The organism is Bdellovibrionales bacterium (genome assembly GCA_019750295.1).
In the GTDB taxonomy this organism is placed as follows: Bacteria; Bdellovibrionota; Bdellovibrionia; order Bdellovibrionales; family JAGQZY01; genus JAIEOS01.
Genome location: JAIEOS010000026.1, coordinates 54,687 through 141,878, shown reverse-complemented (window position 1 = coordinate 141,878; position 87,192 = coordinate 54,687). Strand labels below are relative to the sequence as shown.

46 protein-coding genes are annotated in these 87,192 nt (G+C 48.4%); 23 read left to right on the top strand and 23 right to left on the bottom strand.

Annotation, left to right across the window (positions count from 1 at the left end):
- Positions 1–24: 24 nt before the first annotated feature.
- Positions 25–2,355, bottom strand: a complete 2,331-nt coding sequence (locus K2Q26_07180; GenBank protein ID MBY0315284.1) for a Smr/MutS family protein — start codon at positions 2,353–2,355, stop codon at positions 25–27.
- On the bottom strand, positions 2,318–3,697 hold the full coding sequence (lnt, locus tag K2Q26_07175) for an apolipoprotein N-acyltransferase (protein MBY0315283.1): 1,380 nt from the start codon (positions 3,695–3,697) through the stop codon (positions 2,318–2,320). The genes K2Q26_07180 and lnt overlap by 38 nt, the downstream gene beginning before the upstream one ends.
- 221 nt (positions 3,698–3,918) lie before the next feature.
- On the opposite strand from lnt, the gene K2Q26_07170 reads away from it, so the two are divergent.
- On the top strand, positions 3,919–4,554 hold the full coding sequence (locus K2Q26_07170; GenBank protein ID MBY0315282.1) for a hypothetical protein: 636 nt from the start codon (positions 3,919–3,921) through the stop codon (positions 4,552–4,554).
- A gap of 96 nt (positions 4,555–4,650) precedes the next feature.
- Here the strand turns inward: K2Q26_07170 and K2Q26_07165 are convergent, their stop codons facing one another.
- The 5 genes from K2Q26_07165 to clpS all read right to left on the bottom strand — a co-directional run bounded on the left by K2Q26_07165 (position 4,651) and on the right by clpS (position 11,904).
- On the bottom strand, positions 4,651–5,997 hold the full coding sequence (locus K2Q26_07165) for a S8 family serine peptidase (GenBank protein MBY0315281.1): 1,347 nt from the start codon (positions 5,995–5,997) through the stop codon (positions 4,651–4,653).
- Positions 5,998–6,190: 193 nt separating this feature from the next.
- Entirely contained in the window at positions 6,191–7,075 is an 885-nt protein-coding gene (locus K2Q26_07160) for a hypothetical protein (protein MBY0315280.1), read from the bottom strand.
- A 193-nt stretch (positions 7,076–7,268) separates the two neighbouring features.
- The gene (locus K2Q26_07155; GenBank protein ID MBY0315279.1) at positions 7,269–9,278 is read right to left on the bottom strand and encodes a lytic transglycosylase domain-containing protein; all 2,010 of its coding nucleotides are present in this window, start codon (positions 9,276–9,278) and stop codon (positions 7,269–7,271) included.
- Positions 9,278–11,554, bottom strand: coding sequence for an ATP-dependent Clp protease ATP-binding subunit ClpA (clpA, locus tag K2Q26_07150; protein MBY0315278.1), 2,277 nt, complete (start codon positions 11,552–11,554; stop codon positions 9,278–9,280). Before clpA ends, K2Q26_07155 begins: the two co-directional genes overlap by 1 nt.
- 32 nt (positions 11,555–11,586) lie before the next feature.
- Positions 11,587–11,904, bottom strand: a complete 318-nt coding sequence (gene clpS / locus K2Q26_07145; GenBank protein ID MBY0315277.1) for an ATP-dependent Clp protease adapter ClpS — start codon at positions 11,902–11,904, stop codon at positions 11,587–11,589.
- Positions 11,905–12,013: 109 nt separating this feature from the next.
- Here clpS and K2Q26_07140 point away from each other — a divergent pair, with 109 nt between their 5' ends.
- From K2Q26_07140 to dnaK, 4 genes are all read left to right on the top strand, one after another.
- On the top strand, positions 12,014–12,562 hold the full coding sequence (locus K2Q26_07140; GenBank protein ID MBY0315276.1) for a prepilin-type N-terminal cleavage/methylation domain-containing protein: 549 nt from the start codon (positions 12,014–12,016) through the stop codon (positions 12,560–12,562).
- A 119-nt stretch (positions 12,563–12,681) separates the two neighbouring features.
- Positions 12,682–13,416: a hypothetical protein gene (locus K2Q26_07135; GenBank protein ID MBY0315275.1), complete on the top strand. Its 735-nt coding sequence runs from the start codon at positions 12,682–12,684 to the stop codon at positions 13,414–13,416.
- Positions 13,417–13,546: 130 nt separating this feature from the next.
- Entirely contained in the window at positions 13,547–14,656 is a 1,110-nt protein-coding gene (dnaJ, locus tag K2Q26_07130) for a molecular chaperone DnaJ (protein MBY0315274.1), read from the top strand.
- A gap of 77 nt (positions 14,657–14,733) precedes the next feature.
- A complete protein-coding gene (gene dnaK, locus K2Q26_07125; protein ID MBY0315273.1) occupies positions 14,734–16,665 on the top strand; it encodes a molecular chaperone DnaK in 1,932 nt (643 codons plus the stop codon).
- A 274-nt stretch (positions 16,666–16,939) separates the two neighbouring features.
- Here the strand turns inward: dnaK and K2Q26_07120 are convergent, their stop codons facing one another.
- The 3 genes from K2Q26_07120 to K2Q26_07110 form a co-directional block, all read right to left on the bottom strand.
- On the bottom strand, positions 16,940–18,994 hold the full coding sequence (locus K2Q26_07120; protein ID MBY0315272.1) for a hypothetical protein: 2,055 nt from the start codon (positions 18,992–18,994) through the stop codon (positions 16,940–16,942).
- Positions 18,995–19,150: 156 nt separating this feature from the next.
- Positions 19,151–19,720 carry a hypothetical protein gene (locus tag K2Q26_07115; GenBank protein MBY0315271.1) on the bottom strand — a complete coding sequence of 190 codons (570 nt, stop codon included), beginning with the start codon at positions 19,718–19,720 and terminating at the stop codon, positions 19,151–19,153.
- Positions 19,721–19,920: 200 nt separating this feature from the next.
- Entirely contained in the window at positions 19,921–20,154 is a 234-nt protein-coding gene (locus K2Q26_07110) for a hypothetical protein (protein MBY0315270.1), read from the bottom strand.
- Between the two features lie 237 nt (positions 20,155–20,391).
- Between K2Q26_07110 and K2Q26_07105 the strand changes: the two genes are divergently transcribed.
- On the top strand, positions 20,392–20,682 hold the full coding sequence (locus tag K2Q26_07105; protein ID MBY0315269.1) for a hypothetical protein: 291 nt from the start codon (positions 20,392–20,394) through the stop codon (positions 20,680–20,682).
- Positions 20,683–20,725: 43 nt separating this feature from the next.
- Here the strand turns inward: K2Q26_07105 and K2Q26_07100 are convergent, their stop codons facing one another.
- Genes K2Q26_07100 through K2Q26_07090 form a run of 3 tightly spaced genes read right to left on the bottom strand, consistent with a single transcriptional unit; the run spans position 20,726 to position 25,087 of the window.
- Positions 20,726–22,003 carry a hypothetical protein gene (locus tag K2Q26_07100; GenBank protein MBY0315268.1) on the bottom strand — a complete coding sequence of 426 codons (1,278 nt, stop codon included), beginning with the start codon at positions 22,001–22,003 and terminating at the stop codon, positions 20,726–20,728.
- Positions 21,966–22,754, bottom strand: a complete 789-nt coding sequence (locus tag K2Q26_07095; protein MBY0315267.1) for an outer membrane lipoprotein-sorting protein — start codon at positions 22,752–22,754, stop codon at positions 21,966–21,968. The genes K2Q26_07100 and K2Q26_07095 overlap by 38 nt, the downstream gene beginning before the upstream one ends.
- On the bottom strand, positions 22,751–25,087 hold the full coding sequence (locus K2Q26_07090; protein ID MBY0315266.1) for an MMPL family transporter: 2,337 nt from the start codon (positions 25,085–25,087) through the stop codon (positions 22,751–22,753). The genes K2Q26_07095 and K2Q26_07090 overlap by 4 nt, the downstream gene beginning before the upstream one ends.
- 131 nt (positions 25,088–25,218) lie before the next feature.
- Between K2Q26_07090 and K2Q26_07085 the strand changes: the two genes are divergently transcribed.
- Positions 25,219–25,947 carry a TetR/AcrR family transcriptional regulator gene (locus tag K2Q26_07085; GenBank protein ID MBY0315265.1) on the top strand — a complete coding sequence of 243 codons (729 nt, stop codon included), beginning with the start codon at positions 25,219–25,221 and terminating at the stop codon, positions 25,945–25,947.
- A 55-nt stretch (positions 25,948–26,002) separates the two neighbouring features.
- Here K2Q26_07085 and K2Q26_07080 read toward each other — a convergent pair whose 3' ends face one another.
- On the bottom strand, positions 26,003–26,611 hold the full coding sequence (locus K2Q26_07080; protein ID MBY0315264.1) for a hypothetical protein: 609 nt from the start codon (positions 26,609–26,611) through the stop codon (positions 26,003–26,005).
- A 113-nt stretch (positions 26,612–26,724) separates the two neighbouring features.
- Here K2Q26_07080 and K2Q26_07075 point away from each other — a divergent pair, with 113 nt between their 5' ends.
- Both K2Q26_07075 and K2Q26_07070 read left to right on the top strand, forming a co-directional pair.
- Positions 26,725–27,984 (top strand): hypothetical protein, encoded by a 1,260-nt coding sequence (locus K2Q26_07075; GenBank protein ID MBY0315263.1) that lies wholly within the window; start codon positions 26,725–26,727, stop codon positions 27,982–27,984.
- A gap of 92 nt (positions 27,985–28,076) precedes the next feature.
- The gene (locus K2Q26_07070; GenBank protein ID MBY0315262.1) at positions 28,077–28,691 is read left to right on the top strand and encodes a transposase; all 615 of its coding nucleotides are present in this window, start codon (positions 28,077–28,079) and stop codon (positions 28,689–28,691) included.
- A 30-nt stretch (positions 28,692–28,721) separates the two neighbouring features.
- On the opposite strand, the gene K2Q26_07065 is transcribed toward K2Q26_07070, so the two are convergent.
- Positions 28,722–29,798 carry a hypothetical protein gene (locus K2Q26_07065; protein ID MBY0315261.1) on the bottom strand — a complete coding sequence of 359 codons (1,077 nt, stop codon included), beginning with the start codon at positions 29,796–29,798 and terminating at the stop codon, positions 28,722–28,724.
- 298 nt (positions 29,799–30,096) lie between these two features.
- Between K2Q26_07065 and K2Q26_07060 the strand changes: the two genes are divergently transcribed.
- Positions 30,097–31,098, top strand: coding sequence for a hypothetical protein (locus K2Q26_07060; protein MBY0315260.1), 1,002 nt, complete (start codon positions 30,097–30,099; stop codon positions 31,096–31,098).
- 10 nt (positions 31,099–31,108) lie between these two features.
- Here the strand turns inward: K2Q26_07060 and K2Q26_07055 are convergent, their stop codons facing one another.
- Positions 31,109–31,789, bottom strand: a complete 681-nt coding sequence (locus tag K2Q26_07055; protein ID MBY0315259.1) for a hypothetical protein — start codon at positions 31,787–31,789, stop codon at positions 31,109–31,111.
- A gap of 165 nt (positions 31,790–31,954) precedes the next feature.
- Between K2Q26_07055 and mgtE the strand changes: the two genes are divergently transcribed.
- Entirely contained in the window at positions 31,955–33,298 is a 1,344-nt protein-coding gene (gene mgtE, locus K2Q26_07050; protein ID MBY0315258.1) for a magnesium transporter, read from the top strand.
- Between the two features lie 124 nt (positions 33,299–33,422).
- Here the strand turns inward: mgtE and arfB are convergent, their stop codons facing one another.
- A complete protein-coding gene (gene arfB / locus K2Q26_07045) occupies positions 33,423–33,839 on the bottom strand; it encodes an aminoacyl-tRNA hydrolase (GenBank protein ID MBY0315257.1) in 417 nt (138 codons plus the stop codon).
- Between the two features lie 171 nt (positions 33,840–34,010).
- Positions 34,011–34,157 (bottom strand): hypothetical protein, encoded by a 147-nt coding sequence (locus K2Q26_07040; GenBank protein ID MBY0315256.1) that lies wholly within the window; start codon positions 34,155–34,157, stop codon positions 34,011–34,013.
- 411 nt (positions 34,158–34,568) lie between these two features.
- Here K2Q26_07040 and K2Q26_07035 point away from each other — a divergent pair, with 411 nt between their 5' ends.
- Both K2Q26_07035 and K2Q26_07030 read left to right on the top strand, forming a co-directional pair.
- Positions 34,569–64,892, top strand: coding sequence for a choice-of-anchor D domain-containing protein (locus K2Q26_07035; protein ID MBY0315255.1), 30,324 nt, complete (start codon positions 34,569–34,571; stop codon positions 64,890–64,892).
- Positions 64,893–65,056: 164 nt separating this feature from the next.
- On the top strand, positions 65,057–65,740 hold the full coding sequence (locus K2Q26_07030; protein ID MBY0315254.1) for a hypothetical protein: 684 nt from the start codon (positions 65,057–65,059) through the stop codon (positions 65,738–65,740).
- 89 nt (positions 65,741–65,829) lie between these two features.
- On the opposite strand, the gene K2Q26_07025 is transcribed toward K2Q26_07030, so the two are convergent.
- A complete protein-coding gene (locus tag K2Q26_07025) occupies positions 65,830–66,258 on the bottom strand; it encodes a nuclear transport factor 2 family protein (GenBank protein MBY0315253.1) in 429 nt (142 codons plus the stop codon).
- A gap of 109 nt (positions 66,259–66,367) precedes the next feature.
- Between K2Q26_07025 and K2Q26_07020 the strand changes: the two genes are divergently transcribed.
- The 3 genes from K2Q26_07020 to K2Q26_07010 all read left to right on the top strand — a co-directional run bounded on the left by K2Q26_07020 (position 66,368) and on the right by K2Q26_07010 (position 70,253).
- Complete coding sequence (locus K2Q26_07020; GenBank protein ID MBY0315252.1) at positions 66,368–67,696, top strand: thioredoxin domain-containing protein; 1,329 nt, start codon at positions 66,368–66,370, stop codon at positions 67,694–67,696.
- Between the two features lie 111 nt (positions 67,697–67,807).
- A complete protein-coding gene (locus tag K2Q26_07015) occupies positions 67,808–68,728 on the top strand; it encodes a FecR family protein (protein MBY0315251.1) in 921 nt (306 codons plus the stop codon).
- Positions 68,718–70,253, top strand: a complete 1,536-nt coding sequence (locus K2Q26_07010) for a hypothetical protein (protein MBY0315250.1) — start codon at positions 68,718–68,720, stop codon at positions 70,251–70,253. The genes K2Q26_07015 and K2Q26_07010 overlap by 11 nt, the downstream gene beginning before the upstream one ends.
- Before the next feature lie 2 nt (positions 70,254–70,255).
- Here the strand turns inward: K2Q26_07010 and K2Q26_07005 are convergent, their stop codons facing one another.
- Positions 70,256–72,868 carry an adenylate/guanylate cyclase domain-containing protein gene (locus K2Q26_07005; protein MBY0315249.1) on the bottom strand — a complete coding sequence of 871 codons (2,613 nt, stop codon included), beginning with the start codon at positions 72,866–72,868 and terminating at the stop codon, positions 70,256–70,258.
- A gap of 267 nt (positions 72,869–73,135) precedes the next feature.
- Here K2Q26_07005 and K2Q26_07000 point away from each other — a divergent pair, with 267 nt between their 5' ends.
- The 5 genes from K2Q26_07000 (at position 73,136) to K2Q26_06980 (ending at position 80,136) form a co-directional block, all read left to right on the top strand.
- Positions 73,136–74,899 carry a hypothetical protein gene (locus K2Q26_07000; GenBank protein MBY0315248.1) on the top strand — a complete coding sequence of 588 codons (1,764 nt, stop codon included), beginning with the start codon at positions 73,136–73,138 and terminating at the stop codon, positions 74,897–74,899.
- Between the two features lie 88 nt (positions 74,900–74,987).
- Positions 74,988–76,184, top strand: coding sequence for a hypothetical protein (locus K2Q26_06995; protein MBY0315247.1), 1,197 nt, complete (start codon positions 74,988–74,990; stop codon positions 76,182–76,184).
- A gap of 19 nt (positions 76,185–76,203) precedes the next feature.
- Positions 76,204–78,699, top strand: a complete 2,496-nt coding sequence (locus K2Q26_06990) for a hypothetical protein (GenBank protein MBY0315246.1) — start codon at positions 76,204–76,206, stop codon at positions 78,697–78,699.
- Complete coding sequence (locus K2Q26_06985; protein ID MBY0315245.1) at positions 78,689–79,138, top strand: prepilin-type N-terminal cleavage/methylation domain-containing protein; 450 nt, start codon at positions 78,689–78,691, stop codon at positions 79,136–79,138. Before K2Q26_06990 ends, K2Q26_06985 begins: the two co-directional genes overlap by 11 nt.
- Before the next feature lie 29 nt (positions 79,139–79,167).
- The gene (locus K2Q26_06980; GenBank protein ID MBY0315244.1) at positions 79,168–80,136 is read left to right on the top strand and encodes a hypothetical protein; all 969 of its coding nucleotides are present in this window, start codon (positions 79,168–79,170) and stop codon (positions 80,134–80,136) included.
- 2 nt (positions 80,137–80,138) lie between these two features.
- On the opposite strand, the gene K2Q26_06975 is transcribed toward K2Q26_06980, so the two are convergent.
- On the bottom strand, positions 80,139–80,558 hold the full coding sequence (locus K2Q26_06975; GenBank protein MBY0315243.1) for a hypothetical protein: 420 nt from the start codon (positions 80,556–80,558) through the stop codon (positions 80,139–80,141).
- Between the two features lie 187 nt (positions 80,559–80,745).
- Between K2Q26_06975 and K2Q26_06970 the strand changes: the two genes are divergently transcribed.
- Positions 80,746–81,834 carry an agmatine deiminase family protein gene (locus tag K2Q26_06970; GenBank protein MBY0315242.1) on the top strand — a complete coding sequence of 363 codons (1,089 nt, stop codon included), beginning with the start codon at positions 80,746–80,748 and terminating at the stop codon, positions 81,832–81,834.
- Positions 81,835–81,837: 3 nt separating this feature from the next.
- The gene (locus tag K2Q26_06965; GenBank protein MBY0315241.1) at positions 81,838–82,335 is read left to right on the top strand and encodes a thermonuclease family protein; all 498 of its coding nucleotides are present in this window, start codon (positions 81,838–81,840) and stop codon (positions 82,333–82,335) included.
- Positions 82,336–82,909: 574 nt separating this feature from the next.
- Here K2Q26_06965 and K2Q26_06960 read toward each other — a convergent pair.
- Positions 82,910–83,869, bottom strand: coding sequence for a hypothetical protein (locus K2Q26_06960; GenBank protein ID MBY0315240.1), 960 nt, complete (start codon positions 83,867–83,869; stop codon positions 82,910–82,912).
- Positions 83,870–83,903: 34 nt separating this feature from the next.
- Positions 83,904–87,131, bottom strand: a complete 3,228-nt coding sequence (locus K2Q26_06955; GenBank protein ID MBY0315239.1) for a transglycosylase domain-containing protein — start codon at positions 87,129–87,131, stop codon at positions 83,904–83,906.
- Positions 87,132–87,192 lie beyond the last annotated feature (61 nt).

The following is an 87,192-nucleotide window of genomic DNA, read 5'->3' as shown; positions in this document are numbered from 1 at the left end:
CGCACCCGCCGGACACGGTTCGGGCTATTCGAGGGCGAGGTAGATCCAGGTGGAGCCGTCGTCTCCGTTGGAGTCCATTGTTGAGGCCCAGCGGTTGACGTAGATGCTTCTGGAGAGGTGGTTGCGAATGGCTTTTTTGAGCGCTTCGGATCCATGACCATGCACCACCTTCACGCGCTCGTGACGGCGAATCAGTGCAGAGTCGAGGAAGGATTCGAGATCCTCAATGGCGGTGGCCACATTCTTTCCACGAACGTCGAGAGTATCGCCTTTGTCGGCAATCTCAAAATGCACGGGAGTGTTCATATTTCGTTTATTCAGAGGATTGGTCGCTCGCTTGGGGGGCTTGAGATCTTCCCACGAGACGGCCATCCGCATGGAGCCCGCAAGAATCTGCACCTCTCCTTGCTTGTTCGGTGCACTCTGAACCACCCCATCTCGTTGCAGAGAATTGATATACACGGGCGATCCCGGTGGAAAAGCTTTCGTGAATTTCTCGAGGGTATAGGTTTCTTCTGCGGGTGCCTTAATGATCTCCGGAAAATCGAGGACGATATTCGAGCGGCGCTCGTGATCGGTAAAGATTTTCTGCAAATTGCTCTTTTTAGACTCTTCGACAAATTTATCTTTGAGTTTGTTGACCTCTTCCCTTAAGAGTTTTTCACGATCGCGATCAAAATCCTTTAAACGCTTGAGCATGTTCTCTTTTTCGACCTGAGTCTCGCGAATTTTCGCTTCGAGCTCCTCGCGCATTTCGCGAGCTTGGCCCTTGAGCTTTTCGATATCATCCAAGGCCTCTAAGCGCAGTCGTGTTTCCGGGCTTAAATATTTTTGCGCCATTTCGAAAACTTCGCTTTTAACGCCGACGCGTTTTGCGGTGCTGAAAGCTAAGGATTGTCCCGGTAAACCTTTGACGAAATGATAAGTCGAAGATCCCGTACTGCGATTGTATTCCATAGAGCCATTCACAACTCCCGAGTCCTCTTTCCAGCCGGCCTTGAGGGGGCCTAAGTGAGACGTAATCACCGCAAAGGATTGGTTCTGTGAATAAAATTGGATAAATCCGCGCGCCAATGCCGAGCCCTCTTCGGGATCCGTAGAGCCACAGATTTCGTCGATCAAAATCAACGAAGATGGACCAGTCACTTCGCAAGCGGCATTTAGCGCTTTGAGGTGACCCACAAAAGTGCTCAGTTGCGAATCCACACTCTGCGAGTCTCCCACCGCGACGATAATATCTTTAAAGAAAGGAATGCGCGAGTTCTCGGACGCACAAATCGGTAACCCACAACGAGCCATCTGCGCGGCAATGCCACAGCACTTGAGAAGAACTGTTTTTCCACCGGCGTTCGGGCCAGACAGGAGAAGGATTCGTTCCTTGGTGTTTAAGCGAACCGTGTTGGGAATCACTTTTTCGGAATTGATAATCATGATGGGATGGCGAACTTCAGCCAATTCCATTTCTTCGTCGGAAAAAATCACGGGCCGCGCGTTGAGAGCCCCACTGAACTGAGCTTGCGCGAATCGAACATCACACTCAAGCATTAACTCTTTAGTGGTGATGATATCCGTCAGAAGCGATTGAAGATAGCGAGAAATTTGATTGAGTAAGTTCTCGATCTCTTCTTCGATCTCTGCTTCGATGCGTTTCAGTTGATTGTTCAAGGGAACAACATCTTGAGGTTCGACGAAAACGGTTTGTTTTGTCGTACTCGTCGCATGAATGATTCCAGGGACCTCGTAGCGCATGCCGCTCTTTACGGGAATCACCCATCGACCCTCGCGATTGGTCACGAATTTTTCTTGCAGGTAATTATCGTTGTCGTTCTTTCTAACTATGGAATTGAGCGTATTTTGAATTTTATGAGTCTGGGCCTTTTTCTCATTATAGAGATTGTAAAGTTTTTCGCTGGCATCGATGCGAATCTCCGCTTGAGGGGTGATCAAATGATCGATCGCGGAGAGTGGTTCTTCGGCATCGATTAAGCTTTCCGCGATCGTCTTACTCCAATCTTTAGGATTGGTTGTGATAATTTTACGTAAAGACAAAGCCTCTAAAAAAAATAGGCGAATGTCTTTGAGTTCGAGCGGTTTCAACTGAGATTGCTTTTCGAGGCGATGGAACCACGAGTGATAAAGATCAAGACTTTCCATAAAAGGCCGTTCGCCGGCACTTAAAAGCTCTTGCGCCTCGGCAATGCGCTGAAAATTCGCCTGCGCAAGGGCTTGAGACTCTAGCGGAGACGTTTGATGGAGAAGATCGCGAGCCTCGCTGCTGGTGGCGAACGAGGCGAGGTGGCGAACGATCTTTGGCCAATCAATCGTTTCTAGATTTTGCAGAAACTTTTGCTGCATACATGCCTCCAAGGAAAACGCAGAGAAATAAAGCGAGAATGATCCAGTGCCATAGCCCCGCAAAATAGGAGTAGACCGTGGGGGGTGGGTTCTCGCGGTAAGGAATACGAAACATTCCCACCCACTCTTCATGTCGAGGCGAAAACGTCTGCATTTTTCCGCCCGCGGTGATCATCGTGGAAATTCCGGTATTGGTCGAACGAATCAGAGGGAGTCGAAACTCAATGGCGCGTGCCATCGTGATGTACAAATGTTGAAAGGGCTCAAAGTCTTTTCCAAACCAAGAATCGTTGGTGAGGTTGACGATAATTTCAGTTCCCTGTGTGTAGAGGTCGCGAGTGAAAGAATCAAACAGGGCCTCGTAACAAATCTGTCCCCCAAAGCGCGGAAGATCATCGACTTTAATTGTGCCAGCCCCCGGGCCTCGCCCGAAATCAGAGACCATCGGGAACCATTCGATGAGTTTGGGGAAGTAGCTGGATCCCGGAAAGTATTCACCAAAGGCCAATAGCATTGTTTTATCGTAGTGGTCGCGGATCTCGCCTTTGCTGTCGATGAGAACCATGGAATTGTAAGTTTTTGAGCGAGCGTCACTGCGGTAAGCTCCGGTCAACAGCGGAATTCCAATGGCGTTGACGAAGTATTGCAAACGACGCTGGTAACTATTTTTCCTTTTATCAGTGGTGAGCCAGTTGGGATAGGCGGTCTCTGGCCAGAGTATGAGTTGAGTTTCGGGAAAATCTTTTAATCCTTGATCTGTCAATTGTAAGAAGCGATTGATGATAAAATCATGGAGCTGCGGGCCCTCTTGCTGATGGGATTTAATGTTATTCCCGATATTGGCCTGAATCACCAAAGCGTTGATGGTTTTTTCTCCTTCGACAAATCGATTCTGTAAATACCATCCCGCGAGATTGGGAATAATAAAGAGGGCAAAAGCCGCGACCAACGCCCTTTTCTTTCGCGTGAGCCAAAAAATCAAAACGCAGAGATTTATAAAAAGAATAAACAGATTGAGTCCGTAAAAACCAATCCACTCTGCGGCCTGCGCTCCGGGAAGCTTGGCCCAAAGCCACGAGTAGCCAAAGTGCCAAAAGAACAGATTGGGGAACATGAGCTCCGCCAACGATAAACTTAAAGGGAGGAGCAGCCAGCTCCAAAACTGAGGGACTCGTTTTTGCGCGTAAGACCAGAGGAGACCTGCCAGCGGGTAGTAGAGGTGAATAGCGCTGCAGTAAAGCAAAAGAATAACGATCGCCACCGGCATGGGGAAGCCCCCAAACTCCTTTACGGTATGAGCCACCCAATGAAATCCTATTAAACTAAAAATAAACTGGGTCATCCACGTTCCCCAAAAGATTCGGCGTGGAGAATTTGCATTTTTTATCCAAAAAATCCAAAGAGGAACGAGATAAAACGCTGTCGCCCATGGAGGGAATGGAATATAAGTTGTCCCCATGATAAAGCCTGTTAAAATAGGCAGAGCGTAGGTTTTAAAGAAGCTCTTAACTTTCTCAATTCGTTGCATTCCAGAAAGTTAACATAAATGAGGAGAGGCCTCCAATGAAATTGGGCCAAGACGGGTTGTCCCAACAACCTCAAGTCACACGAGAAATGTTGCTGCCGAAGGTAGAAAATTGTCCTTCGTGCTTAGAATTTCTTCCTGAGAACGCCACCGAATGCGCCTCCTGTGGAATTTTATTAAGCAACTTCAAGCGGGTGTCCCTCGAAAAGCGAATTAAAATCACAATTCCCGCACTCATGCACCTCAACTCCTACGAGTGCGAGGCTTTAGAGCGCGAGTGGGATAAGGTTTTAGCCTCATATACTTCGCGAGAGGTCCACGACCGATTTCTGAATTACTGCTACCAGCGCCGAGCTCTTCCTTACGTGGTCCATCAGTATCAGCAGCTTCTGGCCAAAGATGTCTCCGACGATATCGCAGAATTTATGATGAAGCGGGCCCGTGTTCTCGGCGAAAACACCGTGAGCCCAAAGACCGACGAGAGCCGCGAGGATTATCTGTGGAATCCCTCCGTCCTACGAACTTTTAAATATATTCTCTATTTTATGTTTTTCGTCGGCGTGTTCTTTATGGTCTTTGCGCTGGGCCAAGGCTTTCCGCTTCAGCAAATGATTTTCGCGATCGTACTGATGGGAGCATCGTACAGCACCCTCCAGGTTTTAAGGCATAATTAGGTAATTAGGTAACAGTTCCCTTTTGGAAATGCGATATAAAATCAAACAAGTTTGTTTGATTTTATATCGCATTTCCAAAAGGGAACTGTTACCTAATTACTCTTGGTTAATGTTGCGGTAAAGAGTGTCGTTGCCTAAAGACTTCATCAGAGACTTTCCGAAATCAACGAACTCCGTGGTGGGGCTGGACTGTGCGAGCTGCGGATCCGATGCAAAAGTGCCTTCTTTAAAGCCCGTGGTGTTGGAAGCGATGATTCCCGAGGCGGATACGCCTTGATCCAAAGTTGTAAGGGCCTTGTAGATATTCAACTTCTTAGAAGTTCCTGTCTTTGAGCGAAGCCAAGGGTATTCGTCTCCGGTCTTTAGAATATGGTTCTTGACCGAGAGGTAGTTAAAGTCAGGATGATTGGCTTTGATCAAGACGGCTAGGCCCGAAGCGAAGGCTGTGGCTTGCGAAGTTCCTGTGAGGTTACCGAAAGTGTTTCCGGGCCAAGTGGAATAGATCTCTTCGCCAGGAGCTGCAACGTGTACGGTACGAACACCGTAGTTGCTTGAAGGAAGAACTTTAAGACTTGGATTGATAGCGGTGACAGAAATAATATTGTCGAGGTCGTAGTTGGCGGGGTAGTACTTCTGTTTATCGGAGTTGCTATGTTCGTTTCCGGCAGCAGCGACGAAAAGAATACCTTCGCTGCGAGATTTGCGAATCGCTTCGAACTCCTGCTGGCTGTACTCAGTTCCACCGCCCGAGTAGTTGATGATGTGAGCCTTCATCGCTGTGGCGTAATTGATCGCTTTGATGGTGTTCTCTAAGTTGTTCGTCTGAAATTTGGGATCGTAATACTTGATCACCATTAAACTCACTTTAGATGCAATCCCTGTGATTCCGAAGTTGTTTCCACCTTCAGCACCGATGATTCCCGAAATATGAGTTCCGTGGCCATGGTTATCATCGAGTTTGTTGTTGTTATTGACGAAGTTCCAACCGTTGACGTCATCGACGTAACCGTTTTTGTCGTCGTCAATTCCGTTAGTGGCTTTATCGCGGCCTTTGCTATCAAGACCGGATTCTCCAGGATTGACCCATAAGTTATTCTTTAAATCTTGGTGCATGACATCCATACCGGTGTCGATCACCGCAACGATGACGTCTTTACTGCCTTCGGTAATTCCACGGCCTCTTAAGGCGTCGGAAATTTTAAGGCCCCAGTTTTTATTAATATCTGGATCGTTGAGGAGCATCGATTTGTTGGGTTCCGTTTTTGTAAAAAGAGTTCCTTTGGGAGCCGGTTTGTTTTGAATCGTGCGCTTCTTTAAAATGGAAGCGTTGGCGGCTTTTCTTTGCGGCGAGTGTTGAGGCTGTTGTGTCTTTAAAACACTGTAAGAGATGAGGCTTACACCTAACACCATTGGTACGGCTGCAAAGAACTTGTATGAAAACATGGAACCCCCGATACCTTGAATAAGAGCAAGGAGGGGGCCAAATCGGACACAATCTAAGTTGCTGAATTTTATGGGTTCTCGCAATAATACGGGGGGCTCAATTGTCTACTCTGCACAGGGGGTGTCGCTCCTGTAGACAGTCTCGAGATGAGACGGAGACCTATTCCCATTTTCGTTGGGAGGCCAGATATTTTTACTTCTTGTCCTCGGCGCTTGAATCGTTTTGGCTTTCTTGCCGAAGGAGCTCTTGTCTCTCTTTAAGGAAGGCGATGACTTTAGGGGAGGCCCCTTTCGCCAGAGAGTCCGAGAGGAATTTTAAGAGCACAGGGTGGTTAATGATCACTTTCGAAAGCGCTTTGATATTGTCGTGAGAGTAGTCCTTGTTAAAGACAAAGAGTTTTTTGCTGGTGATCAAATCGCCCAAATAAAACTGCACAAACGGGACGAAATTAGTGCCTTTAAAAGGGATTTCATATTTATCGGCAATTCTTAAAAAGGCGAGACCAATCAAGCTGCGCTCGATGTTGTCTTCCACTTCGACAATGGTTTTCGGTCGGGTGAGTAGTGTCTTTGATTTATCGTAAACTAAATGTTGGGTGACAAGATCTTCTACGAAAAATTCCATGGTTTTATTGGTGTAGTCTCTCACAATTCTTAATTTGACGTGCGAGGTATTTAAATCCATTCCTGCCAGCACGGCCATGTAAAGATTGTGGTGGCCATCAACAATATACACTTTCCCCTCTGGGCTCAGGACTGCCGGGAAGACTTCTTCGGCGATGGACTCTTCGGCATATTGTCTAATTTTTTCGAGCTCTGATTTTTTGAGCTCCGTCTTTGGGCCGAGTTGCAAGATATGATCTAAAGGAACACCGGTTTTTTCGGCCATTTTCACTTTGGCGTAATGCTGGCCGATGCCTTCTTGAGTGATAAAGATTTTATTAATGGTTTGATCTGTCAAACGTGGTCTCCCGCGCACCACCACTCGGCCGGTAAAGATATCACTGCAGCGACTGGCTTCGGCGTACCTTGATAGTGGCAGATATATTAAAATCAAGCCAAGAAAAAAAGCGCGCATGTGTTGAGTTTTCCCTTACCTCGGCATCGCCGTCACCGCAAATTGTCGCTGTTGTAAAAACAATAGCCATGCTGAAGCCTTCAGCAACAACGGAGGGTCTTATAAAACCTTTAGAAATTGGACAGAGCAAGGGGAATGCCAGGGCTAACGAAATCCAAAAAAACCATACTCATCCTGAGCGAGGCGAAGGATCTCAAAGGGATAAAAGATGCTGGGGGAATGTTTTAAAATCTTCGCCAAAGCGGAGCTTTTTATAGATGATGTAGTTGCGCATCACTAATTTGACGTAGGACTTTGTTTCCTCGTACGGGATACTCTCGATAAATTCTATGGGATCACTGTATTCGCGATTATGCCACTGCTTCACCGCCGAGTCCGAGGCATTGTACGACGCCACGTAAAGAATGAATTTATCATCAAAGCGTTTCTGCTGGGTTCTTAAAAGATCGGCCCCGATGGCAATATTGGTCGGAGCGTCGTTGAGATCGTCGTAGCTGTTGTAGGGAATTTGCAGGCGTTTGGCGATTCTTTGCGCCACCTCCGGCAGGAGTTGCAAAAGGCCCATGGCATCCATGGGGCTTCGTGCTTGAGCATCAAAAGAGGACTCTTGGCGCATAATGGAATAGATCAGCTCCGCCTCAATCGCACTTTTAGTGGCGGCCGCTTCGACCACGTCATTAAACGGTCGCGGAAACAAGATCTCAGGATGGTTCGCCAAAATCTTTCGCTGTTGATCAAAGGGGATCTGGTTAAAAATATCAAAGACCATTTTATAATTCTTGGCTTTCGTTAAGAGTTGAAAGAGTTGCTCGGCCTCTTCTTGCGAAAGATCTAAAACACGCTTTTTGGAAATAAATGTAAAAGAAAGAAACTGCGAGGCAAGATCTGTCTCTCGCGTGGAAACAAGGGCGTTAAAAATTTTCCGGTCTTCTTCAGAGAGAAGAGTGATGCGAACTTCGCTGGGGGCGGAGTTCAGCGCCGGAAAACTTTTCTGTAACCGTTGATGAGCCATGATGCCGTAAAAACCAAAAGTATCTTCTTGAGTCAGTTGATGAAAGAGCTTGTGAGATTCATCGACGAGATTGTTCCGCAGTTCCGCTTCAGCAAGCCAGAAGGTGTATTTAAATTTGGCGAAGGGGCTGACATCTTTCAGCGCTACGGCGGCGCTCAAGTGAGTTTTAGCTCCAACGAAATCTTTTTGTTTGAGTTGAAGCCAAGCTAAAGACCACAACACCTTCTCTTGATCGCGAACTCCAATATTAGGCTCTTTGAGAGCTTTTTCGAAATTTATAATCGCTTGGGGCGCATCGTTTTTTTCTTCGAACATCTTAGCGCGCAGCCAGAATAAATCATGGCGAGAATACACTCCGCTCAGCTGCTTTTCTAATTTATCGATAATTTTTAGTGGCTCGTCGGTCCCCGACTCGGTCCAGAGGGTGCGAAGACGGGTGTAATTGGCCTCGGCAAAGAGGGAGATGTGTTTTTTAAACTCCGGTGTTCCCGGTTTGATCAACTCGGCCCATTGTTTGGCAGAATCGAGGTATTGCTTTTTAAGATGGCGCTGAATTTTATAAGTCTGATAAATTTCTTTGAGGGCCATCATTCGATTTTCGATGCTTTGTTTCTTGTCCTTGGCCACCGCGCTTAAAAGTTTGCGGGCTTTTTCAAAGTCGCGCACGGATCGCAAGTCCTTAGAGACTCGAAACACATCTTTAGGTTCTGGCTTAGGATTAAAGCGGGGAGCGATAGCGTAGAGTGCATCTTGAATCTTCTTTCGAGAGTCGGTGGAGATCTCACCGTCGGTTAAAGCTTTTTGGTAGGTGAGGACGCGATCTCTGGATAAAAAATACTGAGGCGTTTCGATGATGAGTAGGGCTTTTTCGGTATCGGTGGATTGATGCTTCAATTGAGCATTGCGCTCTTCCTTCTTTAACCAATCCGGGACAGGTCGATTGAGACTCTCTTTGACTTGCTCCGTGGGGCAAAAATTTAATGCTTGGACGTGAGCCACGTCTTTCAGAGCAAATGTGGCCGATTGGGAGAGTTTGAGAAAATGTCCGCAAGCCTCTTTGGGGTTTTCTTGGGAGATGCTCGTCTTGGCACGAATGTACAGATCGATTTCGTTATCTTGGATGGCGAGGACCGGGGCGGCGCTATGACTACAAGCTACGATCAATAAGAGACAACAGGCCGCCCACCACATCAGACTTTCACTTTTTCCTTGGGACTGTTCGAAGGCTTCGATTGATTTTCGCTCAAGCGAACGCCGACGCGCTCCGGAGTCTCCATATAAAAATGCGCTTTGCCACCATCTTTGAGTTTTCCAAAAAGTAAATCGTCGGTGAGAAGATTTTTAAGATTCTGCTGAATGGTGCGAATCATGGGACGAGCCCCATAGAGCGGATCAAAACCTTTTCGCGATAAAAATTCCTTCACCCTGTCCTCCATCTCGAGCTCGACCGATTTATCTTTGAGCTGTTCTTTAAACTCAAAAATAAATTTATCCACCACTTGGCTGATAATTTCGGGCGTGAGAGGGTTAAAGTGAACGACGTCATCTAAGCGATTTAAAAATTCTGGGGCAAAGTGCTGACGAATGGCCTCCATGGAAATGGTCGATACCGGTGCGGGATTAAATCCAATTTGGCTCTTGATCGCATCTTTGGCGCCACAGTTGGTCGTCATCACAATAATGCAGTTTTCAAAGTGTGTGGTTTTGCCGTGAGGATCTGTCAGTGTTCCGTTGTCCAGCACCTGCAGAAGGATGTTGATCAAATCGGGATGGGCCTTTTCGATCTCGTCTAGCAGGAGAACGCAATAGGGCGTTTTGTGGACCGACTCGGTGAGAAGGCCACCTTCTTCAAAGCCCACGTAGCCCGGAGGAGATCCGATCAAGCGAGCCACCGCGTGCTTTTCCATATACTCACTCATATCAAAGCGAATGAGCGGAATGCCCAAGTGATTTGAAAGCTGATTACAGATTTCGGTTTTTCCAACCCCGGTGGGTCCTGCAAATAAGAACGAACCAATCGGCTTGCGATTTCGTCCTAAGCCCACGCGATTATTTTTGAGGGACTGAACTAACGCTTTAATTGCATTGTCCTGTCCAAAGATGAGCGACTTCAGGCGAAGATCCAAAGTTTTGAGTTTCTCGTTATCGTCGGTGGACACAGACTGGAGCGGAACTTGGGCCATTTTGGAAACCACCGTTTCTAAAACTTTGAGGGTGATTTCCTTTGTCTGTTCGATAGGGCTGTTGAGATGAAGGTAAGCTCCCGCCTCGTCGATAATGTCGATCGCTTTATCGGGATGTTTCCGATCATGAAGATATTTTGAGGCGAGTTTGACAACGGTGGGAAGTATTTCGTCCGCCAAGACCACACCGTGATGGTTCTCGTAGTATTTTTTTAATCCACGAAGGATCTCGACGGTTTCTTCGTGGGAAGGCTCTTTCACATCGATGGTTTGAAAGCGGCGAGAGAGGGCGCGATCTTTTTCAAAATGCTGACGGAATTCTTTATAGGTGGTGGCTCCGATGCAACGAATTTTCCCTTTGGAAAGGTAAGGCTTGAGTAAGTTGGCCGCATCAAGCGAGTGGCCGCTCGTAGATCCCGCACCAATAATAGAGTGAATCTCGTCGATAAATAAAATGGATTTGGGAATTTTCTCGAGTTCAAAGAGCAAGGCTTTTAAGCGCTCTTCAAAATCTCCGCGATATTTTGAGCCAGCAATGAGTGATCCGAGATCCAAATTGTAAACCACAGCGTCTTTGAGAGGAGAGGGAACGCGCCCCTCCACAATTCTTAAAGCCAATCCGTCACCAATAGCCGTTTTCCCGACGCCGGGATCTCCGATGAGGAGCGGATTGTTTTTTGTGCGGCGACAGAGAATCTGCATCACGCGTTCGAGCACATCGTCGCGACCCACCACCGGATCGATTTTTCCCTCGAGTGCGGATTGGTTTAAGTTGATCGCAAACTGTTTGAGCGCGGGAACGGCTTGGCCCGGTTGTGCGGCCTGCTCTCCCTCGGCTTTGATATTGATGGTCACTTGGCGCCGAGCTCCGTGGGACACAAAACGAATCACCTGGAATTGTTCAAGACCATATTTTTTAAGGAAGTAGCAGGCGTGGGACTGGTCTTCCTCAAAAATGGCGATGACCAAGTTTTCGCACTGAACGGCGCTTCTTCCGGAGCTTTGCACTTGAATGATGCACTTCTGAAGTAAGCGATGCACACCTAAAGTGAACTCAGGGTTTTTTTTCGTATTTAAATTTTTGGGCAGCTTTGTTTCGATAAAGTCTTCCAGATCTTTTTGCAGCTGGGTCAGTGGAACTTGAAAGTGCGTTAGGATTTGCTGGACCGAGGGTTGTTGGATGAGAGCCCACAGCATATGTTCGAGGCCGACGAATTCGCTTTGCATTTTTTGAGAGAAGTGGATGGCCTGATTGAGGGACTGTTCGACTTGAGGACTTAGCATATTTACCTCCGACGTGGGTGCACTGGGACGAATCATTCGTCCTTTTCTATTGTACACTGAAGTGGGTGCTTTTGTTGCTCAGAATATGCATTAACGAGATGCATTTTCGTCTCAGCCACTTCGTAATTAAAAACTCCCGCGACACCTCGACCCGTTTTGTGGACCTGTAACATAATATTCTCTGCCGCTGAACGGGGCTGATTAAAAAATTTTTGCAGAACATGGGTCACAAACTCCATGGGAGTGTAGTCATCGTTGAGTAGGATCACCTTGTAGAACGACGGTTCTTTGGTCTCGGTTTTTTCTAAAACCTTGGTGTTCCCTTTTGAGATTGAATCTTGGTCAGCCATACTTAAACCCATCTAAACACAGACGTAACAAAGTTAAAAGTAGACATTTTTCAAATATGATGCAGAATTTAAATATCAGAAAAAGTACGTTAAGGAGTAATGTATGAAAATGGTACGTTTAGTAAAAAACAACAGAGGTTTCTCGTTGATCGAGCTCATGGTTGTTGTCGCGATCATCGCAATTCTCGCCAGTTTCGCGATCCCTCAATATCAGACCTTCCAAGCCAAGGCTCGTCAGAAGGAAGGGCTTACTTTATTAGGTTCCTACTTTACTGCCGCCCAGGCAACTTTCGCAGAGATTGGTATATATCCGGGGAACTTTGTTTCAACAGGCTTTGCCCCAACCGGGCAGGTTCATTACAGAATTACGACAGTGGATAATGCAACACCTAATCCTGTCGGGATACCGGAAATGGCAACTTGTGTAAACACATCTGTTCAGTGCGATTGTGGTGGAGCTTGCGTGCCATTTTGGACTTGGAGAGAAGCGCCTGCCGCTGGAATTTTTTTTCCGACTGCAGCTAATCAAGCTGTTGCAACTACTGATGTGACCTTTTTGATAGAAGCCTCGGCTCGAATCAAGCAAGGTGGTAACGAAGACCATTGGACAATGGATCATCTCAAACAACTTCTAAATCCAGTCCAAGGGCTCCTGTAAATTTCGATCCTATTTCATTCTAAATAAAAGGCGATGGGATCATCGCCTTTTATTTTTTCTTCGATTAATAATTTTATATACTCGTTGAAAGTTGCAGATGATTTGATCAATAATACCTTATGATCTTTGTCCATGGGATTATTGTTACCACATTGTTTTTTATGGCAGTCATCGCTCAGGATTTCTTACCACCCGCTTCGCTGCGGAAAAGTTTTATAGCGCCCCCCACCCAGATCAAACATTTCACCCTTGGTTATAATGATCTCATCGCTAGCCTAATTTGGATTAGAGTTCTCCAAGATATTGACTATTGCGAAGAGGGTAAGTTTCGTGGGGAGGATTTTGTTTTACCCCTTGAGACTGCTAGGGACAAACTAACAGGTATACTTGAACGCAAATTAAAACCTTCCAAGTGCAACAAAGGTTGGGTTTATAAAATGTTGGATGCGCTAAGTGAGGTCGAGCCGAGGAATAAACTTGTTTACGATGTAGGTGCTACTTTTTTAAGTGTGAGTGTTGATGATAGAGAAGGTGCTAGGCTAATTTTTGAGAAGGGACTTACGATTTATCCGCAAGATTGGCAGATCGCGTTTAAAGCCGGTTATCACTACTTATGGGAAATCCAAGATCCGAAACGAGCCGCTCAGCTTTTAAATCAATCCGTGAAAAGCGGCGGTCCACCAATCGTAAGTGCAATCGCTGCCGCCCTCTATAGCCACATGGGCCAAGCGCAGATCGCGAAGATGGTCCTGGAGGATACCTTAGCCCAGAAACCCACCGGGCTCGCCGCAGAGCGAATTAAGTACCGACTGGAGCAAGTGAATAAAATCCTTAGCGAATCTGACAATAAATAGGCGAGAAAAGCCTTGATTCGTAGCTCCAGGCCTTTTAAACCTAGGCCCTCGGAAAACCGTAAAAATCTGAGTTGCGACCTTGACCTCAAAAAAAGGCGCCTCATTTTTTCACCTGGAGTACAGGGCACAAATGAATCGTGATTATTATACAGTTCTAGGCGTGGAGCGCAGTGCGTCTCCTGACGAAATTAAAAAGGCTTATCGCAAGCTGGCGATGAAGTTCCATCCTGATAAAAATCCAGGCGATAAATCCGCCGAAGATAAATTTAAAGAGGCCTCCGAGGCTTACAGCGTTTTGAGCGATCAAGATAAGCGCTCGCGCTATGATCGCTTTGGCCATGCCGGCGTCCAAGGGCCCGGTGGCGGTGGTTATCATCAAGGATTTGATAACGTTGAAGACATCTTCTCAAGTTTCGGGGATATCTTTGGGGATTTCTTCGGTGGTGGAATGGGCGGCGCTCGCCGCGGTGGTGCGGCCAATAGCAATCGACCTCAAAGGGGAGCCGACCTTCGCTACATGCTCGAGGTCACTTTGAAAGACGTGATCGAAGGTGCCGAGAAAGATTTAGAATTTGATACGGAAGTGTCCTGCGGTACGTGTTCCGGCTCGGGCTCTGAGCCCGGCAAAACCGTGGACACGTGCACGACCTGCGGTGGTAATGGCCAAGTGGTGCAGAACCAGGGATTTTTCTCTGTGGCAACCACCTGTCCTGCTTGTCGTGGAAAAGGAAAAATCATTCGGCATCCTTGTAAGATGTGCAAAGGCAAAGGCCGCACGGTGGAGACCAAACGCATTCGTGTCACAGTCCCAAAAGGTGTGAGCACCGGAACTCGCTTGCGAATTGCGGGCGAGGGAGAGGGCGGCTTCCGCAATGGACCGGCGGGAGATTTGTTTGTCGAGATGCGCGTGCGCGAAGACAAGCGCTTTGAGCGCGTGAACGATGATCTTTATTCCAATTTAGAAATCACTTACCTGCAAGCGCTGTTGGGCGCCGAAGTCGATGTGGAGACCTTCGATGGGAAAAAGAAAACCACCATTCCTGCGGGAAGTAATACGGGCCAAATTCTCAAATTGAGAGGCTTGGGTGTGCCCAACATTCGTGGCAGCGCCCGAGGAGACTTGTGCCTCAAGTTGGATGTAAGAATTCCTAAAAAGTTGACCAAGGACGAGGAGAAGCTTCTCCGCGAAATTGCCACGCACAAAGGTGAGACAGTTTCTGATAAAAAAGGATTTTTTTAGGACTTAAAATCTTGACGAACTCAAAATAGAACTCAAATTGAAAACATTGAAAGTGCATTAATAAGGAGAAATAGAGCATGGGAAAAATCATAGGAATCGACTTAGGAACGACAAACTCCTGCGTAGCGGTTATGGAAGGTGGCGAGGTTAAAGTTCTCGTCAACGAAGAGGGCGCTCGAACGACGCCATCCATCGTCGCCTTTAAAGATGGAGATCGCCTTGTTGGTCAGGTGGCCAAGCGCCAAGCTGTGACCAACCCCACAAATACAATTTATTCTGCGAAAAGATTTATCGGTCGCCGTTTTTCGGAAGTGCAAGAAGAAATCAAAAAGATGCCGTTCAACGTTGTTGAAAAGGGTAATGATTGCGCGTTCAAAATTACGGATAAAGGCCAAGAGAAACTCGCATCTCCCGAAGAGATCGGCGCTGCGGTTCTCGCCAAACTTAAAAAAGTCGCTGAAGACTATTTAGGTCAAGAGGTCACAGAGGCCGTAATTACGGTTCCTGCTTACTTTAACGATGCGCAAAGACAGGCGACCAAAGATGCCGGTCGCATTGCAGGTCTTGAAGTGAAGCGGATTATCAACGAGCCGACGGCAGCTGCTCTCGCTTACGGTTTTGATAAAAAGAAAGAGCAAAAAATTGCCGTCTACGATTTAGGTGGTGGCACTTTTGATATTTCTGTCCTCGAAGTGGGTGATAGCGTTGTGGAAGTGAAAGCCACGAACGGTGATACGCACTTAGGTGGTGATAACTTTGACGAAGCGATTTTAGATTGGTTGATTGATGGCTTTAAAAAAGATCAAGGTGTGGATCTAAAGAACGACAAAATGGCGCTTCAACGTCTTAAAGAAGGCGCAGAAAAAGCCAAGATCGAACTTTCATCCACTCAAGAGACCGAGATCAATCTTCCGTTCATTACGGCAGATGCAACGGGTCCTAAACACTTAGTGATGAAGCTCACTCGCGCAAAGTTTGATCAGCTGACCGAAGCTCTGGTGCAAAGAACTTTGGAGCCTTGTCGTAAAGCTTTATCTGATGCCGGTTGGTCCGTGAGTGATATCGACGAGATCGTACTTGTCGGTGGATCCACTCGTATTCCTGCGGTTCAAAAAGCGGTGAAAGATTTATTCGGTAAAGACACGAACAAATCAGTAAACCCTGATGAAGTGGTCGCCATGGGCGCAGCGATTCAAGGTGGAGTTTTAGCGGGAGATGTGAAAGATGTACTTCTTCTTGATGTGACTCCATTGTCCCTCGGTCTAGAGACTTTGGGCGGCGTCATGACCAAATTGATCGAGCGCAACACCACCATTCCTGTGAAGAAGTCTCAAGTCTTCTCCACAGCGGCGGACAACCAGACGAGCGTAGAAATTCACGTTCTTCAAGGGGAGCGCGATATGGCGGCGGATAACAAATCTCTCGGTCGCTTTGAGTTGCAAGGAATTCCTCCTGCAGCCCGAGGTGTTCCGCAGATCGAAGTGACTTTTGATATCGATGCGAATGGTATTTTGAATGTTTCCGCTCTCGAAAAAGGAACCGGTAAACAACAGAATATTCAAATTAAAGCGCGTTCTGGTTTATCGGAGCAAGAGATCCAGCAGATGGTGAAAGATGCTGAGATGAATTCAGAAACCGATAAGAAGAAAAAAGAAGTGATCACCGTACGTAACGATTTGGACGGTCTCGTTTATCAAACTGAAAAGTTGATTAAAGAGAACGAAGCCAAATTTGATGCGGCCGATGTGACTTCTGCGAAATCCATCATCGATGAAGCCAAAGCCCAAGTGGCCAAAGGCACTGAGGCGAAAATCGAAGACCTCAAAGGTGTGTACGAGCGATTACAAAATGTGACTCAGAAGATGAGTTCCGACTTGTACAAAGCTTCGGCCTCTGCGGGCCAAGCCCAGCAGCCAGGGCAAGAAGCTCCTCCTAAGCAAGATGTTCCGGAAGGACCTACTGCGAATGGGGATGATGTGATTGATGCGGATTTTAAAGATGTAAACTAAAGTGACTCAGGTCAACTGAAAGCCTTAAATGAAAATGGGCTTTCGAAGACTCGGGCTCCATGCCCTCGCCCGTTTTTCCGACAGGACGTCGGAAATCGCTTCACGCTAACGGGAGGTCTTCGAAAGCCCATTTTCATTTAAGGCTTTCAGTTGAGAGTCACTGTTCGTCGATTTTAGGTTTTTGCTATTTGAGTGGTTTTAAAAGGAAGCTTTTGGGCTTCCTTTTTTTTTGCTCTGGGAGGGAAGCCTTGGGGGCTTCCTTTTTTGGGTTGGGTTATTGGGGTTGGGATTTTTCGAGGTAGTCTTTGTAGAAGATGAGGTTGTTTTCGTCGTCGGCGCATTTCATGTTGGGGGCTGTTTTTAGCATTTCGGGGGTGTTGTTTTTGCACTTTTCGTGGAAGGCGAGGTCGGCTTCGAAGATGGTCATCATGAAGTACTCGAAGGGCATGATTTGGCCTTCGTGGGAGCAGAATTCGTGGCGGAACTGGCTTCCACGGGACTCTCTTAATCGTTCGCGCGAGTAGCCGAGTTGGGTCGCGAGGGCTTCGCAGGACTTGTACGGCTCTTTCATCTGGTAGACGTTGACGATGGCCCCTTCGGGGTTCCCATTCGCTTGGGCAAGACTTCGCTTGTACATCAAATTCAGACTGATTTCGGTGGATTCCTCGCGGATTTGGTCTCCCTCGGCCACTGTGGCGATGCCGAAGCCCACCGGTGAGGAATTAAGGATTTGATCACTCGCGTGGACTCTCATGGAGTGGTCCATCGGCTCGAAGTCCTGAGTTTTAAAGCCGTATTTCGCAACCGTCGCTAACATCGACGTGTATATATCTTGGAAATTAGTGATTTCACCTTTGAACAGTTCTAGGAAAAGAAATTGTCGAGCGTCAAAAACGCGAATAGCGCCGGCAATGTCGTCGGTCTTACCAAAGTTAATCAGAGCTTTTCCGGACTGAGTCGTTTCTATTCCAAAAAGCGTCAGCTGATTTTTCTCAATCGCGATAAAGCCGGGGAGCACATGGCCCGAGGTCAAAATGACGACCGCATACTTGTTCGGCTGAGCTAACAATTCATTTATCATCAAATGAAGAGTCGTTCCCGAATAACACTGCATACGGTTCCGTTTTAAAATGTCGACGATAGACACGGCAGCTTTGTTGTAGACCAGAGTTTTTCCGTCATGGAGTTTTTTAGAAATTTCTTTTTCGTAATTCACTTTAAGACTTCTGTGATCACTCCCGGCGGCCGTTGCAGCGAGGTCTGTGAGGATTTCGCGAACTTGAGTTTGATCCACGTTCTCAATTTTCGAATCCCGAATGTGTTTTACAATGAGAGCCGAAGCGATCTCTTCGATCGAAAGGACTTCTTTAGATTCCAGTCTTTTAATCAAAGAGGCTTTTTGCTCGACCAGTAACTTCATGTGGGCATCGATCGGTGATGGACTGTTTTTAGCTTCGATCAACTCTCGGCGTTTTCGAGTCTGTTGGTTGCTGAGGGAGCGGATTTTTTCGATAACGTCCATTCGCGAGTTTTCAGTGTCTTTAAGTTTGGCGCGAAGATCTTCGTGGGCTTGAAGATGGGGGTTTTTCGCAGGCCGCTGTTCAATTTGGACCGACAGTTTTTCGAAATCCGCTGTAATCGCGGCATTGAGCTTTTGAACCGCAGTCGCTAACTGCTCGCGAAGACCGACCTCTTGAGTTCGTTCACTCGAAATCTGAGCTAACAGATTTTTTCGTTTACTTGTAAAAATAATTTCGTAATAGCTGGCCCGGTCATATTCCCGTTGAAATTCTTCGATTTTGACTCCAATGGCTCGCAATTGGGAATTGAATGTCGCAATTTCTTTTTGCAATTCGGGATGGAATTTTTGCGCGTACTGGAAGTTATTGATCTCAGAGAGTTCTAAACGGTGGTTCCGATTCGTATCGAATTCTCCCATCAATTGATAGAGGGGTTGGCCCGCACGGATGGATTCACCTAACTGTTGATTGGTGGATTTAAGTTTTGCGTTGATGGAATCCAATTCGCTCTCTAGGGCTTTAAGACGTTGGTTCTGAGTCTGGATCTCTTGGGTGATCGCTGCCTCTTCGGTTTCCAGGGAAGATAGTAGCTGCTCTCTTTGTTTAAGAGGAGTGGTTAAAGCCTCGCTCTGTTGAAGAAGCGCCTGAGCGTTAAATTTCGGTTGAATAAGCTGGAGACCGTCAAAATCGGGAATCTGCGTAGGGGCGGAGGCATTGCTGTTGTTACTGCAGGCAGCTATCAAAAAAGTAGACAGTGTAAAACCCGCGATATTGGATGCAGACACGTTTAGACGGTTTAAAATCGACATTAAGAAACTCCCAGTGTGTTTAAGATGAGATAATGGAAGATCCGTGCCAGCCGTCACCGAGATCAAAAAAAAGGAAGCCTTGAGGCTTCCTTTTTAAAAAGAGTTGGTATCATTAAACGTAGAGGCCTTAAGAGAGGCCTCGTTCTCGGAGTTTGACTACGGGAGTTTCTGACATTGGCTGCGACCGACTTGAACGCCATCGCCGGCGGTTTGCCAGTTGTCGATCTTGAGGTTACCGTTATCCGCGCGTTCGACTGTTGTACGAACACCCGTGTCGCCCGTGATCACTTGGAGAGATAAAATTTTATCCGAGCAAGACACGGAATATCTCAAATTTAAAGTTTCTGTTAAAAAATTGATAGATTTGTCCTGGATGGAACCGTCGGCGATTACACCACCTTCGACACTCATCACGTAGAACTCAAACGCGCGTGTGACTAGTTTACGATCCGTCGGAATATTTCCTTTTTGTGAAAACACGGGACGACCTTGATCGTCAGTGCCTTGCACATACTCGATCTCGCGAACTTCGGCCGAGTTTTCATCGACACAAGAGTAGCGTCCTTGAACTGGAGGACACGCTTTGCCAGTTCCTGGTCGAATTGTTCGTAAACTCTGAGGAGTTTCGACCGAAGGAATGTTGGCTTGTTCTTTTTCGTCTTTGCTGCAAGCGCCGAGAGATAATCCAAGGGCTGCTATTGCTACTGTCATTAATACTTTATTCATAAACATAACCTTTCTCGTTATTGAATTTGCTGTCTGTCGGGTTGAAAGAGCAAAGGCCGTGCTCACTTGAGATCCAAGTTGAAATTATGTTTTATAAGATCTGATGAAATATTTCGTGAACAAATTTTAATGTGGAAAAAATCCTGCCACTAAAGAAAATACAATTGTTCCGTTCTGCCCCAGGAGGGATTTGAATCTCATCAGGGATCATCCGAGCTGGCGAGGGGGAAGGAGAGTTGCTGTTCTTCATTATTATGGATTTCAGAAGATTGGGACTTCCGGGATAAAATTTGAAGAGGTTTCGCGTTGGGGTTCCGCCGCAAGTCTTGGAAGTGGGCTTCGCGAATCAGGTGGTTGATAAAGGCTTTTTTTGCGCCGTCACTCGCGTCTTTATTAAAACCGAGAGCTTCCATCAGCTCTTTCATTTTCTTCATACATCTCCCTCATCATGAGGGCTCATTCACTTGTCATTCTGACAAAGACGTAAACTCAGTTGTTGGACCACTGCTGCAGGACCCTGAGCCTTGGGTCGCTGGTCTTAGGGGTGAAGATTCGCGCGCAGTGCAGTAAGGAAAATAATCCACGAAAAAAATTCACCTTTGGGGCTTCACATTGAAATCAAAACGGCCTCCGCCTAGGTTGTGCGCTCCACTAAAAAAAAGGATTACTGTATGAAATCATTCGTATTAATGGCTTTGATCGCGACTTCGTCTAACGCCTTTGCAATGTCTAACGAACAGTTTGCAGACTGTGTCTTTGATCAAAAACAAATCACCCAAGTCCTATCGGGTCTGGTTAAAAACGCGGCTGAGGAAAAGTATATATCCCAAGATGAAGTTGTCGCGATGATGGCCGAGATCCAAAAACCAGAGATTCAAACATGTGACCAAGTGAACAGCCTCCTTGGTGATGTTTTAGCGAAAGCTCTAAAGGCGAAGGCGAATAAGTCGTTAAAGAAATAGCCCTGCTGTTCAACCAAGAGAAAGGAAGCTTTGGGGCTTCCTTTTAAAAAATCCAACGCAATTCGGTAAAAACTGTCGACGCCTTTTCGAGACGACCCCAAAAGCTATTGGCCGGTCCATTGTAGATTTCGCCGCCCAGGATGAATTTCCAGGAGTCATTAATGGCGTAGGTGGCCTTTGGGCGGAGGAGCGAGTCTGAATATTTCGCCCACAGTACAAAAGCGAGTTCGACCTCTAGAGTTTCATTCCACATCTTATAACTCGGTCGAAGCGAAAGCCCTCCAAAAGTTTCGGCCACTTGGTTGGAGTTGATCGTGACTTGCTCAGCCAGGGCGCGAGTGCCGGGGTCTGTGACGGCATCTAGACTTTGATAATCTAAGACATGGCGGAACAAGAGCTGAAAATTAATATTTAAGTTTTCGACCGGCGAGTTTTCTATTCCAAGAACCGCGTTGACCATCGAGTTTTGTCGGAGAGGATTGTCACCTTTACGGTCTTCAGTGTGCAAGTAGGCGAGCTCTCCGCGAAATCCATACTGGCCTTGTGTGGACGCGAAGTCGGCTCCAAAGACTTGAACTTTTCCGTAGTTAAATCCCACGTCCACTCCGGTGGGAGAAATTGCGAGAAGATCGAGATCAGGGAAATGATTGTAGCCTTTGTAGTAACTCAAAGACCAATCCACAGCTCCACCGGACCGGTCCACCTTAAGTGCCATTTGATTCTCCGGCGATTCCGGTTTCACATCTCGAAGGGTCACACCTGTGAGAGGCGGGATCGGGAAGGTCGGAGATCTCCATTCGGGGAGCCACAACGCCGAAATTCTATAGTCCGAAAGAGTGTAAGTGACCTGGGTGGTAAAAATACCGGTGCGTTGGTCTTCGTCATCGGTCATCAGGAGCTTAAAATTTCTCACGCTCATGCTGTCGGTGGGATTAATTTTATCGGCACGCCCCCAAACCGTAATGATTCGTCCCACTTTAAAATCGAAATCACCCCAGGATTTTTCGACAAAAGCTTCGCGCACATCAATTCTTGAGAATTCCTCGCGGGCGAGATCTTCACCTTGAACAAATCCATCGAAATAAAATTTAAATCCCCCTATCTCTTCGGGGCGCAAGGTGAACCAGGCGGAGCTCACCAAGTAATTGTTCTCCGGCAAGAATTCTTTGTTATCGCTCCAATAGGCAGTTCTTAGGGAGCCGCTCGGTCCCAATGCTTCGGTCCACGAACCCTGGGTGACGGAGACTATGGCATGAGTGATGAGAAAGCAGAGCCAGAAGGATTTACTGCTTTTCCAAGTAACGTGTTGTGAAGACGTCATTTCCTACTCCTACGTTCGCCTTATAGTTTTTGAATTCAATGCGAGTCTTGTGATTCGTTTGTACATTTTCTGCTTCGAGAATCATCGGTTGCCACTTATTGTTCTTTTCGTCGATCTTTTCTAGAGATTTTGCAGAAATTCTTTTAAGAAGAGCTCCACTTTGATCGTACATTTCTCCCTTAAGGGCTACGAAACTTTCTTTGTCGATCCAACCGATACGATTCGAATAACCGGAGTTGACTCCCGTCTCTGGCTTTTTGGGTGTCGATTCAATGACATAGCACGATTTTCCGTCGACCGATTCCTCTTTAAGAATTTTCTGATTCCATTCTTCGACTTTAAAGCCAATCACATCTCCGTAAGAAAAATCTGTCCCTACGAAGGAGTCTTTTTTATTGCTAGCGACAAGTCTTCTGACTTTTTTCAGAGCCGGTAGGTAAATCCAAATGTCGTCATCGCTTCCAGAGTGTTCAATCAGCAAGGTCTTTGTTCCCTTCACGTCGGATGGGGATAAAAATGTCACCACACGCATATTGTCGGTGGTCCCATCAATGAGCTTCGTTTGCCCTTTAGTTTCGCGGACACGCTCCTGTCCGTTGGCATTGATCAGTCGGAAGGTGGAGTCCGAGATGGAGTCCTTCACTTTCGAGGATAAAAAGTTTTTTTGTGCGATCTCCTCGGCGGTCAGTGTGGGTGCGGGAGCGGCGAAGGCTCCCCAGTTCAGAGCTAAAAGTAGGATGATAGTTTTCATTTTGTTCCTTTCTGTTTTTCAAAAATAAATTTGGGTCTTAAAGTTAAAATGAGCGACGGGAATACGGTGAGTGCGGTGATGGAGCTGACCAACATCGCCATGCCGATCAAGAAGCCCATCCACATGTGAATCATAAATCCCCAGGACAGCATAAGGACGCCGAATCCGCCCGCCACAGCCGAGCTTACAAATAGAGTGGCCTTTCCAGCGGAGTGAAAGGCGTTTTTGATCGCTTGTCGCTCCTCTTTCTGAGAGCGTAATTCTTCGCGAATGCGATAGCTCATGTAGATTCCGTAATCGGCCCCAATCCCTACGGCCATAGCCGAAACGAGAGCGGTCGCGATCTGTAACGGAATTCCAACGAGTCCCATAACTCCAAAGTTCACGAGCACGGCTGCGATCAAAGGAACCAAAATGAGTGCTCCGGCGAGAAACGAGCGGAAGACCAACGAAGAGACCAGGAACACGGCCGCCATGATTTGCAGAATATTAAGAATTTTTTCCTCGATCATGACCTCGTTCAAGGCCACTCCGCCGGTAGCGCCCCCACCGATAGAAACTTTGGCGGTGGCAGGAAATACCGTCGCCGCATGGGCCTTGGCGCGATCGGAGAGATCATCAATGTAAGAAGATCTATCGGTTTTGAGAAACACTTGAACCAGTCCTTTTTGATAAACGTAATCCACGTAGGAGTCGAAGTCTCCGGGCTCTCCGGAATTGGAGTACAAGAGCAAGTACTGGGCGATGAGATCCGAATTTCCGGGAACACTATAAAAATCGGGTTTATCTTCGTTCATGGATTGATTCATCCGTTTGATAAAGTCGACCAGGGATACGGTTTTCCCGATGAGGGCTTCCTTGGCGAAAAACTCTTGCATGGATTCCATTCCCTTGAGAACGGCGGGGTCTTTGATGCCGTCCTCTTTTCCGGTATCGACAAGGAGGTACATAGTATTTGTTCCGCCCATGCGCTCATTGAGCTTGTCGTCGTCCATACGCGCGGGAATATTTCCGTAAAAGTAACTCTTCTGCGAGTTATCGATTTTAAGCCAGTAGCCCCCCATCGAAAGGAGAAGAATTAGCGACGACGAAAAAATATAAATGGCTTTTCGGCGCTCGGTGACGAGGTGGTAAAAACGCAAAGTGAGTCGATCCCAAAACGTCTCTTCAGCTTCGCGCCGTTGCTCGCGCTCTCCTGGAGGGGGTAGCATGGAGCGAAGTGCGGGGATAAAGGTGAGCTCTAAAATAAGCGCGCTTAAAACGCCGGAGCCGGTGAATATTCCAAAAGTTCGAATGGATTTAATTTCGAAGATGATCAGGGAGAAGAATCCCAGCGCCGCGACGATACACGCCACAATCATGACCGGTCCTACTTTGACCAAGGAGTTGAAAACGGCTCTCCGGTTTTTCTCTTGAGCCGAGATGTTTTCGTTGCGGAGCGCATGATACTCTTCGTAATACCGCTTAAGAATTTGCACGGCATGTCCCGCGGCGATGGCCAGGATCAGAATCGGAGTGGAGGCATTAAACACATCCATGGGTTGGCCGATGAGCGCGAGGATTCCGACGGCCCAAATCACTGCGATCATCGCGGTCACGAGCGGGAGGAAGAGGGCCTGAAAGGTTCGGAACGCTTCGTAGTGAATCAAGCCGATAATCAGTACGGCGAGTGGGAATAAAAATCCCATACGCTCGGAGTAAACCTCAAGGAGCGAAAGGAATGAGGGGAGTCCGCCCACAGTAATCTCAACGTTCGTGTCTTTTTCGGATTCCACAACTTGGTGAACTGCAGTGTCGATGGCGCGAAATCCTCCGGGAATTTTTTTAAATTCGGCCACAATTTGGGTGGTCTTTTGGTCTTTGGAGATCAGGAGATTCGAATACACCGGATTGGACTCAAGGGCCTTCTTGAGTTTTTCAAACTGTTCGGGAGTTTGGGGAACCACTTCCATTAAGGGTTCGACCGTCATGCCGTCAGCGTCGCCCTTGATGTTTTTGGCCTTTCTCGCGGCGAGACTATTAATATTGGATCGCACCACTCCATTTAAACTAGAGATCTTTTCGGTGATGCGTTTGACTTTTTCGAGCACCGGAGTCTGGAAAATTGTGCCGTCGGTGGCGGTAATCCCGATGACCACCGTAAACTTATTGCCGAAGATTTTTTCGACCTCATTATTAACGACCAAATAGGGATGGGACTGTGGGAGAGCGTCGTCAGGATCAATAATGATCGATAAATTTTTGAGCTGAAGAACAAGACCCACGCTGATGGCGAGAGTGAGAAAGACTATGGATCGTTTGTATTCGATGACCTTTTGTATCCACCATTTCATAAATAATGCCCCCATATTTTTGTTAGCGCGTTGTTAAAATTGTGGTATAGTGTTTACAGTGTTCACATAAAATGTGAGCACTGTCAACATTCAGTGGTGATCAATGGAGCGGAAACGAATTGATAAATAATATGTCTAAAAAAACATCATCTTATCATCATGGAGACCTTCGTCTGACTTTGATTGCGACGGCCCTACAGTTATTGAAGTCGGTGTCCGCTTCGGAGCTCTCGTTGAGGAAACTGGCGGCGAAAGCCGGGGTGAGTGCGGCGGCGCCCTACCGTCATTTTAAAGACAAGGATGAGTTGATCGCCGCGGTGATGGCTGAGGGCTTCGAGAAGAAGTCGGAATTTATGGCGGATGCTATATTAAAGTCGAAGGGTGATCCCGAAAAAATGATGTTTGATTGTGCAGCAGCGTATTTTCGCATGGGGCTTCTTCATCCTCAGCACTTTAAATTAATGGCGACGTCTCATATTGAACCCAGTCCTCAATATCCTGAATTGTTGGCCGCGGCGGCGAAGTCCTTTTTAATTCTTAAAAACATGATCCTATTCTGCCAAAAGAAAGGCCTGGTTGGCTCGGGAGATGTTTACCATAAAGCGATGAACTGCTGGTGCGTGGTTCATGGATTTACTTCCCTTTATGTCGAGGGGCGATTGGGTTGGCTGGGCGTTACGGAAAAGAATGGAGAGGCGGCGATTCGCACATTAGTTTCTCAGTATTTAATGGGAAATAAAAACCCGTTGGGTAAATCCGACTTTGGTTTTAAGCCTTTTCAGACACCCGAATCTGATTGGCAGAAGAAAGAAATGTTAGATCAAGATTATCCTGAGATCGAAAGACTGTTTGTTTTTTAGCAGGAGTCGAGCGGCAGAGTTGAAGAAGCTGCCGCAGTGTCATGAGTCGACGGGTTTAGAAATCGTAGGCCGCTCCGACAGTGATGCTGCTGAAGGATTTAGAGAGCTCGAAGCCAACCTCTCCGATAATGCGAACATTTTCTAACTGAGTCTGAGAAAGCTCAGATCCTACGGCAAGACGAGTGAAGAAGTCAGAGTCGTCGTCATAGGAGTTGACGCCCAACGGAATACCTACGTAGGGAGAAACTCGTCCCACATCGGTTTGAAACGCTTTACTTAAAAAAGGCATGGCGACGATACTGGTCTGAGAAAAATCATCGTACTTCATGTAGCTGACGCCTCCACGCACACCAATTGCCGGTTGACCTTCCACATCGGGAATCGGAACCCACTTTGCAAACGCACCAAAAGTAAAATCTATTTTTCCTAAACCCAGTTCGGCTTCAAGCTGGAATTCTTCATTGACCCCGTAACTGGCTCGGGCATTGGCGGTAAGACCTTCGTAGTCCTCATCGAGGATCCCTTCGATGTAACCTAAACCTTGGAACTGATTTTGAGCGACAATGTCGCCGGTGCTCAGAAGACTCAAGTACGCCCAGCTATTGGTCGAGAAGAGGATGAGGCTGAGTGCGGCAAGCGAGCGTTTGAAAAAGTTTAAAGTCATGATTTCCCCCTGATGAGTTGGTCGTAAGTCTGGGATTAAGATAACGCCGAAATTTATGCCTGTCCAGTCATGGATTAACTCAAATTTTCCACTCAGTTAGCCGATAAAACATTATGAAGTTTTTGTTTTGGTCTATTCTAATGTTGCTGAGTTTTTCTGCATCTGCCGCATTCAACGATTGCAACTGCCCTCAAGTGACCTGCGAGCCCTGCCAGGTGCAAATCTTTTTGGGAAAAGAGGCCAAAAGCTGTGGGATTGGTGCGACGATTCAGTGTGAAAAGGTCGTTTGCGAAAACGTAGACAATTACTTTCAGTGTGTGGCGGGCGCCCAACCACTTTCCTATCCTCCGCAGAATCGCACGACGCCGATCACCGAGCCGAAAATCTCCAATATTGAACGCTTCCAGAAGCAATCTCTTCCCGAAATTAATTTTGACCAAATCGGCGCAAGCCAAGATTGGGAGTTGGAAGAGTCGGCTCCGGCCATCGGTGAAGATCCGCAATTGCCGACCTTCGCTCGCAAAATCATCGACGGGCTGGTGGAGACTACGGTGAACCCCGAAGATTTCAAGCATCTCCGCGGACCGGCGTCGCTCACACTTCGCCAAGATCGCTTGCAGGTGATCCAAGTTCAGGGCGATGCGCGCGCCTCGGCCAAGAGTAAACTCAAAAAGAATGAGTTTATAAAAATGGGGCAGTTTCTTAAAGTGAAGTCGCCGACGACGTTCCAACTCTCCTTTGGAAAGTCCCAGTTTAAGTTAAATCTTAAGAAGGATTCTGAATTGCTCTTTAGCCAAGAGGATCGGCATTTGCTGATTCATTTGATGAAGGGAAATATGTCTTTTGCAAGTGAAGAGCGAGCCGAGGAGCCCCTGTTTGTGTTTCCATTCGGCACGTGGAGAATGGGAAAGCGGAATGGGACTTTGCAATGGGATAAAAGCAGCGCGGTTCAGACTGTAAAAAATATTTCAGGCCCGGCGTGGATCCGTCGCAATGATTTGATGGAAAAACCTCTTCGCGTGGACGAAGGACAGTCGTTTGAGATGGATGCGCAGAATATGATTTCAAGATTTCAAGAGCTTCCGAAAAAAACTCCCAAGGTGGAGAATTACACTTTAAGCGTTCCCGCGGGAAAAGTGCAGCAGCGAGGGCTGGCGAGCGAGGGCTCTTCGTTTTGTCAGGCGCCAGACGCTCAATATGAACAGTGCGCATGGAAGTGTTTCGGGAACAACAAAAAATCCTGCGACACGAATCAAAAAAACGTCCGCTGCGTGAGATTCACCTGCTCTGCGGGCGGTGAGTGGAAGCTCCCCACCTTCTCTCCGGGAAGCGCCTGCGAATCCACCCAAGTCCGCATCGGCACCTGCCAATAACCCGCCCGTCCGGCTGGTGCGCCGATACTTTTTGAGAACTACCGCGTCGAAACGAATTCGGGTTGGGAATAGTCATTGCACTCCGATCTTTCATGCCTCGCAAAAAACTCATTTTAACCCATGAATTTCCGTATCATATTTATGCGCGCTCAAATAATAAGGAGTGGTTTTATCTGCCTATCGACGAATGTTGGCGGATATTTTCGAAAAAGCTCAATGAAGCTAGCTTTAAGTTTAAATTCCAAGTGCATGAATTTGTTTTAATGAATAATCATTATCACATGGTTGCTACCGCCTCAGAGCAGTTTCCTGTTCCGAAAGTCATGGAGTGGCTTCAGAGATCCGTAAATCGGGAAATTAATGACAATGCGGGACGGATTAATCATTTATTCGGAGGACCTTATCGGGCCAGTTTAATTAAATCAGAGGCATCGTTCTTTTACGCACTCAAATACGTTCTGAGAAATCCGGTGGACGCGGGAGTCGTTTCTCGCGTTGAGGATTATTCGTATTCGACACTTGTCTCCAAAAATATAGCCCGGACTTCCTTGATCACAGGTATTTCGTCACTTGTTCCAAGGTGCACGGAAGAGTGGATCCGATGTTTGAACGAGGACGAGTCAAGCGAACTGAAAATTCAGATCTCGAAATCTTTAAAGAGGACTCAGTTTGAGATCCCTCAAAGATTCCTCAAGTGGCAATGTTGACGCGGTAGTTCTCAAAAAGTATCGGCGTACCTACCGGACGCAGGCTTCGGCGATGCGGTACCATTTGAGGCGTTCGGTGATTTCGGTGGGATTCTCGGCGCCGGTGACGATCTTGGTGATGCAGCGGAGGGTCTGCTCAGAGTTGCGTTCACCTCGACATCTTCTGTAAATGCCTCCCGGAAATCGGCCTCGCCAGAAGGCCATTGATGCATCGACGAGAAAGTCCTCGGAACTGATGCAACGAGAACCTCTTTGATTGACGCAGGGGTGGCCCGACCGATCATTGCGATGATGTCTTGGGCTTTGCTGGAATTCTCCACCCAACATGGCGAAGCGCCGTGGGTCGCTGATCGCACCGTAGAGATCGAGATCCATATTGTATCTCTCTTGATATCTTCGCATCACTTCTCGAAGATTGTGTTGATTGTCGCCATTGCAGACGCGCCCAATCTGCTTTGAGCGATCCTCCTGCCGGTGGCTGGCGTACCACGCGTTTTGCCATTCCGTTTCGGCTCCTGAGTATTTGAGATTGAGATAGTGAAGAATCGATAAAAAATTATCGCACCCCGTGATTTGAATGAGTCCGCGCCCGCGAAAATCTCCAAACTGCGAAGAGTGTCTGGCATTGGAGGCGCCACCGCGGAAATCTCGATGATCGTCGGCCGTCGTTTTTAACAGAGTCTCCATTCCGAGCTGAGAGGTATCTGTGGCAGTGCTTCGCTCTTGAAACCGTTGAGTCTCTGATAGACTTGTTAGGGCTCCGGTTTCCTTCATCATCTGAGCGTAGAAGTGACGTCTCTCTTCGACGGAAAAACCATAACTATTAAAGGCGCGCTGAATGCTGGGGGAGAGAGCTTGGGCGTGCAGTGTGGCCAAATTTCTTCGGTCGGCTCGCATGGGGCGACTGTCTCGCTGTTGAATACAGCGGATTTCGTTGAGGGCGCGCGAATTGGGATTCGCCAGTGGAGGGCCACTGTGAGGTGGTGTCGGGCGTGCGGCAGGGGCCGAGGGATCTCGCGCGCTCCGTTCGATAAAATCTCCGATAACATCCTCGGCCATAGCCGCAGAACTCATCAAAAAGCCGATGGCGACAAATAGTTTCCACATGATAATTGTCTTTTCGGAATTCCAAAGATAAATTAAAGGAAAATTAAGCAGTTAAGCTTAGTTCATCGACCAAGGTCGGGAGGAGACAACATGGCTAAGAAAAAGAAGACAAATCGTTTGCACTCAAAAAGAATTCTTAAAAAGAAAAAGATGATTAAAGCCAAACAACCTAAGAAAAAGCGCTAGTTTCCAACGGCTATCTCGTTTTGAGTCGGGATAGTCTAGTTTTTTTGTATAATTTTGAATCTCGTCGTAGACTAATTGTGTAAGGCTCATCGAATTGGTTACGGGGGTATCCATGAAAAAGTTTATCATTTTAATGTCCATGATGCTGGGATTGTGTTCCGTCGTGGTTTTCCAAAATTGCAGCAAATCGAAAAGCGGAAGTGCTTCGGGAACAAGCGTCGATGATCTCGATGTCGATGGTAGTGGGAGAATTCTAAAATCCGTTCGCTACTATCAAGGCGGTGGATTCCCTGGCCCAAATGGTCCCAATCAAACCGACTTTACTGTCGAAATTCAACATTCCCAGTACGCAACGATTACTGTTGAGGGTGACGAGGGGGATTGCGATCGTATGAAAGTGATCACTGCGACTCAGATCAGTTCCATCGTGAATCTTTTAAATACCATGCAGTATCGCGTAAAGCCTCCGTCCGATGTTTATCGTGTGGATGGGGGAGAAACTTTCATCGAGCTACGATATAGAGACAGCTCCGAAGTTCTAAAGCTTTACATCGATGCGGCAGAAGCTGAAGTTGGTGTTTTTGAAATTGTTAGAAATCAAGCAGAGATTAATGATCTCCTTTTGGATCTCTACGAAGGCAATGGTTATGTGGAAAGTTGCTATGCCATCAATTTTGATCAGACACCGGTGATTCGATTCTTTCGCGGAGGATGGTACGGCCTTCCCAACACGCCGAACTGGTCCCATGATTACGTCCTTGATCTGAATACCCGCGTCCTTAAATCTAAAGTAAACACTCCCAACTGCAGCAAGTCTCGGACTTTGAGTCAGAACGATGTTGCTGGGATTAAAGCCATCATTTCGAGTGGCAATATTTCAAAGAAACAGCCATCGGAGCCGCAAATGGCAGATGGTGCTTATGAATATATCGAATTCTATGAGAGTTCCGCGCAGGTGAGCTCGAGTGGAGCAAAGCAAATTCCCGTGGTTCATTTAATTCGTGATATGGCGGGTATTGGCGATTTGGCCTTTGATGGATCTACAGTCACCATATCGACCGCATTAAAGTCACTTGTGGATAATCAGTCGTTTGGGAATCAAACTTGCCCTTAGTCCTCTCAATTTATTTTTTCTGAAAAGAGCGCCCCTGCGGCGCTTTTTGCATTTTGGGAGCTGTCTTAGGTGGGATCGCAACCTTGTTTTTCGAAGGTATTGGTTTTGGAGCGAGAATTTTTTTAGGTGGTGGCGAGGACGTGATGATCACCGAATTTAATACCTCAATCCAAAGAGGTAAATATTTATCAAAATTTTCGCGAGTGCTTGTGGAGAGGGAGACCACCAGAATTGAGTCTCCTACTTTTAAGTAAGCGTTCGAATCAAACTCCTGATTCTTAGGGCCATTGAGAAAGCGCACAACTTTAAACTCGATTTTTTTCTTTGACCGATAAAGACCTTTGTCTCGCTGATAGATGAGCGGACTGCGTACACGGAGAAGATCAAAATCTTCTTTAATCATCGCCTCAATGGTGTTGATTTTAGGATCTTGAGGGCGAGAGACGGCTCGGGCATAAATGACCGCGGGAGAGCTCTCAAGTTTTGCATCGGGTGGGTAAAAGAACACACAGGTTCCTAGACTTTGTGCGAGCTCGGTGTCGAACTTCCAACCCTTGGGTGGGTCCAATCGAAATTGAGAAAGGCCATCTGTGCAAGAATGACTATTGGCCTGCGCGATGGAAGAGCTCATCGTTAGAAGGGTGGCGAGGCCTAGAGTCGTTGTGATCGAAAAACCAAAGAATTTTTTCACCGTAGGGCTATTTTCTCCCCCTCCGTATTTATTGGCAACAGAGAAAATCGCCTGAAGGAGATCTAGGGGTTGACCCCTCAAAATTGAGAGTGTAATCGGTTAAGAAAAGTAACCTAAAAGCCGAAAAATGTACTGACCGTTATTGAATCGATCGTGGAGGCTCCATTGTCTGAGCAGCAGGAAAATAACACAGCCGTTGAGTCTCCTGATATCAATCAGCTCATCGAGAATTGGTCGACCACGGCTCCCGGACAGCACATTGAAATTTTCCTCTCTCTTCCTCGGCACCATGCTGAAGAGTTATTTTTAAGTTTGTCGGCACAAGACCGAGCCGAAATTTACCTTCAAGTTCCGTTTTATGATCGTCGCTCCTGGCTTCGTCTCCTGGCTCCGGATGATATCGTCGATCTGTTCCAACAGATGACCGCCGAGCAGGTGAGTGAAGCCATGACCTTCCTTGACCCGCAAACCCGCATCGACGTACAGGCGCTTTCCGCCTATGCTGAGGACAAGGCCGGGGGGTTGATGAATTCTCGCTATGCGCGTCTTCGCCCAGATATTTCGGTGGAAGAAGCCATTCGCTATTTGCGGGCGCAAACTCGTGCCGATATCGAAACCATTTATTACGCTTACGTTTTAGATAATAAGCAAAAGCTTCAAGGTGTGGCGTCGCTTCGTCAGTTATTTATCGCTCACCCCGCAAAACTCGTTGCCGACATTATGGTTAAAGGTGACGACCTGATCACCCTTGCCGATAATTTAGATCAAGAAGAGATCAGCCGTATTTTCGCAAAGACAGAGCAAGTGGCTTTGCCGGTGGTGGATGCCGAAGGGCATATGAAGGGGATTGTGACCTTCGATGACGTTGTGAAAGTCACCGAGGAAGAGGCGACGGAAGATATGCAACGCGTGGGGGGGATGTCGGCCCTTGAATCGCCGTACTTTAAGGCGAGCTTCTTTATGATGTTGCGAAAGCGTGCGGGCTGGCTTCTCGTCCTCTTTATCGGAGAGCTTTTTACGGCGACCGCGATGGCTCATTACGAGGACCAGATTGCGAAAACTTTGGTGCTGACATTATTTATTCCCCTCATTATTTCTTCGGGTGGAAATTCGGGATCACAGGCTTCGACCCTGATTATTCGTGCGATGGCCATTGGTGAGGTTCGCATCATCGACTGGTGGCGGGTGATGATGCGAGAGGCGGGGGCTGGGTTATGCCTCGGACTGATTCTTGGAGTGATTGGACTTTTACGAGTGTATCTCATTCCCTTGGGCGTCCATGTTCAGGCGGATCACTACTTTTTAATTTCGATCACCGTGGGGCTGAGTCTTATCGGGATTGTGTTTTGGGGAACCTTCGTAGGCTCGATGCTGCCATTTATCTTCCGTCGTATCGGTTTTGATCCGGCCACGGCGTCAGCGCCATTCGTCGCGACCCTCGTCGATATCACGGGTCTCATTTTATACTTCAGCGTCGCGCAAGCAATCCTCACCGGCACCCTTCTTTAATTGTCCGGTCGGTACGCCGATACTTTTTGAGAACCTCTGCGTCAGAGTTGCTTGAATCAAATCTATTCCAGTTGATTCGAATTTACGCGCCGGTTCTCAAAAAGTATCGGCGTACCGGCCGGATTTACCAGGAGACTTTTTGGCGGTTTTTTTTGGCGACGCCTCGGCGGGCTTTGGAGTCTAATTTTTTTTGCTTAGACGAGTAGCTGGGTTTTGTGGGGCGACGAGGCTTGTCCTTATGGAACGCTTTTTCGAGGAGAATTTTGAGTTTTTCGATACAGCGAGTTTTGTTTTGCTCGAGATCTCGAAATTCATCACTTCTTAAATAAATTTCGTCTTCGGCGTTGATAAAATTTTTGAGTTTTTCACGCACCAGTTTTTTCTGTTCGTCGGTAATTAATGATGAGTGCAGGTATTTCCATGTCATCAGAGCGGCAGAGGAGACTTTGTTGACGTTCTGACCGCCGGGGCCTCTCGAGCGAATGGCTTTAAACTCGGATTCGTTAAAAAGAGCGTACTTAAAATTGTCGTCGAGCTTCATGCGGACAGGCTACCTTTTATTTTTTAGGGATTCAAATGAGAATTTTCGGAGGGAATTGCTCGTGGGATCTGTGCGTTCGCACAGGACGACGATTCGTGAGATCCTTCGCGTTCGCTCGGGAGGACGGGGACTTGAAATCTGTCGCAGACTTTATTTCGGTCTGCGATGAGATTAGAAATTGCGGAACTGGAGTTCGAGCGCTGCCGTCTTTGGCATAACCGAGTGATGCTCTGGAGACTTTTTTGTGCAGTTCTGGTATCCCAAGATGACCATCAAGCAAGAACTAGAGATAATCGACGTGATCAAAAATTTTCTCATACAACACTCCTGTATTTGGATACCCCAGTACTTTCGGAGTGCAGAAGTGGAACTTAATTTCCTCGTCTTATTTCTAGTCCTGAAATGAGTCATCGCTTCGTCAGGTCGCATGTATTACAAAAGGCCTGCGAAATTTCTTGAGTTGTAAATCAGTTTTACAAAATCCGGCGGTTTCATTTTGAGAACGCTCTGCCACTATATTCGTTATAACTTTGACGATGAGACATGTCTTACAGACTCGACCAGGATTAATGTCCCTATTTGATAATGTTGTGAGAATCACTTCATTTTTATGGAAAGAATGTCGAAAAGCTAGTTGTTAGTGGTGTTGGAATTCCGACAGAACTTTGGAACTGTAAATAAACTAGATGGTTACATCGCGCCAAGAAGAGCTCTATGATTATAGAGGGAATGAGGACTCTAGGATTGAGTGACATCGTAAAAGGATTTTACAACAAATCAACGCAGTTAACTCGCAAAGTAACTCGCGCCACTCGATTTTCTTTTCTTAAGAAAATTTCACAACTCATTTTAATTTCACCACTTATTGCTTCTTGCGTCGCGAGCGTTACCGAACCCAACGAAGCCGTTTCTGCAAAAATTATTTTCTCGACGACGAGCAGTGTGCTTCAGCGTGTAGATAGTTTTGACTTTGGCATTGCTGCCGTTGGTGGTTATTACGACGTCGAATTGTATCTCATCAATATTGGCCCCACGGAAGCACGCTCGATTGTTGATAAATCTTTGTCTGCGCAAAGTTTTATTTTTAGAGGGGGATCCTATCCCGGTACCGGTGGAGATTGCGGTGCGATTTTAGGAATCAATCAGTCTTGTAAAATTGTTCTTCGTTTTTCTGCAGCAACAACTGCAGCCGTCGAAGGCTTGATCACTCTCGGGTACGAAGATATCGCGACAGGACCCAAGGAATCCTCACTTCCGGTCAAAGGTAAAGGCGGAACACCGGCATCTCTTGCGATCTCTGATGGCCCCACTTACAACTTTGGCGTTGTGCCGATTGGCGATTTTGCGGATTACACTTTCACTGTGACCAACAACGGTGAAGCGTCAGCCGTTAACATCAGCGAGCTCGGTTTAGGTGGAGATTTTAGTCTCCTCGGCGCATTATATCCCGGCACCGGTGGAACTTGCGGAGCGCAGATCGCCGGTGGAGCGACATGTACAATCGTGGTGGCGTTTACGCCGACGAATCTAGGTGTTCAAAACGATGCCATTAGTCTTTCGTATTTCAACGGGGTAAACCAAGTATCGGCTCTTCGTCCCGTGCAAGGGGAAGGGGTTTTCCCTGCGATTCTCGAGATCTCGGATATGCCGATTTATAGTTTCGGTTCGATTATTGTGGGCCAAGCACCAACCCATCAGTTTGTGGTCACCAACACGGGAAGCCTGACGGCCACAGGTGTGGTGATGACAGGTTTCTCGGCACCATTTGCTTATTCGGGCGGAACTTTTCCTGGAACAACAGGAACTTGTACAAACACCATCCTCCCTGGAGCGAGCTGTCTCATCGAAGTTCAATTTACTCCGCTCAGCGCCGGTGTTTTTGTAGATGCCATTGATATCGCGTACAACAACGGAATCACTCTTGCGACCACCAGTCGAGATATGACAGGAAGTGCGGTTCTTCCTGCACTTTTAGACATTTCTGACGCTCCTGGATTCAATTACGGAACAGTAGCGGTGGGATCAATCAATGATCACATCTTCACTATTACTAATAATGGTGGATTTGGCGCCACCTTGATCAACGGTCTCGGTCTGGCCGCGCCTTATGACTTTAGTGGTGGAATCTATCCGGGGACTGGTGGGACTTGTGGCTTCTCCCTGGTTCCAGGAAATAGCTGTATCGTGGTTGTCCGATACAACCCATTAGTTGTGGGTGCCACGAACGATACGTTAGTGATCGACTATAATAATGGTATAGGTTTGGTAAATTCTCAGCGCAATGTTCTGGGCACGGCCTTACCTCCAGCAGTTCTCACTGTAAGTAATGGTCCTCTCTATGATTACGGTTCTGTAGCTATCGGCGCAAGTTTGGTTCATACCTTTACGGTTTCGAACACCGGTGCGGTTCCAGCGACAGGTCTTAATATCACTGGCATGTCCGCTCCTTTTGCGTTTGTCGGTGGTTCTTTCCCGGGCACGGCTGGAACCTGTACAACCACATTGCCCGCAGGTGCCTCTTGCACCATGGTGATCGCGTTTACTCCGATTGCTCCAGCGACATCGAATCAAACTCTCAGTGTGAATTACAACGACGGAGCCGTGGTTCAAGCCGCCACTCGTGACGTCCAGGGAACGGGAGTGGCTCCGGCTCAACTGACGATCAGTCACGGGCCAACCTACGATTTTGGTCAAGCGGTCATCGGGACGTCGGTGGATCATACGTTTACAATCACCAACATTGGTGGAATCGATGCGACGACCATCACCGGTGCAGGCTTAGCAGCTCCTTTTATCTTTAAAGGCGGATCTTTCCCAGGAGTCGGTGGAAACTGTACTGCAACTTTAGCGGCGGGAGCGAACTGCTCGGTGGTCGTTACTTACAGTCCTCTTGCGATTACTGTTGATGCCGATACGATGATCATCAATTATTTTGATGGGGCAAACACTCAGTCGGTGACACGCGATGTGACAGGTCAGGGGATTCCACCGGGAATTTTATCTATATCAGATACTCCACTCTACAATTACGGCACAATAGCTTCAAACTCGACGTTAAACCATGTCTTCACTATTACGAATATCGGTGGAGCGCAAACGAGCGCCATGGGCGAAAGTGGCCTCGGTCTTCCTTTCCGTTTCTTTGGTGGAACTTACCCGGGAACTGGGGGAACTTGCGCCCTTCTTTTAGCACCAGGGGCCTCTTGCACGATCGTTGTTGAATTTGCGCCGACAGTGAACGGCATTTATGTGGATACTATCGAGATGGATTACAACGATGGCGTTGGTCCACAGGTGGCCACTCGGGATGTTCAAGGTTCAGGAGCCGATCCCGCACTCTTAGATATTAGTAATGGTCCTATCTTTAATTTTGGTTCTCAAGCCATCGGGTCGACCACTTCTCAAACATTGACGATTACGAATAACGGAGGCGTGGCGGCAAACAGTGTCAGCGGTGTGGGCTTAGCTGTGCCGTTTGAATATTTAGGAAGTGCTTACCCTGGAACGGGTGGAACGTGCGGTGCAAGTATTGCGGCGGCAACGTCTTGTACGATCGTTGTGTCTTTCACTCCGGCAGGTTTAGGTCTAGTGACCGACGATGTGCAAATCGACTATTTAAATGGTGTTGCTGCAGTTTCCTCGACACGCACGGTTTCGGGAACAGGGGTAAATCCGGCAAATCTCACACTCTCAGAGGCCGATCCTTATGATTACGCTTCGCGAACCGTGGGATCAACCACTCCACATACATTTACATTAACAAATACAGGAGGCTATTCGGCGTCCGCGATTACCGAAATCTCTCTTGCGGCACCGTTTGCATTTTTAGGTGGAACTTATCCTGGAACTGGTGGAACGTGTACACCAACTCTCGCTGCCGGAGCATCGTGCAGTCTCGTTGTTGCTTTTGCGCCCACCTCAACAGGGCTTGCTGCAGGCGCGATTCAACTGAGCTATAGTAACGGCACAACCACGGCGACCGTCACTCGCACAGTTCAGGGAACAGGATTAAGTCCTGCCGTGATCACTATTAGTAATGGTCTTGTATATGATTTTGGGACTCAGCCGACCGGTATTACCGTGACTCATGCATTCACCCTCTCGAACACGGGAGGGTCAGCGGCCACGTCCATTTCTGGTGGAGGACTCGCAGCTCCGTATGACTTCTCTGGAGGAGTATTCCCTGGCGGTGGAACTTGTACCGCGACATTAAATGCGGGAGCCTCATGTACGGTGATTGTGAGCTATCAACCCCTAGCGGCGGCCACACATGCAGATACACTCAATATAAATTATAACGATGGATCTGTTGTTCAGTTAGCCACTCGTGATATTACCGCGATTGCAGTCGCTCCAGCGACACTAACGATTTCGGCGACAAATCCTTATAACTACGGAACACAAGCGACGGGATCATCGACAAACAATACGTTTACGATTACTAATACTGGAGGCTTCCCCGCCACTGCGATCAGCGAATCGGGCCTTGCGGCTCCTTACGGATTTGCTGGCGGAGCCTTCCCGGGAACAGCGGGAACTTGTACCACAACGTTAAACGCAGCGGCGACATGTACAATTGTGGTGGCCTTTGCACCGACGGTGAATGGTGTCGCTAACGATGCCATTCAACTGGATTATAACGATGGCGTGAATCCTCAGAGTGTCAGCCGTACGGTGACCGGTATCGGAGCGGATCCAGCCCTTTTAACGATCAGCGATGGACCGACTTATCCTTACGGGTTGGTCGCTACGGGCGCCACACTGACTCATGCGTTTACAATCACCAACACGGGTGGAGTTCCGGCCACGACGATCTTGGTCTCGGGACTTGCGGCTCCATTTGACTATGCGGGGGGAGTCTATCCTGGGACGGGTGGAACGTGCGCAGCGACTCTCAATGCTGGGTCGAGCTGTACTATTAACATTGCTTACTCTCCTGTTTCCACTGGGGCTCATGCAGATACCCTCGTCATCGATTATTATGATGGTGCGGCGAACGCCAACGTGACCCGTGACATGACCGGAACGGGTGCAGCCCCGGCCGTGTTAAGTATCAACGAAGCTCCAAGTTATGACTATGGGACTTTAGCGACGGGTTCGTCGTTAAGTCACATCTTCCAAGTCACCAACACCGGTGGTGTGACGGCCACGGGCATGACCGGCGGAGCCTTTGGAGCCAACTTTACCTTTACTGGTGGTACATATCCAGGCACAGGTGGCGATTGTTCCACAACGTTGATCGCTGGTGCTTCTTGTAACGTGGAAGTTTCTTTTGCGCCCATCACTTCGGGAGCTTTGTCAGATACTCTTACAGTGAATTATAATAATGGAGTTATCGCGGCTTCTGCAACTCGCCCAGTGCAGGGTACGGGAGCTGCTCCGACCCTCCTCACATTAAGTCATGGAGCGACTCATAATTTTGGCAATATCGCAACGGGCGGCACCACATCCGTCTTTATTACGGTGACGAATATCGGTGGCGTTGACTCAACCGCGATGAGCGGAAGTGGTCTTGCGGCTCCATTCTCGTTTACCGGTGGAGCTTATCCTGGAACCGGTGGAACTTGTGCTGGCGCTCTTCCTCCGACGATGACTTGTACGATTTCAGTTTCGTTTAGTCCTATCGGAATTGGAACTTTTAACGATTCCGTAGTTGTCGATTATAATAACGGCGCGACGGTTGTGAATGTGGCTCGTCCTCTCACCGGAAACGGAGCGAACCCCGCGCTATTAACGATTAGTCATGGACCTACCTACGATTATGGAAATCGTGTAATCACTTCGGCGACACCTCACACTTACACAATCACAAATACGGGTGGTGTTGATGCCACAGCAATGAATGGTGTGAATATCGCTTCTCCATTTGAGTTTGCTGGCGGAACCTATCCTGGAGCTGCGGGAACTTGCGGGGCCACCTTGGCTCCGGCGGCCACATGTACAGTGGTGGTCACGTTTACGCCCACCGTCCTTGGTTTACAGACTGACACTTTAGATATGAATTACAACGACGGCGCGGGTCCACAGAACACACCACGTCCGATGCAAGGAACAGGCGTAAATCCTGCCTTACTATCGATAAATTTAGGCGTTACTTTTGACTTTGGAGATCAGGCCACAGGATCGACAACGTCGCAAACCTTTATTGTCACTAACACCGGTGGAGCTCCGGCGACAGGAGTGACGGGTGGAGGCTTGGCGGGTGCTTATAGTTTTGCGGGTGGATCTTATCCAGGAACCGGTGGAACTTGTACTGCGATTATTGCCGACGGATCGAACTGTAACATCGTGGTAAATTTTTCTCCAGTCGTTACGGGAATTCAGAATGACGATATCGAGTTAACTTACAATGATGGAGCTCTCGTGCAAGTGGCCACTCGGGGTGTCACAGGAAATGCGGTGAATCCAGCACTTCTCACCATCTCCGATGGGCCTTCGTACGACTTTGGTTCTCTTCCGCAGGGTTCAGTGACCAATCGTATTTTTATAGTGAGTAACTCCGGCGGTATCGCCGCCACCTTGATGGCAGGAACCGGATTAGCGGCTCCCTTTACATTCACCGGCGGTGCTTATCCTGGAACCGGTGGAAACTGCGGACCGACTTTGGCTGTGGGTGCAAGTTGTAACATTGAAATCACCTATGCGCCTTTAGCTTTAGGCTTAGCGACTGATAATATCGAAATCAACTACAATGATGGCGCTCTCCCGCAAACCTCCACGCGAACCGTCACCGGCACTGGAGTTCCTCCGGCAGTTCTCACAATTACAGACGGTCCTTCTTACGATTACGGAATTCAAGCGACAACGAGCAATACCGATCATACGTTCACCGTTACGAATACGGGTGGATTTATTGCGTCCTCAATTACGGGAACTGGACTTGCAGCTCCATTCTCTTTTGCTGGGGGTTCTTATCCTGGAGCCGGTGGGACCTGTGCGGCGAATTTAGCTCCGGCCGCCACATGTACTATCGTGGTGAGATTTTCCCCGACAGTGAATGGCGCGTTCCTAGATACAATTCAAATTGATTACAATAACGGATTTACCACTCAATCCAGCTTGCGTGATGTGGTAGGTACGGGAGCAAGTCCGGCACTCTTAACGATTAACGGTGGTGTAGCCTACGACTACGGCACTTTAGCGACTGGAGCTACGGCCCCATCTACGTATACGGTCAGTAACACGGGTGGAGTTCCAGCGACAGGTATCGCCGAAGTGGGAATTGCGGCTCCTTTTGCTTACGTGGGTGGCGCATATCCAGGCACCGGCGGAACATGTACAGCGACTCTCAATCAGGGAAGTTCCTGTACGCTCATTATTGCGTTCTCACCGACTTTGACGGGTCTCCAGACGGATACAATTCAAATCAATTACAACAACGGCGCGACAGGCGTAAATAGCACATTGAATATCCAAGGTACCGGAGCGAGCCCTGCGTTGATCACGCTGACGGAAACAGATCCTTACGACTATGGTAATTTAGCCAACGGCGCTTTTGCGGATCATACATTTACATTGACCAATACAGGTGGTGTTCCCGCGACTGCATTAGCAGGAACGGGTCTCGCCGCTCCATTTACATTTGCCGGTGGTGCATATCCTGGCGGTGGAACTTGCGTAGCGACACTCGCACCAGCGGCGACGTGTACAATCATCGTGCGCTTCGCCCCGACAGTGACCGGCACTTATAACGATGGTATTGATATTAATTATAATAATGGAGTCAACGCGCAGACGAGCACGCGTTTAATCACGGGATCAGGCTCAGCTCCCGCTCTCCTTACGATCTCTGATGGGCCAACTTATAATTTTGGACTGATCGCCAACGGTGGAACAATTTCCCATGCATTTACTGTCTCGAACTCCGGAGCCTTCAGCGCGACAGCAATTTTAGAAACAGGTTTAGCGGCGCCGTTTGCTTTCTTAGGTGGAGTCTATCCAGGTACAGGTGGAAACTGCGGTGCGACTTTGGGCGCTGGTGCTAGCTGTCTTATTGTTGTTGAATTTGCTCCGTCCGGTTTAGGTCCATTTAACGATACGATAAATCTCTCCTACAATAACGGTGCGGTGACGACAGCGGCGCTGAGAGATATTCAAGGAACAGCCGGCGCTCCTGCGAACATTACGATTAGTAACGGGCCAACCTTTGATTTTGGAATTAAAGCAACCGGTTCGACGACGGATCAAACTCTCACTTTAAATAATACGGGCGCGGTTTCTGCGACGACGATCACAGGAACTGGATTGGCGGCCCCATTTTTCTATAAGAATGGATCTTATCCCGGAACGGGTGGAACTTGCGGCGTCACTCTCGCGGCGGCCGCGTCTTGTACCGTGGTTGTGACCTACGAGCCAACAACGGTCGCGGTTCATAACGACATCGTAGATATTAACTATAATAACGGTGCCGCCAACGTTGTTTCGAATCGTCCTCTCACTGGAACTGGTGCAAATCCTGCACTTCTGACAATCGATAGTGGTCCGACTTACGATTACGGTAGCGTCACGGTAGGTGCGACTGCCGTACGTACATTTAATGTGAATAACTCGGGCGGTGTTGCTGCCACCACATTCGGAGACAATGCGGGCTTGGCACTTCCATTTAGATATCTTGGTGGGGCTTATCCAGGAACGGGCGGCACTTGTACGACATCTCTCAATGCTGGAGCCACTTGCTCTGTTCGGGTGGAATTTGTTCCAACGGTGACGGGCGCTCCTTCAGACACTTTAGAGCTCACCTACTTTGATGGCGCCGCTACACAAATCACGTCTCGTCCTATTCAAGGAACGGCGTTGGGCCCAGCGGTGATCGTTATCGCCGGGGTTGATCCTTATGCGTTCGGAACAGTTCCGACAGGAAGTGTGAACAATACCACCTTCTCTCTGACAAACACAGGCGGCACAATAGCGACGTCCATGGGTGGTACAGGATTAGCCTTCCCGTTTAATTTCCTCGGAGGAGGGTATCCTGGAACGGCGGGAACGTGTACGACGACACTTGCGGTCGGCGCGAGTTGTACGATAGTTGTTTCTTACTCTCCCTCGGTTCCAAATCCTGCCGACGCAGATACCGTAGTGATCAATTATAACGATGGCGCTGCTGCTCAGTCGATCAGCCGTAATCTCACGGGAACTGCAGTCACTCCTGCGCTTCTCACTATTAGCGAAACGAATCCCTATAATTTTGGAACATTGGCTTTAGGTTCGAGTGTGAATCATACATTTACGATCACGAACACCGGCGGATTTCCTGCGTCTTCAATTTTAGAATCAGGGCTCGCCGCTCCTTTTACTTATTTCGGTGGAACTTATCCCGGAACCGGCGGAAACTGTACAGCGACTTTAGCCGGTGGTGCGAATTGTACGATCGTGGTTCAGTACGCTCCATCGCTGGTGGGAGTTCAGAATGATACCATTGACTTTGCGTACAATGATGGCGTGAACGCTCAGAACGTCACTCGCACCGTTCAAGGGACGGGCGCAAATCCTGCTCTCCTTACGATTTCGGAAACAGATCCTTATGATTACGGCTTACGGGCTATCGGTAGCTCGACTCCTCACTCGTTTACGGTCACTAATACGGGCGGGTTTACAGCTTCGGCAATGAGTGAGATCGGAATTGCTCTTCCGTTTAGATATGTCGGCGGGACTTATCCTGGAACGGGTGGAAATTGTGCGGCCACATTAACTCCGACATCGAGCTGTACGATCAATATTGAATTTGCACCGACAGGTTCGGGCGTCGCCAGTGATACGATCGATATCAGTTACAATAACGGAGCGACAGTAACGAATGTCACTCGTCAGATTCAAGGAACGGGAGCGGCTCCGGCTCTTCTCACGATCACGGATACCGATCCTTATGACTTTGGAAATATTACGGTGGGTGCAACCGCCACGCGAACTTTCACGATCACCAATACTGGCGCTATCGTCGCTAGTGCGGTGGGCGGATCAGGGCTTGCGGCTCCATTCACGTTCTTGGGTGGAACATTCCCGGGAACCGGTGGAACTTGTACGGCGACGATCAACGCAGGCGCCAACTGTACTGTCGTTGTTCAGTTTGCTCCAACAGCTCCAGTGGCCTCGAACGACACCATGGATATAAACTATAATAATGGAGTTAATGCACAAACAAGCTCTCGCCAAGTGATCGGTACGGGAATTTCTCCGGCCTTACTCACAATCGACAGCGGCCCTACCTTCAATTACGGTTTGATTGCCGACGGTGGCGTGCTCAATCATACATTTAACATTACCAATTCCGGAGCGAGCACAGCGACGGGAATCAGCGAGACCGGTTTAGCCGCTCCTTTTGCTTTCTTTGGCGGTGGTTATCCAGGAACTGGTGGAACTTGCGGAGCATCGATTGCGGCGGGATCCACATGTACCGTGGTCATTCGCTATGCGCCTGTGGGTGTAGCCGTTCATTCAGATACAATTAACTTTGTCTATAACAACGGGGCGGCAGTCACCGCAGCGACTCGCGACGTTCAGGGAACATCGGGAGCTCCGGCATTACTCACAATCGACAGCGGTCCGACGTACAATTACAATACTCAAGCGACAGGATCGAGCACCCCAAGAACATTTACAATCAGTAACTCGGGCGCAGTGAGCGCAACGGGTGTGACAGATGCGGGTGGATTGGCCTCACCTTTCACTTATGTGGGTGGTGCGTACCCTGGAACCGGTGGAACTTGCGGAGCAACTATTCTCACTGGAGCGAGTTGTACGATCATCGTGGCTTTTGAACCCGTCGGCGTCGGCGCGTTCAATGACAGTATCGATATCAATTATAACAACGGAGCTTCCGCTCAATCTACGAATCGTGCGGTTACGGGAACGGGAGCGAACCCGGCCCTTCTCGCGATCGATGGTGGTCCGACGTACAATTTTGGGAACGTCACTGTGGGTTCATTTGCGGATCACATGTTTACGGTGAACAACACTGGCGGTGTTGCGGCCACTCTCATTAGCGAAACAGGTCTAGCGGCTCCGTTCGCGTTTGTCGGTGGAAGCTTCCCTGGAACTGGTGGAACGTGTACGGCATCATTAAGCGCAGCGGGAAGTTGTACTTTGAATATTCGCTACGCTCCAGTGGCCTCGGGTGTTGCTAACGACACGATCAATCTTGCTTATTACAATGGAACGGCAACAGTCGCCGCCACTCGAGACATCACGGGTGCCGGACTCAACGTCGCGACGATCTCTATCAGTGCTCTAGATCCTTACGATTTCGGCACGCAGCCAACGGGAAGTATCACCAATGCAACGTTCACATTAACGAACGGTGGGGGTTCTCCAGCCACAGCTATCGTTGGACTTGGTTTGGCCGCTCCTTACAGCTATCTTGGTGGTGCTTATCCCGGAACGGGTGGAACATGTACGACAACGCTCAATGCGGGGGCGAACTGTACCATCGTTGTTTCTTACGCGCCGGTAGCTCCGAGTACTCCGACTCATTTAGACTCGATCCAGATTGATTACAATGACGGGGTCAATGCGCAGAGTACACTCCGACAGTTAACGGCCGTTGCCGTAGCTCCGGCTCTTCTTACTATTAGCGACTCCAATCCGTATAACTTTGGAACTCTAGCGACAGGGTCGAGTGCAACTCATACCTTTACGATCACGAACACCGGCGGATTCCAAGCGACGGCGGTGAACGAAACTGGGTTAGCAGCTCCATTTACATTTGTCGGTGGTTCATATCCTGGAACGGCGGGAACGTGTACGAATGTTCTTAACGCTGGAGCCAACTGTACGATTGTTGTTCAATACGCTCCAAGCTTGGTGAGTCCATTAGATACTGATACGATCAACATGGCTTACAACGACGGTGTCAATGCGCAGGCGTCAACCCGAACAGTTCAAGGGGTGGCAGTCACTCCAGCGAATATAACAATCAGTAATGCCGATCCTTATGACTATGGAACGGTAGCGACGGGAGCTAGCGCTCCACACACCTTCACTCTCACAAATACCGGTGGTTTCCAAGCTTCGGCTTTATTAGAAACCGGCCTCGCAGCTCCTTTTGCATTTGTCGGTGGCGCTTTCCCGGGCACCGGAGGAACTTGTACGGTCACTCTTGCGGCCTCGGCCAGTTGTACTCTTGTTGTAGCGTTTAGCCCAACGGGAACTGGTGTGGCCAGTGATACGATGGTCATCAGTTATAACAATGGAGCCGGGACTGTCACATCGAATCGGCAAGTTCAAGGTACTGGCGCGGCACCGGCTTTGATCACCATCTCTAATACGGACCCTTATGATTTTACAAACATCACCGTGGGCGCAACGTCCACTCATACATTTACATTAAATAATACCGGGGCTGTCGCGGCGACTGCCGTGGGTGGATCTGGTTTAGCTTCTCCGTTTACATTCCTGGGTGGCGCATTCCCAGGAACGGGCGGAACGTGTACGGCAACCATCAACGCCGGTGCCAGCTGTACTGTAGTTGTTGAGTTCGCACCTATTGCTCCAGTGGCATCCAATGACGTCATGGATATCAATTACAACGACGGAGCGACCACGCAAACAAGCTCGCGACAGGTGATTGGTACGGGTATTTCTCCAGCGCTCCTTACAATTGATAGTGGTCCGACTTATAACTATGGCTTAATTGCCGACGGCGGAGTTGCGGATCACACCTTTACAGTGACCAATTCTGGAGCCAGTATCGCCACAGGAATTAGCGAAACAGGCTTAGCGGCTCCTTTTGCGTTCTTAGGTGGTGGATATCCAGGAACAGGTGGAACTTGCGGTATCACCATCGCCGCCGGAGCTTCGTGTACGTTAGTCATTCGCTACGCTCCGGTGGGAGTGGGTGTTAATGGTGACGTGATTAATCTGGCTTACAATAACGGTGCTGCGCCGGCAGCCGCCACGCGTGCGGTTCAGGGGACTGCGGGTGCGCCAGCATTACTCACCATCGACAGCGGTCCAACTTATAACTACGGCACCCAAGCGACAGGGTCTTCGACCACGCGAACATTCACAATTACAAACTCCGGTGCGGTAAGCGCAACAGCTGTGGCCGATGCGGGCACGTTGTCTCCTCCGTATGTTTACGTGGGTGGAGCTTATCCTGGAACAGCAGGAACTTGCGGCGCTACGATCGCCACGGGCGCGAGCTGTACAATCGTTGTGGCTTTTGAGCCGACAGGTCTAGGTGTAGCGGCGGAAACGATAGAGATTAATTATAACAACGGAGCTTCGGCTCAACAAACGACTCGTCCTATTACTGGAACAGGTGCAAACCCTGCCCTGTTAGCTATCGACAGCGGACCCACTTATAACTACGGACCGGTAACGGTGGGCGCAACAGCCGACCACACTTTTGTAGTGACCAACACTGGGGGAGTTTCTGCGACGGTGATGTCGGAGACCGGAATCGCTGCTCCTTTTGCCTATGTCGGCGGGACTTATCCTGGAACAGGTGGAACTTGCGGCACCACACTCTCTGCCGGCGGATCTTGTAACCTCGTCATTCGTTATGCTCCGACCGCCTCGGGCGTGGCCAATGACACGATCAGTTTAAATTATTACAATGGTGCTGGTACTGTGGCTACGACTCGCGACGTAACGGGCTCGGGCTTATTGCCTGCAGTGATTACCATCAGCGAACTTGATCCTTATAACTTTGGAACTCGCCCTACCGGAAGTGTAAATATTTATACGTTCACTTTGACCAATGGCGGAGGCTCTCCGGCCACTTCGATTGTCGGTGGCGGACTTGCCGCTCCTTACAGCTTCGTGGGTGGAGCGTATCCAGGTACGGCGGGAACATGTACTCCAACTTTAGCTGCAGGTGCAAACTGTACGATTGTGGTTCAGTACGCTCCGGCCGCACCGAGTTCACCCACACATGATGATACGATTCAAATTGATTATAATGACGGCGTGAACTCGCAAAGTTCATTACGTCAATTGACGGCCACTGCCGTTGCACCGGCGTTCTTAACGATCAGCGAGTCGAATCCCTACAATTTTGGAACACTCGCAGTGGGTGCAACAGCGACTCATACATTTACAATTACAAACACCGGAGGCTTCCAAGCGACAGCCGTGGCCGAAACGGGATTGGCGACGCCGTTTGGTTACGTGGGTGGAACTTACCCGGGAACAGCTGGAACTTGTACAAACACTCTTAACCCAGCCGCCTCTTGTACAATCGTTGTCGCTTACGCCCCAGGACTGGTAAGTCCGCTCGATACCGACACGATTAACTTTGCCTATAACGATGGGGTCAATGCACAAAATGCTACTCGTACGGTGCAAGGTATAGCGGTGACTCCGTCCTTGATCACCATCAGCGAAACGGATCCTTACGATTACGGTACGGTGGCTTCGGGAGCGAGTCTTAATCATACATTTACATTAACCAATAGTGGTGGATTCACCGCGAGCGTCATTAGCGAAACGGGCCTAGCGGCTCCATTTGCTTTCGCTGGTGGAGCTTTCCCGGGAACGGGCGGAACTTGTACGGCAACACTTGGACCGGCCGCAGTTTGTAACATCGTTGTTGCATTTAGCCCAGTCTCGACGGGTGTTCTCGCGGACACGATTAATATTAGTTATAACAACGGAGTTACGGCGGTAAGTTCAACTCGCCAAGTTCAGGGAACGGGTGCAGCTCCAGCATTAATCACGATTTCGGATACCGATCCTTATGATTTTACCAACGTCACTGTGGGCGCAACCTCAACTCATACATTTACTCTTAATAACACCGGTGCAGTTCCTGCGACTGCAGTGGGTGGTTCTGGCTTAGCGGCACCTTTCACATTCTTGGGTGGTGCATATCCTGGTACCGGTGGTACTTGTACCGGTACGATCAACGCGGGCGCAAGTTGTACGGTGGTTGTTGAATTTGCACCGACGGCGTCGGTGGCGTCCAATGACACCATGGACATTAACTATAATAACGGAGCAACAACTCAGACGAGCTCGCGCCAAGTGACGGGAACGGGAATTTCTCCAGCTCTCCTCACGATCGACAGTGGTCCCACTTTCAACTATGGTTTGATTGCTGATGGCGGGGTTTTAGATCATACGTTCTCAGTGACGAACTCTGGAGCTAGTATCGCGACAGGAATTAGCGAGACGGGCTTAGCGGCTCCGTTTGCTTTCTTAGGCGGCGGTTATCCAGGAACGGGCGGAACGTGCGGAGCGACCATTGCGGCGGGCGCCACATGTACTTTAGTGATCCGCTACGCTCCCGTGGGTGTTGCGGTTCATGCCGATACAATTAACTTGGCTTATAACAATGGGGCCGCTCCGGCTGCAGCTATTCGAGCGGTTCAAGGAACGGCAGGAGCTCCGGCATTACTCACCATCGATGGTGGTCCAACTTATAACTACGGAACACAAGCGACGGGATCTTCCACGTCACATACATTCACAATTACTAATAGTGGAGCAGTCAGCGCAACGGCGGTTGTCGATGCAGGTGGCTTAGCGGTTCCGTTTGTTTATGTTGGCGGAGGATATCCAGGAACAGGTGGAACTTGTGGTACGATTATCACCACCGGTGCAAGTTGTACAATCGTTGTCGCCTTTGAACCCACGGGCGTTGGTGTCGCTCCAGAGACTATAGAAATTAATTATAATAATGGAGCCTCAGCTCAGCTCGCCACTCGACCCATTACTGGTACGGGAGCGAACCCTGCACTCTTAGCCATCGACAGTGGTCCAACGCACAACTTCGGACCTGTCACCGTCGGCGCGACAGCCGATCATACATTTGTTGTCACGAATTCTGGTGGTGTGGCGGCGACGGTAATGGCCGAGAGCGGAATTGCGGCGCCGTTTAGTTATGTCGGAGGATCTTATCCTGGAACGGGTGGAACTTGCGGAACGACATTGTCTGCAGGGGGCACATGTAACTTAGTCATTCGTTATGCGCCGACGGCATCTGGTGTGGCCAACGATACCATCAATCTTGCTTACTACAACGGTGCGGGTACGGTCGCAGCTACTCGAGATATTACCGGATCGGGACTATTGCCTGCCGTCATCAACATCAGCGAACTTGATCCTTATAACTTCGGAACTCGTCCTACCGGAAGTGTAAATATTTATACGTTCACTTTGACCAATGGCGGAGGGTCTCCAGCGACTTCGCTTGTGGGTGGAGGCTTAGCGGCTCCGTATAGTTTTGTGGGTGGAGCTTATCCAGGAACTGCCGGAACTTGTACGACCACATTAGCGGCCGGTGCGAACTGTACGATTGTGGTTCAGTATGCTCCAGCGGCACCAAGTTCTCCAACCCATGATGATACGATTCAAATTGATTATAACGACGGCGTGAACTCGCAAAGTTCATTACGTCAATTGACGGCCACTGCCGTTGCACCGGCGTTCTTAACGATTAGCGATTCAAATCCCTACAATTTTGGAACACTGGCCGTAGGCTCGACAGCGACTCATACATTTACAATAACTAATACGGGAAGTTTCCAGGCGACGGCGGTGGCGGAAACTGGATTAGCAACTCCATTTGTTTATGTGGGTGGAAGTTATCCTGGAACTGCCGGAACTTGTACAAACACGCTGAATCCTGCGGCGTCTTGTACGATCGTTGTAGCTTATGCTCCTGGTTTAGTGAGCCCGCTGGATACCGACACTATCAATTTTGCATATAACGACGGTGTTAACGCCCAGAACGCGACTCGCACTGTCCAAGGTATTGCAGTGACTCCGTCCTTGATCACGATCAGCGAGGCGGATCCGTACAACTACGGTACTGTAGCTTCTGGCGCCACACTAAACCACACATTTACATTGACCAATAGTGGTGGATTCACCGCAAGTGCGATCAGCGAAACCGGCCTAGCGGCTCCGTTTGCTTTCGCTGGTGGAACTTTCCCGGGAACGGGCGGAACTTGTACGGCAACCCTTGGACCGGCCGCCGTTTGTAACATCGTTGTTGCATTTAGCCCGGTCTCCACAGGGGTTTTAGCGGACACAATCAATATCAGTTACAACAACGGAGTTACAACGGTAAACTCGACTCGCCAAGTGCAAGGAACGGGTGCAGCTCCAGCGTTGATTACCATCTCGGACACAGATCCGTATGACTTTACGAACGTGACTGTGGGTGCAACATCGACTCACACGTTTACATTGAATAACACCGGAGCAGTTCCTGCGACTGCAGTGGGTGGTTCTGGCTTAGCAGCACCGTTTACGTTCTTGGGTGGAGCTTATCCAGGAACAGGTGGTACGTGTACAGGTACAATCAACGCAGGTGCAAGTTGTACGGTCGTTGTTGAGTTTGCACCGACGGCATCGGTTGCTTCCAACGACACCATGGACATTAACTATAATAACGGTGTGACAACTCAAACAAGTTCTCGTCAAGTGACGGGAACGGGAATCTCGCCGGCATTACTCACAATCGACAGTGGTCCTACTTATAACTACGGTTTGATTGCTGACGGTGGAGTTCTAGATCATACATTCACGGTGACAAACTCTGGAGCGAGTATCGCGACGGGAATTAGCGAGACCGGCTTAGCGGCTCCGTTTGGGTTTTTGGGCGGTGGTTATCCAGGAACGGGTGGAACTTGCGGAGCGACGATTGCGGCGGGAGCGAGCTGTACTCTTGTGATTCGTTATGCTCCAGTGGGTGTTGCGGTTCATGCCGATACGATCAATTTAGCTTACAACAACGGAGCGGCTCCAGCTGCGGCGGTACGAGATGTTCAGGGAACCTCGGGAGCGCCGGCGTTACTCACAATTTCGGACGCGGCCACTTATAATTACGGAACACAAGCGACGGGATCTTCGACGTCCCATACATTTACGATCACCAACTCGGGTGCGGTGAGCGCGACGGGTGTGGCGGATGCGGGCACGTTGTCTCTTCCTTACGTTTACGTGGGTGGATCATTCCCTGGTGCAGGTGGAAACTGCGGAGCGATCATTGCTTCCGGAGCGACTTGTAATATAGTGATCGCGTTTGAGCCAACCGGTGTGGGCGCCGCCGCGGAAACCATCGAGATTAATTACAATAACGGTGCGACAACTCAACAGACGACACGTCCAGTGACAGGAACTGGGGCGAACCCCGCATTACTCACAATTTCGGACAGTCCGACGTACAACTATGGCACAGCGACGACCGGTGCCTTTGTGGATCATACTTTTAGCGTGACCAATACCGGTGGAGTTGCAGCGACCTTAATGAGCGAAACGGGCCTTGGCGCTCCGTACTCTTTTGTTGGCGGTGCTTATCCAGGAACCGGTGGAACGTGTGGTCCTACGCTTTCGGCTTCATCCTCTTGTAACTTAGTGATTCGTTTTGCTCCGACCGCTTCGGGTGTAGCGAATGATACGATTAACTTAGCTTACTATAACGGAGCTGCCACGGTGGCTGCCACTCGCGATGTGACGGGTGCGGGCACATTGCCAGCGGTGATTACAATCTCCGCTCTTGATCCTTATGATTTCGGCACACGCCCGACAGGAAGTGTAACGAATGTCTCCTTTACATTAACTAACACGGGCGGTTCAACGGCGACGGCACTTGTGGGTGGCGGAGTCGCTGCACCTTACAGTTATCTTGGTGGTTCATATCCTGGAACGGGTGGAACGTGCACGACAACTTTAACCGCGGGCGCGAACTGTACGATCTTTGTATCTTACGCTCCTGCGGCTCCAAGTGCGCCGAATCACACAAGTACGATTCAGATCGACTACAACGACGGTGTCAATGCTCAGAGCTCATTACGTCAGCTCACGGGAATCGCTGTTGCGCCGGCATTGCTCACCATCAGCGAATCGAATCCGTATGACTTTGGTACTCTCGCTGTGGGCGCTTCGGCCTCGCACTTATTTACCGTAACGAATACCGGAAGCTTCCAAGCTTCGGCAATTGCAGAGACAGGATTGGCCTCTCCGTTTGTTTTTGTTGGTGGTTCATATCCTGGAACCGGTGGAACGTGTACAAATACTTTAAATCCTGCGGCCACATGTACAATCGCGGTGGCTTATGCGCCGGGTGGAGTCAGTCCTCTCGATACAGATACTATTAATATGGCGTACAACGATGGCGTGAATGCTCAAGCCGCGACACGAACTGTGCAAGGGATCGCGGTGACACCAGCCAACATCACGATTACCGAATCTGATCCTTACAATTTCGGCACACTTGCCAGTGGCGGATCGAACAGCCATACGTTCACATTAACCAATACTGGTGGATTTGGTGCGAGCGTCATTAACGAAACGGGCTTAGCGGCGCCTTTTGCTTTCCTCGGAGGAGCATTCCCGGGCACAGGTGGAACATGTACCGCCACTCTTGGACCTGCAGCCGCTTGTACCGTTGTCATCGCGTTTAGTCCGATCGCCACGGGTGTTCAATCTGACACCATGGTCTTTAGTTATAACAATGGTGTCACCACCGTTAGCTCGTCTCGTCAAGTGACAGGTACCGGTGCGGCTCCCGCCTTGATTACGATTTCGGAATTAGATCCTTATGATTACTCGAATGTGACTGTTGGCGCGGTGTCGAATCATATCTTTACTTTAACAAATACCGGTGCGGTGAACGCAACGGTTGTGGGTGGATCGGGCTTAGTCGCTCCGTTTACATTCCTCGGTGGGGCCTTCCCAGGAACGGGCGGAACTTGTACGGCGACCATCGTGGCCGGAGCGAATTGTACCGTTGTTGTCTCCTACGCCCCGACAGCGACAGTCACATCGAATGATACGATTGAGATTAATTACTACAATGGTGCGGCTTCGCAAACAAGCTCTCGTCAAGTGACAGGTACAGGTATAGCTCCAGCATTAATTACGATCAGTGAGACTAACCCGTATGATTACGGACTCATTGCTAACGGTGGAACGCTTTCTCATCTGTTTACTTTAACAAACTCGGGTGCTAGTAACGCAACAACCATCAGCGAAACAGGCTTAACCCTTCCATTCCGTTTCTTAGGTGGCGGATTCCCAGGAACGGGCGGAAACTGCGGTACGACGTTAGCGGCAGGAGCGACTTGTAATATAGTGATTGAATTTGCGCCGAGTATGGTGGGTTCATTCCCGGATACTATTAATTTTAGCTATAATAATGGTGCGGCCACAGTTGCAGCCACTCGCGATATTCAAGGAACAGCGGGCGCTCCGGCAGCCTTAGCCATCGATAGTGGACCGACTTATGATTACGGCGTAAGAGCGACAGGATCAACCATTGATCGCATTTTTAACATCACTAACTCCGGAGCCGTGTCTGCAATCAGTGTGACAGATTCTGGCGGCCTAGCTCTTCCATTCCTTTATAAAGGTGGATCTTATCCAGGAGTCGGCGGAACTTGTGGTGCGACGATTGCCGCTGCGGCGACATGTACAATAGTTGTAAGCTATGAGCCCGCATCGATTGGTGCGCACGCCGATACGATTCAAATCAATTTTAATGATGGTGCCACGACGCAAAACACTCAGCGTAACATACAAGGCACAGGGGCAGCACCGGCTGTTCTCGCTCTCAGTGCAACAAATCCTTATGACTACGGCTCCAATGCGATCGGAAGCTCGACGTCGCACACTTTCACTCTTTCGAACACAGGTGGAGTTGCGGCGACAGCGATTCTTGAAAATGGTATCGGCGCACCGTTTGTGTACGTCGGCGGAACATACCCGGGAGCGGGTGGAACTTGTACCACAACCCTCTCTGCGGGCGGAAGTTGTACTCTCATTATAGCGTTTGAACCCACAGGAACCGGTCTACTCACAGATGTGATTAACGTTTCCTATAACGATGGTGCGATCGTCCAAACTGCCACTCGAAATATTCAGGGAACGGGCGTGGCTCCGGCGTTGCTCACGATTTCTGAAGTGTCTCCGTACAGCTATGGAACTCGTCCTACGGGGAGCACAACGTCGCATACATTTGTTGTTACAAACAGTGGTGGTATCACGGCCACGGCAATGGCGGGACTGGGAGTTAATGCACCTTACGGATTCCTCGGTGGAGCTTATCCGGGAACGGGTGGAAATTGCGGACTGACTCTTGCGGCCGGAGCTAACTGTAATATCGTGGTGGCTTACATGCCAAGTGTGGCAAGTCCTGCAGATAACGACACAATTCAAATTGATTACAATAACGGCGTTGTCGCACAAAGTGCGCTTCGCGACGTGACAGGCATTGCCGTGACTCCAGGCGTACTCACGATATCTGAGACCGACCCTTACAATTACGGAACATTTGCGATCGGTGCAACGGTGAATCATACATTCACTATCACTAATACCGGAAACTTCCAGGTTTCTGCAATGACCGAAAACGGATTAGCGGTTCCTTACATTTACTTCGGTGGAGTTTACCCTGGTACAGGTGGTACTTGCTCGACAACTCTTAATCCGGGTGTGAGCTGTACAATTGTTGTCCAGTACTCTCCGAACGCCACTGGTTTACAGACCGACACGATCAATTTTTCTTACAACGACGGCGTCAACCCGCAGAACGTTTCTCGCCAAGTTCAAGGAACTGGTGCGAACCCTGCGGTACTCACGATCTCGGAAGTTAATCCTTACGATTTCGGTACCGTGGCGATTGGCGGTAATCTCACACACTTCTTCACGGTTTCGAACACCGGTGGATTTACGGCAACGGCTATAGCCGAAGTCGGAATTGCCGCTCCGTTTGGTTACGTCGGAGGATCTTATCCTGGCACCGGCGGAACTTGCGCGGCAAGTTTGGCCCCAAGCACAAGTTGTACAGTCAATCTTGAGTTTGCTCCGAGCGGAACGGGCTTAGTCTCCGATACGATCACTTTCAACTACAACGACGGTGCAACGACTCAGTCCGTGAATCGTCAGATTCAAGGTACAGGTACTGCCTCTGCTTTGATCGTCATCAGCGAAGTTGATCCTTATAGCTTTGGTTCTCGCACCATCGGAACATCGACAACTCACGTCTTTACTTTAGTGAACACCGGTGGTGTTCCTGCGACCGCGGTGAGTGGTGGTGGACTTGTAGCTCCATTTAATTATTTGGGTGGTGCGTATCCTGGTACGGGTGGAAACTGTAATAACTTTTTGGGCGTCGGATCTTCGTGTCAAATCGTTGTCGAGTTTGCACCGATCGGCGCAGGTTTAGCCTCTGACGCGATTCAGATTGATTATAACAACGGTGCTGCCGTAGCGCAGTCGAACCGTATTGTTCAAGGAACGGGTTTAACTCCATCGTTACTCACCATTTCCGAAACCGATCCTTACGATTACGGCGTTATTGCAAACAATGGATTTAGATCTCATGTATTTACGATTAATAATGCGGGCGGAAGTGCGGCGACGGGAATTCTAGAGATCGGAATCGGAATGCCATTCCGTTTCTTAGGCGGTGGATATCCTGGAACGGGTGGAACTTGTGCGACCACACTCGGTGCCGCCGCAAGTTGTACGATTGTGGTTGAATTTGCCCCGACCGTTTTAGGTGCCTATAACGATACGATTTCTCTGCAATATAATAATGGCATCGGGGTCACTACCGTGAATCGCGATATCCAGGGAACATCAGGAGCTCCAGCAGCGCTTCTCATCAGCGATGGGCCGACATTTGACTACGGAACTCGCGCGACAGGAAGCTCTTTAGATAAAGTCTTCACAATAAGTAACACGGGTGCTGTGGCAGCAACAAGTATCGTTGATGCCGGAACGATGGCTTCTCCGTTTGTATTTAAAGGCGGAACATACCCAGGCGTGGGAGGAACTTGTACAGCGTCTTTAGGTGCAGGATCTAACTGTACGATCGTTGTCAGTTTCGAGCCCGTGATTAATGGTCTCCAGAGTGATGATATCGAATTGAACTTTAATAATGGTTCTATTACGACAAATTCGCAGCGTGCCGTTCAGGGAAGAGGAGCTGCTCCTGCCGTGTTGAATATTTCAGATGCTGATCCTTATAGCTTCGGAACCATTCCGACCGGTGCTGTCGCCACTCATACGTTTACCGTGACGAACGGTGGATCGGTGACGGCAACTCTGATGAGCGAAGTGGGTCTTGGTGCTCCGTTTGCGTTTGTCGGTGGAACTTATCCAGGAACTGGTGGAACCTGCTCGACGGCTCTGAGTCCGGCGGGCTCTTGTACGCTCGTAGTGGCTTACGCGCCGATTTCTCCGGGATTATCGTCAGATACATTAACCATGAGTTACTTTAACGGAGTGAGTACTCAAAACTCCAATCGTCAGGTTCAAGGCAATGCGGTATCACCGGCGAACTTAACGATTACCGAAACCAATCCATATAGCTTCGGCACTATTGCTAGCGGAGCCACTCGCACTCACACATTCACGATCTCTAACACCGGTGGATTCCCAGCAGCGTCGGTCAGCGGCTTAGGATTGGCATCCCCATTCTCCTTCCTCGGTGGAACATACCCTGGAACAGGTGGAAACTGTACGAACACAATCAATGCGGGCGCAAACTGTAGTATCGTTATTGAATACGCTCCGGTCGCTGTTGCTGTCAGTAACGACACAATTCAAATTGATTACAACAATGGTGTTGTGCTGCAAAGTGCTCTTCGCGATGTGACGGGAACTTCCGTTTCTCCTGCCAATATCACGATCAGCGAAACGGACCCTTACAACTATGGAACACTACCTGCCGGTGCGACGGCGGTTCATACTTTTGTTTTAACGAACACCGGAACATTCCAAGCGACCGCTTTGACAGAAATTGGTATCGGAGCGCCTTACCGCTATCTCGGTGGAACTTATCCAGGAACTGGTGGTAACTGTACTGTATCTCTCAATGGCGGAGCCACTTGTAATATCGTTGTTGAATATGCGCCGACGATTCCGGGGGCGGACAACGACACCATCGTCTTTAACTATAACAACGGTATTAATGTTGTGGCCTCGACTCGAACGGTTCAAGGAACTGCAGTCTCGCCGGCGAATTTAACCATTTCCGAGACCGATCCTTACAACTATGGAACTTATGCGGTGGGTTCGAATGTGGATTATATATTTACCGTTTCGAATGCAGGTGGATTTATCGCAACGTCCATGGTGGAAGTGGGATTAGGTGCTCCGTTTACTTTCACAGGTGGAACTTATCCTGGAACTGCCGGAACGTGTGCCGCCACTTTAGCGGCCGGCGCAAACTGCACGATTCAAGTTCGCTTTTCGCCAAGTTCTACGGGCTTATCGACAGACACCATTCAAATGGCTTACAATAACGGTGTCTCTGCTCAGATCTCGAGCCGTCAAGTTCAAGGTCTTGGAGCGGCTCCTGCGTTAGTCACAATTAGCGAAGTCGATCCTTACGATTACGGCGGCGTCACTGTCGGTGCGACGGCGAATCGTACATTTACATTATCGAACACGGGTGGTGTGTCGGCGAACACGATGTCGGGCTCAGGTCTTGCGGCTCCATTCTTCTTCTTAGGTGGATCTTATCCAGGGACAGGTGGAACTTGCGGAGGAACTCTTGGAGCTGGTTCTTCATGTACGATTGTCGTTCAGTATGCTCCGATTGGCACGGGCGCAGCGAGCGACACTATCGATATCAATTACAACAACGGAGCATCGGGGCAAACAAGTTCTCGTCAAGTGACCGGAACTGGAATTTCTCCGGCGCTCCTTACGATCGACAACGGACCTACTTATAACTTCGGTCTCATCGCAAATGGCGGATCAAGATCTCAATCCTTCATTATTTCCAATAGCGGTGCCAGCACGGCAACGGCTATGCTCGAAGTTGGCTTAGCACTTCCATTCCGCTTCCTGGGTGGTTCGTTCCCAGGAACTGGTGGAAATTGCGGTACGACCTTATCTCCAGCCTCTTCTTGTAACATCGTTGTGGAGTTCGCACCGGCGGGTGTGGGGCCATTCAGTGACACTATTGACATTAGTTATAATAACGGAGCAGTTCCTGCGAACGCTCTTCGGGCCGTTCAAGGAACAGCCGGAGCGCCGGCAACTTTAGTGATTAGTGATGGGCCGACTTTCGATTACGGTACAAGAGCTGCGGGAAGCTCTTTAGATAAAACATTTACGATTGATAACACGGGTGCGGTGACCGCCTCGGCCATTGTCAATGCGGGCACTATGAATGCACCGTTTGTATTTAAGGGCGGTTCTTATCCTGGGGTCGGTGGAACTTGTGGTGGTTCTCTCAATGCAGGAGCAAATTGTACAATCGTGGTGAGCTTCGAGCCGGTGATCAACGGATTACAAACTGACGATATCGAATTAAACTTTAATAACGGTGCGATTTTGACGAACACCACTCGTGCGGTTCAGGGGACAGGAGCCAACCCTGCGCTCTTAACCATTTCCGAAACCAATCCGTATGACTTCGGCAGTATCGCGATGGGATCTTCGGCCACTCATACGTTCACAGTGACAAACTCTGGTGGTGTTTCAGCTTCGGCGATGTCCGAAGTTGGTCTTGGAGCTCCGTTTGGATTCTTGGGTGGTTCATATCCGGGAACGGGTGGAACGTGTGCGGGCATTCTCAGTGCTGGCGGTTCGTGTACGCTCGTTGTTCGGTACGCTCCTTTAGCGACGGGTTTACAATCGTCGACAATCACGGTGAGTTATTTTAACGGTGCGGCCACTCAGAATGCGAACCGACAAGTTCAAGGAACGGGTGTGGCTCCGGCGTTATTAACGATTTCCGAAATCAATCCTTATAGCTTTGGTAATTTAGTTCCGGTGGGCGCAACGCGTACACATATATTCACCGTGACGAATTCTGGTGGAGTGACGGCGTCGGCGGTCTCTGGAGCCGGTCTATTAGCTCCGTTCTCGTTTGTCGGCGGAACATTCCCTGGGGCGGGTGGAAACTGCGGGACCACGATTACGGCCGGTGCCAATTGTTTGATCGCCGTTCAATATAATCCGACGGTCACAAGCCCTGGAGATAACGACACTATCGAAATCTCTTATAATAACGGTGTAACGACTCAAACAGCCACTCGTGACGTGACGGGTATTGCGGTGAGCCCAGCGGTGATTACGATTTCCGAAACCGATCCGTATAATTTTGGAAGTACACCGGCTGGAAATAATATTGATTACACATTCACATTATCAAATACAGGTGCGGTCACAGCCACTTCGCTATCTGAAACGGGCTTGGCAGCTCCATTCAGTTTCCTCGGAGGAGCCTTCCCTGGAACAGGTGGATCGTGTTTAACAACTCTCAATGCGGGCGCAAACTGTACGATCGTTCTTCGCTTTAATCCGAGCTTAGCGGGATCTTATAACGACACCATCAATATGTCTTATAATAATGGTGTCGGTGTTGTTTCATCGACTCGTCAGATTGAAGGTACCGGCGTATCACCGGCGTTGCTCTCGATTTCCGAAGTGGATCCTTATAATTTCGGTACGGTTGCGGTCGGTGCGAGCGTGATTTATACATTTACGATCACCAATACCGGAGGCTTTACGGCTTCGGGCATCAGCGAAACTGGAATTGCAGCCCCGTTCACTTATGTCGGTGGTGCATATCCTGGAACCGGTGGTAACTGTTCAACAACGCTGACGCCAGCGTCGTCGTGTACGATTGTTCTTCGCTTTGCTCCATCGACGACAGGTTTGGCTCCAGACTCCATCGACTTTAATTACTTCAACGGTTCTTCAGTTGTAGTGTCATCACGTTCTATCCAAGGAACGGGAGCATCCCCGGCCTTGATCACAATTTCCGAAACGAATCCTTATGACTACGGCAATATCACTAACGGGGGTAGCCAGCAGCACTCCTTCACCGTGACGAATACCGGTGGTGTGCCCGCGACGGCCATGGGTGGATCGGGTCTTGCGGCTCCATTCACTTATTTCGGCGGATCGTATCCGGGAACGGGTGGAACTTGTACTAACAGTTTAAATCCTGGAAGCAGTTGCTCGGTTGTGGTGAACTTTGCTCCGACCAGCACTGGAATCATGAGCAGCACGATCAATATCGATTACTTCAACGGCGTGATTTCGCAGACATCGTCTCGTAACGTCCAAGGAACGGGAATTGCTCCGGCACTCATTACCATCAGCGGAGCTGATCCTTACGACTACGGTTTGATTGCCAATAATGGTTTACGTTCGCAGACATTTACTTTAACGAACGCGGGCGCAAGCAATGCGACGGCGATTGTTGAGGTGGGTCTAGCGGCTCCTTACAGCTTCCTTGGTGGAGGTTATCCAGGAACGGGCGGTAACTGCGGAGCATCTCTTGCCCCGGCGGCCACATGTAATATTGTGATCGCATACAATCCGACGGTTCTTGGAGTGAGCGCTGATACGATCAGCATGCAATATTTTAACGGAGCAGTGACGACGACATCGAACCGCAACGTCCAAGGGACATCGGGAACTGCAGCCACACTCACTTTTGCAGGTGTAAGTCCTTTTAATTTCGGTACGCAAGCGACAGGATCTTCCACAGACACGACATTTACGATCACCAACAATGGTGCCGTCACTGCGACGGGTATCGGCGATAGCGGAAACCTCAATGCTCCATTCATCTTCAAAGGTGGTGGCGGTTATCCAGGCGTCGGTGGAACGTGCGGAGCGACCTTGGCCTCGGCTGCAAGTTGTACGGTGGTCGTCACCTTCTCACCGACGAGCAACGGTTTGCAGACCGACGCTGTGGATCTAAATTTTAATAACGGGGCCATCTTAACGAACTCGACTCATCCGGTTCAAGGAACGGGTGCCTCTCCGGCCAGCTTATCGATCTCCGAGATCAACCCATTCACGTATCCTTCAACAACCGTGGGATCTACGGCGTCCCATATCTTTACAGTGACCAACACGGGCGGTGTTTCGGCCACAACAATTAGCGAAGTGGGGCTCAACGTTCCATTCCGCTTCCGCGGCGGTACTTATCCAGGAACAAGCGGTACATGCGCGGCGACGATTACGAGCGGGGCTTCGTGTGACCTTGATGTTGAATTTGCTCCGATCTCTTCGGGTCTGGTGAACGATTCGATCGACTTGAGTTATTTTAATGGTCAGTCTGTGGCGAACTCGCAGCGGGCGATTCAAGGAACGGGCTTATCTGTTGCGACTCTTGCGATCAGCGATACAGATCCATACAACTTCGGTACCGTAGCTACGGGCGGTCTTGCGACTCATATATTTACCATCACAAATTCGGGCGGTTCTGCGGCGACGAGTGTGGCGGAAGTTGGTCTTGGCGCACCGTTTGTTTATACCGGCGGGGCATTCCCGGGAACGGGCGGTAACTGCGGAACTTCGATCCCAGCCAGTTCTTCGTGTAACATCGAAGTGGCCTTTAACCCAGGACTCGTAGGCTTACAGTCTGATACGATTAACGTGACTTACAACAACGGATTTACCGGAGTATTTACAACTCGTCAGGTTCAGGGTGTGGGAGCGGCTCCAGCGTTACTGGATATCAGCAACGGACCTCTTTATGATTACGGCACACTAGCGGTGGGTGCGGTCGCTACGCAAACATTTACCATTACGAATAATGGTGGTGTGACAGCCACAGGAATTTCTGACGGTTTAGGTTTAGCGGCTCCTTACTCTTTCCTTGGTGGTACTTTCCCAGGTACGGGCGGATCTTGCTTGTCGACGCTTGCTCCGGCAGCCAGCTGTACGATGGTGGTTAGATATGCTCCGGGTGGTGTCGCTACTCACAATGACACAGTTTTGGTGAATTATAATAACGGTGTAAGTGCACAAGTCTCTTCACGTAACATCACAGGTGCGGGCGCTAACCCAGCATTAATAACAATTTCAGGAGCTGCAACGTATGACTGGGAGACTTTACTCAACGGTAGTAATCAAACTGTGAGTTTTACGATTAATAATATTGGTGGAGTTGCGGCGACGAGCCTGAATGGAACGGGTCTTGCGGCACCCTACAGTTTCCCGGGCGGATATCCAGGGACTGGTGGCGATTGCGGAATCAGTCTTGCGCCGGCATCGAGCTGTACGGTCTTCGTCAGATTTAGTCCGTCAGTGAGTAACACTCACATCGATACTGTTGAGATCGATTACAATAACGGTGTCTCCGCCCAGCAGACGACTCGTCCTATGACAGGTCGCTCGTATAGCGACGTCATGGCCCTGACGCTTTCAAGTCCCTCTTCAAGTCCAGGGGCTGATGCGACACCATCGATTCAAGTGAATGGTGTTATTCCAGGCCTAAGAATCTTCCTCTATTCTGATGCGGCCTGTACGTCTCAAGTTGGATTTGATGATACTGTGGCCAGCTCTATTGTGGTCACGTCGTCAGCTCTAGCCGAAGCTGCATATACGTTTAAGACTAGGGCTCGAGATTTCTACGGAAATTTAACTCCTTGCTCAACAAGCAGCGTGAGCTATACACTCGACACCACGGCCCCGGCTCCGGGAACTTGGTTCTGGGGCATGACAAGTCCGAATGATGGCACGGAAAGTACCGATGTCACCCCGCAAATTTCCGTAACCGGAATTATCGGAGAGAACGGGACGATTGTTCAGCTTTATCAAGATAACTTGTGTACACAAGCTGTTGGAGCTCCGCAGGTGATTTCTGGAGGTGGAGCGACCTTCAGTTTAACCTATGTCACTGGTGGAGCTGATGACGGTAATAAAACATATTACGCCATGGCTACAGATTTAGGATCCAACCAAAATACCTGTGCCGCAGGTAATACGAATATGAATTACTTCCTAGATACGGTGAGTCCGAATAATGCGAGTTCATTTGCTGTGGCGAGTGGTTGGTCTCAAAATGCAAGTAACTCGCCGGCGTTAACATGGGCTGCCGTAACCGATCCGTTACCATCGTCAGGCGTAAACCGTATTGAAGTTGGATTATCTAACACCGTTGCAGGTGGTAATCAGGTAGCTGGATGGTTCTCTCTAGCAAATAATATTACTACATATACATTTACTGGGTTGGCAAGTTTAACTGAATGTACTGATTATTACCCGAGTATTCGTATATTTGATGATGTGGGTAACGTGAGTGCAGTGGTTGTCAGCTCGCCTTACAAAGTTGATACTATAAATCCACCAAACATCACTATCACCAGCATTTTGAACGATAACGATGAGGACAATTCTCCAACAATCACTTGGTCCGTTTCTAACGATAATTGCGGATCTGGCTTTGTCGATTATCGCGTAGCCATTAGCTATGATACAAATAATAATGGCGTTCTCGATGCTGGCGAACTAGGTAATACGGTTCCATATTCGAACGTAGGAAATGTCACCACAGATTCTCGTGCTGGTCTCACTTTGACAGGTGTTAATGGGTATTTCACTTCTGTATTTGCGACGGACAGATCTGGTAGAACATCAGCGCGAACTGATACGGTCAAATGGTATACATATCGTGGCGTCCAGCTAGATGGAACTAACGAATATCTGACATTATCTGATACCTGGTATAACGGCGATTTCACGATTTGTATGTGGATTCGTCCAGCAAGTGTGGCGGGCCAGACACTTATGAGTATGTCTAACTTTGACAAATATTTCTATCTGTCATTCGACAATAATGAGATGGATTGGAAGTGGGAAGATAGTGCGGATGCGGATTTCGTGATGGATGGCGCGCCTACATTTACTGTGGGCACAACTTACCAAGTTTGTGTTGGTGGAGATCATAACATTAGTGCAGGTGGTGCTGTCACCTCAAGATCGTGGAGAAATGGAGCGCAGATAAGTCAAACGACGGTTGCTCCAGCGACCACAGTAGGACCTGCGGCAACATTTAATACCTTAACGTTAGGAAATGAACCAGCTCCAGCCTTTCAATCTGCCGACGGAGATAAGACACTTCCATACAATGGAGTCATGGATAACGTAATGATTTGGAGATTTTTCTTGCCAACGAATGCGATTACCCAGCTTTATGCGACCGGTTTGGGTTTTGATCCGACCACGGCGTTTAGTAATTACTTGGCGGCTCATGTGACGGCGTTGCGTCACTATTTCGAGATGGGTGATGATCCTGCGGATAAAATTGATGCTCCAGGCGCGATCATCAATGACGTTCAGAATAACGAGGATCTGATTCCGGTGAACTTTGAGCCTGGAGATTTTGGTCAGGGAGCCGGTTAAGATAGTCGCTAAACTACGTTTCTGCTCACTCCTTATTTAGTCAGTACAAATATTAACTTTAATTAAGAAATAAAATAAATTAAATTTATTGATATTCTTTTTTTTTGATTGTTGAATAACTTCACGACGTATGTTCGTCAGGATAATCATGGAAGGATTTCATCATGAAAAAGAAAATTTTAGTTTTGGCAATTTTATTTGGTGTATCGGTCGATGCAGTATCAAAGGAGTCAAGAATTCGCTCGCTCTTTGATGTGGTGGCACCCGTTTTAAACACGGATCCACATCCGGCAAATCGAGAAGTGGGACAAATTTTTTATGATAATGTGGCCGGGCTTTTTAAAGGGGTTAATCGCTTTGGCGAAATTGACGTTCTAACGAATGTTGGCGGGACGGGGAATTTGTCAAAAAGTTCAGTTGAGGCACCTTTTAGTAGTGGTACTTCTCTCGTCTATGATCCTGCAACAGGATTCGCTCCCGTGATTTTCCCAACCGAGATCTATGACCTAGGTTCGCTTTATGATAGTGCGACAGGTACATTCACAGCGCCAACAGACGGTTTTTATTCATTATCGACTAAAGTGTCTGCAGTTGTAGCAGTAGGAGCACAGTATCAGGCCGGAGATAAAGCGCGGCTCGCAGTATTTAAAAATGGAACTGTCCTATTAAATATAGTTGATGAGGATGCAAAAACGACTATCAATTATATGTCGATGACAATAGACATTGATTATGAATTAGTGGCTGGTGATACTCTCCAAGTCGTGATTATTGCAACGAGAGCCGCTGATCCCTCAAACCCGATACCAGCATATAGTGGTTGGGCGACGTTTAAGCAAATTCCATAAGCTAGACTTTATCAAGATTGGGGAGAACGAAGCTAACCTCTTCGCCCCCTATTGTTTATTTTGAAATACGTAATCCAGATAATTAAATTTTACTTAGAGTTCTTTTCGCCAATGATCATCATATCAACAATCTTACCTTGATCGATTCGGTATACCACCGCTGCCTCCAAAAGTGAGGAGCCTGCTTTAGTTTGTTGATGAACAAAAACCCAAGGAGATACTGAAAACTTACTCAAAATTTTAACCTTAAATGTTTTCGCTTTTGTAAATGCTGAGCTATAGCCCTTAAAATCAGAAATCCCTGTCGCAATTCGAGTAGTTCCTAAACCATTACTGGCGAACACATTAATATTGGGGGAAAAATAAGTGAGATATTTATCGATATTTCGGTTGTTGAGATGCTCAACAGCTTCTTCGACGTAACTCAGATTTGCGGAGTCACTGGCGGTTGGGGCTGAACCTTCAAACCAACTGCATTGATTAAGGATTAAGAAAAATAAGATCGAAATTTTCTTCATCCTCCAATTATCAATCAAGCCCGAAAAATTTAAAGGGAAATTGAACATGTATGACCGATATTACCGCTTTGCGTCTGGGAATTGAACGGCGTACCTTCTAAGATGGGGTATGTCGTATTTTAGGATTATTCTGCTGGTTCTTGTGGTGAGTGGGTTGTCGTCGTGCGACTGGTTGCGGGAGAAGCTGAAGTCGCGGCCTTCGAGTAAGGCAGGGTTGCATCTTTTTGAGCATGTGGAGAGTTCGGCGCCAGAGGTGGCTTCGATCGGGGAGTTTAAGATTTTCCCTGAGGAGATTCGCGATTCGCAGCTTTTGGCCTTTGCCGAAGAGAAACGCGAGATCGAATTTGCTCTTTTGTATGCTCAGTTTGTTTCCTTTGCTCAAGACACTCCTAAAGAGTTTGTTGTTTTGGGGAAAAACTTCGAGCGCGACTTTAAGTCCATTCTGAATCAGTACGGAATTCCTCAAAAAGATATTTCTGTAAAATTCAGCAACGCCTCGAATCCTGCGAGCGCCGTTAGCGTCGATGGGCGAACCGTGACCATGGTGGATGCCAATCAGGAGCATTACCTCCTAGGCTCAGTGAACACCAAGATCTACAGACGTCGTCGAGAGTTGATTTATCAAAAGGTCAAAGATCATTTTTTAAATCTCGAAGCCAAGAAACATAATATTTCTTCGGAGGAGTTTCTTAACAAACAGGTTTTTAAAGAAATGCCGCAGACGATTTCCGAGGACGAACTTAAAGCCTTTATTCAAAAGAAGGGAATGGACCCTTCTAAAAGAGAGATCGCCAAAGCCCAGTGGTTGAGCGAAACCAAACAGAAGTCCACCAATTACTATCTCGAAAAATATGTATTACCTTTACCTATTCGACTTTATTTTCCAAAACCAAACTACACGGTAAAGTCTGAACTTCCTTGGACGCCCCATCATCGCAGTCAGAATCAACAGCTGGAGGTGGTTGTTTTTTCCGACACTCAGAGTTCGGCCTCGGTCAGCGTGCTCTCACAACTGAAAAGTATTCTTGAAAAATATCCCAAGGATGTCGATCTCTTGTATCGACCGATCTCCTCCGAGACAAATATTATGCAAAATATAGTCATCCAGGGCTTACTCTGTGTTTGGCTCCAGGAGCCTCAAAAGTTTTGGACGTATCTTCCGGAGATCATTGGCGACAATAAGGATCAGTCGGAACAAATTTTAATGGAAAAAGCTAAAACTCATCTGTCGAGTGTGGATCAACTTCGGCGATGTCTCATCGATAAAAAAGCCGAGGCTTTGATGAAGTACCATCTCGATTATGCCCGTTACTTAGGAATTAAAGCGGGCCCCGTCGTCTACGTCGGGGGTGAAGTGTGGTACGGCAACGTCACTGGTGAGAGTCTCGAACGATTGATTCGTGAGCATTTGGGGTATCCCGATGCTGGTCTTTGGTAGAAGAGATCTCGACTTTGATCTATTCCGCTCATAAAAAGTTCGGTGACTTTGTGGAAAGCTAGCCAGTCGATTTGGTCTGTGTGATAATTCATCCATACACACGAGGTAAATATGCAGATCTTTAAAGCGATTTGGTTTTTTTCTTTTCTCTTTCTTCCTTATTCGGTCTTTGCTCAAAGTAGCTACGGCGTATTTATGGTGGTTAAGGGCGACGTCAAGGTTGATCGGAAAGATGGCTCCTCGCAGGCCGCGAAAGTCCAACTTAAGGTCTACCCGGGGGACACCGTCAAGGCGGGAGTGGACTCCCGCGCCAAGATCACAATGTCTGATCGAAATAACATTCATATCTCTCCGGCGACGACGGTAAGGATCGCTGGCTACACCGAAGGCGAAAATAAAAATGTCGAACTTCAGCTGAACGAAGGAAAAGTTCGTAACGAAGTGAAAAATAAATACGATGGGGAAAAGAGTAAATTTATAATTAAAACACCTTCCGCGGTGGCCGGGGTTCGTGGAACCGATTTTTTAGTGGATTTCGACACCAAAACTCAAAAGACGGAAGTGGTGACTTTTAAAGGGTCCGTGGCTTTTTCGAGTTTCGCTTCAGGAAATCAGGTGGGCGAGGCTGTGATTGTCAATAAGCAGCAGTCGGCAGCGACGAGCGGAAGTGGCGCTCCGACGCTCCCCAAAAATATTCCCGAGGGAGATTTCCGTCGGTTCGATTCCGAAACGATGGTGAAGAATTTTGGACAGGGAACAAGCGCAACTCCACCATCAGGAGCCGCTGTTCCAACTCAAGAGATGAGCGAACCTCTTAAGGACACCTCGGATAAAACTCCCGATGCCTTTGATAAGATGCCCACGGCGGATGCGAATCGTCCACCAGCTCCGCAACCGATCAAACAACTTCTTCCACCACCGCCGAATACCCGGGTTAATGATGCCATTCGAAATAAGACGGACAAAACAAAAGTGATCATTCAACCCACAGTGCCTCCGACGGGAACGGTGAATCCAAATCGTGGGAAATAGGATCGTTTTTCTTTTTCTCTTCATCATCTGCGGAGTCGCTCAGGCGGCTCCGGCATCGCGCAAATTTATCCAGCTCCAACTGCAGGAAACAGCCAAGCGGCAGTCTCTCATTGATCTGCAAAATTCTAAAAACGAAGAGGACAAAGCTAAAGATCAAGCCAAGGCCTACGAATACTACTCAAAGGGGCGCTCTCTCTTTAATCGGGGGGGATACGTTACGGCTCAAGAGGCTTACGAAAAAGCGATCAAGCTCGACGCCAGCGTCGACACGTATTACTACGAATACGCCATCTGTCTTTATAAAAACAATCGATTTGTTCGCTCCCTGGCGATCCTTTCCCTTTTGGAAGGCTCGGTGGAAAGTCCCGAGCTTCCGTATTACCAGGCCTTGAATCACTTTAAGCTCAACGAGCAAGAGTTTGCTTTACAAAAGTTTTTAGATGTCAAAGACTCGAGAAACGAAACTTTAGCTCCATTATCTGCAATGTACGCGGGTCTACTCTTACAGAAACAAAAAAAGTATGATGAGGCCAAACAGAATTTTCAGTACATTTTAGATCATTCAAAAGACCCTAAACTCGACATCATCGCCGAAAGAAATCTCGAAGAAACGATCCGTATGGAAGCGTATGAGCGAGATCAAAAAAAGAAGTGGGCGATCACGCTTCATACAGGCTTGATTTACGACGAAAACGTTCTCAACATTGCCGACAATTTCTCAACCTCGGATTTGAGCGCCTATCGAGCCATGTATGGTGGCACGTTGGATTATCGCTTAATCAATCAGGAAAAAAATCAGCTGTTGGCGCGGGCCACGGCTTCTGACATTTATAGCGTAGACACTCAGTTTAAATCCGACAGTACGGTTCAGAGTGTGGACCCCTTGCAGGTGGGAATTTCTTTGCCGTACACTCGATTAAGTCAAACTTCGATTTTGACGTTCACTCCGATGTTCCAACAGATCTACATGAGTTTAGATGAGGATGGTCGCGATTTAATTTATAGCATCGCCGGCTTTGAAGCGAGCTACTCGCGCTCGAAGAATCAAAAGTGGATGCAGGAATACAAACTAGAGGCTTCGCGAGATACTTTTCATTTTGAAACCACTCCGGATTTTGATCAGACGGCGACCAAGGTGACGGTGTCCACAACGCAGTCTTATAATTTTAATAGTACGAGTCGCAAGACTGTTTTTGCGGATCTGATCTACACACTGAATGATGCCGTTGGCGCGAACAGTCGCTACACGCGCCCTAGTCTTGGAGTCGGGGGGAGTTATCCTCTCGGCGAGAAGTGGCTCACTTATGGTAAAATCGATTACTACAACATGGATTTTAGGGATTCGTTTTCGGGCCGTAAAGATAAAGGCCTCATTTACAGCGTCGGCGGAAACTACGATATGAGCGAAAGATTAACTCTGACGGGGAGTGTGCAGTACTGGGACAACGACTCCTCCGTCGACGGCTACCAATTTAGCAAAATGATCGTCATGACCATGCTCACCTACCGCACCGGCTTCTTTTAGGCCTATTTGGTTTTGAGGCGGTCGACGCCGTCCCAGTCGGCGGGTGGGGGATTTTGAATGTACTCCAAACAGCGCTGCTTGTAGATCGAGGTCACTTTGTCTTGAGACTTTAGGTGTTCGGCCTGCTCGAAAATCTCCAGAGCTTTTGCGAAGTTTTGATTCATGTAAAGATGGTAGGCTTGATGGTAGAGATCTAACCATTGGTGAATTTCAGGTTTTACTTTTTCGGAAATCAGCTCGTAGGTTCGAATCGGTTGGATTTTGCCTTTGACGGCAATGCGACCCACTTCTCGAAAGCAAAAATAATTCTGAGCTTGCTCAAAGGTCGATTCGCTGACGAGGATGCGGGTCCCAAATTCTTTATTCGCCGCTTCGAGACGCGCGCCGAGATTCACCGAATCTCCGATCACGGTGTAGCTCTGAATGCTCGCAGAGCCCATGTTTCCGACGCTCATGGGTCCGGTATTGATTCCAATACCAAGATCGATCAGGGGCCAACCTCTCCGAGCAAATTCGGTTCGCAAGATCTCTAATTCTTCGAGACTCTGGAGAGCGCACCGACAGGCGTTGATTGCGTGATCCTTATCGGTGACGGGAGCTCCAAAAAAAGCCATCACGCCGTCGCCCATGTATTTATCTAAAGTTCCTTTGTTGTCAAAGATCACGCGAGTCATCGGTGTGAGGTATTCATTAAGAAATTGCGCCAACTGCCCCGGATCCATTTTTTCAGACAAGTCGGTAAAACCACGCAGATCGGAGAAAAACACCGAGAGCACTTGTTTTTTTCCACCGATTTTTAAATTCTCGTCACTCCGCAGAAGTTCGTCGACGACGGCGGGAGAAACGTATTTGGAAAAGGTTTTTTTGAGGGCTATTTTTTTTCGTTCTTCGGAAAAGTATTTAAAGATGAAGGTTGTAAAGTGCAGTCCGATGATTTCAATTAAAATCGCCAGGCTGGAGTAGGAAAGATGGAGTTTGTGAAAAACCATTCCGTCGATATAAACGAAGCCTAAAGAAAAGATCACCATACTTCCTAATGCGGGGAGCGCGCCAATAAAAGTTAAGATCAAGCTCATCAACAGGCCCAGAGCAATAATCACTCCAGGAATAATCCAGTGAGCATGTCCCAGCGGTTTTACAAAGTCCCCCTTGAGAAGATTATTCAGCACTGTGAGATGGATTTCGGGGCCGGGGTAGTTTTTATCGACAGGAGTGTTTCGCAAGTCATAAAGTGCGAGAGACGTCACGCCTGTGATGACGCTTTTGCCTTTAAAAAAATCCGATTTTTTATGTTTTTTAGCTTCGATCCGCATTTGCCCATGCTCATTGTCTTCGGCACGCGTGTAGACATAGATGAACTCATCATCCGTAGCGAGAAGGTCCTTCGCAGAAACATAGGGAAGGGTATTTGTTGGACCATAATATTTTACAATCAGTTGGCCGGAGGCATCGACAGGAATATCTTGTATTTTAACTTCGGGATCTTTCGAAGGATCTATAATCGAAAAGCTTACGATCTGTTTTATACCATTCACTTTATCAATTTTAACATCCGCGCGATAACCTTTAGCGACCAGGTATGTTTGAAGGGCGAGAGAGGGTACAAAACTTGTCCCTAATTTGTTCCCTGCACGATAGAACATGGGATAACGTCGGACTAAGCCGTCGTTGTCTAACTGAGTGACGAAACTTCCGGTATTGAGAGCCTTTTCTTGAAGTTCCGGAAAATTTCCTTGCCAATCGCCGTACTGGGGAAGCGGCAGGGAGTCGACAGAGTTCTTAAAGTTTTCGAGTTTCTCTAAGGTTGATAGCTTTGGGTCTGGAAATTTTATTTTGAGAATGTCCTCGTAGACGGGAAGAAGAGTGGGCCCGTGCTCTTTAAAGATTTCGTCTTCCGAGGTCAGCCAACGTTTACAGTAATTAAAAATTTCGGAGGTCTTCTGGGCAGTGAGAAAATTCTTTTGGTAAGCCGTCAATTCATCGACACTGAATTTGACTTTGCTTTGCAGGAAGGCGACTTCCGTTCGTTTTTTGATAAAATCAAAACTCATTTTTAAAGGTTTTGCCCATGGAATTTCGTCGTAGTCGGCACCCACATCGTCGACGACAAAGGTGGGGTTGATTTTGATCAGTTCTGACCCTCCATTGACGAGAAAGGCTTCGTTCACGCAATAATCTTGATAGGGAAGGATCTGTAATTGGTTGTTACTAAATGTTCCAAGAATCATTTTATCGGAGATCTTTTCCGTCGAGAGAGCTAGGGCTTTATCTTTTTCGGGGAAGAAGAGATCCGGCTCCGACTGAATAATATCCATTCCGATGGCAGAGACATTGTGTTTAACGAGTTCTTCTTGGAGTTGCGCCATCACATCGCGGGGCCAAGGCCAGCGACCAATTTCTCGAATGGACTCATCATCGACAGCGACAAGCACTGCCGTGGAATTGGTTTTTTCGAGGGATAAAAATTTAAATTTAATATCGTTAAAACGGTCATCAAAAGTTTGTAGCGTTTGAAAGACGCGACCGTGGCGCGCGGTCAAATAGAAGTGAGTTCCCGCTGCAAAAAGTGCAGAAAAGAAAATCCCAATAACGAAGCCGTGCCAGCGCTGATGCATAAGGATTTATCGGGAAAATCCCAGCAATTCCCCACAAAAATACATACCCCCCGAGACCAGTTTTAGTCCGGGAAGAGTCCGGCAGGTGCGCCGAGAGTCCGGCAGGTGCGCCGAAGAGTCCGGCAGGTGCGCCGATACTTTTTGAGAACCACTGCATCAAATTGATGCAGTGGTTCTCAAAAAGTATCGGCGCACCTGCCGGACTAAATTTAGTGTCTCAGATTGGGAAAAAGATCATGGAAATGGGAAAATATCCGATACGTATCCATGCCACTTATTAAATTTAGTCTTCTTTGTGTGTTCACTTTGACAATGGCTTGCACTCGCGAAAAGGGTGGGGCGTCGAAAGTTGTCTTTCAACTCCCTGATCCCCAGTCACTTCAAAAAATCTCAGATTTTTCGAGCGATGATGGTCCGGATCTCTCGGAACTCAATTGTTTTTATGTGGCAGTGGCTGGTCCCGAGCCCGAACTTTCCAACCTCCGATGCGGTCGAAAGAATTTGTTATCCGAAATGGAAATGATTCTTCAAGTCGGAATTGTCTTTGGTGGCGTTGTTCGAAGTAGCGCCACTCAGTCCATCGAAATCGAAGTCCCTAGCGGCGAAAAACGTAATTTTTATCTTTTGGCTTCAAAACAAGATGATGTTGGAAATTGCGTGGATTTTTCGCGCAACAAATCTTTTTACAAAGATGCGACGAATATGCTTTCGAAAGTATGGATCGTGGGGCGATCGGAAGGCAATAGCTTATCTGCAGGGGCGGTTCAGACCATCCCGATGGAGCTCAAAACTCATGAGAATGATTGGCTCCGTGAATGTGAAGGTTCTCCCATTCGCGAGCCGGTGCTCAATGCAAACCTTCCGTCTCATCTCGTTTTAAATAAAGTCGGCTCTCCGACAGGGCAAAAGATGCAGTGGAACACCTGCAACGCCGTGGAAGTGGAGTTGCGTAATCCTTTGGGCCAAGCACAGCCCGCAACAGCCCCGATTGTCGTTCAATTTCTGGATCGAAAAACCTTGGCGGGTGCAACTAGCGTCGATTTTACGCCTGTCGAGTCTTACGCCAGTTTTCATGACTGCGACGACCAGTTGTCCGCAGCTCAGGATTTTACGATCAGTGCAGGCACGAACAATGTCATGCGCTGGATAAGAGCTCCAGCGTCGAGCGGCTACGTCGGCACGATATATCAGATGCGGGTGCAAACCGATTCGCCAGTGGTCAAAGGCGTTGCCTTTAGGCGAGATCAAGAGACAGCTCAGTTTCAGATGTTTGAAGATTCGGCGGGAATCACGCATTTAGAAATCAATGGGCCAAGACTAGTTCTTAAAGGGCAATGCTACACGTACGATGTCAAACGGGCGAGTACATCTGGAACAGCTCACACACCAGTGGCCTTTCGAGTTTCAGGAAAAATTCAAGGAAACAAGATTGTGGCTCGTGAATACACCAGCGAAACCTGTTCGACGGAGTTAAGTGAAGCCGCTGCGGCCACAACGGCGCGCTCTCAATTTTTCGTAAAGTTCGAAATGGATTCAGGCTCCTATCCTGTGGACTTCCATTTAACTCAAGTGGAGTTTGGAATTCCGACGTCGCCGCTGGCTACAGGTTCGTTTTACGAAATCCAAGTTTTAGGGAATGACACTCGCGAGGGATTTAAGTTGAGGCTTCCTCGCATGGTGAAGCGACCAGCCTCATCTATGCAAGATTGTATTCCTGTTCGAATTCAGTCCACGAACGCTTACGGCGCGATGATTCCTTCCTCGACCACAGTCACTTCGACATGGAATTTTACAATTATAGATGTGTCACCGGGCGCAGCGTTTCCACATCCAATCCAGTTTTATAGCGACTCGACGTGCTCAACCACTTTGGCGAATGCGGTCACGATTCATCAATTCGGCGGCGGTCTTGTATTTTTAAAAATTTACGACACAGGAAGCATAGCCACGAGTCTCGGACCTCGCGAAATTCGCTTAATTCGACATCCCGACACTATCTTCGAAGACAGTCAGCCTTTTTATGTCTACTAAAAGTTGTGTTCTATTGGGGCGGTCTTTCGAAAATTTTTTGTAATCTCCTGATTGTTGGGTAGAATTGAGGAAAGACCTAGGGGGAAACGTGTCTCACTTAAAGACAATTCTAATTTCGGCTCTCATTTTGACCGGCTACACCAGCGCTCACGGTGCGGGACTTACTGTCTCTAGTAGCGGGAATGTGGGTAACCCCTTAGCGCAAGCCTCTCCGACGGGGAACAATACTCGTCTCACGACGAAAAACAGAAACATTCGTTTTCGCGCCTCCTGCTTTGGAACCAATTTGCGAGGAGTAGCGAATCCCATTTCGCCGACGTCCACCGTGATTATGCGTGGGAATATCAATGTCGGTGGTACTCCGACTGCGTTTTCTGTTTCGTTTCCCGCGATTGCAGCTCTTAAAGAAGCCGCAGGATTCGCTGGTAGCGAGGCCACGGAGCGCTCACTCAACATCGGCACTGAAGTTGTCGGATTTCCCTCAGGCACTACAGCGGGATATTCTGGAAACTACGTTTCCATTACCTTTCCTCAAACCATTGGCGCGAGTCTGGATCCGGTGACCGCAACGATCACCGAAATGGTGGACTCTCTCTCTGTGGACATCACCGGTTTCGAACAGCGCGTAGGTGTAGCTCATGCTCAGTACGCCGCTCACGATGGGCCATTGACGACGGGTCATATTAGCGTCGAGGCGTCTGCCGATGGCTCTACTTTTGATATTAGCGCGGCTTTCCCAGGGCAAGCCGGCTTTTGTGGAGGGTATTATTCTCCGCTCATGGTGTTCTTTGATCAAGAGCGACCGAAGTTTGATCAAGTCTCCCAATTTCCGTTAAAGGAAGGCTTCAATACCTATTGGCCCGAGGCGAATCATGCGGGGTACTTCATCGGCCTACCCAATAAGAATAAAAAGTTGATGGGCGGAGACGATCTCTTTGGCGATACCTTTCACTATAAAAATGGTTTTGATAAATTGGCGACCCTAGACCAAAATCGAGATGGTGTGATCGATAAAAAAGATAAAGCCTTTAAACAGTTGGTCCTATGGAAGGATAGCACAGGGAAAGGGCAGTTCTTAAGCAAAGACGTCATTCCTTTGCATCAGAAGATTTCTTCCATTAACTTAAAGTATAAGCTTTTATTTGAGGCCGTAGGTTCCGGCGCGGAATTTAGAGAAAGGTCCACTGTTGAGTACACTGAGGGGAAAGAGAAGCGTTCAGCAGAGATTGTTGACGTTTGGCTCAAAGCTATTCCAAAGCAGGTTACGAAAGTCGCTGAGAAGTAATTCTGGGAATACCATACTCATGGCGGTGATTTTCGCCGGAGTCATGGGAATTACCTTCTATGTTTTAAGTGATAAACTCATCGAGCAACGCCGATTAATGTCAGGGTTGCGCCGTAATATCACACATAGTCTCGCGTTGAAGTCGGCCACGGATTACGTCCGTTATGGACTCCGTAATCGTTGGTGTTTTGATGATGCCTTTCTTCCGGATCGAGTCGAGAACTGTGTTTCGAATTACAGTCATCCCCGCAGTTCTTTTCGTCTCCTGATGCCTCCGAGTTATGAACAAGACGCGCGTGCCGCGGCCGCAGCCTTCCCAGGCATTTTTCCAACGCTGCCACCGGCCGGTACCTCGATGAGTCTCAACAATTTTCAAATCATTACTCCTCTTACAAATTTGAGTCCTCAACATCCTTTGTTTAAAATTATGAGTACGGTCCGTGGCAAAGCGAAAAGTTTGCGAGTGACGGTGGAGCGTGAGGATGATCCCACCCTTCCGCGACCGAGTCAGGAAGTCTATGTTCGAATCACGTCGGAGTTTTTAGACGAGAGTAACGCTGTTCTCCGCAACCGTTTAGAAGCTGCTCGCGAAGTTTCTCGATATGCGGTCACGCCTCGCGAAGTGAATTATTTTAGTTTAATTTTACCTGGCAATATGTACCTCGGCCGTAGCAGTGTGAGTGCCGCTCGTGGGCATTTGGCCATTCCCGATTTGGGGAAATCGGCCCGTGGAATCACATTCGAAAGCCCTGTATTTGTGAATGGGAGTTTATTTTTAATGTCCAACGGTTTTACGCCGGCGTACTTTAATGATGAGGCAGTTCTCGGAAATGGAACGATCGCCGGAGCCACTGGTCAGCCCTACGATCCCGCAATGCTTTCAGGAAACAAGAAATTCTGGCGCGATCTGAATCTCTTCGGAGGTTTTGAAAAAGGTTTTATTACAGATTCTAAAAGAGATTCCGGATTGGATGTGTTGTCAGGTCAGGTGCCTGGTTTAGAGGTGAATAACGAGGCCATTGCTCGGTGTATCGATCAACTTCGTGGAGAATCTAATTTAAAAATGACCGAAAAGTCAGAGCTTAAAGCCAGGAACCTTACCGCCTCGGGCGGAGTTTACTCCTGGCGAACCGCATTTAGCCCCGACACGGTGTCTGGCGTGCAAAATATGTTTAAACCGCAGAGTAAAAGGATTAACGCTAGCTCGACTGATATGATTAAAAGCGATTTTGACGGGGAAGACTACAACTCTCAAAAGCATCGCCTCATTGCCACACTCGAACTGACATGGAAGCCGTTCGCTAGTAAACCCCGAGAGCGGCTCGAACTTCCATTGTACGAAGGCCAAGACGGGGCCGACCGCATCAAAACTCAGTTTAAATTGATCATGTACGACAATAAAAAACTCAAAGATCTCGAAGATGATCTCAAAGATCTCAAAAAGAAAAAGAATCCGACAGCCTCCGAAGAGCACCGCATGGATCAGCTAGAGACCGAAATTGCGTATCTCGAAAGTCTATTTGCGAACCCGCCAACGATTCAAGTTGAAGCTCGTCCTGTCGTGTTTGCTTCCGGGGCACAACCCCATTTTCGTGATTTCGAAGTCACTATTATCGGTGCAGATAAATTTAAAGATCTTGGGGGGAATCTGGAAGAGCCCACCTTAAAAATGGAAGTGATGGACTTTAGCTGCGATAAAGGAAGATGCCAGCGAGAAAACGCGGCCTACTTTAAGTTTAGAAACAGCAGTGGGAGCCTCACACTGGAAAGTAATCTGTATAAAGATGCTAATTTTGATAATGCAATCAATGCGAGCGGCATGCCGACCGAGTCTATTGATTATCGAGAGATTTTAAAAGGATGCTCCGGAGGAGAAATCGACTCTGGAGGGGTGAACCTTGATGCCATCAAAAACAATTGGGAGCAAAACTTTGCGCTCAAGGCGGAGAACTCCTGGCATTTTGCAGCGGACGCGGCGACACCCACAGATCGTTTGATTTCGTCGAACAGTCTCAACTTCGAAACGAAATCAATTATGGCGACCTGCACTATCGCTTCCTCGGTGGATTATGTCGCCGGATTTTATGTGTGTCAGCGCATCGTCATCGCTCCGCGAACCCGGCCGCTCACGATGATCGGAACATTTATTCCCACTAAAGATTTTGTGGTCGACCCCTCGGCCTTTGATGCGGGAATCCGCATGTACAGCATGCATCACCCAGAGGCGGTTGAGTTCTTACGGGCACGAAGTATTATTAAAAGAGCCGATGGATCTTCGTGCAATACCATTCCCGGTCCGCACTGGCACCCTGATCCAGGATTGCCGGTCATGGCCGATCGCATTCGATGTAGCACTCTTTATTTTATGCAAGGTTCGCCCACTAAGAATCCCGTGCGGTGGACTTCCGTAGATCCCGATTGTGCGCGAGTGAACGTGACCGATCCGGACACCACGTGCATTAAGCGACTTCGCAATTTTAATATTTTCGAACTCGAGAGAAAATATGGGATGTAAATTACTTTCAAACAACAAAGGCTTTACTCTCGTCGAAGTGATGGTCGGCGCCGGGTTGTTTATGATGGTTTTTCTAGGAGTGTTTATCGGTTCGAGTCAGATTGCGAAACTGACCAGCGAGAGCGCCACTCTTAATACCTCCGATAACATGGTCGACGCGATCATCGAAAATATTCGTCAGTCGTTTAGTACTCAGATTATTACTCTGAGTAAAGAGCGTTCGGTCGAAGGACTTTTAAACGACACTTCAAAACTTCCCATGGCATGGTCTTTAGATATAGATGCTCCAGTGGAGCAATGTAAAGAATGTCCTGGGCGCTACGGTTATGCGATTCAGTCTTTGGGATCCTATGCAGGAATGTATTTGGTCACGGTTCGCTTCACGCACCGAGATTGGGCGGGAGAAGCGCGCACCTACGAATTTATAGTGGGGCGGTGAATTTGAAAAGCAGGGGAACAAAAGCATCGATGATCAACAATAAGGGTTTCTCGATCATGGAAGTCGTGATCGCAGCTTCAATCACTGTGATTTTGGGTGGGATCGTCACCCAATCGGTGATTTCTACACAAAAAATGGCGGTTCAGCTCGAGAAAAATTTAGACTACAAAGTCGATACTCTTTTATCGGATAAGATTGCCATTAAGGATTTTAGAAACATCGCTCCCTCTCTTAATCAACTGACGATCAGAGACGACGCGGGCCACCCCTTCTTTGACTACGAGCCGGATCGGATGAGCAGTTTCTACCTCGGGCAGAGCACGATAAAGCGTGTTTTCACTCTAGGTGTTGGGGCGAAGACCGAATTCTTACTTTTAGTTCAAGATGATCGCCGGGGATTTTCAGTGTTCGCAGATCCCGTCATGGCCTACGCTGTTGGAGCACCGCCCGGGAACATATCGACTCCCGCAAGCTTAACGTTTGAGGGATTTAATCGCGGTGCTTTTTTGGCGACAAAAAACTCTCAGCTTCTCGATCCGAAGGGGCTTTTGGCCGTGGATAGCTCTGCATTTATGCCCCTGTCGTCGGCGAACCCTCGTCGGCGAGCGGCGATGTTTATCGGTTACCCTGATCCCTCAGGAAATGTCATTAAGTATGATCTTCCGGGGGGAATCTTCGACGGCGGAATCTTTAATCCTTCAGGATCGAAAACAACGATTACAACTTTGGACGAATTTCTTCGCCATCTTCCTCCACTGGGCTCCATCGGCTCTAGTGTACGCATTCAGCCGGTCAAGCTTTTAAAGTATGAGGCCGTTTGCGATGGAACAAAGTGCACATTCTCGCGATCCGAACTCACCGGAAACTCTGGGGTCTTCGATAAGAAAATTGTCATGAACACTTTGGCAAAAACGATGTCCATTATCCGCGACGATATTGGTACAACGGTGTTCCGCATCGAATTCACTAAACCGCCGCGCGAATATAAGAAAAAATAGATTTATTTTTGAAGAAGTTTATTTATGTCTTCGACAAGGTCATGATAGAAATCATCTTCTCGAATCTTAACACTCACATTGGGCTTTCCATCGAGCTTCTCTTTGACTCTGAGATGAATGTTGTAGATCGGGCCGCAAATTTTTGTAGTGAACGACCGAAAAAACCAGTATCCAAAGCCGAGCGCAAAAAGAATGAGTCCCAAAAATCCTAGGATCACAACGCCTAAGTTTTGAGAGACGTTGTGGATCACCATGTTGAGAACGGTGGCATCCCCCGATTCCACGGCCACGGCCATAAGGATAAAAAACAAACAGGCCACCGTCATGGATAAGCTGATCAACCAGAAGGCGATTAAAAACTTGATAAAAGAGTTTTGCACGTCGGGTCTGATGTAGATCTTGGATCGGCGATTGATATTCATACAATTATCTTTGACCTGAGACGCCGAGCCGTCAAGCCGTAAAACGGCCGAGAGAGCCATATGCTCAGTTTCTTCGCACACAAAATTACAGACCGTTTAAGATTGGAACGGGGAGCAAATGAATCTATTTCCCATTCGGCGTCTTGGGGGTCTAAGCTATTTTGTATCTCAATATAGGGGGGAAACTATGAGAGTACTTTTAACGAGCTTAATTCTACTAACAGCTCAATCTCTTTGGGCTCAACAGCTGCCAGTTCACGGACCGAGCGATGAGCAGATCGAAATGATGGCTCAACACAACTCACAAGCGGCACGGTCGTCGCAGCCGGGTCCAGTGGGGTATCGTGCCGACAACGTTCAGCCTTTTTTTGAATACGGTAAAACGGGCTACATCGTTATGAGTGACGATGACTATTACGGTGTCGCAAAAGCCATGAAGCAAATCGTCGCCTCCAACTTGCCAAGCGATGTCCAGTTGATCGTTTATACCCAATCTGGCGATAAGAATTACCAAAAGAGTTTAGTGCAAAAATATTCACAGTTTATTCCTCAAGAAAGACTTCATGTTTTGCAGGTTCCCGTGAGTGGTTCCAATGACTTTTGGTCTCGCGACAACTTGCCAATGCCTATATGGGAAGACGGTAAGTTTGCTCTTTCAAATGCGCGCTATTATTACAACTTTGAGCCGGATGCTTACTTTAAACAGTTGTTTGGCGTGAACATGTTTTCGCACAATTATTTTTACGAGGGCGGAAACTTTGGAGTGAATAGTCGGGGGGATTGCCTTTTGGTCAACCGTAAAAAATCTTATCCCGGTGGTGTCTCTGATACGGCGGCTATTCCCGATGATATATTCAAAAATATGTACGGTTGCAAAACAGTCACTCGCTTTAAACACTTAAAGGGGATTGGTCACACGGATGAAGTCATTAAATTCTTAACTGATGACGATGTGATTACGGATGAAGAGTCTTACGTGGCTAAGCTTGAGCAAATGGGTTTTAAAGTTCATTTAGTGCCCGAGCCGGATCTCAACTACGAAACGTATATCAACTCGATCATAGTCGACGATACGGCCTTTGTTCCTGTGTTTGGTGAAAAGAATGATCAAAAGGTGATTGATCTTTATAAGTCGTTTGGTTACAAAGTGGTAACGGTTCCTTCACGCCAGTTAGCGACGCAAGGTCAGGGCGGTATTCATTGCATCACTATGAACTATCCCCCAATGCCTTTTGCGAATTTAGTTCGCGGTATGAACGCGACGGTGATTCACTAGGAAATGGTGGGATTATTTTTTAATCTCATCCTGGTTTTGGCAGCGGCGGAAACGCCCTGCCAACACGATGATTCCACTTTCCGTTGTGTGAAATATATCAAGAATTACGACGGTGACACGCTCACGTTCGACATTCCTAATGTCCCAGCCATTATTGGTCGAAAAATTAATGTTCGCGTGGCTGATCTTGACACTCCCGAAATGAAGGGGAAATTGCCTTGCGAAAAGCAAGCGGCGAGAACCGCACAAAAACTCATCGAAAATCTATTGAAAAATGCAAAGCAAGTTCACTTAGAAAACGTGGAGCGTGACAAGTATTTCCGAATCCTCGCCACAGTCATCGTCGATGGCCGATCCCTCAAGGACATATTGATGAAAAACAACCTGGCCTACACCTACCACGGCGAAACCAAACAAAAACTCGACTGGTGCGCCAAGCTCCGACTACCCGCGGACACCAAAGAGCCCCTAGTGCCCTTCGCGAAGAAGCCCCTCGAATAGCAGCCCCCATCTGCCGCGCAATAGGTCTCTGCACACCGAATCCCTATACCCCATCACAACTCGAGTGAACGGCCGATAATCCCAAAACTTTCGACCCGACAAATTCTTATTCCATCGATTCACACCACTGACAGCCATCGCAACCGCCGCCGTCACCGCGCGGATGAACTTATAATACCCATATCGATTGGAAAGCTTAATTTGAAGACAGGGAGTTTTATGGGGTGAGTAATTTGCCGTTTTCTCTTCTGGAACAGCAGGGATTATTTGTTCTCGATCTGTCCATCCGTGGAGGCCTTCCGCGCGGGGCGTCCTCGCCCCTTGGGCTTTGGTTTGTGTGGGAATTTGTTTTTTTTTGATAAAAATGAAAATAGAAACAACGGTTTAATTCGGCTTGGCTGGACGCCAAGACGACAACGCTCTCATGGATGGAAAGATTGTCACAAACTCTTCACTCGAGGTATCACGGATTATCTGTGCAGACCGCAACCGCAAATGTCTTGTAGAGGTTATGTCCTCGATGGACGACGGTATCCCTCCCTGGCGAGCGGGCTCGCGCAGGGAAAGAAATTTTTTACTTGAGGGTCATCATGAGAGTTTTAGTCAGGTCGCGGGTGTAAGGTCCAAAGCCTTTTTCGGGTCCGCGAGAGCCTCTGATGATGCTGGTGCCGGAAATGATGTCGTTAATACGGATCGGAGACATGGCTTCCATCTTTTTGATCATTTTGTCTTTGAGTCCGATCGCGTAGATGGCAGTGACAATCGAAGTTCCTGGACGTGTTGGATTGTCTTGGACCACGGTAACCACTTTCCCATATTCAAAATAGTCGCTCGCGTAGAAAGTGGTTTGAATCACGCCGGCTTGCGCAGGTGTGGGAATTCCGGTGACGCGTTTTAAGATTTCTCCGTTCTGACCGGTGAGATGGGCGGGAGTCATTGTCGAGGCTTCGAGTTGCATGTCTACGTGTCCCTGATGGGGTTCGCTATCTGAAGTCTTCTTAAGATTATATCCTGCGATCACGCCGCGAACAATGATGCTGAAGTTAAAACGCATCTGCACACAGAGAACATTTCCCGAGCACCATTTACGAGCGGGATCATTGATGTATCCCCATTTTTCTGCTTTTGCAGGATCTTCCGAAACCACTTGGGCTGTTGTGATGACCTTGTGGTCCACGAATGCGGGTTCTGCGGCCTTGATGGCCTGGAGATTTAAGATATGGTTAAAAGTAATCTGATTTGCTGGCTTGTTCACAATAAATTTATTGCGAGACACATACATGCGAATCACGTATTCGTTGGATCCATCCTCTAAAACCGCTTTCTTTGTTTTCTGCTGAACAAAGCCAGGGTAGCGATTGAGAAGTGCGCCTTCTTCCGGCGAAGCTCGCATCCAATCATTAAAGTTAACGATCTTTTCGGACTGGTAAACCACTCCGGGTTCGAGTCTATCGTTGGGCGTGTTGAAGTCTTGCGCCAACACGGGGGCCGCGAAAAGTAAAATCGCAGCGGTACATATATTTATTAGTGACATTGTTCTCTCCTCTTAAAAAAATCGATTCAAAAAATTATCTTAGGCCTGGGCCCCAAACTCTCTCGTTTTGTTGAGAGGGGTAGTAACGTTCGGCCGGTTGCGAAGGATTGTATCTTCGCCGACGCCGATCGGTCTCAGGTTCCGAGAAATCGGGCTCTTCATTGCGTGGGAAGAAAGGATACGACGGATCCTGTCGTCGCATTCGACGTTGAGGCGGCGGCTCACGACGGAATTGCGGTTCCGGTGCGAACGGGGAGTCCTCTTCTTCATCAACGGATGGAAAGCCTCGGCGAGATGTCGGTGGCTCGTCAAATCCCGGAACAGAATACTGTCCGACGATCTGCAAGTTGGTGTTGTAGAAATCTTTTCCTCCGCGAGCGATGCTCTCGGGGGCCACGCGGAAGGTCTCAAGAAATCCACCGGAGCCTGGCGAAAGCACCGCGCCGGATCTTTGATCGATCGGATATTGAACCAAATATTTATCAACCTCTTGGTCGGTAAAACGCAGCGGTGTTTTTTTATTCAGAATATCCCAAGATTTGGTAATGATGCTTTCGACGATGGGGGCCGCATAAGTTCCACCGGTCGCGCGACTTCCCAAAGTTTGTTGTTGATCGTAACCAATCCAAACGATGACGGTCACCTCATTGGTAAATCCCGCGAAGAGAACGTCGCGGTTGTTGGAAGACGTTCCCGTTTTACCCGCCATAAATTCGCCATGTCTCTTGAGTTGAGCGGCCGTTCCGCGCAGAACAGTTCCCTGAAGAATTGCTTTCAGCTGGTAAGCCGAAGCACGGTTGTTCATTTGCTCCGTCGGGTTGGCTCCTGGAGGCGGCAGTAGAGGATTTTGAACATGAGGATTGGTGAAAACAACAGCTCCGTTTTTCTCCACGCGATCGACTAAACGAATTTTGGGACGGAAGCCGCCATTGGCAATCGCGGCATAAGCCCCAGCCAAATCCGGTAGACGAGTGGGGGCCGTACCGAGCAGGCTCGACCACGATGAGTACTGAGTTTTATAATTCCGAAGGCCACGTTCGTTGCCCTTGTAGAGAGCTTGAAGTTCGGGACTGTTTTCAATTTGTGCATAATTATAGATGCCCATATCTTGCCAAACTTTACGGATGTACTCGAAGCTTTCTTCGCGAGTGTTACCGAGATGGTCTAGCCAGCGCGCCGTTGGAATATTTTTCGACTGCTCCAGAGCGGAACGCATGGTGATCGGACCCGACGAGTCGCCCGCATAGTTTTTTGGAGACCAGTCTCTTCCGGGAAGTTGAAAAACTTGGCGAGAGTTGTAAACGAGAGTGTTGGGCTGAAAGCCTTTTTGCAAAGCTGCAAGAAATACGAAAGGCTTTACGGTTGAACCCGCCTGTCGCCAAGGAGCCGCAAAGGCCGAGGCGCGATTGACTTCGTTAACCGCGTAAGAAAATCCACCCACCATCGAGAGGACACGTCCCGTGGCGTTTTCAATCACGATCGCCGCCCCTTGAACTTTAGGGCGAGTTCGTAGGTCTGCCATTTTTCCGTTGTCTTGAACGCGCACATAAATCAGGTCCCACAACTTAAGGCTTGAGACATTGGTGCTTAAAGGCATCTCTCGTCCGTCTTTTAAACCCACCATAATGCGGCGGCCTTCAAGGCGAGTGACGACGGCGAGATCCCATTGAACATCAATGAGAGGCTTAGCCACTCTTTGCATGATTTCGCGCCAAGGCTTTTGCGTTTCCGCAATGGGAAGCTCGGGAGGTGGAGCGGGGGCGCGACGACGTTGACGATTTTGTCGGCGAGTTCCCGTGCGAGCGGCGGCGAGTTCCACACCCACCGAGCCCACTGTGAACGCCGCATTCGTCACGGCCGGAGATTGATGAGGCGTCAAAAGAGCATTGTTCACTCGAGGAGCGGGCGCCGGAGGATTGACGAGTTTTTCGATATTCCCTTCCGGCTTTTCGAAGGAAGCGCGATTTAAACTGCGTTCGAAATTCCAAATTCCCTCTTGAACCGCAAACTCAGTGGCCTTTTGAAGATCAGGTTGAATCGTCGAGTAGACTTTATAGTTTTCGGCGAAGATGTCGATTTTTGCTTCCTGCATAAGATATCGACGCGCATCCGAGATGAAGTAAAGGGAAGATTTAGCTCTGGGGTTTTCGTAAGGAGCTAAGTTGGCCGGTTCGGCGATCGCCGCTGTATATTGGTCATTGGTGATATACTTCTCTGAGAGCATCGTTCTTAAAACTTCATTACGTCGTTTAACGGCCTCATCGCCGCTCGAAGACAGATTATATTTATTGGGCTTATGTGTAAGACCCGCAAGATAGGCCCCCTGCGCGAGCGTGACGTCTTTGATTGAGCGACCGAAATAAGTTTTTGCGGCCATATCTACGCCCCAAGAGGAGCGACCGAGATAGATATAGTTAAGATAAAGAGCTAAAATTTCGTCTTTCGATAAGACCTTCATCTTATCGAGTTTTACGGCCATGATCATCTCGCGAATTTTTCGCTGATAATTATATTCGTCTCCGACCACTAAATTTTTGACCACTTGTTGAGTGATCGTCGATCCGCCTTCAGGGCGACCCGAGGCCGACATATTCGTCATAAACGCTCGCAAAAGTCCGATCTCATCAACTCCACCGTGTTGGTAAAAGCGACGATCCTCGATAGAGACAAAGGCTTTTTTGACGTGATCGGGAATTTCACCGTAGTTCACAGTGCTGCGACGACCTTCGGTGGCATAAACTTCGGTATAAAATTTTCCGTTCACATCCATCAGTGTGGAGGACTGACTTAACCGCTTGTTTTTTAGCTCCTGGAGTTTTGTTTCAGGAGGAAGATCTTTGATGGCATCGTTGTAAAAATCAATGGCCTGTGCAATGGGCGCTAGGGAATTCGTCATTTGGCGAGCTTTACAGACTTCGAGATAAATATCTTTCGCTTCCTTAACGTCGACGCCTTTCAGAATTTCTGTGCTCTTGTCGGAAATCTTAGCGTTTTCGATCAACTGCGAGAGCGCCACTTCGAGACTGTTTTCATCCGTTTTATTCGGATCGTTCGGGTCGTTGTCGAGAGCAGAGAGATCCATTCCCGCCACGTCTTTAAAGCGATCCATGAGGAGTTTACAGCCGTTGTGCATGTGACCGACGGCAATGGCTCGCTCAGTATCTTTATTGATAGGAGTTGTTCGAATAGTCGCGGGATTATTGAGTTGTCCCACGGTTAACAATACAGCTAAAGCTTTTACAAGAATTCCGACGTCCGTCATTTTTCCTCACACGAATTATGAGGTACATATATCAAACAACAGAGAGGGGGACCATGTTAGT

Coding starts and splice junctions, on each gene's coding strand:
- K2Q26_07065 (MBY0315261.1), bottom strand. CDS start 29,798: ATGTGGAAACTATTTGTCGCCATCGGCTTTTTGATGAGTTCTGCGGCT.
- K2Q26_07090 (MBY0315266.1), bottom strand. CDS start 25,087: ATGAAATGGTGGATACAAAAGGTCATCGAATACAAACGATCCATAGTC.
- K2Q26_07070 (MBY0315262.1), top strand. CDS start 28,077: ATGCCTCGCAAAAAACTCATTTTAACCCATGAATTTCCGTATCATATT.
- K2Q26_07110 (MBY0315270.1), bottom strand. CDS start 20,154: ATGAAGAAAATGAAAGAGCTGATGGAAGCTCTCGGTTTTAATAAAGAC.
- K2Q26_07030 (MBY0315254.1), top strand. CDS start 65,057: ATGAAAAAGAAAATTTTAGTTTTGGCAATTTTATTTGGTGTATCGGTC.
- K2Q26_07135 (MBY0315275.1), top strand. CDS start 12,682: ATGATCTTTGTCCATGGGATTATTGTTACCACATTGTTTTTTATGGCA.
- arfB (MBY0315257.1), bottom strand. CDS start 33,839: ATGAAGCTCGACGACAATTTTAAGTACGCTCTTTTTAACGAATCCGAG.
- K2Q26_07100 (MBY0315268.1), bottom strand. CDS start 22,003: ATGACGTCTTCACAACACGTTACTTGGAAAAGCAGTAAATCCTTCTGG.
- K2Q26_06960 (MBY0315240.1), bottom strand. CDS start 83,869: ATGTCACTAATAAATATATGTACCGCTGCGATTTTACTTTTCGCGGCC.
- K2Q26_07075 (MBY0315263.1), top strand. CDS start 26,725: ATGAAGTTTTTGTTTTGGTCTATTCTAATGTTGCTGAGTTTTTCTGCA.
- K2Q26_06970 (MBY0315242.1), top strand. CDS start 80,746: ATGAGAGTACTTTTAACGAGCTTAATTCTACTAACAGCTCAATCTCTT.
- clpS (MBY0315277.1), bottom strand. CDS start 11,904: ATGGCTGACCAAGATTCAATCTCAAAAGGGAACACCAAGGTTTTAGAA.
- dnaJ (MBY0315274.1), top strand. CDS start 13,547: ATGAATCGTGATTATTATACAGTTCTAGGCGTGGAGCGCAGTGCGTCT.
- K2Q26_06985 (MBY0315245.1), top strand. CDS start 78,689: ATGGGATGTAAATTACTTTCAAACAACAAAGGCTTTACTCTCGTCGAA.
- K2Q26_06980 (MBY0315244.1), top strand. CDS start 79,168: ATGATCAACAATAAGGGTTTCTCGATCATGGAAGTCGTGATCGCAGCT.
- K2Q26_07085 (MBY0315265.1), top strand. CDS start 25,219: ATGTCTAAAAAAACATCATCTTATCATCATGGAGACCTTCGTCTGACT.
- K2Q26_06990 (MBY0315246.1), top strand. CDS start 76,204: ATGGCGGTGATTTTCGCCGGAGTCATGGGAATTACCTTCTATGTTTTA.
- K2Q26_07095 (MBY0315267.1), bottom strand. CDS start 22,754: ATGAAAACTATCATCCTACTTTTAGCTCTGAACTGGGGAGCCTTCGCC.
- K2Q26_07165 (MBY0315281.1), bottom strand. CDS start 5,997: ATGTTTTCATACAAGTTCTTTGCAGCCGTACCAATGGTGTTAGGTGTA.
- K2Q26_07140 (MBY0315276.1), top strand. CDS start 12,014: ATGGTACGTTTAGTAAAAAACAACAGAGGTTTCTCGTTGATCGAGCTC.
- K2Q26_06965 (MBY0315241.1), top strand. CDS start 81,838: ATGGTGGGATTATTTTTTAATCTCATCCTGGTTTTGGCAGCGGCGGAA.
- K2Q26_07120 (MBY0315272.1), bottom strand. CDS start 18,994: ATGTCGATTTTAAACCGTCTAAACGTGTCTGCATCCAATATCGCGGGT.
- K2Q26_07080 (MBY0315264.1), bottom strand. CDS start 26,611: ATGACTTTAAACTTTTTCAAACGCTCGCTTGCCGCACTCAGCCTCATC.
- K2Q26_07105 (MBY0315269.1), top strand. CDS start 20,392: ATGAAATCATTCGTATTAATGGCTTTGATCGCGACTTCGTCTAACGCC.
- K2Q26_07060 (MBY0315260.1), top strand. CDS start 30,097: ATGAAAAAGTTTATCATTTTAATGTCCATGATGCTGGGATTGTGTTCC.
- K2Q26_07025 (MBY0315253.1), bottom strand. CDS start 66,258: ATGAAGAAAATTTCGATCTTATTTTTCTTAATCCTTAATCAATGCAGT.
- K2Q26_07115 (MBY0315271.1), bottom strand. CDS start 19,720: ATGAATAAAGTATTAATGACAGTAGCAATAGCAGCCCTTGGATTATCT.
- K2Q26_07035 (MBY0315255.1), top strand. CDS start 34,569: ATGAGGACTCTAGGATTGAGTGACATCGTAAAAGGATTTTACAACAAA.
- K2Q26_07170 (MBY0315282.1), top strand. CDS start 3,919: ATGAAATTGGGCCAAGACGGGTTGTCCCAACAACCTCAAGTCACACGA.
- K2Q26_07040 (MBY0315256.1), bottom strand. CDS start 34,157: ATGAGAAAATTTTTGATCACGTCGATTATCTCTAGTTCTTGCTTGATG.
- dnaK (MBY0315273.1), top strand. CDS start 14,734: ATGGGAAAAATCATAGGAATCGACTTAGGAACGACAAACTCCTGCGTA.
- K2Q26_06975 (MBY0315243.1), bottom strand. CDS start 80,558: ATGAATATCAATCGCCGATCCAAGATCTACATCAGACCCGACGTGCAA.
- lnt (MBY0315283.1), bottom strand. CDS start 3,697: ATGACCCAGTTTATTTTTAGTTTAATAGGATTTCATTGGGTGGCTCAT.
- K2Q26_07000 (MBY0315248.1), top strand. CDS start 73,136: ATGCCACTTATTAAATTTAGTCTTCTTTGTGTGTTCACTTTGACAATG.
- K2Q26_07020 (MBY0315252.1), top strand. CDS start 66,368: ATGTCGTATTTTAGGATTATTCTGCTGGTTCTTGTGGTGAGTGGGTTG.
- K2Q26_06955 (MBY0315239.1), bottom strand. CDS start 87,131: ATGACGGACGTCGGAATTCTTGTAAAAGCTTTAGCTGTATTGTTAACC.
- K2Q26_07155 (MBY0315279.1), bottom strand. CDS start 9,278: ATGTGGTGGGCGGCCTGTTGTCTCTTATTGATCGTAGCTTGTAGTCAT.
- K2Q26_07180 (MBY0315284.1), bottom strand. CDS start 2,355: ATGCAGCAAAAGTTTCTGCAAAATCTAGAAACGATTGATTGGCCAAAG.
- K2Q26_07005 (MBY0315249.1), bottom strand. CDS start 72,868: ATGCATCAGCGCTGGCACGGCTTCGTTATTGGGATTTTCTTTTCTGCA.
- clpA (MBY0315278.1), bottom strand. CDS start 11,554: ATGCTAAGTCCTCAAGTCGAACAGTCCCTCAATCAGGCCATCCACTTC.
- K2Q26_07160 (MBY0315280.1), bottom strand. CDS start 7,075: ATGCGCGCTTTTTTTCTTGGCTTGATTTTAATATATCTGCCACTATCA.
- K2Q26_07015 (MBY0315251.1), top strand. CDS start 67,808: ATGCAGATCTTTAAAGCGATTTGGTTTTTTTCTTTTCTCTTTCTTCCT.